The organism is Pseudoxanthomonas sp. LjRoot143, assembly GCF_964252945.1.
Classification (GTDB): domain Bacteria; phylum Pseudomonadota; class Gammaproteobacteria; order Xanthomonadales; family Xanthomonadaceae; genus Pseudoxanthomonas_A.
Map to the genome: position 1 here is coordinate 843,016 of NZ_CAXUPM020000001.1, position 113,072 is coordinate 956,087.

Here is a 113,072-nt window from a genome sequence, read left to right on the forward strand (position 1 = left end):
TGGGTGTGCCGGATCTGGGCGCGTTCCGGGCCGGATTTGCCTGCAATGCCAGTGGCTTGCAGCCGGTCGTCGGCGTGGATGCCGTCGCATGGGGTGCTGATATCGCCCTCATGGCCCGCCTCAACGCCGCGCTGGATGGCGTGCCGTGGGAGCCGCTGGTCTGACCTCCGAAGGCTCGGAAACCGGGGTGGGTTTTCCTGAGCGATTCAATGGCTTAGAATAGCCGGCTTACCTCGCCATTCTGGCGACTGGGCAACACTGGAAAACACCATGGTCAAGATCCGTCTCACCCGCGGCGGCGCGAAGAAGCGCCCCTTCTACCACATCATCGTCACCGACTCGCGCAGCGCGCGTGACGGCCGCAACATCGAGCGCGTGGGTTTCTACAACCCGGTCGCCGCCGGTGCCGAGAAGCGCGTTGAACTCAACATCGCCCGTGTCGACCACTGGGTCGGCAACGGCGCGCAGCTGACCGAGAAGGTCCGCAACCTGTACAAGGAAGTCAAGGCTGCTCCGGCGGCCTGATGGCTTCGGCCGCGCAGATCGCGCGGCCTACCTTACCCATGAACACAGAGCGCCCACCGACCCCGCAGAAAATGATTCTGCTGGGAAGGCTTCTGGGCGCTTTTGGTGTGCGTGGCCAGATCAAGATCGAATCCTGGACAGAACCGCGCGAGGCTATCTTCCGCTACCAGCCGTGGACGCTGCGCGATGCCGCCGGCGTCGAGCGCGAGCTGAGTGGCGCGCGTGGCAAGGCTTCGGGCAAGCATCTGGTGGCGACACTGCCGGGCGTGGAGGACCGCGACCAGGTGGAGGCGATGCACGGGCAGGAAATCTTCGTCCCGCGCTCCGCATTGCCCCCGCCGAGTGCCGGCGAGTTCTACTGGGTCGATCTGGAAGGCCTGCGCGTCATTCATGTCGACGGCGCTGATTTCGGCACTGTCTCGCACCTGTTTTCGACCGGCGCAAACGACGTGCTCGTCGCGCGCGGCGATCGTGAGCGGCTGATCCCGTTCGTCGAACCCGACTATGTGCGCTCGGTGGATTTCGAGGCCGGCGTGGTCACCGTCGACTGGGACCCCGAGTTCTAGCCGTCCCGCAGGCGACCGCTGTGGCGGTTACCCTGCACCTTCACCGAGTTCCAGCCGATCGCCATGCGTATCGACGTGATGACCCTGTTTCCCGATTTCATCGCCCAGGCCGCTGCCGTAGGGGTGGTCGGGCGTGCGCAGGAGCGCGGGCTGCTGTCGCTGCATGGATGGAATCCGCGCGATTACGCCAGCGGCGGCTACCGGCGCGTGGACGACCGCCCGTTCGGTGGCGGCCCCGGCATGGTGATGATGATCGAGCCCCTGCTGGCCTGCCTGACGGCGGTGCGCGAGGCGGATCCGGCTCCGGCGCCGGTGATCTACATGAGTCCGCAGGGTGCTCCGCTCACCCAGAAGAAAGCGCGCGAGCTGGCGGCATTGCCGCGGATGATCCTGCTGTGCGGTCGCTACGAAGGCGTGGACGAGCGTTTCCTGCAGGCCCACGTGGACGAGGAACTGTCCATCGGCGACTACGTGCTGTCGGGCGGCGAGCTGGCTGCGGCGGTGGTCATCGACGCGGTGGGCCGGTTGCAGGACGGTGCGCTGAACGATGCCGATTCGGCCGTGCAGGACAGTTTCGAGGGCGATGGCCTGCTGGATTGCCCCCATTTCACCCACCCGTCGTCCCACCCGCTGGGCGACGTGCCGGCGGTCCTTCGCTCCGGGGACCACGCCGCCATCGCCCGTTGGCGCCGGCAGCAGTCGCTGGGCCGGACCGCACGGCGGCGGCCGGACCTGCTGGACGAGGGCAGTCTCTCGAAGGCCGACAAGGCGCTGCTGACAGCCTTCCGGGACCAGGAAACGGGCGAGGGCGGGGCGGGGTAGCCAGCCCGGCCGGGAATCCGGTAGAATGCGCGACCCTTGGGCGGTTCTCGCCCAGGATCCCATAAGAATATCGTGCAGCGCAATCCGGCGACTGCATCAGTTTTCCGCTGTCGCAAGACACGATCACGCATACAAGCATTGGTGCCAACATGAGCAAGCTCCTCCAGGAATTCGAAGCCTCCCAGATCACGCGCGAGCTGCCCGCGTTCGGCCCCGGTGACACCGTGGTCGTCAACGTGAAGGTCAAGGAAGGCAACCGCGAGCGCGTGCAGGCGTACGAAGGCGTCGTCATCGCCAAGAAGAACGCCGGCCTGAACTCGGCCTTCACCGTCCGCAAGATCTCGCACGGTTACGGCGTCGAGCGCGTCTTCCAGACCCACAGCGCCTCGATCGACTCGGTCGAAGTGAAGCGCCGCGGCAAGGTCCGCGCCGGCAAGCTGTACTACCTGCGCGACCTGGAAGGCAAGGCTGCCCGCATCAAGGAAGACCTGGCCGCCAACGCCGCCGCCAAGGTCGCCCGTCAGGCTGCCGCCGCCGCTGCCGCCGAGTAATTCCGGCAGAAGCGCGTCGCACGGACGGCCACCTTCGGGTGGCCGTTCGCGTTTCCGTCCCATGCATTTCGGTGCAGACTTGCGCTAACGGCTACGGAGAGCGCCATGTACCTCACGCGAGTCCTGTCTTTGGCAGTCCTGTTGCTGGCTGCTTGTGCCAGCGATCCGATGGCAGCGAACGATCCGCCAGTCTCCGCGCCGTTCGCCTGGTGCGCCGACGAGGCCCGGGCCGCGGCATCGCAGCCGATGCCGAAGGACGCCACGCCGACCCAGCGACGGGCGGCACGCGACTTCCACATGTCCAAGGCATGCCAGCGCGCGTACGACCACAAGGTCGAACTGCCGTTTCCCGTCGTTCCCTCGCGCCTGCCTTGAGGCAACTGTTCTCTGTGTTCCGATGACCGAATCCACCGACGCTTCCGTCCGCCTCGATCTGTGGCTCTGGGCGGCCCGTTTCTTCCGCACGCGCAGCCTGGCAAAGCAGGCCATCGAGACCGGCAAGGTCGACGTGGCCGGGCAGCGCGCGAAGTCCTCGCGCGCTGTCAGGGTGGGCGACATGCTGGTGATAACGCGGGGCGACGATGTGTTCGAGATCGAAGTCCGCGCGCTCAGCGACAAGCGCGGCTCGGCACCCGTGGCGCAGGCCCTGTACATGGAGTCGGAGGCCTCGCGTGCGCGCCGTGCCGCTGCCTTGGCGGCGCGGCAGGCGGAACGTGCGGGCTACCAGGCACCGCAATCGCGGCCGGACAAACGGGCGCGCCGATTGATCCGGGCGCTGGGCGACATCGACGCGTTGTAGGAACCGCAGAAAAGAAGAAGGGCGCCGTTGGCGCCCTTCTTCTTTTCTTCCTGGCGCAGGCGACCGGGTCAGCGCCCGCCGCCGAACATGCCGCTGCCGAGCTTGAGGATGTCGCCCAGACCCAACTGGCCATCGCCATCCTGGTCCAGCACCGCACCGAGCAGGCCGCCGCCCAGACCACCCTGTTGCTGCACCTGCTGCCGTTCCTGACCCAATACCTCGGCCAGCCCCAGCGGGTTGTTCTGTGCGCTGCCCTGGCTCATGCGCTGGGCAAGGAAGGCGAGCACGATCGGGGCCAGGATCTTCAGCAACTGGCCGGCGCGTTCACCGCCAAGGCCGGTCGCCTGGCCCAGGCCCAGTTCGGCACGGTTCTGCTGCCCGCCGAAGACATGGCCCAGGATGCCGGCGCCATTGGCCTGGGGCGACGCCGCTCCGCCGAGCACCGCGCCCAGCACGCTGCCGATGTCCAGACCGTTGTGGTTGCGTTGCAGAGCGCCGAACAGGGCTTCCGCGCCCTGTGGCTGCGAGGCATTGCGGCCCAGTGCACCCAGCAGCAGCGGCAGTGCGGCGCCGACGGCGCTCGACGCCTGCATCTGCCCGATACCCAGTTGCTGCGACACCTGCTGTAGCGGCGCGCCCTGCAGTTGGGCGAAGAGATCTTCGGCGAGGGAAGCGTTGCTCATGGTGCGTTCGTCCTCCTGGACGCATTGGGGAAACGGCACATCATGCTAGCGCCAATCCGTGCGCGCTCCGACTCACATTAGTGGCCGCCCGACCGGCGGAAACGAAGGCGCCGCATGCCCGAGGGGACATGCGGCGCCGGGGTCCGTCCAGCAAGGAAGTCAGCGCAGGTCGAAGCGATCCAGCTCCATGACCTTGACCCAGGCCGCCGCGAAGTCCTTCACGAACTTGTCCTTGCCGTCGGCACTGGCGTAGACCTCGGCGAGCGCACGCAACACCGAGTTGGAACCGAACACCAGGTCGGCACGCGTGCCGGTCCACTTCACGTCGCCGCTCTTTCGGTCGCGGCCCTCGTAACTGTTCGCCCCGGTCGCCTTCCACTCGGTACCCATGTCGAGCAGGTTGACGAAGAAGTCGTTGCTCAGCGTGCCGGGCGTGGCGGTGAACGCGCCGTGCTTGCCGCCATCCGCATTCGCGCCGAGCACGCGCAGGCCGCCGACCAGGGCCGTCATCTCGGGGGCGGTGAGCGTCAGCAGCTGCGCGCGATCCACCAGCAGGTGTTCGGCTGGCACGGCCGACCGTCCCTTGAGGTAGTTGCGGAAACCATCCGCGACCGGTTCCAGCACGGCGAACGACGCGACATCGGTCTGGTCGGCACGCGCATCGGTGCGGCCCGGGCGGAACGGCACAGTGATGGCATGGCCGCCGGCCTTCGCCGCCTGTTCCACACCGACGCCACCGGCCAGCACGATCAGGTCGGCCAGCGAGACCTTCTTGCCGCCGCTTGCGTCCAGATTGAACTCCATCTGGATGCGTTCCAGCGCCTTGAGCACCTTCGCGAGTTGCTCGGGCTGGTTGATCGCCCAGTCCTTCTGCGGGGCCAGACGGATGCGTGCGCCGTTGGCGCCACCGCGCTTGTCGCCGCCGCGGAAGGTGGAGGCCGAGGCCCAGGCGGTGGACACGAGCTCCGAGACGGACAGGCCGGAGGCGGCGATCTTCTGCTTCAGCGCATCGACATCGCCGGCGTCGATCGCGGCATAGTCGGCCTTCGGCAGCGGGTCCTGCCACACCAGTTCTTCCTTCGGCACTTCCGGGCCGAGGTAGCGCACGCGCGGGCCCATGTCGCGATGGGTCAGTTTGAACCAGGCGCGGGCGAAGGCTTCGGCGAAGGCCTGCGGATTCTCGAGGAAGCGCTTCGAGATCGGCCCGTAAATCGGATCGAAGCGCAGCGACAGGTCGGTGGTAAGCATCTTGGGACGCTGCTTCTTCGTCTTGTCGTGCGCGAACGGCACGTCTTCCGGCGCATCCTTCGCGACCCACTGGTGCGCGCCGGCCGGCGACTTCTCCAGTTCCCACTCGAAGCCGAAGAGATTCTCGAAGAACTTGTTGCTCCACAGCGTCGGTGTCTGCGTCCAGGTCACTTCGATGCCGGAGGTGATGGTGTCGCCCCCCTTGCCGCTGCCGAACTTGTTGTGCCAGCCGAAGCCCTGCGCTTCGAGCTCGTCGGCCTCGGGCTCGGCACCGACGTTGTCGGCCGGACCGGCGCCGTGCGTCTTGCCGAAGGTATGGCCGCCGGCGATCAGCGCGACGGTTTCCTCGTCGTCCATCGCCATGCGTGCGAACGTGTCGCGGATGTCCTTGGCTGCCAGCAGCGGATCGGGATTGCCGTCGGGGCCTTCCGGATTCACGTAGATCAGGCCCATCTGCACGGCGGCGAGCGGGTTCTCCAGCCGACGCGAATGCACGTCGCCGTCGGCGTCGTCATCGGACACCAGCACGCCCTTGTCGCCGGGCTTCTCGACGCCCTCCGAGCCGTGCGCATAGCGGATGTCGCCACCCAGCCACGTCGTTTCGCGACCCCAGTACACGTCCTGGTCGGGTTCCCACACATCCTCGCGGCCACCGCCGAAGCCGAACGTGCGGAAGCCCATCGTCTCCAGCGCCACGTTGCCGGTGAGGATCATCAGGTCGGCCCAGGAAATGCCCTGGCCGTACTTCTGCTTGATCGGCCACAGCAGCCGGCGCGCCTTGTCCAGGCTGACGTTGTCCGGCCAGCTGTTGAGCGGGGCGAAGCGCTGCTGCCCGCGCCCGCCACCGCCGCGACCGTCCTGGATGCGGTAGGTGCCCGCGCTGTGCCACGCCATGCGGATGAAGAGGCCGCCGTAGTGGCCGAAGTCGGCCGGCCACCAGTCCTGCGAATCCGTCATCAGGTCGCGCAGATCCTTCTTCAACGCGTGGTAGTCCAGCTTGTTGAAGGCCTCGGCGTAGTCGAAGTCGCCCGCCAGCGGGTTGGAGCGCGACGAGTGCTGGTTCAGCAGGTCCACGCGCAGCTGGTTGGGCCACCAGTCGCGGTTGCCGGTGCCGCCGCCAGCGGTCTGGTGGAACGGGCACTTCGATTCGGTGGTCATGGGTTTCCTTCCTTTGGCCGTCGGGTGTGGGTGGGAATGGATGGACTGGAACGGAGAGGCTGCAAGGCGATGCCGCGCGCAACGAGGTCGGTCGCGCGCCGTCAGATGAGAAGGGGGATGTGCCGGCAGATCGGCAACGCGGCGATTCGCATGGCTGACGTCCTTCGAGGGCGTTGGCGGATGGCGACCAGACTAGGCAGTGCGAACGATCAATGAAAATCGTTTTTGGCGAAGACTTCGATAGTGTCTTTCAATGGTGCGTCGCGCCATCGCAAGCTTCCCCAGCGCGAGCATCACGATACTCCGCGTGCGTTACGCGGATGTTGTAGAGGCGTGCGTCGATGCGCCCTGGCGGGCGACATGCGCTACGCGATCAGAGCAGCGCCTTGAGCCGGTAGAGCGCCTCGAGCGCCTGCTTGGGCGTGAGTTCGTCCGGGTCCAGCGCGGCCAGTGCTTCCTGTGCGGCCGAGGGTGCGGCGGCGAACAGGCCGAACTGCTGCGGCGCGTCCAGCGCCTGCGGGGCCATGTCGGAGGCGTGCGTCTCGCGGCCGCGCTGTTCCAGTTCCGCCAGACGCCGGCGCGCCTGCTTCAGCGTGGTCTTCGGCAGACCGGCCAGCGCTGCGACCTGCAGGCCGAAGCTGCGGTCGGCCGCACCGTCCTTCACCGCATGCATGAAGACCAGGCTGTCGCCATGTTCGACCGCGTCCAGATGCACGTTGGCGATGCCGCTGGCGGGTTCGTTCGCCAGCGCCGTCAGTTCGAAGTAGTGCGTCGCGAACAGCGTGTAGCAGCGGTTGCTGGCGGCGAGATGGCGGGCGACGGCATCGGCCAGCGCCAGGCCGTCGTAGGTGGAGGTGCCGCGGCCGATCTCGTCCATCAGCACCAGCGACTGCGCGGTGGCGTGATGCAGGATGTAGCTGGTCTCGGCCATTTCCACCATGAAGGTGGACTGCCCGCGCGCGAGGTCGTCGCCGGCGCCGATGCGGGTGAGGATGCGGTCGATCGGGCCGATCACCGCGCGCGAGGCGGGGACGAAACTGCCGATGTGCGCAAGCAGCACGATCAGCGCGTTCTGCCGCATGTAGGTGGACTTGCCGCCCATGTTCGGACCGGTGATGACCAGCATGCGACGACCTTCGTCCAGCCGCAGGTCGTTCGGTTCGAACGGCTCCTTGCGGACGGCTTCGACTACCGGATGGCGGCCTCGCTCGATGCACAGGCCTGGCGTATCGCCGAGTTCCGGCTGGGCCCAGTCCAGCTCCTGCGCGCGTTCGGCGAAGGACGCCAGCACGTCGAGTTCGCTCAAGGCGCCTGCGCAGCGCTTCAATGGTTCAAGGCGTGCGTTGAGTGTGTCCAACAGCGCGTCGTACAGCAGCTTCTCGCGCGACAGCGAACGTTCGCGCGCCGACAGCACCTTGTCCTCGAACTGTTTCAGTTCCTCGGTGATGTAGCGCTCGGCGCCGGTCAGCGTCTGCCGGCGGGTGTAGTGCACGGGTGCCTTGTCGGCCTGGCCCTTGCTGATTTCGATGTAGTAGCCGTGTACGCGGTTGTAGCCGACCTTCAGCGTGGCGATGCCACTGCTCGCACGCTCGCGCGCTTCCAGGTCGACGAGGAACTGGTCGGCGTTGGTGCTGAGCCGGCGCAGTTCGTCGAGTTCGGCGTCGTAGCCATCGGCCAGCACGCCGCCATCGGTGAGCTTGAGCGGCGGTTGCGGGGCGACGGCGGCCAGCAGCAGCGCCGCGGTGTCGTCGTGTTCGCCCAGTTCGGCTGCCAGCGCCTGCAGGCGGGGCGAGTCGAGCGGCTGCAGGTGGCCGCGGACATCGGGCAGCAGCGCGAGGCCATCGCGAAGCGTGGACAGGTCGCGCGGACGCGCGGAGCGCAGCGCCACGCGGGTGAGGATGCGCTCGAGGTCTCCCAGTGCACGGAAGCCGGTCCGCAGGTCGCGATCCGTGCCATGGCCGATCAGGGTCGCGATGGCATGGTGGCGTCCACCCAGCACCTCGCGATCGCGCAGCGGGCGATGCAGCCAGCGCCGCAGCAGGCGGCCGCCCATCGGTGTGACCGTCGTATCGAGCACGCCCAACAACGTGTGCTTCGTATCGCCGTCGACGCGGGTGTCCAGTTCCAGATGCCGGCGCGTGGCGGCATTCATGGCGATCGCATCGCCGGCCGATTCCAGCGCGATGGCGGTCAAGTGGGGCAGGCGCTGCTTCTGGGTCTCTTCCACGTACCCGAGCAGCGCGCCGGCCGCGCCGGTGGCCAGCGCCTTGTCGTCGATGCCGAAGCCGGTCAGGTCGTGCAGGCCGAAGAAGGCCAGCAACTGCCGGCGCCCGCTGTCCGGATCGAACAGCCACGGTGCGCGACGACGGAGACCGGTGCGCTGCTGCAGGAAGGACGGCAGGCCTTCCTCGTCCGGAACCAGCAGTTCGGCCGGCTCCAGCCGCGCGAGCTCGGCTTCCAGCGCGTCGTCGCTGTCGACCTCGTTGACCATGAAGCGTCCGCCGGCCAGGTCCGCCCACGCCAGGCCATAGCCGGAGCGTCCGCGGCTCACCGTCATCAACAAGGTGTCGCGGCGTTCGTTGAGCAGCGCCTCGTCGGTCACCGTACCCGGCGTCACCACGCGGACTACCTTGCGCTCCACCAGGCCCTTGGCCAACGCGGGGTCGCCGATCTGTTCGCAGATGGCGATCGACTCGCCCAGCGCCACCAGCCGGGCCAGGTAGCCTTCGCAGGCATGCACGGGCACACCCGCCATCGGGATGGGTGCGCCGGCGGAGTTGCCGCGCTGGGTCAGGGTGATATCGAGCAGCCGGGCCGCCTTGCGGGCGTCGTCATAGAACAGTTCGTAGAAGTCCCCCATCCGGAAGAACACCAGCAGGTCCGGGTACTCCGCCTTGGCGGCGAAGAACTGCTTCATCAGGGGCGTGTGTTCCGACTTGTCTTTGCTCACGAGGCCAGCAGGAGGGGGAGGCAAAAGGGCGTTGATTGTAGCGGCGGGGACCGGCATCCGAGGCGCGCGGACGTGTTGTTGCCGTGTCCGGCGCAGGATGGATCGAGCGGGGCGCAGAGGCGATGCGATCGGGTGCGACCGGACTTCCGCACGATCGTTCGTAAAATCAGTGGCTTATCCGTGCCAAAGTCAGGTGCGGCGTATCGACGCAGTGCAGAATGCCGCATTGTGAAGCGGATGTTAGTTTCGCGTTGACGCAAGGGGAGTTGCGTTCGTCGTCAGCGGCATCGCCGCACGCCACATCGGGAACCACCACAGGCACCAACCGCCAGCACATGACCCTTGGGAGGGGAGAACATGGTCAACGCATCGCCCAGGCATAAAGCGCTTTCGCTCGCCGTCTTCACCGCGCTCTGCGCCAGCTCGCATGCCTATGCGCAACAGGCGGCCGCGCCCGCCGGCGAGGACGAGCCCACCACGCTGGGGACCATGACGGTCACCGCGCAGAAGCGCGAGGAAGTGTTGCAGGACGTGCCGATCACGGTAGCCGTGATCTCCGAGGAACTGCTGCAGGACACCGGGGTTCGTGACATCAAGGACCTGCAGGTCTTGGTGCCGGGCCTGACCGTGACCAGCACGCAGAACGAAGCCATCACCACGGCGCGTATCCGCGGCATCGGCACGGTGGGCGACAACGTCGGCCTGGAATCGTCGGTCGGCGTGGTGATCGATGGCGTGTACCGCCCGCGCAACAGCGTCGGTTTCGGCGACCTCGGCCAGCTCGAGCGCATCGAGGTACTGAAGGGGCCGCAGGGCACCGTGTTCGGCAAGAACACGTCGGCCGGCGTGATCAACGTGGTCACGCGGCGCCCCAGCTACACGCAGAGCGCCGAAGGTGAGATCACGGTCGGCAACTACGGCGCCCTCGGCGTGTCCGGCAGCTACAACGATGCGCTGTCCGACAATGCCGCCTTCAGCATCTTCGCCGCCAAGCGCAAGCGCGATGGCTGGATGGACGTGCGCACCGGCAACGGGCCGCGCCAGGAAACCGACGACTACGACCAGAATTTCCACACGGTACGCGCCAAGCTGCTGCTGGAGCCGACCGACAATCTGGAAATCCTGCTGTCGGGCGACTTCACCAGCCGGGACGAGAACTGCTGTACGGCCGTGCAGACCACGGTCGGCGGCACCGCCGCGATCCTCAACGCACTGGCGGGTGGCCGTGCGGTGGCGGCGCCGGGCGACGATCCGTTCGATCGCGTGGCCTACAGCAACCGTCCCACCACACAGGACATCATGGACAAGGGCCTGTCCGCCGAAATCAACTGGGACACGCCCTGGTTCGGCGGCGCCACCCTGACGTCGATCACCGCCTCGCGGCAGTGGGAGGCCATCAACGGCCTCGACTACGACTTCAGCACGGCGGACCTGCTTTACCGCAACGCCGACAAGGACGAGTCGTTCACCGGCTTCGATACCTTCAGCCAGGAATTCCGCCTGACCGGCTCCAGCGAACGCATCGACTGGATGGTGGGCGCGTTCTACTCGGATGAAGAGCTGACCCGCAACGAGACCTACCGTATCGGTCCGCATTACGAACCGTACGTGTCCACCCTGGTCTACCAGTTGGTGGGCCAGAGCCTCGGCGCGGCGGGCGTGCCGCTGAACAATCCGAACAACATCTCGCCGGCCGCGTTCCTTGCGCAGGTGGGTGGGCGCCCGTTCGGTACCGGCTTCACCGGCCTGGGTTCACTGGACCGCTACGAGCAGAACGCGAAGAGCCTGGCGCTGTTCACCAATAACACCTGGCACGCCACCGATGCGCTGGACCTGACCCTGGGCCTGCGCTACACCCGCGAGAAGAAGGACCTGACCTCGTCCTACAGCAACCCGAACGGCAGCCTGGCCTGCAGCGGCACGCTGGCCGACCAGAACGCGGCCAATCCCAACCGCTTCGCGCTGCTGCGGGCGGCGCTCGCGTCGCGCAGTTCGGTGTTCGCCTCGCTGCCGGCGGCCAACCAGAACGCCATCCTGGCCTCGGTGGGGCCGACCATCGCCGGCTACATGTGTCTGCCGTGGGCCAACGCGTTGCATAACGGCCGCAACACCTTCCAGGAAATGGAAGACAAGGAGTGGTCGGGCACCGTGAAGGCGGCCTACCGCTGGAACGAGAACGTGATGACCTACGCGTCCTTCGCCCGCGGCTACAAGGGCGGCGGTTTCAACCTGGATCGCGTGCAGTCGGCCGATGGCCTGTCGGCGAGCGGGCAGGGCATCCGTCCGGTGAACGACACCTCGTTTGGCGGTGAGTTCGTCGACAGCTTCGAGCTGGGTACCAAGACCACGTGGGCGGACGGCACGCTGCTGTTGAACGCCACCCTGTTCCACCAGGAATACGAGGACTTCCAGCTCAACAGTTTCCTCGGCACCAGCTTCGTGGTCCGTTCGATCCCGGAAGTCACGTCCTCGGGCCTGGATGCGGAAATCCTGTGGCAGCCGCGTGCGGTGCAGGGCCTGATGCTGCAGGGCGGCCTGATGTATGCCAAGACCGAGTTCGGCAAGGACATCCCGGGCGGCGACTTCGTCGAGCGGACTCCGCTCAGCACCTCGGGTGCGCTTTACAAGCTGCCGGGCGCGACCATGCCGTTCGCACCGGAGTGGTCGGGTTCGCTGTCGGCCACCTACGAGTGGGACTTCGGCGCCGACCACATCGGCCGCTTCAACATCGGCGGCAAGTACATGGGCGACTACAACACCGGTTCGGACCTGGATGTCGAGAAGCACCAGAGCTCCTACACCGTGTTCAATGCCCGCGTCGGTTTCGGTCGCAGCGATGGTCGCTGGATGCTCGAACTGTGGGGCACCAACCTCACCGACGAGGACTACGTGCAGGTCGGCTTCGATGGTCCGTTGCAGGGTCTGTTCCCAGATCCGAACAATCCGCTCAACACCTTCAACGCGTTCCTCGGCGCGCCGCGCATGTACGGCATGACCCTGCGCGTCCGCTACTGATCCCCTTCGCACGACGTGGCGAACGGCCCGCCCCACAGGCGGGCCGTTTTCTTTCCTGCCTCCGGCGGGGCGACAACGCGGGGCAAATGGGCTACAACACGCACGCCCCCTGTCGGAACCGATGATGTCCGTGCCCAACGATGAAGCGCTGCGCGTCCTGGCGCAGCAGGTCGGTGAACGCCTGCGGCAGCAGCGCGACCATCTGGTCACCGCGGAGAGCTGCACCGGCGGCTGGATCGCCAAGTGCGTCACCGACATCGCCGGGTCGTCGGACTGGTTCGATTGCGGGATGGCGGCCTACAGCTACGAGGCCAAGCAGGCGCTGCTCGGTGTACGCCCGCAGACACTGGAAACGCACGGTGCGGTCAGTCGCGAGACGGTGATCGAAATGGTGTCGGGCGCCCTGGTGAACTCGGGGGCCAGCGTCGCGGTGGCGGTGACCGGCATTGCCGGCCCAGGCGGCGGCAGTCCTGACAAGCCGGTGGGGACGGTGTGGATCGGCTGGAAGCGTCGCGGCGGTTATGCGCGGGCGGAGGTCTTCGAGTTCGCCGGTGACCGCGAGGCGGTGCGGCGTCAGACGGTGGAGACCGCCCTGAAAGGACTCGAACACCTCTGATGCGTCCCGGAGGCAGGGACGTGTTGAACAGGTAGTTGCCAGTCGGCGAAGTTAGTAGTATTACTACTAACCATGGACCTGACCGATACCCAGCACGCCATCCTCGCCCTGATCGCCGAGCGGCTCGAAGCCGAAGGCATGCCGCCCTCGCAGGCCGAGATCGCCAAGGCGTTTGGGTTCAAGGGCGTTCGCGCCGCGCAGTACCACCTGGAAGCGCTGGAACAGGCGGGAGCCATCGAGCGTGTTCCCGGCCGGGCCCGTGGCATCCGCCTGCTGAAGGCGCCGCCGTCAGCCCAGTCCGACCTGGCATTCCCGCCCGCCAACGACGATGGCCTGCGCGTGCCGGTGCTGGGGCAGGTCGCCGCCGGCGCACCGATCGGCGCCGATGCGGGCCACCATGACTATGTGCTGCTGGACCGCGCCTTCTTCGCGCCCGCGCCCGACTACCTGCTGAAGGTGAAGGGCGACTCCATGCGCGACGAAGGCATCTTCGACGGTGACCTGATCGGCGTGCACCGCACCCGCGATGCGCGCTCCGGCCAGATCGTGGTGGCCCGGGTCGACGATGCCATCACCGTCAAGCTACTGAAGATCGGCAAGGACCGCATCCGCCTGCTGCCACGCAACCCGGACTACGCCCCGATCGAGGTCCTGCCCGACCAGGACTTCGCCATCGAGGGCCTGTATTGCGGGCTGGTGAGGCCCAACCGGTGACACGCGTCCGTGCATCCGAGGTTGCCGGATGGCGTTTTCCGATGCCTGTTTGCGGCGACAGCCGATCCCCCTGGATCGCAGGGACAATTAATTTCACTCCTCCCCGTCCTGTCGCAGCCAGTGCGATAGGCACCTCCCACACTGATCGCACCTGACCACATTGACTAGGACCACGACGATGGACGAGAACAAGAAGCGCGCCCTTTCCGCGGCACTGACCCAGATCGAGCGCCAGTTCGGCAAGGGCTCGGTGATGCGCATGGGCGATCGGGTCATCGAGCCCGTCGAGATCATTCCCACCGGTTCGCTGATGCTGGACATCGCCTTGGGTATCGGCGGACTGCCGCGCGGCCGCGTCGTGGAAATCTACGGTCCGGAGTCCTCGGGCAAGACAACGCTGACGCTGCAGGCCATCGCGCAGTGCCAGAAGCAAGGCGGCACGGCGGCATTCATCGACGCCGAACACGCGCTAGACCCGATCTACGCCGCCAAGCTGGGCGTGAACGTGGACGACCTGCTGCTGTCGCAGCCGGATACCGGCGAGCAGGCGCTGGAAATTGCCGACATGCTGGTGCGCTCGGGCTCCATCGACATCGTGGTCATCGACTCCGTGGCGGCACTGACGCCGAAGGCGGAAATCGAGGGCGAGATGGGCGATCAGCTGCCGGGGCTGCAGGCCCGCCTGATGAGCCAGGCGCTGCGCAAGCTGACCGGCAACATCAAGCGCTCGAATACCACCGTCATCTTCATCAACCAGCTGCGCATGAAGATCGGCGTGATGATGCCCGGCCAGAGCCCGGAAACCACCACCGGCGGCAATGCGCTGAAGTTCTATGCCTCCGTGCGCCTGGACATCCGTCGCATCGGCGCCATCAAGAAGGGCGACGAGATCATCGGCAACCAGACCAAGATCAAGGTGGTCAAGAACAAGCTGGCGCCCCCGTTCAAGCAGGTCGTCACGGAGATCCTGTACGGCGAAGGCATCAGCCGCGAGGGCGAGCTGATCGACATGGGCGTGGACGCCAAGTTGGTCGACAAGGCAGGCGCCTGGTACAGCTACGGCAGTGAGCGCATCGGCCAGGGCAAGGACAACTCGCGGACCTTCCTGCGCGAGAACCCGGCCATCGCCGCGAAGCTGGAAGCCGAACTGCGCGAGAAGTTCCAGCCGGCCGAAGCGCAGCGTGACGAGAACGCCGACGACGACAGCGACGACTGACAAGTCCGCGGCGGCGCACGATGTCCGAGGAGAGTGACCAGGCGGGAGCAAGGGTGGGGCGTCGGCGCAAGCCGATCGAACAGACGCCCCTGCAGCGTGCGCTCGGCCTGCTGACCCGGCGGGAACACTCCCGTCGGGAACTGTCCCGGAAACTGGCGTCCCGTGGCGTGGAGGCGGCCGATGTGCGATCGGCCGTGGACCGGTTGGCGGATGAGGGTTGGCAAAGCGACACGCGGTTTGCCGAGGCCCTCGTTCGCAGCCGGGCCTCGGGGGGATATGGTCCGCTGCGCATCAAGGCTGAGCTGTCCACCCATGGGTTGGATCGCGAAGCGGTAGCGGCGGCCATGGCCACCTTCGATGGCGACTGGACCGAAACGGCGTGCGACCTCGTCCGCCGGCGTTTCGGTCCAGCCCGCCGGATCGAACCGGCGCAGGCCCGCAAGATCGCGGATTTCCTGATCCGTCGTGGTTTCGATGCGGCCGCTGTCCGGGCGGCCAGCCAGCTTGACCCGGAGGACTGGGGCGGGATGGCCTGATAATCTAGCGCATTGGGTTGCTTCCCCCGGCCGCGTCCGCATGTGTGTGGATGGAACGGCGCAATGAGGCGCCTTCCAGCCAATGCCTGCCAGATGACCACTTCCAATACCCTCAGCACCCGCCAGATCCGCCAGGATTTCCTCGATTTCTTTGCCGGCAAGGGCCACACCATCGTGCCCTCCGCCTCGCTGGTCCCGGGCAACGATCCCACGTTGCTTTTCACCAATTCCGGCATGGTGCAGTTCAAGGACGTGTTCCTGGGCGCTGAGAAGCGTAGCTATGTGCGTGCAGCCGACGTGCAGCGATGCCTGCGCGCGGGCGGCAAGCACAACGACCTCGATTCGGTCGGTTACACCGCGCGCCATCACACCTTCTTCGAGATGCTGGGCAACTGGTCGTTCGGCGACTATTTCAAGAAAGAAGCCATCGGCTGGGCGTGGGAGCTGCTGACCGAAGTCTGGAAGCTGCCGAAGGAACGTCTGCTGGTGACCGTCTACCACACGGACGACGAGGCCTATGATCTGTGGCACGACATGATCGGCCTGCCGGCCGAGCGGATCGTCCGCATCGGCGACAACAAGGGCGCGCCGTACGCCTCTGACAATTTCTGGCAGATGGCCGACACCGGCCCCTGCGGACCTTGCACCGAGATCTTCTACGACCACGGCGACCATATCGCTGGTGGCCCGCCGGGTTCCCCCGATGAGGATGGGGACCGCTATATCGAGATCTGGAACAACGTCTTCATGCAGTTCGACCGCCAACCCGACGGCACACTTGTCCCGCTGCCGGCGCCCTGTGTCGATACCGGCATGGGGTTGGAGCGCCTTGCGGCGGTCCTGCAGCATGTCCACACCAATTACGAGATCGACCTGTTCCAGGGTCTGATCCGCAAGGCGGCGGAACTGACCGGTACCACGGATCTCGAGAACAAGTCGCTGCGCGTCATCGCCGACCATATCCGCGCCTGCAGCTTCCTGATCGTCGACGGCGTGCTGCCCTCCAACGAGGGCCGGGGCTATGTGCTGCGCCGGATCATCCGGCGCGCGCTGCGGCACGGCTGGATGCTGGGCGTGCGCCAGCCGTTCTTCCACAGGATGGTCGGCACGCTGTCCGAGCTGATGGGCGATGCCTATCCCGAGCTGCCCGCGGCCCGTGAGTTGGTCGAGCGCGCGCTCAAGGCCGAAGAGGAGCGTTTCGCCGAAACGTTGGACTCCGGCATGCGCATCTTCGACGACGTCGCCGCACGCGTGGCCGATGGCGTGATTCCCGGTGCCGACGCGTTCCGGCTGTACGACACCTACGGCTTCCCGGTCGATCTGACCGCCGACATCGCGCGCGAGCGCGGGCTCACCGTGGACATGGCCGGCTTCGATGCCGCAATGGAGCAGCAGCGCGAGACCGCCCGCGCCGCAGGCAAGTTCACGTCGAACACCGGTTTGCCGGCGGACCTGGTGGCCAAGCTCTCTCCGACCGCGTTCCTGGGCTATGACCAGCTCGATGCCGGTGGCCTGCAGGTCGTCGCCCTGTTGAAGGACGGACGTCCCGTGGCGTCCGTCGATGCCGGCGACGAGGCGGTGGTGATCCTGGATCGCACGCCGTTCTACGCGGAGTCCGGCGGCCAGGTCGGCGACATGGGAGTACTGGCCGAGCAGGGCGTGGAATTCGATGTCGCCGATACGCTGAAGTTCGCGGGACAGTTCCACGGTCACGCCGGCCGCGTGGCCAAGGGCACGTTGAAGCTGGGCGATCATGTGGTCGCATCGGTCGATGCCGCGCGCCGTGCCAGCACCATCCTCAATCATTCGGCCACCCACCTGTTGCATGCGGCGCTGCGCGAGGTGCTGGGTACGCACGTCCAGCAGAAGGGTTCGCTGGTCGCGCCGGACCGCCTGCGCTTCGACTTCTCCCACTTCCAGCCGATGACGGCGGCCGAACTGGCCGAGATCGAGCGCCGCGTCAACGCGCAGATCCGCGCCAATAGCGCCGCCGAAGTGCATCACATGGGTATGCAGGAGGCCCTGGATTTCGGTGCCATGGCCCTGTTCGGCGAGAAGTACGGCGAGAACGTCCGTGTACTGAAGATGGGCGACTACTCCACGGAGCTCTGCGGCGGCACCCACGTCGGCCGTACCGGCGACATCGGCCTGTTCAAGCTGGTCGGCGAAAGCGGCGTGTCCGCGGGCGTCCGGCGTATCGAGGCGGTGACAGGGCAGGGCGCCCTGGATTACGTGGCCGACGAGGAGCGCCGGCTGTCCGAGGCGGCCGGTCTGCTGGGTGGCAGCACCGGCGAGGTGGTCGAGAAGATCCGTTCGCTGGCCGACCGGCAGAAGAAGCTCGAGCGCGAACTCGAGGCGCTGAAGGCCAAGGCGGCGTCCAGCGCCACCTCGGACCTGGGCAGCGCTGCCGTTGAAGTAGGCGGGATCCGCGTGCTTGCCTCGCGACTGGAAGGGTTTGATGCCAAGGCCTTGCGTGATGCCATGGACCGCCTGAAACAGCAGTTGGGGGACGCCGTTATCGTCCTGGCCGGTGCGGCCGACGGCAAGGCGGCGCTGGTGGCGGGCGTGAACGGCGCCGCAACCGGGAAGGTCAAGGCGGGGGAACTCCTCTCACATATCGCGGGTCAGATCGGCGGCAAGGGCGGTGGCCGCCCGGACCTCGCCCAGGGTGGTGGCGAGGACGGGCCCGCCCTTGCGACCGCCCTGCAGGGCGTTCCGGAGTGGGTCCAGCAGCGACTGGGCTGACCCGCGTATTGGACCAATCGGTGCTTGCGGCCGTGTGCCTCCGGCCGCTAACATGCTTTAGGTTCATGAATGTACCAGGAAGCCGCCGACCCGTTTTCACGGGACCAGCGCGCCCCCGGCACTATCCTTTGCCGGATTACGGAGAAGAAACATGTTGATCTTGACCCGCCGTGTCGGCGAAACCCTGATGATCGGCGATTCGGTCACGGTGACCGTCCTTGGCGTCAAAGGCAACCAAGTGCGCATCGGCATCACCGCACCCAAGGATGTGGCTGTGCATCGCGAAGAGATCTATCAGCGCATCCAGCGTGGCGAGGAAATTTCGTCGCCGGCCGCTTCGGAAAACATCACCGACTGATTTTGTTTGCCGCCTGCGCGGTGAGCCGCTATCCTATGCGGCCGCTGCAGCTTGGCTGCAATGCGAGCGACAAACCGGAGTGATGCCCGAGCGGCTGAAGGGGCTCCCCTGCTAAGGGAGTATAGGGTCAAAAGCCTTATCGAGGGTTCGAATCCCTCTCACTCCGCCAGTTTGAAGTTCGTCTTGCCTTACCGAAACGCGTGGGGAAACAGGATGCCGATGCCGTAGCTCTGCTCGGCGAAGCATCCTCCGGAAGCGTCGTCAGTGACGCCACGGGAAGCAACAAAGAAGTAGAAAAAGATTGACGAGCGGAAAACGTCTCACGCATAATTCCGCTCCTCACGCGCCCGTAGCTCAGCTGGATAGAGTACCTGGCTACGAACCAGGCGGTCGGGAGTTCGAATCTCTCCGGGCGCGCCATACAAAAGAAAAAACCGGCAAGGAAACTTGCCGGTTTTTTTTGTGCCTGGTCATTCTGCCGGCGCCCACCGTCCGAGATCTGCTGTCGATGTCTGGTGGCATGGGTGCTGCCGTTAGCGCATATGATCGAGTGCGTATGTGTCGCGACGCGTCTGTCGTCGTCCAGGTCCAATGAGCATCATGACTCCAGCGGAAAGCAGCGAGGTTCGACATGGCGTCATCGTTGAAAAAGTGGTGTCCGTTCGTGGTCCTGTTTCTGGCGGCGGTCGCACTGGTCGCCTGCGGGCGCGATGCCGCATCCGGGCAGCAGCAGGAACAGGCGCTTTTGCAGGCGCCCGCGGTAGGCGATCACTATGCGGCCGAACTTACCTATTTCTCCGACGCTGATTTCGAGCAGAGCGGGCGTGCCTTCGGTTTGATGAGAGTGATCGCGGTGGAGGGCGATGAGATCACGCTGGTAACGGAAAATGGCGGTTCGACCGACGAGCGCGCGGCCTTGAGAGCGCTTGCGGAGGGCGGCGGAAAAGCCAGTTTCGACGATAACGAGCGGATCATTCTCCGCAAGAGCGATCTGCTGGACGCCTATGAGGCGGGAAAGATATTGGGAGTACGCCGGTGATGTCGGCCCGATTATTTCCGGCCGCAGTCGAGATTATTATGTGACGAGATCCTGCTATTCGGAGATTGGCTACTTCTTTTCACCTGTGGTTGTAAAGGGGTCGATATAGTTTTCCTCGTCCCCTGTCCTGACGTCGGTTATCCATGCGTAGTTTCTCCAAGGCCGCCCTGGCCCTCTCCTTGGTCACTGCCCCCTGCCTCGCCTGGTCGGCTACCTATACGGTAGGTCCTTCCGGTCGGCAGTACACGCAGCTCTCGGCGGTGTTCGCCAACAATAATCTCGCGCCCGGCGATATCGTCGAGGTCGATGGCAATGCTACGTATAACGGCAATATCGTCGTCAACAGCGACGATGGAGGCGATGCCGGCAATCCTGTGATCATCCGCTGGAAGCGCGCAGCCGGTCAGTCGCGACCCTTGCTGCAGGGCGGAACCAACACGATCAAGTTCCAGCGTTCGAACAACGTGGTCTTCGAAGGCTTCGAAGTCACCGGCGGTTCCAATACCTGCATTTTCAGCGAGGCGCACAACGTGACGGTGCGTGACGCCGTGATCCGCAACTGTCCTTCGCACGGCATCCTTGCGGCGGACCAGAACTCTGGCTCGTTCACGCTCGAGTACAGCGAAATCCGCAACAGCGGTAGTGGCTCGCAGCGCCATCCCATTTACATGCAGTCGGACGAAGTGGCGTTTCCCGGCGCGGTGTTCCGCATGCAGTTCAACTACATCCATAGCGGAACGGGTGGAAACCTGGTCAAGGTCCGCCATGAGCGGGCAGAGATCTATTACAACTGGCTCGAAGGCGCCACCTACCAGGCGTTGGAGCTGATCGGTCCGGATTGCGCCACGCAACAGTCCGGCTGGAATGCCGGATTGCGTCGCGAAGATTCGGATATCGTCGGCAACGTCATCGTCCAGTCTGGTTCCTGGGCCAACGCGATCCGCATCGGTGGCGATCTGAACGGACGCAGCCAGGGGCGCGTGCGCCTGGTCAACAACACGATCCTGTTCACGCGCAGTGGCACGGCCAACGCCGTGATGGTGCAGTTGGGCGCCGGTTCGCTGGAGATGCACAACAACGTCATCCACCAGACGAGCACGGGCTCGCCGACCGTCATCGTGGAGAACTCGTCGGCCGAGACGCCTTACTGCGGACCGACGGGCACGTCGGCCTGGGACGCCGGTCGCAAGGTCGCGGGCAGCAACAACTGGGTGAAATCCGGCGCGGGCAACGTGCCCGGCGAATGGACCGGTACGCGCAACGGCAGCGATCCGGGCCTGACCAGCGTTGCCCAATGGAATCTGCGTCCTGCGTCGTCGAGCGTGCTGGTCGGCAATGGCAGCAACCCGCCGCCGACGCCTACCGCGTTTCCGTTCCCGTCGCCGCAGCTGATTCCGCTGTTCGATCCGCCCTCGCGCGCCAAGCTCGATCTCAACGGCCAGCGCTCGCGCGTGCTCTCCGGTGCGCGGCTCTCGATCGGCGCACTGGAATCCGCCGGCGGTACCGAGCCGGCCAAGCCCGTCCGCGTCAATGGCTCGCAGCCGCTCCAGCCCGGTGGCGCATCCGCCGCCACGGGCGCTGCATCGGTCCCCACGGCGGCGCTGAGTCCGGCGCCTGTGGCCACCGCTGGCGCTGTCCCGGGGGTGCCTTCCCTGACCGGGGCGGCGGTCGACACGACGACCACGGCGCGCCGGGTGCGCAAGTACGTCACGCAGCCTTCGCAGCCGCGCTACCGGCGCTGGGCCGCACCCGCGGCCTCGTGGTGCGACACCGAAGAAAGCGCCGAGGGCGAACGCTCGATCTGCAAGCACCCCTAAGCAGGATGTTCCCCCGGAAGGCGGCCGCGTTGTCGACGTGGCCGCCTTCCGCCGTTTTCAGCCGGGACTCCTGATGCCCGAGATCCGTCGCGCGGGCTTCCGCGCAGACGGTTGCGCCACATTGGCCGCTCACCGGCACGCCTGACGTTAGATCGACCGTAAGGCGGGAAACAGGGACTGGAGGCATTCCGTTCCATGTCGGATTGGGTCGGCAAGCCTCCGTTTCCAGCCTGGATGCTGTCCTGGGAAAACCGTTCCAGGGCAGGGGATCTCGGCGCGGGAATCAGGGGGTAGGGTCGTGGCACATGCCTTTGCGAGTCGCACAAATCGGGTGACGCGCGTTCTGTGGTTGCTTGAAGTCGCCATCTTGCTGCTGGCGGTCGCCGGCGCGGCGTGGTTGCGCTTTCTGGGTGATGACGAAGGCCGACAGGTGTTTCTGGAGACCGGCTTCATCCGCGGGTTGATCTTCGCCCTGGTCATCACGGTCTCGATGGTCGCCTTCGGCCTCTACCAGCCTCATGTCCGGCACACGCGCATCGACTTCGCGATCCGCATCGTGCTGTCGTTCGTCTTCGGTGCCGTCGGCCTGCTGGTGCTCTACTACCTGGCGCCGATGACGCACATCGGGCGCACGGTCTTCATGCTTGCGCTGTTGCTGGGACTTCTCGGCGTATGCCTGCTGCGAGCCGGCGCTTACCGGCTGATCGGATTCGATGCCTTCAAGCGCCGGATCCTGGTGTACGGCGCGGGCAAGAACGCAGACCTCATCAATCGCCGCATGCGTCGTCGATCGGATCGGCAATCCTTCGTGGTGGTCGGCTTCCTGCCCGTCAAAGGGCAGGAGACCATGGTGTCCGAAGACCTGCTGATCAACGGCGATGAGCGTCTGCCCGAACTGGCGGCCCGACTGGAAATCGACGAGATCCTGATCGCGCCCGACGAGCGTCGCGGCGGCCTGCCGATGGAAGATATCCTAGCCTGCGCCCAGGCGGGCGTGTCGGTGGTGGATCTGCCGGTGTTCTTCGAGCGTGAGGCCGGGCTGATCAAGCTGGAGGTCGTGGATCCTTCGTCGCTGGTGTTCGCCGGTGGATTCGACCACTCGCTTCCCCGCAGGCTCAGCAAGCGTTTTTTCGATGTCATGGCGGCGTTGCTGCTGTTGCTGGTCGCGTGGCCGGCGATGCTGCTGGTCGCCCTGTGCGTGCGGCTGGAAGGCACGGGCTCGACCATCCTGTACCGGCAGGTGCGCGTTGGCGAAGGCGGGCGCAGCTTCAACGTGGTGAAGTTCCGCAGCATGCGGACCGATGCGGAGAAAGACGGTGTTGCCCGGTGGGCGACGGCGAACGACGATCGCACCACGCGGGTGGGGCGATTCATCCGCCAGACCCGGCTGGACGAGTTGCCGCAGCTGTTCAACGTGCTCGCAGGCGACATGAGTTTCGTCGGGCCGCGCCCAGAGCGTCCTCAGTTCGTGGACCAGCTCAACAGCGAGATCCGCTACTATAGCGTTCGACACTCGGTGAAGCCGGGCCTCACGGGGTGGGCGCAGTTGCGCTATCCGTACGGCGCCTCGGTGAAGGATGCCGAGGAAAAGCTCAAGTTCGACCTCTTCTACGTCAAGAACCACGGCCTCGTTTTCGATCTGATGATCCTGCTGCAGACCGTCGAGGTGGTGCTGTTCCGGCGCGGCGGACGTTGAGGATGCAAGGGCCGCCCAGGGAGTGGGCGGCTTGATGGGGAAAGGCTGCGGTGATCACGGATGATCGTGCGCGTGCTTGCAGAAGAAGGGAACATGGATGGAGTCCATCCGGCAGCAGATCAGTGCATTCGTCGCAACGACGTTTCCGATGCCCGCAGGGGGTGAGGAAAGCCAGCAGGGGCGCAGCCTCCTGGACAGTGGTGCCATCGATTCCATCGGCGTACTCACGCTCGTGACCTGGCTGGAAGAGCAGTTCGGGATCGTGGTCGACGACGAGGATGTGGTGCCGGAGAACCTGGACAGCATCGACAGCCTGGTCGCCTTCGTGAGCGGGAAGCTCGGCGGCACGGTTCAGGCCGGATGATCCGCTGCGAAGCGCACCTCGCCGCCGGTGCGCGGGCGCATGGCGAGCGCACGGCCATCGTCAGCGGTACGGACCGCATCAGTTTCGCCGCATTGAATGCAGCCGCCGAGCGGTTCGCGGGCGCGCTGTCGACGCGGGCGGGATTCGCCAATGGCGAGCGCTGCGTGGTCTTCATGGAGAATCGTCCCGAGGTGGCCGTCGGTATCTACGGCACGCTGCGCGCGGGCGGTGTCTTCAGCGTGATCAATCCGACCACCAAGGCGGACAAGCTGGCCTTCGTGCTGGGCAACTGCGAAGCCTCGGTGCTGTTCACCCAGGCCAGCCTGCTGGAGGTGGCCACAGCGGCGGCCTCGCAATCGCCGAGCGTGCGCACGATCGTGGTGGTCGACGAGCCGGGAGTAAAGACCTGGCCGCCGGGCAGCATCGGGTACGCCGGATTCGTGGACGGCGCGGACGCTGCGCCTGCGATCGCGGGGATCGATACCGATCTGGCGATGCTGGTGTACACCTCGGGTTCGACCGGACATCCGAAGGGCGTCATGATGACGCACAAGAACATCGAGCACGCCGCCTCGTCGATCACCTGCTATCTGCAGTCGCAGCCCGGCGATGTGGTCCTCAGCGTGCTCCCGCTGTCGTTCGATTACGGTCTTTACCAGTTGCTGATGTGTGTGAAGATGGGCGCCACCCTGGTGCTGGAAAAATCCTTCGCGTTCCCCCAGAAGGTGCTGCCGCTACTCGCCCGTGAAGGCGTCACCGGGTTCCCGCTGGTGCCGACCATGGCCGCGCTGATCGTGCAGCTGCGGAATTTCCCGCCGGAGTGGGCGCACAGCGTGCGCTACCTGACGAACACGGCGGCGGCACTGCCGCCCGCGCACATCCTCCGCCTGCAGGAGATGTTTCCGAACGCCCGGATCTATTCGATGTACGGCATGACCGAATCGAAGCGCTGCACCTACCTGCCGCCCGAACATCTTGCGCGCAAGCCGGACAGCGTGGGCATCGCCATTCCGGGCACCGAGGTGTGGGTGGCCGGCGATGACGGCGCGCCGCTGGGGCCGGGTCATGTCGGTGAGCTGGTCGTGCGTGGCGGTCACGTCATGCAAGGGTACTGGCGTAACGAGGAAGCGACGGCGAAAGCGCTCAAGACGGGGCGTTATCCCTGGGAAAAGGTGCTGCACACGGGCGACCTGTTCCGCATGGATGACGAAGGGTTCCTGTACTTCGTCGGCCGCAAGGACGACATTCTCAAGTCGCGCGGCGAGAAGGTCAGTCCCAAGGAAGTGGAGAACGTCCTTTACGCCATGTCCGGCATCCGCGAGGCCGCCCTGGTCGGCGTGCCGGATCCCGTGCTTGGCCATGCACTGAAGGCGATCATCGTCGCGGACGATGGCGACATCGATGCGCGCGGCGTGATCGCCCACTGCCGCGCCCATCTCGAAGAATTCATGGTGCCGAGAACGGTCGAGTTCCGCGATGCCTTGCCGAAGACCGGGACGGGGAAGATCCGGCGCAGCGTGCTGCAGGCGGAAGCGGAAGGCAGGCCGTTGCCCGACGGCGAGTGACCGGCCGCAGCGGACGGGTCAGACCAGGGCTTCGATCACGTCCGGGTGCCCCAGGAAATCGCGGGGACTCGCACTGCGGCCGTAGGCGCCGGACTGGAACACCACGACGAGATCGCCCACCTCGGCCTGGTGCAGGGCTGCACGGTCGGCGAGCAGGTCCAGGGGCGTGCACAGCGGGCCGACGACGCTGGCCTGCGCATACTCGCCATGCCCCGCGTTGATGCACACCGGATAGTTCTTGCGCAGGACCTGGCCGAAGTTGCCGGAAGCGGCCAGATGGTGGTGCATGCCGCCGTCGGTGACCAGAAAGACCTGTCCGCGTGATGTTTTCCGGTCGACCACCCGCGCAACATAGAGGCCGGCTTCGGCGACCAGATACCGCCCCAGCTCGACCGTCAGGTACGCATCGGGGAAATCCGACGCTGCACGCGCATCGAGCATGGCGAGGTTGTCCATGATCGGTGCGATATCCAGAGGTGTTTCCTGGAGCGTGTAGGGAATGCCGAATCCGCCGCCCAGATTGAGCGAGCGTAGCGGCGAGGGCAGGAGCGCGCTCCACTCCAGTGCCTGCTCGTAGCATTTCTGCTGCGTTTCCACGATCGCGGCGGCGCGCAGGTTCTGCGATCCCGCGAACATATGGAAGCCTTCGAAGGCGAGTCCGCTGCCTGCGATCCGCTGGAGGGCTTGCGGGACGCGTTCGGCGTCGATCCCGAACGGACGCGCGCCGCCACTCATTTTCATGCCCGAGGACTTCAGCTCGAACGCGAGATTGACCCGCACCGCCACGCGTGCCGGACGGCCGGTGTCTTCGCAGAGCCGTGCGAGAAGATCGATCTCGCGGAAGGACTCGATGTTGATCAGGATCCCGGCCGCATGCGCCTGCTGGAGTTCCTGCGCCGACTTGCCGGGGCCGGCGAAGCTGATGTGCTCCGGTGCCATCCCGGCATCGAGGGCGACGCGCAGCTCCCCGCGCGAGGCGACGTCCAGGCCATCGACCAGGCCGGCCATCAGGCCGACCAGGGCCGGCATCGGGTTCGCCTTGATGGCGTAGTGCAGGCGCACGCGGGAGGGCAGGCGCGACTTGAGCGTGGTCGCGCGGTGGATCAGTCGCGAACGGTCGTACACGTAGCAGGGTGTCTGTCCGATCGCGTCGACGACGCGCGCGAGCGGTGTTCCGTTCACCAGCAATTCGTTGGCGTCGTCCCGTGGCCACGGCGCGTCGTCCATCCATGCGGTTGCGGGCGCCGGCACGGCGGTCGCCACGTCGTCGGTGGGCTGCGGGGAAGGTGCGGTGTCTTGGCCGGACATGCTCATTCGTCCTCGTCGGCGGCGGTCAGGTGCAGGGTCGCGGCGAGCGCTTGCGGCGGGCATGTCGTGGCGTGACCGAATACGGGACGGCGCGAGCGTGGCTTGAACCCGGCCGCGAGCCAGCCTGCCACCGCTGTGGAGGCGCCGGCGAACTCGAACCAGACGGCACGATGGCCGGCCGCATGGGCCGCATGCAGCAAGGTGTCGACGCGCGTGCGCGCGAGACCTTCCACGGCGTCGACCGACCAGAAGTCGTGGACGTGCAGGATGTTGTCTTCGCGCGCCTGGCAGGCGAACCAGGCCTCCAGCCGGCCATCGTCCCCACGCAGCAGCAGGTAGCGCGTGCTGGCCAGGGGCGAGCGGTCGAATCGCCAGTCCAGGTAGGCACGGTCCCGTATCGTGATCGGGCCGTCGCCGTGATGGCTGCCCGCCCACAGACGGTCCATCTCATCGGTACTGCGATCGACCCACTCGTGTCGGCACGGGCGCGCACGCAGTCGCCGACGCACGCGGTCGAGCGCGTCCAGCAGCGAACCGCCCGCCCATGCCAGCGGCGTCGGCAGGTGGCGCGCCAGATAGTCCTGATGCCGCAGCACGCGCGCATAGCGCACGATCTCGCCCAGTTGCGAATAGCCTGCCCGCAGGTAGACGGGAGTGGCCAGGGGATTGGGGAACACGTAAAGCAGGTCGTAGCGTTCGGCGGCGACCTGTTTCATGCGTCGCTGCAGGATCAGCGCCGGCCCCAGCCAGCGGTGCTCGGGTGCCACGGCCAGATCGACCATGAGCGCGCCGCGCGCGGGCTGCCCCCGCCAGAGCATGCGCCGCTCACCGGCGGCGACCACGCCCACGCGCGCTCCCGTTTCGCGATGCAGCAGCGACATCACCAGCGGTGCGTCGCCGGGGCAGTCCAGATAGAACCAGTCGTACTTCAGGCCCAGGCGCGTACCGCTGCCCAGATTGCCATCCCAGAGCGCGAGGACCTGTTCCCGATCGTGTCGCGCCGAGGCTTCGACCACGTCGTACGCGGCGCCGCTCAAAACTCGATGGCCCCCAGGTCGGGCGCGGATCCCTTGACCGGCCTGGCCATGGGAACGGAGCGGGTGTCGAGTTGATAGCGCACGGGATGGCTCCGGGTGGCGGGGGCGTTGGGTTGCGCGGCGTCGATGGCGGCGGTGCCGGCGAGCGGACGCAGCGTCGTCGGGGCCACCGGCATGATGCCATCCATCACGAGGTTCTCGCGACCCTGCAGCGCACCTCCCACCTTGCTGTTCGGCTGGGTGTCGCGCCATCCGCGGGTGATCCAGTTCCGCCCGAAGGTGATGATGCCTCCCGCCGTCCACGCGTCGCCGACATCCGTGCTGGCGCGCATGATGGGATTCTGCGTGGTGGCGTCGAAAATGAAGATGTTGTTGCGCACGTCCGCCCGTTCTTCCGTGGTCGACAGTTGGAACATCGCGGCATAGCCGTTGCCGGTGACGCGCACGGTGTTGTGATAGAAGTAGAGCGTGCCCTTGCGGTTGTTGGGCTCGCCCCAGTCCTCACCGGGCGAGCTGCCGTTGTGGTCGCCGCCGTAGTGGATCACGCTGCCCTTGCGGCCATCCTTGATGATCTGGTTGCCGTAGACGTAGGTGGAGCGGTAGGCGGGCGTGGCCTTCGCGGTCTGCGGGAAATCCTCGGCTTCCACCAGGTCCAGTGCGCGCGCACCGTCCTCGATGCGGTTGTAGCGCACGACGGTTCCGATCGAGCGGTCCTTGATGGAGTTGCCGCGGGCGCCGGCGCGCAGCGGACCGTAGTGGTTGAACTCGTACACCACGTCGATGCTCTGCACATAGGTGGTATGCAGGCGGTTGTTGCCCACGATCCCGTTGTTGTACATGCGGTTTCCGGCGATGCGGATGTCGCGCGTCTGCGCGAAGGCGCCGTCGTCGGTGGACTTGGTGAAGATCGCCTGCGAACAATCGGAGATCGCATTGTCGGCGATGGTGATGCCGTGTCCACGTTCCACCCAGATGCAGGCGCCGAACTCGTCGTAGCGGCGGCGGGCACCGTCGCTGTCGGTGAACTGGTAGCTCGGGTGTGCGCTGCGGATGTCCAGGCCGTCGATCTGGATGTGTTGCGGATAGGCTTCCCAGCCCGCCGACGCGGCCGGCTTGATGACGATGACCGAACGCGACTGGTGCAGCGGGTGGCCGTAGGACTGCCCCTTGCGGGTGACGGCATCGCGCCCGGTCACCACCGGGCGCTTGCCGTCCGCTCCCGGGATGCCGCACACGCGTACCGGCGCCTGTCCGGTGCCGCGCGCCGACAGCATGAACTTGCCCGCGTACGGCGCGTCGCGATAGTGGATGCGGACCGTGTCGCCTGCGGCGAGTTTTTCCCACGGCACCAGGTCCAGCGACGCCAGTCGTCCTTGTCCCTGGCCGACCTGGTAGTCCTTGCCCTTGCCCGACGGTTGGCAGGGCTGCAGGCCGAGGACGGCGCGCATCGCCTGCCGCGCGTCCGGGGTGCCCGCGTGCGCACCGTTCGTGGCGCCGAGGGCGGCCAGCAGCGACAGCCAGCCCAGACTGAAACCCAGGGGGCTGCGGCGTTGCGTGTGCGCGGCATGCAGCGGTGGGCGTCCCGGTGCGAAGGATGCGTGCGTCATGTTCCCGTCCTCAGGTCGCGGGCGGTGGAAAGGAGGCCTGCAGCCATGCGCGGATGCGCTCGACCAGGCGTTGCCGATGGGCGTCCAGATGGAAGACGTGGTCCGACTCCGGCCAGTGCACGAAGGACACCTCCGGCGCGGACGCACTGCGTCCGAACGTGGCGCGGAACTGGCGCGGGTGCAGGAAGTAGGACGTGCCGCCGGTGTACAGCGCGAACACGCGCACGCCACGCCCGACCAGCATCTGCATCTCCCTGCGCTCCGCGCCCACGGCGGGCCAGTCGCGCAGGGCGGCGTCGGTGATGTCGCGCGGTTCGTCCTGCGTGGACGCCGGCCGGCCGCGCAGGTTGCGCACGGCGGTCAACCACGCCGACGGTGGCTTGCGCACCAGCCGCCGCAGACGCGCCCACGTCGCCCAGGCGCCCTTGCGGGCGATGCCGTCCAGCAGGATCACGCCCTCCACGCGCGGATCGGCGACCGCGACCTTCCAGCCCGCGTCGGCTGCCGCACACAGGCCGCCGATGACGAAACGCTGGCAGCCGGTCTGCTTCGCGACCGCGTCGAGTACGCCGCGGATGACGTCCGTTTCGGGCCGGTCGGCGAGGTCGATGCTGTCGCCGATACCGGGCAGGTCGAAGCGCAGGACGGGGTAACCGGCCTCGCCGAGCAACCGGGCCAGGCGCGTTCCCATGCGATAGGGGCCGGCACGGTGGATGAAGCCGGCATTGAGCAGGATGACGGCCACCGGGTGCTGCCGTTGCTCGGGCAGGGTCAGCAGGCCGAAGAGCTCGGGGCCGAGCGACAGGATGATTTCCATGTCAGACCGTTCTGGAAGCAATGGGGAAGCGCGCGGCCAGGTCGCGGACCTGGCGTCCGGGAAACGCATCCATGTCCGGTCGCGAGACCCAGTTCGCCAACGCCGGCGGAAGGGGAAGGTGGGTCCGGTTGGCCGGCAGGCCGTCGAAGGGTGCCGATTCGCTCAACACCAGGCTGCAGGCCGGCGGCAGGGACGTGCTGCCCAGCGCTGCCAGCCGCGCCGGCACTCCCTCGCCGTAGCGGAACCCCATCAACGTCGCCTCCGCGGCTTCATCGCCGGCGCCGGGCACCAGCGCACGCCGGCTCGCGTGCAGGCGCTGCAACTCGTCCAGGTGGCCGGGCCAGTCGGTGACGGGCTGCCACAGCCACAGCGCGGCGGGTGGATGTTCCTGCACCAGCCGGAGCGCGGGAAGCGCGCCTCCGCGTACTCCCATCACGAACAGCGGGGCGTGCGGGACGCGGCTGCGCAACGATGCCAGCGCTTCGGTGGCGTCCTTGCAGGCGCCTTCGGGCGTGAAGTCGTCGTCGTCGCCTGCGGAATCGCCGGTGCCGTAGTAGTCGAAGCGCAGCGTCGCGATGCCGCGCTCGCTCAATGCATCCGCCAGCAACGCGAACAGGCGATAGCTGCGCGCATGCTCGTGGAAGAACGGCGGGCACACCAGCAGCGCGCCCTGGGGGGGATCCTGGGCTGGGTGGAAGACACCGAACAGGCGGCGGGCGGGCGAGCCGAAATGCAGCGGGAGCCTGCCTGCCATCAGGCCTCTCCCGACGCGTCGCCGCGTCCGAACAGGCGACGCAGGCGTGCGCCAAGGGAGGTGTTGCGGGACGTCCCGCGCGATGCCTCCGCGGGGATCTCCATCGCCAGCACACGCAACGTGTTGTTGGCGACCTTGAGCAGGTTGAGGCGAACGCCGGTGCGCTTCTCCACCCGCGAGATCATCGTCATCGCCAGCAGGGAGTGCCCGCCCAGGTCGATGAAATTGTCCTGCGGCCCGATGTCGCCGATGCCGAGCAGATCACTCCATACCTCGGCGATCAGGACCTCGGCCGGTGTCAGCGCGGTTGCGAACGGCGCGGTGGCTGCCGCTTCCTGCGGCGTGGATTGCGCGGAGCCCCGCGCGGCAGCCGCCGGCACTGCCTTGGCCGGTGCGCCACCGATCAGCGACACGATGCTGGTCGCGGGCGCATCGGCGATGCGTGTCAGCAGCTGCACATAGCGTGCGAGCAGCCCGTCGATGGTGGCCGCGTCGAACACGACCGCATCGTGGAGCAGTTGTGCGGAAAGGCCGGCGGGACGATCGAAGAACCAGATCATCAGGTCTTCGGTCACTTCCTGCGCGAGCAGCGGCAACTGTTCGACCGTCAGGCGGCCCCACCCATCGGGACGTTCGCTGATGTCTTCGTAGGAGAACTGTGCGTGGTACGGCGAACCGGGACGTGCGAAGCCGCGCAGTGCGGGCTGGCGCAGCAGGTCGTCCAACTGCACGTGCGGACGCGAAATGCCGTCGAGCACCAGGCTGCGCGTCTGCGCCAGCAATTGGTCGAAGCCCTGTTCGGGCGCAATCTCCACCATCACCGGCACGGTGCCGGTGAACATGCCCATCAGGGGCGTCGCCGCCGCGGCATCCACGAAGCGCGTCGGCGAACTGAGCAGCGGCCGAATTTCGCCACCGTGGCCATGCAGCAGCACCTCGAAGGCCGCCATCAGCACCACGTACAGCGTGGTCCCGTTGTCGCGTGCGACCTGTCGCAGGCGTGCCGTGAGGTCGGGATCGAGGGACAGCTGCGACATGCCGGCGGCACGTGGCGCGCCGGGCGTGCGCGGCCTGTCGGTGGCGAGCGGCGGCGGCAGCCCTGCCGGCTGCAGGAGCCGCTGCCACTGGTCCAGCTGCTCGCGGGTGTGTTGCCCGTGGAGCGCGCTGTCGAGTGTCTGGCGGTGCCAGTACGCGTAGTCGACGTAGTCCACCGCCAGTTCCGGCAGGTCCGCTGCGGGCACTCCGCATTCCATGGCATAGGCGGCGCCCATCTCGCGGCAGAACAGATCCGTCGACCCGCCATCCCACAACGCGTGGTGGGGCATCAGGAAGAAGACGTGCTCCTGCGGATTCAGCCGGAACAACTGCGTATGGAAGCTGGGGGATTGCGTCAGGTCGATGGGCGCACCCGCCAGGGTACGCAGCGTCCGCGCCAGCCAGTCGCGCTGTCCGGATTCCGGCAGGTCGGGGGCATCGATGATAGGCGGCAGCGTGGCGGTGGCGTCGTCGGCGGGCGTCACGACCTGCGCGGGGCCGTCCTCGGTCTGGACGATGCGCGTGCGCAGCGTCGCCTGGCGGGCCACCACGCGCTCGAACGCACGCGCGAAGGCGGCTTCGTCGAACGCTCCCCGCAGGTGGAAGGCGAGCGGGATGTTGTAGGCGGCGCTGCCGGGATTCAGCTGGCCGTGGATCCAGATGCGCTCCTGCATCAGGGTCAGCGGTGCCGGTCCGCCGTGTGCCGTGCGGTGCTCCAGCACGGGTGCGTCCATCGCGACGCCTGCCTGTACGGCGGCGGCCAGCCCGGCGATGGTCGGCGCATCGAACACCGTGCGCAGCGGCAGGTCGACCGGGAACGTGCGGCGGATGTTCTCCAGCAGCCGCGCCGCCAGCAGCGAATGGCCGCCGATCGCAAAGAAGTCGTCGTGGATGCCGACCTCCTCGCGCGACAGCACGGCGCGGACCAGGTCGGCGATGCACCGCTCGACGTCGTTGCGCGGCGCCACCGGCTGTGTCGTTGCCGTCGCCGTCGTATCGCCCGGCGGCGGCAACGACTTGCGGTCGATCTTGCCGTTGGGCAACAGCGGGAACGTCTGCAGCGTGACGAAATGCTGCGGGACCATGTAGCTGGGCAACCGCTCGCGCAATTGCTGTCGCAGCGTGGCAGGCGCGGGAACAGCGCCCGCGGTGGGCGTCAGGTAGGCGACGATGCGGACGTCCCCGGGACGGTCTTCGCGCGTGACCACGACCGTGCGCTCCACGCCGTCGCACTCGGACAGGCTGGCTTCGATCTCGCCCAGTTCGATGCGATAGCCGCGCACCTTGACCTGGAAATCAAGGCGGCCCATGTGCTCCAGGCGTCCGTCGTTGCGCCAGCGGCCGCGGTCCCCGGTGCGGTACAGCCATCCGCCGGGCGACATCGGATCGTCGATGAAGCGCTCGCGCGTGAGTTCCTCGCGATGCAGGTAGCCCAGGGTCACGCCGCCGCCGCCGATCCAGATCTCGCCCGGAACGCCGATAGGGCACGGTTGCAGCCTGGCGTCCAGGATCCAGACGGTGGTGTTGTCGATCGGGCGGCCGATCGAGATGTACGGATCGTCGGCGCCGATGGATTCGCACGTGGACCAGACGGTGGTTTCGGTCGGTCCGTACATGTTCCACAGTTGTGCGCCATCGTTGCACAGTGGGCGGACCAGGTCGGTCGGCAGCGCTTCGCCGCCGCACAGCGCCTTGAATCCCGCCGGCGGCCGCCAGCCGGTCTCCAGCAACATGCGCCACGACGCGGGCGTGGCCTGCATGAGCGTGGCGTCGTGTTCGCGCAGCAGCCCGGCGAGCGATGGTCCATCCATGGCCTCTTCGCGCGAGGCCAGGATGATTTCCGCACCGGTGCACAAAGGTAGGAAGAGCTCAAGCACCGCGATGTCGAACGACAGCGTGGTGACCGCCACCAGACGGTCGTCGGCCGTCATGCCCGGTGTATGCCGCATGCTCAGCAGGAAGTTGACCACGGCCCGGTGCGGAACGACCACGCCCTTGGGACGTCCCGTCGAGCCCGAGGTGTAGATGACGTAGGCCGGTGATTCCGGCGTCGCCGCGCGCTCATCGTCGGCCAACGGCAGCGGGGTGCCGGACGCCGTGGGCAGGTCGCGATCCAGCAGCAGCGTCCGCGCTGCGGGCCAATCCAGCAGCTCGACGGTGTCCGTCTGCGCCAGCAGCAGCGCAAGATCCGCATCGCGCGCCATGTAGTCGAGGCGGTCGCGCGGGTAGGCGGGATCCAGCGGAACATAGGCGGCCCCGGCTTCGAGCACGCCGAGCGCTGCGCACAGCATGTCGGGCGTACGGTCCAGGCACAGGCCCACCAGTGAACCGCGACCGATACCGCGTGCGCGCAACGCATGGGCGATCTGCAGGCCACGCGCGCGCAGCCGCGCGAAGTCCCATTGCTCGCCCTGATGGCGCAGCGCGACCCGCTGCGGCGTCGCCAGCGCCTGCGCAGCGATCAGATCGGTCAGGCGCAGGTGGGCGTCGCGCGGGGTACGCGCGGGCTGCAGCGCGTGCAGGGCGGCCAACTGGGTAGGCGACGTGATCGGCAGCGCGCCGATCGCCGCATCCGGCTCGAGCAGGCCGGCGGACAGCACCGTTTCGTAAGCTTCCAGCCAGCGCTCGATGGTGGACGGCGCGAACACCATGCCGTCGTACCCTGCCTGCGCGAGCAGCTGCCCGCCCTCGCGGGTCACCGTCACGGCCAGTTCGGTGCCCGGCGCAGGACGGGCGTCGCCGCCGAACAGGACCGACGGCGTCGCCAGGGCATCGACGGCGGCGCGCCACGCGTCAGGCGCCGCCTCCGCGTGGCGGAGCGCGGCAACCCGTTCGCCGTGCGCGCGACCGACCTGCGTGCGGAAACTGTCCGTGCCTTCCAGCGTGACCGACAGCGGCATCGGGCCCACCGCACCGGCCGCGGTGCCCACGGCGAGGCTGTCCTCGCCGCACAGCCTGCCGACCAGTACGCAGAAGGCGGCGAGCAGGACGTCGTGGATCTCCACGCCCGCGTCGCGAGCAAGGGCGTCCAGCGCCTCGCCGGTCGGCAGCGGAAAGCGCCGTTGCACGTGCTCCGAGACGGCCGCGGTCCGCGCCGTGCGTGGGAAGTCGGTCGGCAGTTCGACCACCGGCAATCCGGCGGACTGGCGTTCCTGCCAGTAGGAGAGGGAGGCGTTGACGGGGCTGGATTGGGTCACGGCGGTCCGGTGTCGGGCGTTCGAATGCATCCATTGAACGGAAATAGTCGCGCCGATCGGTCAGGGCCGGTATCGGGCCTCCGCTCCGTGTCTTTCAGGGACATGCGACAGGTTGACGCAGGCGGCCACGCCGGGTCACCGGATTTCCCTGACACTCCGGAGTCGATCGATGCTGGGTAATGCAAGCAAGCTGGCGAAGATGGTGAAGCGGGTCGGCGTGCGGGGCGTTCTGCGCAACGTGCCGGTGTGGTGCCGCTTGGCGTACGACCGGTACCACGAACGACGGCTGGGCATCCGCACCGAAGGCATCGTCGCCGTCGACGAACTGGCGCGCATCGACGGTGCACAGGAGCACGGGGCGCACGCGGTGTTCTACCAGCCGTGGCCCTACGCGAAGTTCAAGCGCATGATGCGCGCGCTGCCGGACGTGGACCCGCGGCGGTTCACCTTCATCGATTTCGGTTCCGGCAAGGGGCGCGCGCTGGTGCTCGCCGCCGACCACGGTTTCGCGCGCGTGGTCGGCGTGGAGCTGTTCGCCTCGCTGTGCGACGAAGCCCGCGACAACATCGAGCGCTACCGCAGAAAAAGCGGCGACACGCAGTCGCGGATCGACGTGGCGTGCATGGACGCCACGCGCTACACGCTGCCGGAGGGCGACCTGCTCTGCTATTTCTACAACCCGTTCGACGAAGTGGTCATGCAGCAGGTGCTCGCCGGCATCGAGGCCGGCGTCGCCGCGAAGCCGCGACGCCTGGTCATCGGGTATGCCAACCCGGTCTGCCATGCCGTGTTCGACCGGGCGCCGACGTTGCGGCTGGTCGCTGCGAACGACAGCTTCCGCGTCTACGCGAATCACGCCTGAGGCATCGGGCCGCTCAGGAGTCCTGGTCGGAGTAGGTCATGTGGATGCGATCGGGGTCGGGCGCGGGATCGTCCGGGTGCAGCCAGCGCCCCATCACCGGCTGGTCGCTGCGGTGGATGAAGCGCTCACCCAACCAGCCGTCGCGCGCATGGCGATCGCCCGTCATCCCGATGTCGACAGCGGTATGGCCGTCGGAGACGGCCCGGTCCAGTAGCACCTTGATCGCATGCCGGCGCTTCGTCAGCGTGTTGTCGACGAACCAGTAGTCCAGCACGGACAGCGTGCCCGGCGAACCGGTGGAGTCCTCGCAGGCGAACCACGCGCAGAGCCGCTCGCCGTGCGTGACCAGCAGGAAGCGCATCCGTTCGCTCGGCGCGGTGTTGAAGCGCCATTTCGCCAGTGCGTAGTCCCGCACCGCCAGCAGGCCATGGCCCGTGTCCGAATCACGCCACACGGCGTCCATGCGCGGATCGGGTACGTCGCTCCAGTGGCAGCGCGTGCCCGCGCGCGCGGCGGCACGCAGTGCGTGGCGCAGGCGCACCGCCGCATTGACGAAGGGCGCGAGTGGCCGCGCCAGCATGGCGGGCATGACGCGCGACAGGTACTGGCCGTACCGGAGGACCTTCACGTAACGGCCGAACTGGCACAGCGTGCGATGGCCGGCGCGCTTCAGGATCGCCGTCGCCTTCGGATTGGGGATGCCGTAGATGAAGTCGAAGCGCCCCTTGCAGGCCTCCACGATCGCCGCCTGCAGCATCAACGCCGGGCCCAGCGTGCGGTGGGCCGGCAGCACCGAAAAGTGGGAGATGACCGCCGCGCGGATATCCGCGCCATCGAGCAGCATCCGCCGCGGCACCGCCGCGATGACGCCGGCCACCTGGCCGGACTCGACATGGCGCAACAACCGGATGATCGGCGTGCCGAACGGGCAGTGCTCGTAGAAGTGCGCCAGCTTGCCGGCATGCTCCTCATCGGGGCCGAAATGGCCGCTCCATGCGGCGAGGATCGCGTCGCGGTCGCGCGTCGCGTCCCCTTCCTCGATCACGTAAGCGGGTGTCTGTTCGGCGTGCATCTGGGCTCACTGATGGAGGCCGGCGCGGCGCGCCGGCGGTACGGTGGCAGGGCGGTGCGGTGCGATGTCGTTCGATGGCATGCTGAGCGCATGAGCCGACGCCTCACGCCGTATCCCCCCGGGCATTCTGCCATCGATTTTTCCGCGGCATTCGCCGCGGCGCTGCAGCGTGGCGATGACGCATGCGTTGCGCGTCGCACGCATCCCGTCGTCGCCGTGCTGTGCGACCTGTCCGTGTGGCGCCCGTGGAGCACGGAGGCGCGCGCCCTGATCGATGCGCCGGAGCGCGCGCGCGTGGATCGCCTGCGGGATGCCGCCGACCGCGAGGAGCGTGCGCTGGCCTACGCGCTGCACCGCTTCCTGCTCGGCGCGTGGCTCCGCGAAGCGCCGGTGGAGGTGCCGCTGTATCGCGACGAGGCGGGCCGTCCGCGGCTGTCGGGGATGCATGCCCGCGTCTGCACGAGCCTCAGCCATCCACGGGGATTCGCCGCCTTTGCGATCAGCGATGCGGGCAGCGTCGGCATCGACCTGGAGCCGGTGGCGCATGCCGGTGCGATGGAAGAGATCGCCCGGCTGGCGACGCACGCCGATGAACGCGACGAGCTGGCGCACCTGGACGACGCAGGCCGTGCGGACGCACTGCTCGCGATCTGGGTGCGCAAGGAGGCCTACCTGAAGGCGGAGGGCGTGGGACTGCAGCGTCCGCCAAGTACGTTTGCGGCACCCGCAGGCGTTCCCCTGCCTGCCACCGACGTGGCCGCAGGACTGGAAGTGCGCATGCTCGATGCAGGCGCAGGCCACAAGGCCGCCATCGCGCTGCCCGTGGGCAGCGACGTGCAGGTTGTCTGGTGGTGGCCGCCGGCGTCCCCCTGATCGCATCGGCGTGCCGTCAGGCGTGGTCGTCCAGTTCCGGGACGTCCACCACCAGCACGGGCGGCTGGTGCAGGTAGCGCGTGGTTCGTCGCTTGTTGCGGATGTCGTCGTAGACGGCCTGCGCCTGCGCTTCGCCGATCGAGAGCGCTGCCGCCAGGTCGGCTGCGGAGCGGTCGTGGTTCAGCGCCCACACGGCCAGGTCCATCTGCCGGAACGGCAGCGCGAAGTAGAACTCGTCCTGGCCCTGGGCAAGGCTGTAGGTATCGGTGGTCGGGATGGCGGCGCACACGCGCTCGGGCAGGCCCAGATGCCGGGCCATGCCGTACACCTGCGACTTGTAGAGGTGGGCGATGGGCTTGACGTCCGCCGATCCATCGCCGTTCTTCACGAAGAAGCCCTGGTCGTACTCCAGCCGGTTGGGCGTGCCGACGACGGCGTAGTTGAGGCGGTCGGCGTGGAAATACTCGAGCGTCTTGCGGATGCGCTGCTTGAAGTTGGTCGCCGCGACGATGGTCAGGTACTCGGACAGGCCCAGGTCGCGCTCGTGCACCGCGCCGGCGGGATCTTCCGCGATCAGGCGGAACCGGTTGAAGCGGCCCTCGACACCACCGTCGATGACGATCTTGAATTTCCAGCCCTCGCCGTACTCGGGCAACGCGGAACGCACGGCGGCGTCGCGCGCGCTGTAGCACCCGATCGCCTCGAGGGCGGGCGCGATGTCCACCGTCTCGGTGCGGATGCCGAGGTGCTCGGCGAGGATGCGGGCACGCGCCGCGCTGTCGTCGGACGAATCGCGCTCGGGCAGGATCAGGCCGTACACGCGGTCGGCACCCAGCGCACGCACCGCCAGCGATACGCTGACCGAGCTGTCGATGCCGCCCGAAATGGCGACGACCAGGCCGCGGCGATGCAGCTGCCGCGCGGTGATTTCGCGGATACGGCTGCAGATCCGATCGGCTTCCTGCGCATAGTCGATATCGAGTACGTTCCAGTCGAGCGAGGTCATGCGGTCTCCGGGATTCTGAAAAAGTTGGGAATGAAACGGGATGCGGTAGTCATGGCGAGGTGCTCGTGGCGAGGCCGGGCGATACGCCGGCAACCTCCGCCAGCGCGGCGCGCCGGATCTTGCCCGACGCGGTGCGCGGCAGGGCGTCGACGAATTCGATGTGCCTGGGCACCTTGTAGGCGGCGAGGCGCTGCCGGCAATGCGCGCGGATCGCCGCGACATCGGGCGCAGCGTGCGGGTGCGGCACGACATAGGCCTTGATGACCTGGCCGAGCACCTCGTCATCGATGCCGATGGCGGCCACCTCGCTCACGCCGGGAAGTTCGGCGATGGCTTCTTCGATGTCGCCGGGAAAGACGCGGTGGGCGCCGGTCTTGATCATGTCGCTGCGTCGGCCGTCGAGGAACAGGAACCCGTCGGCGTCGAGTCGACCGACATCGCCGGTATGCAGCCAGCCGTCCTTCAGGACCTTGGCCGTGACCACCGGGTCCCGCCAGTAGCCGAGCATCACGCCGGGACCCTGGACGCAGACTTCCCCGTCTTCTCCCTGTGCAGCCGGTGCGCCATCGTCGCGCACGATGCGCAGCACGACGCCCTCGATGGGGATGCCCACCGAGCCGGGTTTGTCGTCCAGGCGCTCGGGCGGCAACCAGGTGATGCGCGAGGTCGCCTCGGTCTGGCCGTACATGACGAACAGTCGCGGACCGGGCAGGGCGAGGCGCAGGCGGCGGGTGAGCGCAGGCGCCATCGCGCCGCCGGCCTGGGTGAGGTAGCGCAGCGAAGACAGGTCGTAGTCCTGCAGGGGGACGCGGTCCAGCAACAGCGCGAACGTGGAGGGCACGCCGGAAAAACCGGTGATGCGCTCGCGTTGCAGGTACTCGACCAGCAGGTGCGGGAACACCAGATTGTCGGCCAGGTGCACGCATGCGCCGACCAGCAGATGCGTGTGCAGCACCGACGCGCCGTAGGCGTAGTAGAACGGCAGCACGCTCAGCACGCTGTCGCGCTCGCACAACTGCAGGTAGGCCACCACGGCACGTGCGTTGGCCAGCAGGTTGCCGTGGCTGAGGGTCACGCCCTTGGGCGCACCGGTGGTGCCGGAGGTGTACAGGATCAGCGCCGGATCGTCTTCGCCGGGCGAGGGCAGTCCGGCCTCGGGAATCGCTTCCCCGCTCGGCCAGGTCAGCGTGTCCGCCACCAGGCACTGCAACGACGGCCCGATGTCCTGAGCGGCGGCCACGGCGTCCGCGTGGGCGGCCTGGTGCACCAGGACGCGCGCTTCGCAATGCCGCAGCCACGGCACCAGATCGCGAGTGCGCGCCTGGACGTTCAGCGAGACCGCCACGCCGCCCGCCAGCCAGGTTCCGTAGATCGCCACGGCCGCGTCGCTGCCGTTGGGCAGCAGGATCGCGGCCCGTTCACCCGGCCGCAGTCCACGCTCCCGCAGGTGTTCGGCGAACGCGCCCGCGCGCTGCCAGAACGCGGCGTAAGACAGGCGCTGGTCCGCCTCGACCAGGGCGACGGCCGCAGGCGAGCGGCGGGCCATCCGGCCAACCAGGGCGGGGAGCGAATCCACGGACGGCGTCAGCTGGCGAGCTTGCGGCTCACGAAGCCGTCGACCGATTCGACCGTGTGGAAGTTCGCCGGCACCATTTCCTCGGGGGTCACGGCGATGTGGAAGCGTTCTTCCAGGAAGTCGATCAGTTCGATGATGCCGGTGGAATCGATGATGCCTCCCGCGATCAGGGCATCCTGGTCGCCGAGGCTGGAATCGTCGTCGGCGAACAGGAAATTCTGCAGGATGTAGCGCTTGATCTCTTGCCGTTGTTGCATGTTGCCCAGTCCTTTCGGGAGTTCTTCCCCTTAACGGACGAACGTTGCGGCGGCGGCCAACGGCCGCCGGCCTCAGGCGCGCAGTTGCCGGTGCACCAGCATCGTCGAGAGGATGCCCACGAACGCCTGGTTGTCGGCGAACCCGGTGGCGCGCCCCTGGCGGCATTTCTCGAACAGCCGGCCCGCTGCGGCAGGGTCGAAATACCCGGCTTCGCGCAGCGATTCCGGGCTGAACAGCTCGGCGACGTAATCCAGCGGTTTGCCGTCGAAGAAGAAGCTCTGGCTGTCCGGGGCGCGGTAGGGTTGCTTGGTGCGGCGCAGGATGTCGGCGGGCAGCAGGTCCGCCAGCGCCTTGCGCAGCAGGTACTTCTCGGTCATGCCGCGCAGCTTGAAGCTGGGGGGCAGGCGGTTGGCGAACTCGATCACGCGATGGTCCAGGAACGGGAAGCGTCCCTCGATGGAGTTGGCCATCGCCACCCGGTCGCCCTGCGACGACAGCAGGTAGCCGGCGAGCAGGCTCTTGGCTTCCACGTACTGGTCGCGCGCCATCGGCGCCCAGGAGGCGATGTCCGACGGGAGCGTGCGTTCGTAGGCCGCCAGCGGATCCCAGTCGCCGACCGCGGCGCGCAGGTCGGACGACAGCAGGCCGAGCGCGCGCTGCGACGTGGCCCAGCGCGGCACATGGGCGAAGATGGGGCGGTGCAGGTGTTCCATGCCCTGCCCGAAGAACTGCTGGGCGAAGGCCGGAGTGCGCACGGGCGAGTTGGGCAGGTAGCCGTACAGCCGCTCCAGCAGGCGCGGACGCAACCGGGACCCGGGTTGCCGGGCCCAGAAGCGACGCACCTTGGCTTCCTTGAAGATGTCGTAGCCGCCGAACACCTCGTCCGCGCCCTCGCCGGTCAGCACGACCTTGTAGCCGTGTTCGCGGACGCTGCCGGCCAGCAGCATCAGCGGCACCGGGGCCGTGCGCAGGATGGGAGTTTCCGTGTGGCGGATCAGGCGCGGAAAGGCCTCGCCGATGTCGCGGCGGGTGCAGCGCAGCATGGTGTGTTCGGTGCCCAGGTGCCGCACCATCGCTGCCTGGTGTTCGCTCTCGTCGAACTCGCCGTCCTCGAACGCCACCGAGAACGTGCGGACCGGCGTATCGGTGAAGCCCTTGATCATCGCGACGATGCCAGAGGAATCCAGCCCGCCGCTGAGGTAGGCGCCGACCGGAACGTCGGCGCGCAGCTGCAACCGCACGGCATCGACCAGCAGGTCGCGAAGCTGGGCGGTGGCGGCTTCGATGCTGTCCGGAAAGCGTGCCGGCGACGTCGCTTCGGCATTCGGGAAACGCCAGTCCCAGTAGCGGCGCAGGGTCTGGCGGCCATCGTGCTCGATGGACATCAGGCAGCCGGGCGGCAGGCTCTGGACGTCTGCGTAGACCGTGCCGGGATCGACCGGCGCCCAGTAGGTCAGGGTCTGTGCCAGTCCGATCGGGTCCAGCGCGCGGGTGGACGGCAGCACGGCGTGCAGGGCCTTCACTTCGGAGGCGAACCACAGGCAGCCGCGGCCCTGCGCATGGAACAGCGGGCGGATGCCGGCGCGATCACGCGCCAGCACCAGGCGCCGCCGCGCGTTGTCCCACAGCGCGATGGCGAACTGGCCGTTGAGGTGTTCGACGAAATCGTCCCCGTACCGGTCGTACAGGTGCACGATGACTTCGGTGTCCGATTGCGTGTAGAACCGGTGGCCTGCCGCTTCCAGGTCCCGGCGCAGTTCCAGGTAGTTGAAGATCTCGCCGTTGAACACGGTCCAGACCGTGCCGCCGGGATTGCGGATCGGCTGGTCGCCCGTGGCGAGGTCGATGATCGACAGGCGTGCGTGCGCCAGGCCGACACCGGGTTCGACGTGGAAGCCGTAGCCGTCCGGTCCCCGATGCGCCAACCGGGTGATCATGGTCGACAGTTCCGCCTCGGGCGCTTCCGGGCCGGCGGAGAGAGCGACGAAGCCGGCTATGCCGCACATGCTGCAACTCCTGCGCAGGAGGGGCTGGCCGCGCGTCCGGGGACGGACGCGAAGTCGGTGTGTGGCGACCTGTCGGGCAAGGCTCGGCTCCTGGCGATGGACATGGGATGTGCTGCACTGCGAACGTGGCGCCATGCCGTTTCCGGACATCCGCACGCCCGGTCCTTTGGCATTTGCGCGCATTGCGTGTCAGAGTAGCGCCGCCGTGCGCGGGTGGGGGCCTGCGTGCAGGTGCGGTGCCGGCGAGGCCGGTTTTCAGGGGTATCCACGTTGTCTGTCGGAGCAGCAACGGTTCGCGGTGGACTGCGGACACACGTTATGGATGGGGGGCGCAGGATCTTGCAGGCGAGGACGGACTCTTCTTTGGAGGCGGTGATCGATCCGATGTTCCGCGCGGCGGCCTGGTGCGCGTCCGCGAGGGGCGGCCGGCTGGTCGTGCTGTTCTACCACCGTGTCCTGGCCGCGCCCGATCCGATGCTGCCCACCGAGCCCGATGCGCGCATCTTCGATGCCCAGATGCGGGCCCTGGCCGGCATGTTCAACGTGCTGCCGATGGATGAGGCGATCGCGCGGCTCGCCGAAGGGCGGCTGCCCCCGCGCGCCGCCTGCATCACGTTCGACGACGGTTACCGCGACAACCTGCAGATCGCCGCCCCGATCCTGGCGCGCCATGGCATGACGGCGACGTTCTTCGTCGCCAGTGGCTTCCTCGACGGCGGCAGGATGTTCAACGACACCGTGCGCGAAAGCGTGCGCCGGTTGCCGACCGGCGAGCACGACCTGTCATGGCTCAACCTCGGTCGTCGGCAGGTGGACGACAGCGCCTCGCGCATGTCGCTGTTCATGGATGCCGTGGCGGCCATCAAGTACCTCGACCCGGACGCGCGCGATGCCGCCGGCGAACGGCTGGCCGCACTGGCGGACGCACCGCTTCCCGGCGACCTGATGATGACCTCGGATGAAGTGCGCGCGCTGCAGCGTTCCGGCATGGAAGTGGGCGGCCACACGCTGACGCATCCGATCCTCAGCAGGATCGAGGATGAAGAAGCCCGGCGGCAGATCGACGGCAACCGCGCCGTGCTCTCGTCGCTGCTCGAACGGCCGCCGCGCTTCTTCGCGTATCCCAACGGCGTGCCGCAGCGCGATTACGCCGCCCGGCATGTCGCCATGGCGCGCGAGGCCGGTTACCAGGCCGCGGTATCGACCGCGCGCGGCACCTGCACGCGCGACAGCGACCTGTTCCAGCTGCCACGCTTCGCGCCCTGGCATAGCCGGGCGATGGACTACCGCCTGAGCCTGCTGAAGAGCTTCGCCAAGCGGACGAGCGAAACGCGGGCCTGAGCGGCCCGGGGCGCGCTCAGAGATCCTCGGGCAAACGCTCGCTCCAGCGCCGCAGCCACGGCGCCACGCGATCGCCCACGCGCGGGAAGCGCGCCAGCAGTCCGGCCAGCGTCTGCACGTCCTGCCGCTTCCAGATGCCCAGCCACGGCGACAGGCCGACGAACAGCAGGGCGTACAGCGTGCCCGCGACGGCCTTGCTCCACATGCCCGGTACCAGGCGGACCAGCGCGAACGCGGGCAGCAGCGCCAGCCCTGCGGCCACGAACTGCGCCGCCAGCGCCCGGAAGGGATAACGCACCTTCAGCACGCGCGCGGTGATCGCCGCGAACGCGAGGAAGATGAGCAGTCGTGCGACGGCATGCGCGGCCACCGCGCCCATCAGGCCGTAGCGGGGGATCAGCAGCAACGCGGCGACCGCGGTGATGACGATCGCGCCGACGGCGAAGATGGCACGGAGTTTCTGGTTCTCCGTGGTGGCCAGGATCGCGGCGAACGCGCCTTCCGACAGGGTGAGGCCGCCGACGACCGCCATGGTCTGCAGTACCAGGATCGCAGGCGCGTAGTCGGCGCCGTACATCACCGTGATCACGGCTTCCGCCACGAACGCGACGGCACCGGCCAGGATGAGGCCGAGGAACGTGAAGTAGCGGACCGAGTCGGCGAGGATCAGGTTGACGCGTGCCTGGCCGCCGGCGCCGTACGCATGGCCCATGGCCGGCAGCAGCACGGTGGTCAGGCCCGACGACAGCAGGTCGATGCCGCCGCGGGTCAGCGACGCGGCGATGACGAAGAATCCGACATCGGCCGCGCCCACCAGCGTGTTGAGCAGGTAGGTCTCGATCGACTTGTTGCCCAGCGCGTAGATGATCGTGAGCACCACCGTCCACGCGAGGTGCGGCTTCAGGCGGGCGAGCAGGGTGGCGTCCGGCGCCGCGCGGTCGGGCCGGATGCCGGCGCGACGCAGCAGCAGTGCGGCGGCGGCGATGTGCAGCAGGCTGATCGCGGCGAACAGGATCAGGTAGGCCGACAGCGGTGCACCCGCCAGTACCAGCGCGCCGACGCCCACCAGGTTGAGCGCGGTCATGCTGAGCGTGGAGACGGCCTCGATGTCGAAGCGTGCGTAGCCTTTCGCCACCGATACCGAGAACAGGTAGTAGGCCTTGCCCAGCAGGCTGACGAGGGTCACTGCGGCGAAGAACACCAGGCTGCGCTCGCCCCAGCCGGCGGGCTCCAGCAGCGGCAGGCACGCCACGAACGCGACCGCCATGATGACCATGCAGAGGTGCTGGCGCCGCAGCAGCCAGCCATGCACTTCGCGTGCCGCCTGTGGCTCGTCGCGCCCCAGGCTTTCGGAGATGAAGCGGATGCCGGTGGTGTTGAGGCCGTTGTTGGCCAGGACCACCAACACCCCCGACAGCCACACCACGTACGAGTAGCCGCCGAAGGCATCGGGCCCGACCGCACGCGCGATCAGCACGCTGATCAGCAGGCCGACCGCGTAGTTGATGTACGTCGACCCGGTCATCAGCAGGGCGCCGCGGACGAGCGTGTCCTTGCGGAAGGCACCACTCATGGGGCGGCCCACTGTGCAGGACGGGGAGGAAGAGGCGTCACGCGATGCTCGATGGGCGGCCGGGATGATCCGGTAGGCGGGCGATGATAACGCGCTGCGGGCGGATCGGCCCTGCGGGTTCGCGTAGGATGCAGGCTCCTTCCCGTTCCCGTCGCCGCATCATGCAGACTGCCGTGTCCCGTCCCGCCAGCATCCTGCATGTGGTCGACTCCCTCGAGGTCGGCGGGCTCGAGCGCGTGGTGACCGATCTCGCCATCGCGCAGCAGGCCGCGGGCAGCCGCGTGACGGTCTTCAGCATCGCGGACAGCGCGGGGTTCGTACCGGTGCTGGAAGCGGCGGGCATCCCGGTGCTGATGGGCGGCAAGTCCGGCACGCTGGACCGCAAGGTGCTGGCGCGGCTGCGCCAGGCGGCGCTGGGCCAGCGGGTGCAGGTGGTGCATGCGCACAACTTCGTGCCCAACTACTACGCCGCCCTCGCGTTGCTGGGCACGTGGCGCCGTCCCGTGCTGGTGGGCACCTGCCACGACATGGGCATGCGGCTGGGCAATGCGCGCCTGCGCCGCCTGTACCGGCTGTCGCTGCTGCGGACGCAGCGGGTGGCCATGGTGGGGCGGCAGGTGCATGAGCGCTTCGTCGGCGAAGGCTACGTGCGTGCCGAAGACGCCGAGACCCTGCTCAACGGCATTCCGCTGGCGCCATTCGCGGGATCGCCGCAGCGGCGCGAAGAAGCGCGACGCCGGCTCGGGCTGGCCGCAACGGACCTGGTCATCGGCCATGTGGGGCGACTGGTCGAACTGAAGAACCAGAAGGCGCTGATCGACTGCATGCCGGCACTGGCGTCCGAGTTTCCGCAACTGCGCCTGGTGCTGGTGGGCGAGGGGCCGACGCGCGACGCGCTGCAGGCGCAGGCGGCTTCGCTGGGCGTCTCGGACCGGGTGATGCTGGCGGGCGCCCGCCATGACATATCCGATCTGCTGCCGGCCTTCGACGTCTTCGCGCTGCCCTCGTTCACCGAGGGCCTGTCCATCGCGCTGCTCGAAGCCTGCGCCAGCGGGCTGGCCATCGTCGCCACGGCGGTGGGCGGTAATCCCGAGGTGATCCAGGACGGCGTGTCCGGACGCCTGGTGCCGGTCGGCGATGACACCGCGCTCCATGCCGCCCTGCGCGAACTGCTGGCATCCCCCGACCTGCGCGCGCAGCGCGGCGCGTCCGCGCACGCCTGGGTGGCGGCGCATGCCTCCATCGAGGCGTTGCGTGACGCTTACGCGGGCTTCTATGCGCGCGCCCTCGGCACGCGGACGTGAGCCGTCAGCCTTTGCCATGCAGGTAATGGAACGTGCGTTCCAGGCCTGCCTGCGTGCTCACCCGCGGTGACCAGCCGATCTGCTTGAGCGCGGTGTTGGCGTAGCGCAGCGGGCGGTACATCGAGCGGACCACGTAGGGCGTGAACACGGCCGGAAGCTGTCCCTTGGAGCGCCGGTGGTACCAGACCAGCATGCGCGACCCCTGCAGCAGCATCGGATACGGCACGGGAATCGTCCGCAGCTTGCGCACGAGCCTGCGGTATTGGCCCAGGTAGTGGCGACACGAAGGCAGGTCATCATCGACCACGTTGAAGACACTTCCGGAGGGCGCCTTGAGCGCTGCGACCGCGACCGCGTCGGCACAGTTCTCCACGTAGGTCAGCGGCAGCGTGGCACCGCCCCCCAGACTGAAGAAGAAGCCGAGCGCACCGATGCCGACACGCGGCGACAGCGCGCCGCCGCCCTCGCCATAGATGACGCCGGGCCGCAGCACGACCGTCTCGAAGCCGAAGCGCGCGCGATACTCGTCCAGCAACTGCTCCTGGCGTACTTTCGCGTAACCGTACGGGCCCTTTTCCACACCCACGCTTTCCAGTGGAACCGACTCGTCGTGGACCGCATTGCGGCCCAGCCCGTCGGTCCGGTACACGGCGAACGAGCTGATCTGCACGACGCGTCGTACGCCGGCCGCACCTGCGGCTTCGAGGAGGTTGCGCGTGGCGACCACGCTGTTGGCGAACATGTCGGCGGCCGCGCCGCGCATGCCGGCCGCGGCATGGACCAGGCAGTCGACGTCGGCGACGAGCGACGCCAGGCCGTCGCGCGCCAGCAGGTTGGCGCCTGCCCATTCGATGCGCGCCTGCGGGAATGCCGCGCGCAGTTCTTCGACGAGACCTTCGGGCGGACGCTGGCGCACGTGCAGGCGCAGGTCGTCCACGCCCTGCTGCAGCAGGCTGCGGGCGATCCGCTGCCCCAGGAATCCACCTGCGCCGGTGACCAGGACCTTCATGGTTGCTCTCCGATGTCCGCGACGATGGCATCGATCATCCGGCACACCCGCAGGATGTGCGCGTGCGGGATGGGATCGACGCCACGGTCGTCGTTGACCGCGTCGTAGAAGCGTGTCAGCAGGACGCGCATGGGCTGGAAGTAGTGGAACTCATGACGGCCGAAACGGCCCAGGTTGCGCATGCCGTTGCGCGCGAAGCGCGCCGACTGCACCCAGGCGGGAAACAGGCGGCCGATGGCGCTGGGCTGGTTCTGGCGCGCGCTGTGGACCAGCGTGCGTGCGGCATAGTCCAGTTCCACGCTGTCGCGCGCGCCGACCACCTTGAGCGAATGCGCCACCGGACGGCCGTGCGCGCTGATCAGGCCATTGGCGGTGACCTTGCCGTCGTGGATGAGGAAGCGCAGTTCGTCGGGCATCGCATCGACCATGGCGTTGCCGGTGGCGGCGCGGCGCCGGAAAGCGCAGGTGCGCACGGCGAAATCGTCGCCGATGTGCGGGACGATCTTCGCCAGCACGTGGTCCAGGACGTTGTGGAACAGCTTGCCGGGCAACCGGTGCACCCAGTGGCCCGGGTCGCCCATCACCGCCAGACCATAGTCGCCGGACAGGTTGTAGCCGTAGTGGGTATCCAGGTGGACGACATCGCCGAGCCGGCCGGCATCCAGCATCTCGGCGAGTTCGAGGCCCGGGGTCTCGAAGTTGTAGAGGTAGTTGACGCTGACGCGTCGCCCGTTCGCGCGCGCGCATTCCAGGATCGCGGCGGCCTCGTCGGCGGTCAGCGCGAACGGCTTCTCCATGAAGACATGGCAGCCCGCTTCCATCGCCTGCCGGGCGATCGGCAGGTGGGAGTCGGGCGGCGTCGCCACGTGCACCACGTCCAGGCGTTCGTTCGCGAGCATCGTCGCCAGGTCGGTGTAGCGGCCGGGAATGCGCATCCGCTCGGCCAGTTGTTCGACCATCAGGGGCTCGCGATCGCACACCGCGACCACGTCGCCGCGCCCGGTGGCGCGGATCTGCTCGACGTGGCCATCGGCGATCTTGCCGCAGCCGACGATTCCGATTCTCAGCACAGCGTGTGTCCTCGTGAAAACAGGGGTGGTCAGCGCCGGGTGCGCTTCCACGAACCGCGGTAGTTGCCGCTCGCATAGCGCCACGACGCCAGCAGGAACGCCAGGTTGAGGGCGAACAGGAACGTGGGGATGCGGAGCAGGGAGGGCAGCCGCACGCCGCCCAGGCTGGCGGCGTACAGCAGGGCGGCGCCCGCGTAGGCGACGATCTGCAGCGATGCCAGCAGCAGCCACAGGCGCGACTGCGACGCCAGGATCAGGCTGGCGAACAGCGCCACGATCATCAGGTGCGGCGCGATCCAGCGCAGCACCTTGTGCGAGAAATACGCGAAACGGGTGGCGACCGAGGTGCAGAACAGGTACTCGGGATGGCGGAACAGGGCCTGGAAGTTGCCGATCCCGATGCGCACGCGGCGGTGGAATTCCTCGCTGATCGCGTCGGGCGTGTCCTCCTCGGCCCAGGCCGCGGGCTCGTACACCAGCCGCTGGCCGGCGGCCGCCACGCTCATCGCCACGCAGAAGTCGTCGCAGATGGTGTCGGTGGCGAGCGGGATCCAGAACTCGCGACGGATGGCATAGATCGCGCCGTTGGCGCCAAGCAGGCCGCCGATGCGTGCCTCGAAGAACTTGAGCACCTGTTCGACACGCCAGTACAGGCTGTCCTGGTTGTCGCCATTGGAGCCGAGCAGGCGCAGCTCGCCGCTGACGGCGCCGACATCGGGGGTGCGGAAGTGGGCGACCAGCCGACGCACCGCATCCTTCGCGAACAGCGTGTTGGCGTCGGAGAACAGCAGGATCGGTTCGTGCGTACGCGCGACCAGGTCGTTCAGCACGCTGGCCTTGCCACGGTTCTCGGTGAAGACGTGCGCGTGCACGGTGGCCTGCCCGAAGCTGGCGAGGATCTCCCCGGTGCGGTCGTGGCTGCCGTCCGAACCCACGTAGATGTGCAGGAGTTCGCGCGGGTAGTCCAGCGCCAGCAGGTTGTCTATCCGCGAGCGGATGTGGCGCTCTTCGTTGTAGGCGGAAATGACCACCGCCACCGCCGGCAGCACGCCGCCACCGGGGTTGCGTCGTTCGCGCTTGCCCAGCACGTAGCGGACGTCGCGCAGGCCCTGCGCCAGGCCGCCGACGGCGACCAGCAGCAGCGGATAGAGCGCGTACGAGTAGATCACGGCGCCCAGGCAGCACGCCGCGAGCAGGATCAGGGCGGTTTCCAGCATCAGATCACCTGCGCCGTCCTGGGCGCGTACGCGGGGCGCGGAATCAGATAGTCGCGATGCTGCCCCGGATCGCCGGCCAGGCCGGCCTCGGCCGCCTTGACGATGTTGTAGGCCTCGCGTGCGCTGACGTAGTGCAGCTTCCACTCGCGACCGTCGTTGTAGCGCGACTCCAGGTGACTGAAGGCGCGGTCCATGGCGGGGCCGAGCAGCGTGTCCATGTCGCGTTCCTGCGTGCCGTGCGTATGCACCTTGACGAAGATCCATTCCGGCCGGCCTTCGACGTGGATGCCGGTGCGGATCCACGCATCGATGCGCTCGGGCGTCGGCGGCGAACTGGTGCGGACGTCGGCATTCTCGATGCGCGGCAGGATGCCGAACTTGCGGCTGTCCCAGCGCAGGCCCAGCGGACCCTGGATCAGCAGCATGTCGCCGCTGCCGTCGCCGCCGACGCGCGCGCGACGGCCCCGGTCGTGCGATTTCGGCTGGTCCGCGACATCGGTGGCGTAATAGATGCTGTTGATGGTGCGGGTCTGGCAGGGATCGGGGGCGGCCGGCAGGGTGAAGTCGGCGTAGCAGCCCTCTTCGCGCAGCACGATCAGCTCGTTGTCCACGCCGCACATCTCGCCACTGGGATGGCTGTTGTCCAGCGACCAGTTGCCATGGATGAAGCCCCAGCGCGGCTGGCCGGTGACCGCGTCCACCGGCAGCGCGTCGTGGTCGCGCACCAGCAGCGAGGTGAAGCGCTGCAGCTTCTCGCGCAGGCCGGCCTCGGTGTCGTCGTGGTGGTGCAGATGGACGTCGATCTCGCCCAGTTCCATCCGGCACAGCTCCACCAGCGCGTCCATGTGTTCGCGGCGGTACTCCTCTTCCGGATAGAAGAACGAGTGCACGGGCGGACGGCCGTCGGCATCGCGGTGCGCCGCGCACAGCCGCGGGTACTCGCTGCGCCAGCGCGCCACGCGTGCCACTTCGGTCTCGTAGTCGGCGGCGGCCCACATAGGCTCGTAGTGGTCCACAAAGCAGAACATCACGTGCTTGGTCGTGCCCGCAGGTGGGCGCGCGATCGCCCAGTCGCGGCGCAGGTAGCTCCACAACCAGCCGAGGATGTTGCGTTTCCATACCAGCCGCAGGACGGCGGCCGCACACAGCACGAGCAGGGCGACGATGATGAAGGCGACGATTTTCATGGGGAGGAGGCAGGCCGGGAAGCGGGTACGCGGGCATCCCGCGTGGACGGGGGGGAGGAAGAGGGCAGAGTGCGGACGATCATTGGACCATGCGCTCCAGCACGATGATGCCGTAGATGGCGGTGACACTGGCGAACAGCAGGATCGTCGTGCGCATGACCCACGAGGGCAGGGGCGGCCACGGCGTGCCGGCCTCGGTCAGCGGGTGCGCCTTGCGGGCGCAGTACGCCGCGCTCGCGCAGATCGCCAACAGCAGGAACAGGTTCGGCGTATAGGTACGCGAGAGGAACCATGCGCAGGCCAGGAAGCCGATGAAGGACGACAGCAATATCGCCGCCAGCTTGCGGTCGCGCGAGCCGGCCGGCGCCAGATCGGCGACCTGGCGCAGACCCTCGTAGGCCAGCACCAGCATCGCCAGCCAGAGGAAATAGCCGGGCAGGCCCAGTTCGGCGAAACAGAGGGCGAACGAGTTGTGGGCAGTCAGATGGTGGTGGTTGGTGAAGTTGCCGTAGCCCACGCCGAACACCGGGTTGCTGCGCATCATCTGCAGGGCTTCGTACCACGCCTCCACGCGCTCGTTGGCCGACTGCTCCTGGGTGGAGAAGCCGCGGTCGCCGCCGAAACTCAATGCGGTGGCGCCGACGCCCATCACGCCCAGCAGCATCACGGTGCGGAACGTGCCCAGCATGCGGCGGATGCCGAAGAAGAACAGGGCCGCGATGCCGACCAGGGCCCCGCGCGAGTGGGTCAGCAGGATCGTGTAGAGCATCACCGCCGTCGGTGCCAGCACCACCACCAGGTTGCGCATGAAGCTGCGCTTGCGGTAAGCGCCCCACAGCATCGGCAGCACCATCACGATGGCCTGGGCCAGGTCGTTCGGGTCCGCCAGGAAGCCCAGGTGGCGCACGCGCCACAGGAACACGCCGGTGGTGTCCTCGGCCGGGATCGGCAGTTCCTGCACCGACAGCAGGTCGGCCGGATCGTTGCCGGTTCCCTGGCGCAGCACCAGCTGGTCCATCATGAAGCCCGTGTGGAACGCCGAGATGGACGTCAGGCAGACGATCGTCATGCACACCACCAGCGTCGTGCAGGCGATCTGCACGCGCTGCGTGGTGGTCAGGTTGAGCACCGTCAGCACGAACAGCATCGCGGCGGTACTGAAATGGTATACCGCCAGTGCCGCGCCACCGGCCCAGCCGGCGGCGATCTGCGACAGTCCGATGACCACCATGAGGCAGGCCAGCAGGACGAAGTTGACCGGGCGCGTGGCGACCCGGCCGGCGCGGAACGCATCGAACAGCGCGAAGCCCAGCGCCAGGAACCACAGCACCAGCATCGGTCGCAACGAGGCCAGATCGGGCGCGAACATCTCCACCGGGCGCAGGAACGTCATCGCCACGTAGAGGATGTACAGGAAAAAACCCATGGTGCTCGACGCTCCGACGCTGCCGCCGAGCGGCCCCTGGCTCTAGCAACGTAACAAGTGTCCCGGAGAGGCCATTGGCACCGTCGCGCCGCAGCCGCGAGCGGTGCGTGGCCGTCGTACGGCGGGCCATCCGCATGGCCGGATGCAGGCGTGTCTGACGTGATGCAAGGCATCATCCTCCGGAATTCCGTCCCATGCCGCAAGACAGTCCGATGCCATTGAAGCGCGTGCTGTACCACCATCGCACGCAGGGCAAGGCAGTGGAAGGCGTGCACATCCGCGGTGTATCCGATGCATTGCGTGCCGAGGGCGTGGCGGTGGACATCATCTCGGTGCCGGGTGCCGATCCCTATGCGAGTCCGAAGGCCATGTCGCCGACCAGCTCGTCCAAGAGCTGGATGCGTGCGCTGACGCGCCTGCCCGAGCCGCTGTTCGAACTGGCCGAGATCGCCTACAACCTGGTCGCCGGCTGGCGCGTGCTGGCCTACCTGCGCCGGAATGCCGACGTCGACTTCATCTACGAGCGCTATTCGCTTTTCATGATCTCCACGGTGCTGCTCGGACGGATGCGCGGGCTGCCGGTCATCCTCGAGGTCAACGATTCGGCGGCGGTGCACCGGGTGCGTCCGCTGTTCTTCCATCGCGTGGCGATGGCGATGGAGCGCTACACGTTCCGCAAGGCGACCGGGCTGGTGTTCGTATCCGCGGCATTCCGCAACCGCATCCAGGAGGCGCATGGCACGCTGGCACCGGCGATCGTCACCCACAACGCGGCCAACATCGACAAGTTCAGTTTCACCGAACAGCAGCGCAGCGATGCCCGCGCGCAGTGGGGTCTGGAAGGGCATGTGGTCTGCGGCTACCTGGGCGCGTTCGTGCCCTGGCACGCGATCGACAAGTTCGTCTACGCGATCGCCGACCGCCTGGAGCAGGCGCCGCACCTGAAGCTCCTGCTGGTCGGCGACGGCGCCACCTATCCGGAGGTCAAGGAGTTCGTGGAGAAGCGTGGGCTGGCCGACCGCGTGATCCTGACCGGACGCGTGCCCCACGATGCGGTCCCCGGCCTGCTGGCCGCGATGGACATGGCCATCCTGCCCAGCGCGGGCGACTACACCTCGCCGGTCAAGCTGTTCGAGTTCATGGCCTGCGCCGTGCCGCCGATCGCGCCGGACTTCGAGCCGATCCGTGAGGTGCTCGTGGAAGGCAGCACCGGCTGGATGTTCCGCGCCGAAGATACCGAGGCGGCCGTGCAGGCGGTCCTGCAACGCAGTACCGATGCGGACGAGCTGCGCCGCATCGGCCAGGCGGCACGTGCCTACGTGGCGGCCGAGCGGCAGTGGCGGCACAACGTGCTGCAGCTGTCGGACTTCTACACCGGCCTGAGCCAGCCGGCTTCCGCGGCCGCATGATCGACTTCCTGGCGGATCTTCGCTCCAAGCAGGCGCTGTACGGACAGTACGGGGACCGTTGCTCGCTGTTGCGTGCGGTGTTCACCGACGGCACCTCGGCCAATGCGCTCTATCGCCTGCAGGCGATGCTGGCGCGCGCAGGACTGGCGCCGCTGGCGCTGTTGCCGCACTGTGTCAACAAGGTGCTCAACGGCTGCGTGATCGGTGTGCGTGCGCAGTTCGGACCAGGCTTCGTGCTGATCCATCCGGTGGGCGTGGTGATCAATTCCGCGGTGAAGGGTGGCCGCGACGTGCGCATCGAGAGCGGCGTGGTGATCGGCGACAACCGCGGCGGCGTGCCGGTGCTCGCCGATGGTGTGTTCATCGGTTCCGGCGCCAAGGTCATCGGCGGCGTGCAGGTGGGCGAGGGGGCACGCATCGGCGCCAACGCCGTGGTGCTGCATGACGTGCCGGCGGGCGCGACGGCCGTCGGCATTCCCGCACGGGTGCTGCCTGCGAGGCCGGCGGCCGGCAGCGACGTCTAGGCCGCCGCGCCGCCCGGACTAGCGGCGTCGCGCCGCCAGCGCCTGTTCGCACACATCCAGTGTCTCGCGCGCCACGTCGTCCCAGGTGCGACGCATCGAGGCCGCGATGGCGGGATGGTCCCAGGGATGGGACAGCGCCTGCGACAGAGCCTGCGCCAGGACGCTTTCGTCGCGGGGCGGGATGAGGAGGCCGTTGCGTTCGTCGATGATCTCGCGGGTGCCGCCGACATCGGTGGCGACGACGGGTACGCCGCACGCCAGCGCTTCGACGACGACGTTGGGATAGCCTTCCGACCAGCTCGGCAGGGTGAGCAGGTCCGACGCGCAGATCCACTCGGCGACCTGCTGGGGCTCCATGCCCCCCGGCATGACCACGCGCTGCTGCAGACCGGCGGTCTGCACCATGTGGTCGAGCTCCTCGCGCATCACGCCCTCGCCGACCAGCGCGAGCTGCAGCGAGGGATCGGAGCCCGACAGCGCGGCGAAGGCGGCCAGCAGTTCGCGCAGGCCCTTCGATTCGACCAGGCGACCGACATAGACCATCAGTTTCGCGTCGGCGGAAACGCCCAGCTTCTGGCGCATCGCCTGGCGGTCGCGCGGATGGAACACGCCGGTATTGAAGCCGTTGACGACGGTATGCACGCGCGCGGCCGGTGCGCCGAAGTCGGCGATCGCGGTACGGCGCATCGCCTCGCTGACGGTCACCAGGGCATCGACGCCGGCCACGGTGCGGCGGGTGAACGCCGCGTTGGCGCCGGCGCGGACATGGATGTCCGAGCCCAGCGCACCGGCGACGCACGGCACATCCAGACGGCGTGCGCACTGCCACGCCGCGTAGGCATCCGGATAGATCCAGTAGCCGATCACCACGTCGGGCGCGAATGCGCGCACGCGCGGCGTCAATGCCCGTCCGGCCACGTAACCATTGGTGACGCGCGAAAGTCCGACCACGGCCGGGTAGGTGAAGGTTTCCACATCGATGCCGTCGGCCGAGTAGTCGGCGCCGGCCGTGCCGGTGAGGAAGTTGCGCGGGGTCAGGCCGGGAATGGCCAGATAGCGGGGCTGCTGGAAGAACACGCGCACCTTGGCCAGCTGCGACAGCGCGCGCGCCGTTTCGTGGATGTAGCGCCCGCGCGTGCGATCCTGCGGAATAGGCAGCATCGGGGTGACGACGGCGATTTTCAGCATGGCCCCTCCAGGGCGCGTGCGGATCGCCTCAACGGCGGTAGGTCAGGCGCAGGAACACCTGGTTCTCGTTGTAGGTCGGCGTGGTGCCGGTGGCCGACTCGCGCTCCAGGCGGCGCACGTCCGCGCGCCAGTTCCAGTGGCGCGACAGGTCGTGCGACACGTACAGGCCGTACATCTTGGTGGTATCGCGCTCGTCGCTGTCGATGTAGTGGCGGCGGGTGGCGTTGAGCAGGGTGCCGAACGTCAGCAGGGGACGTGCGCGATAGCCCACGTCCAGGAAGCCGCCACGTTCGTCGCGATCCTCGGTGTAGACCGACAGGGTGCTTTCATAGCGGAAGCGGCCGGTGAACGCGCTGGCGGTGGCGATCAGGCGTGCGCTCTCGTGCACGTACGAGGCCTCCAGGCGGCGCTCGCGGTACACATCGGGGCTGACCATCGCGCCGCCGATGGCGACCCGGCCGGGTTCTTCTTCCTCGATCCCGCCCGCGCCTTCGGCGAGGTACGTCGCGGCGTCGGAGTACTCCCACGCGCCGGCCACGCGGACACGGTTGTTGGGAGTGATGGTCCAGTACAGCGAGGTGCGCACGAACGGCGCCGATGCCTCGTGTCCGCGCGTGAAGTCCAGCCACGCGTAACCGGCGATGACATTGAGGTTGAGGTCGGTCAGCCGGTGGGTATAGCCCACGAAGGCCGAGCGCCGCTTGTAGTCCTCGGCCAGGTTGTCGTAATCGAAGTCGACGTCCTGCACTTCCACGCCGGCGGAGAACTGCTGGGTCGTGCTGCGCTCCCATTCGGCGCGGAACGCCGCCGAGACACGCGAGGAGTCGAAGTCGCGGCTGTTCTCCGCATACGAATCGACATAGCGCAGGTCGGTGCGGCCGCGCAGGGTCGGCGCCAGGTTGAAGCGCAGCGTGGGACCGGTGGTGAACACGTTGGTGCGCTGCATGTTGCCGGGGGTATCGGCGGCACGCAGGTTGACCGGCTCCATGCCCAGGTGGTCGGACACCACCCAGTTGAGCCGTTCCGGCACGATCGTCCAGTCGACGTCGGCATCCAGGTTGGTGCGCAGCTCGTTGGCGAATTCGCCGCCCAGGTAGTTGTAGTACTCGAGTCCGCCGGCGATGTCGGCGCGCAGCACCGAGCCGGTTTCGCTCAGCGAGAAGTTGACGCTGGGGATCAGCACGTTCTCGCTGATCGGGTCGGTCTGGCTGAGGTTGATGTTGTCGCTGTACTGGTAGCCCATGCCCAGGTCGTAGTCCAGGCGCCAGGCGGCCTTGGCCGCCGGCGGCGTGCAGGCCGCCACCAGGGCGAGGCTCAGGAGGGTTCTGCGCATGGGTGCCACCTCTACGGGATCAGGGCAGTTCGTTGAAGACGAGGCCGGCCAGCTTGTCGCTGTGGAAGTTGCTCACGGCCTTGGTGATGCGCTCGGGCGTGTCCCTGCCGCTGCCGACCACCAGCACGACGAAATCCACCAGCTCGGACAGGATGCGCGCGTCCGGCGAGGCGGTGACCGCAGGCGCATCGATGAAGATGTGCCGTTGCGCGTCTTCCTCGCGCAGCCGGCCGATCATGTCGCGCATCCGGCCCGAGGAGAAATACTCGGCGCTGATGTGGGTCAGGCGACCGGCCGGGATCAGCTCCAGGTCCGGAATGCCGGTCGGGTAGATGACCGGATCGGCGGCCGGCATCTGCTGGTCGAGGTACTCGATCAGTCCGCCGCCGGAGGCGTCCACGCGCAGGTTGACGTGCTGCGAGGGGTCGCGCAGGTTGCAGTCCACCAGCAACGCCGACTTGCTGGCGTGGAAGGCGAACGCCGCGGCCAGGTTGCAGGCCACGAAGCTGCCGCCCGAGCCGGGGCTGATGGGCGCGATCATGGTGATGAAGTTGTCGTTGCCACCCAGCGACAGCAGCCGCGTGCGCAGTTCGCGGAACACGTCCACGTGCCGGTGCGCGGCGCCGTCGTGGTGGATCAGGCGGCGCTCTTCCAGCGGCTTGATCTGCTGGGCGCGCGGCTCGACGATGCGCGCGATCGAGGTGTTGCCGGGCTGCTGCGCCTGGTTGGCCGGGCGATGATCGTTGTTTTCCATGTTCATGCTTGCCTGACCGCCATATACCAGTACACGAGGACGTAGCAGACCAGGACGCCGGTGACCAGCATCGAGGCCATGGCGAACCGGACGCGCGTGCGGCGCTTCTCGCGCGCGGTCTCGTACGCGGGGACCGACACCAGCAGGGGCAGGCCGGTGTTGAGCGACTCCAGCGTCTTGGCCGAGCGGATGCGCGGGTCCAGGGTGACCAGCGCGAACAGCAGTCCCAGCGGCGCCAGTACGCCCAGGCCGAGGCCGGCGGCGGCGAAATGCAGCATGCGCAGGCCCGAGGGGCGCACCGGCAGCATCGCCGGATCCTGGATGCGGAAGGTCAGGCCGCGCTGTTCTTCATCCAGCACCATCGATACGCGCGCATTCTCGCGACGGCGCAGCAGGTCCTGGTAAAGGTCGCGGTTGACCTCGTAGTCGCGGGTCAGTTCGGCCAGCATGCCTTCGGAGGTGGCGATGCGACGGCTGCGGTTGAGCTCGTCGTTCAGCATGGACTCGCTGGCGGCCATGCGCGAGCGCGTGGCCGCCAGTTCGCGGCGGGCGGTCGCCAGCTGGGTCCGCAGTTCCTGGTACAGCGGATTGATCTGCGCGTCGTCGCTCAGCGCCAGGCTGTTGCCCGACGGGCCCTGTTGCGTGCGGCGTGCTTCCTCGCTGGCCAGCTGCTGCTGCAGATCCTGCATCTGCAGGCGCACGCGGACCACGTCCGGATGCTTGTCGGTGAAGTTGAGGAGCAGCTGGTTGTACTGGTTCTGCAGGTCGATCAGCTGTGCGCGATACATGCTGGAGCGCGACTGCACGGCCGACACCTCGGACTCGCCGGACAGCTGGGACACGAGCGCGCTTTCGCGCGACTGCTGTTCCATCATGCTCAGGCGGGCCTGTTCGACCTGCGCGCGCAGCGCGTTGATGCGGGCGGTCGAGTCGGCCACGCTGCCGGGCTGGGCATCGATGTTGGCCGAGCGGTAGTCCATCAGGCCCTTCTCGGAACCGGTCAGCTTGGCGTGGTAGTCGCGCACCTGCTTGTCGATGAACTCGAAGGCCTCGCGGCTCTCGCGTTCCTTGGCGGCACGGTTCTGGGCGATGAACAGCTCGGCGAACTGCTGGGTCACTTCCAGCGTGCGGCGCGGGTCGGAGTCGTGGTAGTTGATCTGGATCAGTTCCGGCCGCGGCGCGTTGACCGTGGTGCGGCTCTTGATCTGCTCCATGATCCGGTCCTGCTCGATGGCGGACGGCTTGTCGGCCAGCCAGCCGCCCTTCTCCAGGATCATGGACATCACCTTGCGGCTGAAGATCACCTGGCGCGCCAGGCCGGCGCGGTCGGTGACTTCGGTCGCCACGGCGCGGCCTTCCAGCAGCGGCTGGATGATGTCGCTGCCCTGCGCCAGGATGGTGGTGGAGGCGGCGTACTTGCGTGGCACCGCCAGGCCCACCGCCAGCGCGGCGAGGGCGATGAACGCGAATACCAGGGCCATGGCCACGCCGTAGCGGCGCATTTCGCGCAGCAGGACGGGTACCAGCTGGGCGATATCGTGGGTTTTTTCAGTCATTGGAAGGAAATTCGGTGGCGGCCGGGGTGCGCGCGGCAGTCATCAGAACGCGCGCTCGGGGACGATGACGACATCGCCCGGCTGCACATCGAAATTGCTGGCCAGATCGCCCTTCTGCAGGATGCGGTCCAGGCGGATCGCGTAGGTGGCGCTGCTGTCGGCGTTCTTGCGGTGCAGGGACGTCTTGTCCGGGGAGGCGAACTCGTTGATGCCGCCGGCCGCCAGCACCGCGTCCAGCACCGTCATGCCGGGGCGGAACGGGATGGAGATCGGCTGCCGCACGGCGCCGGTTACGCGGACGCGCGAGAGGTACTCGTGGCTGCGCAGTTCGGTCAGGATCACGGCCACTTGCGGGTCGCGCACATAGGTCGCCAGTTTGGCCTGGATGTCGGCGGCGACTTCGCCGGGCGTATGTCCGCCGGCCGCCACGTCGCCCACCAGCGGGACCGAGATCATGCCGTCCGGACGCACCGGCACGGTGATGCCCAGTTCGGGATTGCGCCACACGGACACCTGGACGATGTCGTCCACGCCGATGCGGTAGTTGTCCACCGCGATCGTTTTCTGGTCGGGCGGCGCGGTCCTGCTGGCGGACGAACCCGTCGAGCAGGCGGACAGGACGAAGGCGCAGGCGAGGGCGGCGAGGCCGGCGAAGAGTCGGTTCATGGTGATCCCCTGTTGGTGCGGATTGCCTGGAATAACGCAGACAATGCCGCAATCCGGCCAGCACCGGCCCCGGCGGGAACGCCTCAGGTGGCGTAGTAGGCGCGGTACCAGTCCACGAAACGGCGGATGCCGGTCCCGATGGGCGTCGACGGCGAGTAGCCGGTATCCCGGCGCAGGGCCTCGACGTCGGCTTCGGTGTCGGGGACGTCGCCGGGCTGCATCGGCAACAGGCGTTTTTCCGCCTTGCGGCCCAGGCAGTCCTCGAGCACCTCGATGTAGCGCAGCAACTGCACCGGCTGGTGGTTGCCGATGTTGTAGACGCGATACGGCGCGCTCGACGAACCGGGGTTCGGTCGCAGCGGGTCATAGGCGGGATCGGCGCCGGGAACGGTATCCAGCGTGCGGATGACGCCTTCGACGATATCGTCGATGTAGGTGAAGTCGCGCGTGTGGTGGCCGTGGTTGAACACGTCGATCGGCGTGCCGGCCAGGATGTTGCGGGTGAACAGGAACAGCGCCATGTCCGGGCGCCCCCAGGGACCGTACACCGTGAAGAAGCGCAACCCGGTGGTCGGCAGCGCGAACAGATGGCTGTACGTGTGCGCCATCAGTTCGTTGGCCTTCTTGGTGGCGGCGTACAGGCTGACCGGGTGGTCGACGCTGTCTTCCACCGCGAACGGCAGCTTGCGGTTCGCGCCGTACACCGAGCTCGACGAGGCGTACACCAGGTGTTCGATGCCCCGGTGGCGGCAGGCCTCCAGGATGTTGGTGAAGCCGACGATGTTGCTGTCGATGTAGGCGTGCGGGTTCTCCAGCGAATAGCGCACGCCGGCCTGGGCGGCCAGGTTGACCACGCGCTGCGGGCGGAAGTCGTCGAAGGCGGCCTCCAGGGCCGCGCGGTCCTCCAGCGCGCCGCGCACGAAGCGGAACCCGCGCTGCGGCAGCAGGCGAGCGAGGCGTGCGTCCTTCAGGCTGGGGTCGTAGTAGTCGTTGAGGTTGTCGTATCCCAGCACTTCGTCGCCCCGTTCGAGCAGGCGATGGCTGAGATGCGAACCGATGAAGCCGGCGGCGCCGGTGACCAGAACACGCATCGGAGGGTCTCGTGCGGGAAGGAGCGGTTACAGGCAGTCGTCGACGGCGTCGCGCGGCAACGCGCGCTTCACGTCGAAAATCACCGCACCGGGCTTGCCGAGCGCACGGACACCGTGGGCGCCCCGTTCGACGAACTCCCGGTGCGCGACCGCAAGTACCACCGCATCGTACTGGCCTGCGTCCGGCTCTGCCACCAGCTCAAGCCCGTATTCGTGGCGGGCCTCGTCCGCATTCACCCATGGGTCATGCACGTCGACGCGCGCGTTGTAGCTGCGCAGTCCGGACACGATGTCGATGACGCGCGTGTTGCGCACGTCCGGGCAGTTCTCCTTGAAGGCCAGTCCCAGCACCAGCACGCGCGCGCCGGCGATGGGCAGGTTGCGCTGGGCCATCAGCCGGGTGACGCGCTGGGAAACATGGCTGCCCATGCCGTCGTTGATGCGCCGCCCGGCCAGGATCACCTCGGGGTGGTAGCCGATCTGCTGCGCCTTGTGGGTCAAGTAGTAGGGGTCCACGCCGATGCAGTGGCCGCCGACCAGGCCGGGGCGGAACGGCAGGAAGTTCCACTTGGTCCCGGCGGCCTCCAGCACTTCGTGGGTATCGATGCCCAGTCGATGGAAGATCAGCGCCAGTTCGTTGACCAGCGCGATGTTGACGTCGCGCTGGGTGTTCTCGATGACCTTGGCGGCCTCGGCCACGCGGATGCTGCTGGCCTTGTGCGTGCCGGCGGTGATGATGCTGCCGTACAGGGCGTCGACGAAGTCGGCCACCTCGGCGGTGGAGCCGGAGGTGACCTTGACGATGGTCTCCAGCCGGTGCTGCTTGTCGCCGGGATTGATGCGTTCGGGGCTGTAGCCGGCGTAGAAGTCGTGGTTGAAGCGCAGCCCGGATTCGTGCTCGATGATCGGGACGCAGGTTTCCTCGGTGGCGCCCGGATAGACGGTCGATTCGTAGATGGCGACCGCGCCCCGGCCGATGGCACGGCCGACGGTGCGGCTGGCCGACTCCAGCGGATGCAGGTCCGGGCGCTTGTAATCGTCGATCGGTGTGGGAACGGTGACGATGAACACGTTGCATCCCGCCAGGGCGGCCGGGTCGTCGCTGAAATCCAGGCGCGGCGCCGCGCGCAGGTCCTCGGCGCTCATCTCCAGCGTATGGTCGTGATGGTTGCGCAGGCCCGCCACGCGCCGGGCATCGATGTCGAAGCCGAGCGTGGGGAACGTGCGGCCGAACGCGACCGCCAGTGGCAGCCCGACGTATCCCAGGCCGATCACGGCGATCCTGACCTGGTCGAGAGTGGGCAATGGCGCATTCATCGGTGGGGCGTTCCCTGTGCACTGCGATCGGAGGGAGAGTCTATAGGTGGCGCGGCCGCGAGTCGCGGAGGCACCGCCGCGCGGTGGGCGGCCGAACGCACGTGGCCGGGCAAGGGATGGCCTGATCGCCGCGTCGTTCTCGTAACTCCATCATGACTGCCCGCCGTGGAAGGCGGGTGACCAGCGACCGGGGAGTCGACATGCGGATCCTGTTGTGCGGTGGCGCCGGCTACATCGGTGCACATGCTTATGTGGTGCTCGTCGAGCGGGGCCACGATGTCGTGGTGGCCGACAATTTCAGCAACAGCTCGCCGGGCGTACTGGCCAGGCTGCAGCAGATCACCGGACAGCCGGTGCCTTTCCAGCCACTGGACCTGCGCGATCGGGACGCGGTGACCGGCTTCTTCGCGCGGCAGCACTTCGACGCCGTGGTCCATTTCGCGGCGCTCAAGTCGGTGGGCGAGTCGTGCGAGCGTCCGCTGGACTATTTCCACAACAACATCAGCGGCACGCTCAACCTGCTGCACGGCATGCAGGCGGCGGGCGTGAAGCGCCTTGTGTTCAGCTCCTCCGCCACGGTCTACGGCGACCCCGCGAGCGTGCCCGTGCGCGAAGACGCCCACCTGCAGGTCACCAACCCCTACGGCCGCACCAAGCTGGTGATGGAAGAGCTGATCGGCGACCTCTGCCGCAGCGACCCCGGGTTCCACGCGGCCAACCTGCGCTACTTCAATCCTGTGGGCGCGCATGCGTCCGGGCTCATCGGCGAGGATCCGAGCGGCATTCCCAACAACCTGATGCCCTACATCTGCCAGGTGGCGGTCGGGCGACGCGGGCACCTGAGCGTGTTCGGCGGCGATTGGCCGACGCCGGACGGCACCGGCGTGCGCGATTACATCCACGTGATGGACCTGGCGCGGGCGCATGCCGATGCGCTGGATTTCCTGCTGCGCGAGCGCCGCAGCCTGACGGTCAACCTGGGCACCGGGCAGGGCATCAGCGTGCTGCAACTGGTCAAGGCGTTCGCCGGCGCCGCGGAGCGGGAGATTCCCTATCAGATCGTCGATCGCCGCGCGGGGGATGTGGCCGAGGTCTACGCCGACCCGTCGCTGGCCAACGACGTGCTGGGATGGCGCGCCGAACTGGGGGTCGACGCGATGTGCCGCGATGCCTGGCGCTGGCAATCGCAGAATCCGCAGGGCTACCCGGCCGCGTGAGCGGGCCTCGAACGTGATCGGGTTGGCATAAGCGTCCGTTGCGACACCACGTCGCGGGCTGGCGGCCGGTGGGGGATTGGCTGAAAATCGGCTGACCTCACATCGCCTGGATCCGCGTGCCTTCCGACGCTGTGCGCAACATGGCGGAACAGAACCGCTCACGCTATGGCCTGCGCATGTACCGGATGCGCGCGCTGGGGCTGGGGCTCGGGTTCCTGTGCGTCGGCGCGGTGCTGTACGAACATTCCGCCTCGCCGGCGCTGTGGGCGCTGCTGGTCGCCAACGGCTTCCTGTGGCCGCACCTGGCCTACCTGCGGGTGAAGGCGCAGCGCAGCGAGCCCCTGCGGGCGGAATTCCAGAACCTGACCTTCGATGCGGCCATGGGCGGCTTCTGGATCGCCGCCATGCACTTCGATGCGTTGCCCAGCGTGCTGCTGGCGGTGATGCTGACGATGGACAAGGTCATCATCGGCGGTGGTCGCTTCGGGGTACGCACGCTGGCGGCGATGGCGCTGACCTGTCTTGCCGCAAGCGCCGCCTGGGGCTTCGCGTTCGAGCCCTATACCAGCTATCCCGTGGTGCTGGCCTGCCTGCCGTTCCTGGCCATCTATCCGATGGCCATCGGCATCGCCACCCATGCGTTGGCACGCAAGGCCCGGCAGCAGAAGGACCTGCTGGAGCGGATGGCGCGGTTCGACGCGGCCACCGGCCTGATGAACCGGCAGCAGTGGCTGCACGCGGCGACCACCGAGCTCGGTCGCTTCCAGCGCGCCGGGCGCACCGCGGTGCTGGTGCTGATCGACATCGACCGCTTCAAGGACATCAACGACGGCTACGGCCACACCACCGGCGACGAGGTCGTCGAGGAGTTCGCCCGCCTGCTGAAGGCCTGCCTGCGCGACGTCGATACCGGGGGGCGCTACGGCGGCGACGAGTTCGGCGTCGTGATGCCCGACACGCGCTGGGAAGAGGCCATCGTCGCGGCGGAGGCTGCGGCGACAGGTCGCCGCCTGCCCGTTCTCGGCGCGCGGCCTGCGTTGCACGGTGAGCATCGGGCTGGCCGAATCCCACGCCGGCATCGCGACGGTCTCGGACTGGATCAACAGCGCCGACAGTGCGCTGTACCGGGCGAAGGCGCAGGGACGCGACTGCATCGTCGTCGGCTGCTGAGGCCTGGTCAGGCGAGCAGCGCGTCGATCACGGCCTGCGGTTGCTTCATCCAGGCGAAATGGTCGGCGCGTGCGCCCAGGCGGGCATGGTCCAGCACGGTGACGTGCGCCGGTGCATCCGGCAGCTTCGCCATCAGCGCGCGCAGCGAGCTTTCCGGCGCCAGCCAGTCGTCGTCGAACAACACGCCGCGCAGCGGTACGCGCACCCGCCGCATGCCGGCTTCCAGGTCCACCGGCCAGCCCGCCGCGCGATAGCGGCCGCTGAGTCCGACACGGGCCCAGTCGCGGATCAGGCCGCGCGCTTCGTCGCCACCGAATCCCAGGCGCCGGCCCGGCAAAGCGCCGCAGGCACGCGCCAGCCAGGGAGCGAACTGGTAGAAGAACGGCAACGCGTAACCCCGCGGTGCCGGAAACGTGCGCCAGTAAGGCGTGCCGCTGCCGACGAGCCAGAGCGCGGCAAAGTCATCCGGCACCTGGCCGCCATGGCAGGCCGCCAACTGTCCGCCCAGGCTGTGTCCACCGATGCGATGCGGCATGCCCGGCAGCCGGTTGCGTAGCGCCTGGTGGCTGAGTGGCAGGTCCGTGCCGAGAAGCTCGCGATAGCCCCAGTCGGTGCGTCGGCCGGCCCGCAGTGAACTGCTGCCGTTGCCGCGCCATTCGTGCACGAACACCGCCACGCCCTTCGCCGCAAGTGCGTCCGCGAACGGCAGGTAGTGGCGCGCGGCAACGCCGAGGGCGGGAACCCATAGCAGCGCAGACGACGCGTCGGCCGGAATGCGGGCGATCAGGGTGTAGGCGTGGCCATCCTGCGACTGCAGGGGGATCTCTTCGTGGAGGAAGGGCTGATCGATGGCGTTCATGCGAGGGGTGCCGCGCCGATGTGGTCCAGCACGACGATGTCGCTGCGCCCCGGTCGGTAGCCGCCGCGCAGCGCAGCGTGCACATAGTCGGACGCCGCCAGGCAGGCCTCCTTCATCGCCATGCCCTGCGCACGACGCGCGGCGATGGCGGAGGCCAGCGTGCATCCTGTGCCATGGGCTTCGAGCGACAGGCGCGGGTGCGATGTTGCCGTCAGGCCATCCGCATCGACATAGAGATCCACCACGTCACCGTCATCGGGCAGGTGACCCCCCTTGAGGAATACCGCGCGTGCGCCCAGCGCCAGCAGGTCGTTCGCCGCCGCGCGCATCGCCTGCGCGTCAGGGATGGCGCGGCCCAGCAGCAGTTCGGCCTCGGGCAGATTGGGCGTCACCACATCCGCGAGCGGCAGCAGTTGCGTTCGTAACGCATGCAATGCGCTGTCTTCGAGCAGCTTGGCGCCGCTGGTGGCGACCATCACGGGATCGACCACGATGGTCTTCGGTGCATGGGCGCGCAACGCATTCGCCACGACACCGATCACCTCGGCGGTGGCCAGCATGCCCAGCTTCACCGCGCGGATGTCGAAGTCCTCGAAACACGCATCGAGTTGCGCGCGCAGGAACTCCATCGTCGGCACGTTCACGGCGGTCACCCCGCGGGTGTGCTGCGCGGTCAGCGCAGCGATCGCCGAGAGGCCGTGAACCCGATGCGCGGCGAAGGTCTTGAGGTCGGCCTGAATGCCGGCGCCGCCACCGGAATCGGAGCCGGCGATGGTGAGGGCGGAAACCACGGAAGGAGCTGTCATGCGTGGATTGTGCCATCCGTACGCGGGCGTGTGGCGCGAGGGGTCAGGCAGCGGGTGGCTTCGTCCGCTGCCACTGGCGGTACAGCACGTAGCCGACGCCGGTGCCGCCGGTCAGCAGGGCAGGGGCCAGCAATGCGTCGTACGCGAAGTGGCGGTACAGCCATGCACCGAGCACGCCGCCGCCGAGGAAGCCGCTGATGATGAGGCCGCTCAGTGTCAGGCGGCGCAGCTGCAGTGGCATGCCGCGCAACAGGTGGCCCAGCCCGATGCCTAGGTCGGTGAACATGCCGCTCAGGTGCGTGGTGCGGACGGCGGCACCGCTGTAGGTGGTGACCATGGCGTTCTGCAGGCCGCAGGCCACTGCGGCGAGCAGGGCGCCCCAGATCTGCTCCTGTTTGAACAACGGGATGGCCACCAGCAGCAGGGCGGCTTCCAGCGCCAGCACCACGCCGTACCGGCGCCCGAGCCTGAGCGTCTGTTCCTGAATGATCAGGCCGCTCAGCATCGCGCCCAGGCAGAAGGCGATCAGCACGCCCCACAGGTGCAACACGGCGCGCAGGTCGCCGTGCGCGATCGCCGCGCCCAGCAGGCTGGTGGTGCCGGTCAGGTGGCTGACCGCCTGGTGCTCGAAGCCCAGGTAGCCGATGACGTTGACCATCCCGGCCACGCAGGCGAGCGTCACCGCACCGATCCAGACCCAGCGGGGGAGGTGGAGGCCCATGCGGTGTCAGCCTTCGCCCTGAGCAGCTCGCGGATGTCGCCCCGGCCATACCCACGTCAATGCCCAGCCGGCGATTGCGGGCAACAGGTTCAGCAGGATGGAACTCCATGCGAACCGAACGGGTGAGAGCGGTAGCACGGACATCACGGCCATCACGACCGCAGTGTCGATGAGTTGGACCAGGCTCCATGCGAGCAATACGTGTATCAGTCGCCGATATCGGACGCCCTTCGCAAACCACCAATATGCGAAGGTCGATATCACGGCATAGACAGCTTTCCGGATGATGATGGCCGTCTCGATCCATCCGCCATCGGGAGAAAGGCGGAACCCGACCGTCGGTATCAGAAAGCCCGCCGCGAAAGCCCAAGCGGCCAGTGCTAGAAACAGCGCCACCGAACCGAGGATGATGCGTCGCCACTGCATGCCGCGCGGGGTGAAGCCTGCCGCCGCCTGAGAAGCGGGCTCGATGGCATGAGGCGGCGTGTACGGATCGTGCATGGCGATCAGCGGACGGCCGCTACGTCGGATGGTCGAGGTAGCGGCCTGGTTCGCCTTACAGCACTTCCGATGCGTAATCCGCCAGGCGTGAACGCTCGCCACGCCGCAGCGTGATGTGCGCGCTGTGCGCCCAGTTCTTGAACCGGTCCACCGCGTACGTCAGGCCGGACGTCGTCTCCGTCAGGTAGGGCGTATCGATCTGCTCCACGTTGCCGAGGCAGACGATCTTGGTGCCCGGGCCCGCGCGGGTGATCAGCGTCTTCATCTGCTTCGGCGTCAGGTTCTGCGCCTCGTCGAGGATCAGGTAGCGCGACAGGAACGTGCGGCCGCGCATGAAGTTCATCGAGCGGATCTTGATGCGCGAGGCGAGCAGGTCGTTGGTCGCCGCGCGGCCCCACGCGCCACCTTCCTGGTTGTGCGTCAGCACTTCCAGGTTGTCGGTCAGCGCGCCCATCCACGGCGTCATCTTTTCTTCCTCGGTGCCGGGCAGGAAGCCGATGTCTTCGCCGACGCTGACCGTGGCGCGCGTCATGATGATCTCTCGGTAGCGCTGCTGGTCCATCGTCTGCGCCAGGCCGGCGGCAAGCGCGAGCAGCGTCTTGCCGGTGCCGGCGGTGCCGAGCAGGGTGACGAAGTCGATGTCGGGATCCATCAGCGCGTTGAGCGCGAAGTTCTGCTCGCGGTTGCGCGCATTGATACCCCACACCGCATGCTGGCTGTGGCGGAAGTCGTCGACGATCTGCAGCGTCGCCTTGTCGCCCTCCACCTTGCTGACGCGGAACTCCGATTCGTCGTCGCCCGGCAGGTAGAGGAACTGGTTGGGATACCAGCCGGCGTCATCGGCCATGGCGACTTCGTAGAACGTGCGCCCCTTGTCGGTCCACGAGCGCAGGTCCTTGCCGTGGCGCTGCCAGAAATCCTCCGGCAGCGGGTCCGCGCCGGTGTAGAGCAGGCTGAAGTCGTCCAGCGCACGATCGTTCTCGTAGTCTTCCGACACGATGCCCGCGATCGCCGCCTTGATCCGCAGGTTGATGTCCTTGGACACGAACACCACCGGGATCTCCGGCTCCTGTTCCTTCAGCGCGAGGATCGCGCCGAGGATGGCGTTGTCGGGAATGACGGCGCCGAAGCTTTTGCCGGCCTCGAAATGGCTGGTCTGGAAGCGCAGCAGGCCGGCGCTCTTCGAGCCGCGCAGCTGCAGGCTGTTGGGCTGGATCAGCGGAATGCCGGCGGCGAGGTTGTCCAGGCCGGAGGCTTCGACCAGTTCGTTGAGGAAGCGGCTGACCTGCCGCGCATTGCGGCTCGCTTCCGACGTGCCTTTCTTGCCGTTGTCCAGTTCTTCGATCACCTGCATCGGCAGGTAGACATCGTGTTCCTCAAACTTGAACAACGCGGTGGGGTCGTGCATCAGCACGTTGGTGTCCAACACATAGATACGCTTGCTACGGGTCATTCGGGCAACCTCATCGAGGAAGATGTGTGAACACGGGCCACTTTTCCGCGGACAGCAGCGAACCACCATGACCCGCCGCGGCGCGGGATGGTGGGTGAAGGGGAAGAGGATTTCGTCACTGGGCCTGGTGAGCCTTCAGGGCGTCCAGTACGGCGTCGGCATGGCCGGCGACCTTCACGCCGCGCCATTCCTGCGCGATGCGGCCGTCGGGCGAGACCAGGAAGGTGCTGCGGACCACACCCAGCACCTTGCGGCCGTACATGTTCTTCTCGTGGATCACGTCGAAGGCCTTGCACAACGCTTCGTCGGCGTCGCTGACCAGCGGGAACCTGAAGCCCTGCTTGGCGCAGAAGTTGTCGTGCGACTTCACGGAGTCGCGCGACACACCCAGCACCGTGGCGTTCAATTTCTTGAACTTCGGCAGCAGCGCGTTGAAATCCAGGCCTTCGGTGGTGCAGCCGGGCGTGCTGTCTTTCGGATAGAAGTACAGGACCAGCCAGGTGCCGGCGTAATCGGCGAGGGTGGTGGTCTCGCCGCCGGACAGCGCCAGTGGCAGTTTCAATGTCGACTTGGGCAGGGCGTTCGCGCTTTTCGCCGTCATCGTCAGAACTTCATCGGATCCATGATCGCGTCCAGGTTCAGATGGTCGCAGAATTCGAGGAAATCGTCGCGCAGCGCGGCGATGTGCATGTTCGCCGGCACGCCGATGGTGACCTGCGCCGAGAACATCTCCGCGCCGGTCTGCATCGCGCGGTAGCGCGTGCTCTGCAGGTTCTCGATGGTGATGCCCTGGCGGTCGAAGAAATCGGCCAGCTGGAACAGGATGCCCGGCTTGTCGGCGGCCACCACTTCCACGATGTACGGCAGCAGGTTCGACTGCACCACCTTCGGGCCGGTGCGGTAGAACACCAGCTTCAAGCCATCGTCGCGCTCCAGCCGCGACAGCATCGCTTCCAGCTTCGCCACCGCATCCCACGAACCGGTCGCCAGCGCCGTCACCGATACGTCGCGTCCCACCGTGGACAAGCGCGCGTCCACCAGATTGCAGCCGCTGTCCGCGATCCGGCGCGTCACCGACAGGAGCGGCGATTCCGGATGCGTCGTGTAGGCGGTGATCAGGAGGTGGTTTTCGGTCGGCGAAGGCCGGGGCGTGGAATCGGTCAAGAGAGCTTCCGGCGTTGCGGTCTGGCTGAATGGCGGCCGGGCTGCGGCCCGGCGACGCTGGCAGCATACTTGCCCGCCCTTTGAACCCGCAAGTAACATGCGGCCGACATTGCAGGCGGACCGGGATAACTGCGCTTACAGGCGCCACCGGCCGTCGGATCCCCACCGAGAGCCTCCATCTTGCACCTTTCCGGCAGCATCACCGCACTGGCCACGCCGTTCCTGGCGTCGGGCGAACTCGACCTGGAAGCCTGGCGCGCGCTGCTCAAACAGCAGCTCGACGGCGGCACCCAGGGCGTGGTGGTGGCGGGCTCCACCGGTGAGGCAGCGGCGCTGTCGGACGACGAGTACGACACCGTGTTGCGCATCGCCGTGGAAGAAGTGGGTGGCCGGGTGCCGGTGCTCGCCGGCACCGGTCAGATGAACACCGCGAAGACCATCGCCGCCACCCGTCGCGCGGCCGCTGGCGGCGCCCGGTTCGCACTTGTCGTGACGCCCCCTTATGTGCGGCCCACGCAGGCGGGTCTGGTGGCGCACTACCGCGCCGTCGCCGATCAGGGCGGGTTGCCGGTGGTGCTCTACAACGTGCCGGGCCGCACGGGCTGCGATCTGTTGCCGGAGACGGTGGCGGAACTGGTCGACCATCCGAACATCGTGGGCATCAAGGAAGCGCGCGCCGAGCCCGAGCGCATGGCGGCGCTGCTCGCGCTGCGCACGGAGGGCTTCGCCATCCTCAGTGGCGACGATCCGACCGCATCGCGCGCGATGCTGGCGGGCGCCGATGGCCTGATTTCGGTGGGCTCGAACGCGCTGCCGCGCACGTTCCGCCGCCTGTGCGACCTGTCGCGGGCCGGCGACAGCGCCGCTGTCGCCGCGCTGGACGCGCAGTTGCAGGAGATCTACGGCTTCCTCGGCGTGGAATCCAACCCCATCCCGGTGAAGGCGCTGTTGCAGCGCGCGGGCTTCGGCCACGGCCTGCGCCTGCCGCTGCTCACGCTGTCTTCCACCCATACCGACACTGCCGACCGTCTCGCCGCTCTGGCGCAGGCGTTGGAAGCACAATCCAGCCGCGACAGCCTCGCGGCCTGAACCCCAGGAGAACTTCATGCGTCTTTCGTCTTCCCTCGTGCGTCCGCTCGCCCTCGTGCTGCTGGTCGTGTCCGTCGCCGGCTGCTCCTGGTTCAAGAAGGGCGCGAAGGGCGACTATGCGCTGGCACCGGAAGCGCGTCCGCTGGAAGTTCCGCCGGATCTCAACGTGCCCAACACCAGCGGTGCGATGCAGATTCCGTCGGCCGGACAAGTGGGCCCGACCGCGGCACCGGCAGCGGGCGGCTTCAATGTGGCGGGCTCCCGCGACGAAGCCTTCACGCGTGTCGGCGAAGCGCTGGCCGGTGTCGAAGGGGTGACCGTCGCCAGCCGTGCGCAGCTGCTGGGCACCTATGACGTGAGCTATGAAGGCGCGAGCTTCCTGGTGCGTGTCTCGGCGGTGGAAGCGGGTGCCTACGTGTCCGCGGTCGACCCGCGCGGCCTGCCGGCCACGTCGCCGGCGGCGGTCAAGCTGCTCGGCGCGCTGAAGGCCAAGCTGGGCGGCTGATCCGGCCACCACGCCACGAACGAAAAGGGCGCCGAAAGGCGCCCTTTTTCTTGTGCGGCTGCAGGGACCGGCGCGATCAGCGCTCCAGCAACGGCAGCTTGTTGGGCTTGCCTTCCCATTCCTTCGCGTCCGGCAACGGTTCCTTGCGGGTGGTGATCACCGGCCAGGCATGCGACAGCTCGGCGTTGAGCGCCACGTAGCCTTCCTGTCCGGCGGGCACGTCGTCTTCGGGATAGATCGCGTTGATGGGGCACTCCGGCTCGCACAGCGTGCAGTCGATGCATTCGTCAGGATCGATCACCAGGAAGTTCGGACCTTCGTGGAAGCAGTCCACCGGACAGACTTCAACGCAGTCGGTGTACTTGCACTTGATGCAGTTTTCGGTGACGACGAAAGGCATGAGGCTCGATGTGCAGCGGAAAGAACCGGGCAAGTTTAAATCACCGCGTGATTCGAGTTGGGAATCTTTCTTGCTTGCCGCCTGCGTCGGAGGAGCGCGCCGACGTGCCAGGCACCGGAGGGGGGGGGCGTGTCCCGCAAGGCGGGTGCCGCATGCCGGGACGGGGCATCGTTCCAGAATCGCAAGACAACCGGGCACGGTGAGGTTGTGGTTTCACAAATAGAACAATCAATTGATTGCCGCCTGATTTATCCCACCATGTGCAGGATCATGCTGCGCGCCTCACCACAGAAGGAGTTCCGCCATGATCACCCTGCGCCCCGCCGATGCCCGCGGCCATGCCAACCACGGCTGGCTCGACTCCTGGCACAGCTTCTCCTTCGCCAGCTACTTCGACGACAAGCACGTGCATTGGGGCCCGCTGCGCGTCATCAACGAGGACCGCGTGGCTGCCGGTCGCGGCTTCGGCGAACACGGCCACCGCGACATGGAGATCATCAGCTACGTGCTGGAAGGCGCGCTGGGCCACAAGGACTCGATGGGCAACAGTTCCAGCATCGTGCCGGGCGACGTGCAGCGCATGAGCGCCGGCACCGGCGTGCAGCACTCCGAGTTCAACTACAACGAAGCCGGCACCACCCACTTCCTGCAGATCTGGATCATCCCCGATCGCCAGGGCGTCACGCCGTCGTACGCGGAAAAGGCCTTCCCGGCTACCGAGAAGCAGGGCCGTCTGCGGCTGGTGATCAGCCCGGATGGCAGCGATGGTTCGATCAGCATCCACCAGGATGCGCGCATGTACGTCGGCCTCTTCGACGGCAGCGAGAAGGCCGAGCTTTCGCTGGCCGAAGGACGGCTGGGCTACGTGCACGTGGCGCGTGGCGAGGTCACCGTCAACGGCAAGCCGCTGAAGGCGGGTGACGCGCTGTTGTACGACGCCGAGCCGTTGGTCAGCATCGAGCGCGGCATCGGCGCGGAAGTGCTGGTGTTCGACCTGCCGCGGATGCCGTAATCCCGCAAGTGCAAGTGCAAGGGCACGGCCGGCGCGAATCACGTCGGCCGTTGCCGTGCTTAAGGAGTTCTTAAAGAGCGGGCGCGAGCATGGTGGGGCCGGACATCCCCCATCCCCCATGCCGAGGTCTCCATGTCTGTACTGCGCGCCTGCACGCCGCTGTTGTTGCTGTTGCCCGTTTCCGTGGCGGCCCAGGTGGTCGAACGCACCGACAAGCAGGCGCAGGACCAGCTGCCGAGCCGCTGGAGCGCGGGTCTCGCCGTCGTGCATCGCGACAGCGAATACGCGGGCGAAGGCACGCGCACCCGTCTTTACCCCAACATCGCCTACGACGGCGATCGCTTCTATCTGCGCGGTGCCGCGCTGGGTTATCGCGCCTACAAGGACGAGCGCTTCGAGCTGCGCACGTTCATCGCGGGACGTCTGGACGGCATGGATGCCGACGATTTCGGCGTCGCCGAACTGGCGCGCCGCGGTGTCGACCGCAACCTGCTGTCCGATCGCGACCACAGCGTCGACCTCGGCGTCGGCGCCAGTTGGAAGGGCGCGGCAGGCAAACTCGACCTCGACGTACGCTTCGATGTCAGCGGCGCGAGCGAAGGCTATGCCGCCTCGCTCGACTATAGCTATCCGCTGACGCTGGGCCGCACGACGCTGGTGCCCTCCATCGGTGCGGTGCGTCTGTCCGCCGACATGGCCGACTACTACTACGGCATCCTCGACGAAGAAGTCGCGCGCGGTGTGGTGGCGTATCGCCCCGGCGCCGCGACGGTGCCGCGCGCCAGCGTCAGCCTGATCCATCCGTTCGCCAAGCGCTGGGCACTGCTGGGCAACCTCGAATACCGGGCGTTGCCGGATGTGCTGCAGGACGGCCCGCTGGTCGAACTGGACAAGGACAACAGCACGTCCGTGTTCGTCGGTATCTCACGCGGCTTCTGACGCGTGCCGTTTCCTTCCTCCCCCCTGGAGTTGCCCATGACCGCACGCCTCTTGTCCGCCGAGAACGCGCCCCTGCCACTGCCGGGCGGCTATCTTCCCGCACCGGGCGATCCTGCCTGGGTCGAGATGCTGGGTCGCGACGAGATCGGCATCCGCCGCGTGACGCGCGCGCACGCCGCAGCGTTGATGCAGCTGTGCGACCGACAGCGGGCGGAGTTGCCGGAAACGCCGGGTACGCAAATGGGCGCCGGTGTGCTCGAATTGATGGAGGCGCTGTTCGAACCGCCGCTGCGTGCATGGGCCTGGATCGCGGAGCGCCGCAGCGAGCCGGTGGGTTATGCCTTCGCGACAGTGGGCTTTTCGATGATCGAGCGTGCCTACTACTTCAATCTCGAAACGTTGTTCGTGCCTGCCAATGCACGGCCTTCGGATATCGCCAACCGCCTGTTCGCCGAGGCCCGCCGCATGGCGTCCGACCTGGGGTGCGTGGATCTGCGCTGGCAGGTGCCGGTGGGGCATGACGGTGCGCAGATGGCGATGCCGGGCAAGGCGGGCACGGCGACGATGATCCAGTATGTGTTTCCTACGCTGCGGAGCGACCAGGATGACTGACGTGTCCACCCCGTCATCGCGACGCAGGAGGCGGTTGAAGCGCATTGCCGCCGCAGCATGCGTGTCGGCCTCCGCGTTCGCCTATGCCGGCATGTCCGGCTGCGCCACGCTGTCTTACCCGCAATCGCCGCAGTTCGGCGAGGATGGCTTCCAGAACGAACGCAAGCCGAAGCCGATGGGATGGCGCGAGACCAGCAAGCTCTGGTGGGATTTCCTGGTCGGTGGCAAGCCGGCCGGTACCGTGCCGAGCCGATCGATTCCCATGCAGGCGTTGACGCGCCAGCAATTGGACGATGCACCGGACAACACGCTGTATCGCCTTGGCCATTCGACGGTGCTGCTGAAGCTGGACGGTCGCTTCTGGCTGACTGACCCGGTGTTTTCCGAGCGCGCCTCGCCGGTGCGGTGGGCGGGACCGAAGCGCTTCCACGCGCCTCCCATCGCCATCGACGATCTGCCGACGCTGTCCGCCGTGGTGCTGTCGCACGACCACTACGACCATCTTGACCGCGACACGGTGCGCGCGCTGGCGGCGAAGACGGAGGTATTCCTGACGCCGCTCGGCGTTGGTGATCGCCTGATCCGCTGGGGCGTGCCGCGCGAGAAGGTGCGGCAGCTGGACTGGTGGGACGACGTGCAACTGCAGGGCGTGCGCTTTACGGCGACGCCGTCGCAGCATTTCTCCGGTCGCACGCTGTTCGACCGCAATGCCACGTTGTGGGCATCGTGGGTGATCCAGGTGAATGAAGTGAAGGTGTTCTTCAGTGGCGACACCGGCTACTTCGACGGCTTCCGCACCATCGGCGAGCGCCTAGGGCCGTTCGATCTGACGCTGCTTGAGTGCGGCGCCTACGATCGCCGCTGGCAGGACGTGCACATGCTGCCCGCGCAGACGCTGCAGGCGCACCGCGATCTGGGCGGCAGGTCGTTGGTACCGATCCACAACAGCACCTTCGACCTGGCGTTCCATGGATGGAGCGAGCCGATGGAGACGCTGTACACGCTATCGCAAGAGGCTGGGGTGGACATCGTCACGCCGGTGATCGGCCAACCGCTGGCGATCGCACGACCCGGTGACACGCTCCCCTGGTGGCGCGGCGAGTAACGCCGCGCGGCGCTTCAGGCATCGGATGCGGCGCGGAACTCGACGCGGCAACCGAATCCGCGGCCGGCGATGCCATCTTCCACCTTGATGCGCGCGTCGTGCGCGCGGGCGATGCGGTCGACCAGCGACAGGCCGATGCCGCTGCCGCGTTCGCCATTGCCCTGGCTGCCGCGGAAGAAGCGTTCGAAGATGCGCTCGCGCTCCTCGGCCGGTACACCGGGGCCGTTGTCCCGCACGACCAGCCATGCCGTCGCGCCGTCGTCGTCGGCGCCGCAGGCGATTTCGATGCGTGCGCCGTCACCGCTGTAGCGGACCGCGTTGTCGAGCAGGTTGCGGACGAGGATGCCGAGATCGTCGAGGTCGCCCTGCACGCTGGCCGGCTCCGCGTGGAGTGCGAGCGTCTGCTGCCGTCGGCCCGCCATCGATTCGAACTCGCGCGCGACCATCGTCACCACATCCGGTAGCGCGACCACCGGACGATCTTCGCGCAGCGGCGAGGCATCCACGCGTGCGGAATCGAGCAACTGCTGCGCCAGGCGCGACGTGCGCTGGATGCCTTGCGCCAGTTGCGTCAGGGCGGTCTGCGCGTCCGCCTGGCTGCCGGCGCGCATGGCGACCTGCGTCTGCGTCAGGAGTGCGGCCAACGGCGTGCGCAGTTCGTGTGCGGCGTCGGCCAGGAACTGGCGTTCGCCACGCATCGCCTCGGAGAGGCGTTCGAGCAGCAGGTTGAACGAATCCACCAGCGGGCGGATCTCACGCGGCAGCTTGTGGACGGGCAGGGGAGCCAGGTCGTGCGGCTCGCGCTGCGCCATCTCGCGACGCAGCCGGTTCATCGGCCGCAGGCTCCAATGGATCGCCAAGCCTACCGTGGCGCCGAGCACCAGCAGGATGCCGATACCGCTCCACAGGCTGATCTTCACCCAGTGCGCCAGCTCCGCCTTCATTGCAGACTGCGACATCCCGGACTGCACCTGGATGCGTCCGCTCGCGTCGGTGACGGCATACACGCGCCATGGCTCGCCCGCGACCTCGCTGACCACGAACCCGGGCTTGAAGTCCGCACGCAGCGGCTCCATCGGCGCGCCGTCCGATGCCACCACGGGCGTGCGGCGGCCAAGGATCCAGACCTGGTAGCGCAGTGTCTCGAACTTCATTTTCCCCGCCGTGCTGGCGCGCGCCGGCAACTGCAGGCGTGGACCTTCGTCAAGCGCGTCGAGATTGCCCGGCATCGACAGCAGGATCTGCTCGCTGACCTCCTGCAGGAACAGATCGTCGTGTCCCTGCTGCTGGCGGGTCATCTGGAAGTGCTGCCCGCCCAGCCAGCAGGTCCAGCCGAGGGCCAGCGGCGTCATCACCGCGAGCAGCAGCTTGGACTTCAGCGAATGGCTCATTCGCCCTCTCCCAGACGGTAGCCGAAGCCGTGTACGGTCGTGATGACGCCGTCGCCGAGCTTCTTGCGCAACTGGTGGATGTAGACGGCGATGGTGTTGCTTTCGATCGCGCCGTCGCCGCCGTAGACCAGCGATTCCAGCATGTCGCGTGCGATCACGCGGCCGGGCCGCTCCATCAGGGCGAGCAGGGTGCGGTACTCGTGTACGCCCAGGCGCACCGGGCGATCGCCCAGCCGGACCGAGCGGTCGGCCGGATCCAGCACGATGTCGCCGTGGCGCAGTACCGGCGACACGCGGCCTTGCGTCCGACGGATCACGGCGCGCAGTCGCGCGCTGAGTTCGCCGGCTTCGAAGGGTTTGACGATGTAGTCGTCGGCCCCGGCGTCCAGCCCGCGCACGCGGTCGCTGAGCTGGTCGCGCGCGGTGATGATCAACACCGGCGTGGTGTCGTAGCGCTGGCGCAGCGTGGTCAGCACGTCCAATCCGGACCCGCGCGGCAGGCCGAGGTCCAGCAACACCGCCGTGTAGCCATGGTCGACCAGCGCCAGGCGCGCTGAAGCGACGTCCTCGGCGCGATCGATCGACCAGCCGTCCTGCGCCAGCGCGGCGGCCAGCGCGTCACCGAGCATGCGATCGTCTTCAACCAGGAGCAGGCGCGACACGGGCAGCCCTCGGGGTGGCGGGGCCACCATGCTAGGGGGGAGCGATTAAACCGGTTTTAATGGCCTACCGGCCGGGACTGGAAACGCAAAACCCCGCCGGAGCGGGGTTCTGGTCGTTCCACCTGCTGCGGATCTCAACCCGCAGCCTAGACCGGATGGCGCTCCCTAGGGGACTCGAACCCCTGTTTTAGCCTTGAGAGGGCCACGTCCTAACCACTAGACGAAGGGAGCGTTTTTGGTGAAACCGGCGTAGCGGATTAGTATAGGCGGCGGTCAGGCTCAGGGCAATCCACCCAGCCGACCGCGCGACCCTCCTGCATGGAACTGCCGCTATTACGCCTGTCACCGCTCTGCGAACCATCCCGCGCGACCAGCACACCATTTCGCGCAAGGACATCAGCCCGAACGCGCTGCGCGTGCTCTACCGCCTGCGGGATGCCGGTTTCCAGGCCTACCTGGTCGGTGGCGCGGTGCGCGACCTGCTGGTCGGCGGCCACCCCAAGGACTTCGACGTCGCCACCGACGCCACGCCCGAGCAGGTCCGCCAGCAGTTCCGCAACTGCCGCCTGATCGGCCGCCGCTTCCGTCTTGCGCACGTGGTGTTCGGGCGGGAGATCATCGAGGTCGCCACCTTCCGCGCCAACAGCGACGACGGCAGCGGCGACCGCGAGATGGACAACGGCCGCCTGGTCCGCGACAACGTCTACGGCACGGTGGAGGACGACGCGGTACGCCGCGACTTCACCGCCAACGCGCTGTACTACGCCATCGACGACTTCTCGGTCCGCGACTATGTGGGTGGCTTCGAAGACACGATGGCGCGGCGATTGAAGCTGATCGGCGATCCGGAGCAGCGCTATCGCGAGGATCCCGTGCGCATGCTGCGCGCCGTGCGCCTGGCCGCCAAGCTGGACTTCGAGATCGAAGCAGCGACCGCCGCGCCGATCGCGCCGCTGGCGCCGCTGCTGGCGGAGGCTGCGCCCGCGCGTCTTTTCGAAGAGATCCTGAAGCTGTTCCTGTCCGGGCATGGCGTCGCCAGCTTCGAAGGTTTGGAGCGCTTCGGCCTGTTGAAGGTGCTGTTTCCCGAGACCGCGGCCGCGCTGGCATCCAATCGCAGTGGCGCGCTGCGCCGGATGGTGCTGGCGGGCCTGGCCGGTACCGACCAGCGGGTCGCCAACGACGAGCCGGTGTCGCCTGCCTTCCTGTTCGCGTTGCTGCTGTGGCCGGCGTACTGCCGCGCGCTGATGGGCCTGCAGGCGCAGGGCGTGCAGGCCGAGGAAGCACAACGCCGCGCTGCCGACCGGGTGACGTTGCACCAGTTGAACACGGTCGCGCTGCCGCGCCGCTTCTCGTTGCCGATGCAGGAGATCTGGCTGCTGCAGACGCGCTTCGGCAACCGCCAGCGCAAGCGCGTGACACGGCTGCTGACCCATCCGCGCTTCCGCGCCGCGTTCGATTTCCTGGTCCTGCGTCTGGCGGCTTCGCCCGAGCACGCCGAGGACGTCGCGTTCTGGCGCGAAGCGCAGACGCAGTCCGGTGAAGAACTCGCCGCCACGCTCGGGGTCGCGCCGACGGACGCCTTCACCGATGAGGATGCGCCGCCTTCCAAGCGCCGCCGTCGTCGCCGTCGCCGCACCGGCGGCCCGTCGCCGGAATGACGCCCATCGTCCAGGCCTGCATCGGCCTGGGAGCCAATCTCGGCGACGCCGCGGACACGTTGCGGCGCGCGGTCGAGGCGCTGGCCCGCCATGAGGGTGTCGTCGTGCGTGCGGTCTCGCGTTTCTACCGGACGCCGGCCTGGGGCAAGGAAGACCAGCCCGATTTCATCAATGCCGTGGCACTGCTGGAGACCTCGCTGGCGCCACGCGCATTGCTGGAACGATTGCTGACGGTCGAAGCCGAGTTCGGGCGGCATCGTCCGAGTGGCGAGCGCTGGGGACCGCGCACCCTGGATCTGGACCTGCTGCTCTACGGGGACGCGGTGATCGACGAGCCCGGCCTGCAGGTGCCGCACCCGCACCTGCACGAGCGCGCCTTCGCGCTGGTGCCACTGCTGGATGTGCTGCCTGCGGCCCGTATCCCCGGGCGGGGCGATGCGCGGGATGCTGTGTCCGTGCTGGAAATGTCCAACATCCATCCGTTATGAGTGGATAATGCGGTGCTATGAGCACGCACGCCGACAGCAAGCCCTGGACCGTTCCCGCCCTCGCCGACGCCAAGCGCGACGGTCGCAAGCTGGTGATGCTGACGGCGTACGACAACAGTTTTGCCCGCGTACTGGACGCCAACGGCGTCGACCTCGTGCTGATCGGCGACTCGCTGGGCATGGTGGTGCAGGGGCATGATTCGACGCTGCCGGTGACGGTGGACGACATCGTCTACCACACGCGTGCCGTCTCCCGCGGCCTCAACCGCGCGTTGCTGGTGTCGGACCTGCCGTTCCAGTCCGACGCTACGCCCGAGCGCGCGCTGGATGCGGCGATCGCGTTGCTGCAGGCCGGCGCCGAGATGGTCAAGCTGGAAGGCGCGGGCCACAAACTCGAGGTCATCCGCTTCCTGGTCGAGCGCGACATCCCGGTGTGCGCGCACCTGGGCCTGACGCCGCAGTCGGTGCTCAAGTTCGGTGGCTACAAGGTGCAGGGGCGCAACGAGGCCGCTGCCGCCCGCCTGCATGAAGAGGCGCGTGCCGTGGCCGACGCGGGCGCGCAGTTGCTGGTGCTGGAATGCGTGCCGTCGTCGCTGGCGTCCGCGATCACCGCGGATCTCGCCATTCCCACCATCGGTATCGGCGCCGGTGCCGGTTGCGACGGGCAGGTGCTGGTACTGCACGATTTCCTCGGCCTGGACACGGGCCACCGGCGGCCGAAGTTCGTCAAGGATTTCCTGGCCGAAGGCGGCTCCGTCGCCGGCGCGGTACGCGCCTATGCCGACGCGGTGCGCAGCGGGGCATTCCCCGACGACGCCCATTCCTACTGACCGCGCCGCGCGCACCGATTCGCCACAGGGGCCACGATGATCGAGACCATCACCGAACTTGACGCGCTGCGCGCACGCGTCCGGGAGTGGAGGCAGCAGGGACTGCGGGTCGGGTTCGTGCCGACGATGGGCAACCTGCACGCCGGCCATTACTCGCTGGTGATGCTGGCGCGTCAGTACGCGGACCGCGTGGTGTCCAGCGTGTTCGTCAATCCCACCCAGTTCGGTCCCAACGAGGACTTCACCCGATACCCGCGTACGCCCGAAGCGGACATGAGCGGACTCGAAGGCGCCGGCTGCGATGTCCTGTGGTTGCCCACGGTGGAATCGATGTATCCGTTCGGCGTCGAACTGGCGGCCAACGTGCATGTGCCCGGCGTCAGCAGCGTATTGGAAGGGGCGCATCGCCCCGGTCATTTCGATGGCGTTTGCACGGTTGTCAGCCGCCTGTTCAACCAGGTGCAGCCCGATGTGGCGGCCTTCGGCAAGAAGGACTACCAGCAGCTTGCGGTGATCCGCCAGCTGGTCACCGATCTGGCGTTCCCCATCCAGATCCTCGCCGGCAGCATCGTGCGCGAGCCCGACGGCCTGGCGATGAGTTCGCGCAACCAGTACCTGAGCGCGGACGAGCGGCCGCGCGCCGCTGAAATCCGCAAGGTGCTGCTCGCCATGCGCGACGGCATGCTGGCCGGACAGCCGCGGGCGCGGGTCGAAGCCGACGCGGCGCACGCGCTCGGCGCGGCCGGCTACGACGTCGACTACACCGTGGTCCGCCGGCCGGACCTGTCCACGCCCGACGAAGGCGAACAGGCGCCCAAGGTCGCGCTGATCGCCGCCCGCCTGGGCCGGACGCGACTGATCGACAACCTGGAATTCTGATCGCATCGTCTTGGGGGCGTGCACGCCGCGCCGGGCACGAGGGGCTACACTTCGCGTCCCCGCTCCAGACCCTGTCGACATGCACCTCAGCCTGCTCAAGACCAAGATCCACCGCGCGACCGTCACCCATTCCGAGCTGAACTACGAAGGCTCCATCGCCATCGATGGCCTGCTCCTTGACGCGACGGGCATCCGCGAGTTCGAGCAGGTGCACATCTGGGACGTCACCAACGGCGCCCGGTTTTCCACGTACGCGATCCGCGCCGACGAGGGCAGTGGCGTGGTGTCGCTCAACGGTGGCGCGGCGCGCCACGTGCAGGTCGGCGACCTGATCATCATCGCTGCGTTCGCCTCGATGAGCGAACAGGAAGCCGATGCGTTCCAGCCCACGCTCGTCTATGTGGACGGCCAGAACCGCATCACCCACACCAATCGCAGTATCCCCAAGCAGGCCGCCTGATATGAGCCAGAGCCTCGACGCGCTGCAGTCCCACGCCACGCGCCTGCGTGGGGTTTCGTTGAACACGCTGCTGGCGCGCGAGCCCGACCGCGTCGCCGCCCATACGGTGCGCAGCGGTCCGCTCTATTTCAACTTCGCCCGCCAGTCCTACGACACGCCTGCGTGGCAAGCGTTGCTGGCACAGGGCGAGGGCGCAGATCTTGCCGGCGCGTTCCGCCGTCTGTTCGATGGCGAGAAGGTCAATGTCACCGAGGGCCGCGCGGCGCTGCATACCGCGCTGCGTGGACAGAATTCGGAGGCCGTCGTCGCCCGCGAGGCCTACGCCTCGGCACTGGATGTCCGCCAGCGCATGGCAGCACTGATCGCGCAGCTGGAAGGCAGCGACGTCACCGATATCGTCAGCGTCGGCATCGGCGGTTCCGATCTCGGTCCGCGCCTAGTGGCCGATGCGCTGCGCGGGCCGCTCCCCGGCCGTTTCCGTGTGCACTTCCTGTCCAATGTCGACGGCGCGGCGGCACAGCGCACGCTGGCGCCGCTGGATCCCGCGCGCACCGCGGCGGTGCTTATCTCCAAGACGTTCGGCACCCAGGAGACGCTGCTCAACGGCGGCATCCTGCGCGACTGGCTGGGCGGCAGCGAGCGCCTCTACGCGGTGAGCGCCAATCCCGAACGCGCCGCCGCGGCGTTCGACATCGCGCCCGAGCGCGTGCTGCCGATGTGGGACTGGGTCGGTGGCCGCTATTCGCTGTGGTCCGCCGTCGGCCTGCCGATCGCCCTGGCGATCGGCTTCGATCGTTTCGAACAGCTGCTCCAGGGTGCATCCGCGTTCGATGGGCATGCGGTCAGTGCGCCGCTGGCGGACAACATCGCGGTGCGCCATGCGCTGACGGCCGTGTGGAACCGCAACGTCCTCGGCCATGCCGCGCACGGCGTGATGACCTACGACCAGCGCCTCGCGCTGCTGCCGGCTTACCTGCAGCAGCTGGTGATGGAGAGCCTGGGCAAGTCGGTGAGGCTGGATGGCAGCCCGGTCGGGGTCGACACCGTGCCGGTCTGGTGGGGCGGTGCGGGCACCGACGTGCAGCACAGCTTCTTCCAGGCGCTGCACCAGGGCACGCAGATCGTGCCGCTGGATTTCGTCGGCACCGTCCGCAACGACGATCCGTACGTGGAAAACCATCTCGCGCTGATGTCCAACCTGCTGGCGCAGAGCGAAGCGCTCGCCAACGGACAGACCAGCGACGATCCGCACCGCAGCTATGCCGGCGGCCGACCGAGCACGATGATCCTGCTGGATGCGCTGACGCCGCAGTCGCTCGGCGGATTGATCGCGATGTACGAGCACAGCGTCTACGCGCAGTCGGTGTTGTGGGGCATCAATGCCTTCGACCAGTTCGGTGTCGAACTCGGCAAGCAGCTTGCCAATGGCCTGCTGCCGGCATTGAAGGGTGAAACCGAAGCGAAGGATCCGGTTACGCAGGCGTTGCTGGCGGAGCTGAAGGCGCGCGGCTAAGGGCGGTACGGGGTTCTGCTTTTCTGTAGGAGCGACGTGAGTCGCGACCGGAAGGCCGAGGCGTCATTGGCCAGGCATCGCGCGGTCTGTTGTTCCGGCGGTCCGCGCAGGATGATTCCACGTCGATCCGCATGATGCGGGATCTGCATTCGTTTCGTTCGTCCGGTCGCGACTGACGTCGCTCCTACAGGGATGCGTGCTTGGCCAGCGCCCACGCCACGTGCTCGCGCACGAGCGGTGAAGGATCCTGGCGCCGGCTCGCCAGCGCGGCAAGCACATCCGGCGTCGACGGCGCATTGCCCAACGCCACCGCGATGTTGCGCAGCCAGCGCTCGTGCCCGCTGCGGCGGATCGCCGAGCCTTCGGTGCGACGCAGGAATTCCGCCTCGTCCCAAGCGAACAGCTGCGGCAACGTCGCCACGTCGAGCTCGTTGCGTGCGCGGAAGTCGGGCTCATCGGTTCGCTTGGCGAACTTGTTCCACGGACAGACCAGCTGGCAATCATCGCAGCCGAAGATGCGGTTGCCGATCGCCGGCCGCAGGTCTTCCGGAATGGCGCCATCGTGCTCGATGGTCAGGTAGGAAATGCAGCGACGTGCATCCAGGCGATACGGTGCGGTGATCGCCTGCGTGGGACAGACGTCGATGCAGCGCGTGCAGGTACCGCAGTGCGCGCTGGCCGGAGCATCGATCGGCAGCGGCAGGTCGACGTAGATCTCGCCGAGGAAGAACCAGGAGCCGCCGTCCTTGTCGATCAGGCAGGTGTGCTTGCCGATCCAGCCCAGCCCGGCGTTGCGTGCCAATGCACGCTCCAGCACCGGCGCGGAATCCACGAACACGCGATGGCCGAACGCGCCGACTTCCTGCTGCAGGCGCTCGGCCAGCTTCTGCAGGCGGTTGCGCATCAGCTTGTGGTAGTCGCGGCCCAGCGCATAACGCGCCACGTAGGCACGCTCGCCGTCGCGCAAGGTGTCCCAGGCGTCGTCGCTGTCATTGCGCCCGTAGTCCAGTCCCACCGAGATCACCCGTAACGTGCCGGGGATCAGTTCCTGCGGACGCGAGCGCTTGTCGCCGTGCTGGGCCATCCAGGCCATGGAGCCGTACAGGCCCTCCGCCAGCCAGTCGCGGAGATGGCGCTCATCGTCGCCCAGTTCGATGCCGGCGATGCCGCAGCGCTGGAACCCGAACTCGCGCGCCAGCACCCGCACGCGCCGGGCGAGCGCGGTGGGATCGGGCAGGGAGGTGGCGGAACCGGCGGAGGACATGCGTGGATTATAGGAGGCCGCTCCGGATTCACTTCCCCACAACCGGGGCGGGACCTAGAATCCGCGCATGTCCGGCACCTGGCCCCTGTATTCCTCGGAAGCCGCGCGAGCGCTGGATGCGCGCGCCACGCAGGCCCTCGGCGGTGATCCGTATGTGCTGATGCAGCGTGCCGGCCTGGCCGCCTGGCAGCACCTGCTGCTGCACTGGCCCGCGGCGCAACGCATCGTCGTGGTGTGCGGACCCGGCAGCAATGGCGGCGACGGTTATGTTCTGGCGCGCCATGCGCATCGTGCCGGGCGCCACGTCGAGATCGTGCACCTGCCGGCGCATGTTCCGGCCAATCCCGTCGCGCAGCGCGCCTGCACCGACTACGTCGCCGCTGGCGGCAAGGTCACGCTGTTCGACGCGGCGCTGCCGAAGGCGGACGCGGTGGTGGATGCGCTCTTCGGCATCGGCTTTTCGCGTGCGCCGGAACGGGACGTGCGGGCGCTGATCGAAGCGATCAACGCACAGGCGGCGCCGGTGCTCGCGCTCGACGTGCCAAGCGGCGTGGATGCGGACAAGGGCTGCGCGCCGGGCGTCGCGGTGCTGGCCACGCGCACGCTGCAGTTCATCGTGCGGCATGCCGGTCTGTATACCGGCGACGCGCTGGAGTACACCGGCGAGCTTGCGCTGGAAGAACTCGACGTTCCTGCCACCGCCTTCGACAGCGTACCGGTGGAAGCTTCGCTGCTCGATCAGGACTCGCTCGCGCGCTGGCTGCTGCCGCGTCGCCGCAACACGCACAAGGGCGAATCCGGACACGTGCTCTGCATCGGTGGGGACGAAGGCAGTGGCGGCGCGATCGCGCTATGCGCCGAAGCCGCATTGCGTACCGGCGCTGGTCTGGTGGGCGTGGCCACGCGTCCGTTCAGTGTCGCACCGCTGCTGGCGCGCAGGCCTGAAGCGATGGTGCGTGCGGTGGAATCGACGGATGACCTGGCGCCGCTGATCGAGCGTGCGCGCGTGATAGCCGTCGGTCCTGGACTGGGTCAGGGCGAGTGGGGGAGTGCGCTGTTCCTGCATGCCGTGCGTAGTACGAAACCACTGGTCCTGGATGCGGATGCGCTCAATCTGCTGGCCGCCTCTCCACTGCCGTTGGGCGACGCGATCCTGACGCCGCACCCCGGCGAAGCGGCGCGCCTGCTGGATTGCACCAGTGCTGACGTGCAGCGCGATCGTTTCGGAGCAGCACAGGCCATCGCGCAGCGCCATGGCTGCGTGGTGGTGCTGAAAGGCGCGGGCACGGTCGTGGCGGCGCCCGGCGAAACGGCGCGCGTGATCGATGCCGGCAATCCCGGCATGGCGGTGGGCGGCATGGGCGATGTGCTGACCGGCGTCATCGCGGCGTTGCGCGCGCAGGGGCTTCCCGCGTTCGACGCCGCCAGCGCGGGCGCGCTGTTGCATGCGGTGGCCGGAGATGCCGCGGCATGGGACGGCCAGCGTGGCCTGCTGCCGTCCGATCTGTTCGCGCACCTGCGGCGATTGTCCAATCCGTGAGCGTTGCGGTTCGGCGTGGCATGCGGCGCACGACCGCTTAGAATCGCCGCATGCACGTGTTCCTTCCCGACAACGACGCGACCGAAACGCTGGGGCAGGCGTTTGCGCGTACGCGCCCCGCCTCCGCCGTCGTGCACCTTCAGGGCGACCTCGGCGCAGGCAAGTCCACGCTGGCACGCGCGCTGCTGCGGGCGCTCGGCGTCGCAGGTGCGATCCGCAGTCCCACCTACACCTTGGTCGAGCGCTATCCCGTCGAAGGAGGGGAGGCCTGGCATCTGGACCTGTACCGTATCGGCGATGCAGCCGAACTCGAGTTCCTCGGGTTGGATGAAGGTGCCGCGGTGCTATGGCTGGTCGAATGGCCGGAACGAGGCGCCGCCGCACTGCCTGCCGCCGACCTGCACGTGGCGTTGGCGGTAGAAGGCACCGGCCGCTCGGCCCGGCTCACCGCGGAGTCATCCACCGGCGAGCAGTGGCTGGCCCGTGTGGAAATCGAAGGACAGTTGCAGACACCATCTCTCCAGCTCGGTTAGGAACATCCGCCAGGTCACGGATTATTAAGGGAAAACACCTTGCATTCGTGGGCGGATGGTGCTTGAATCCGCGGCATGAACCCGGGGATGCCCACCACTGCCGCGTTGCGCCTCGCCTTGGCGGGCGTCCTGGCGTCGGTGCCGTGCACGCTGCTGGCCGGTGAAGTCACCGGCGTCACCGTCGCCCAGGGCAGTACGGGTACGCGGGCGGAGATCCAGCTCGCCGGTGCCGGCCAGTACAAGACCCTCATGTTGAAAGGCCCGGATCGGCTGGTCGTCGACCTGCCGGCCTCGACAGCGAAGGCCGGCCTGCGCCTGCCGACCCCGGCGGGGATCGTCCGGGCCGTGCGTACGGGTCAGCCCGACGCGAGCACGCTGCGCATCGTCTTCGACCTGGCCTCACCGGTCACCGCACTCAAGCCGCGGATGGAGCAGGAAGGCGCCAACTCGCGGCTGGTGATCGAGTGGCCGGGCGACGGTGTGGCAGCGCCCGCCACCTCCGTCGCCACGACGACGGCAATCCCCCCGCCAGCGGCGACGCCTCCGTCGGCCTCCACGCAGGCGGATGCCGCCCGCGCCACCGCGCTGCTGACCGCCCAAGTGGTCCAGGCCGGCGCGGCACCCGCCACCGTGCAGCCGACGCCGACCTCACCCTCGCCGCAGGCCATCCTCAATGGCCAGCCGACGACGGCCACGGTGCCGGCGCAGACGGCGGCGGGCGAGCGGCCCACCTACACCATCGCTACCGGCCAGCCCACGCCGATGCCGGGCGCGACCGCCACGACGACCGATGCGGCACCTCCTGCAGAAGCGCCCAGGCCGCCGGCAGCCATCGCCGCCGGCACGCGCCCGCTGGTCATCGCCATCGATCCCGGCCATGGCGGCCAGGACCCCGGCGCTATCGGCCCCAGCGGCCGCTACGAGAAGCACGCGGTGCTGGCGATCTCCAAGGAGCTCGCGCGCCAGATCAACGCCACGCCCGGCATGAAGGCGTACCTGGTCCGCGACACCGATGTGTATGTCGAACGCCCGCAGCGCGCCCGCAAGGCGCGTAGCGCGAAGGCCGACATGTTCGTCTCGATCCATGCCGACGCCGCGGAGAACCGCAGTGCCTGGGGCTCATCCGTCTACGTGCTGTCGCTGCGCGGTGCGTCCTCGCAGCACGCCCGCTGGCTGGCCGACAAGGAAAACGCTTCCGACCTGGTCGGCGGTGTACGCCTGACCAAGGACACGCTGTCCAACGTGCTGCTGGATCTGGCCCAGAGCGGTCATATGAAGGCGTCGCAGGACGCCGCCGGCCACGTGCTGACCTCGCTGAAGGGCCTGGGCAAGACCCACAAGCCGCAGATCGAGTTCGCCAATTTCGAAGTCCTGCGCAACTCCGACATGCCGGCCATGCTGGTGGAGACGGGCTTCATCTCCAACGCGGACGAAGAAAAGCGCCTGTTCGACCCGGCCCACCAGCGCAAGGTCGCGGGTGCGGTGCTGGAAGGCATCCAGTCGTACTTCACCCGCCAGCCACCGCCGGGCACGCTGTTCGCCGCCCGCGCGCAGGCCGAGGCCGACGCGCGCACCGTCGCGGCCGGCGGCGCCGCAGGCGCGCCCTGATCGCGCACCCGCTCGGCTATCATCACGGCTGATTCCCCGAGACGGCGCCCCGCGCCGCCAGCACGTGCCGATCCGCCAGCTTCCCGACACCCTCATCAACCAGATCGCCGCAGGCGAAGTCGTCGAACGCCCTGCGTCCGTGGTCAAGGAACTGGTCGAAAACGCCCTCGATGCCGGCGCGCGCCGCGTCGACATCGATCTCGAGGAAGGCGGCGTCCGCCTGATCCGCATCCGCGACGACGGTGGCGGCATCGCGCCGGAAGAACTGCCGCTGGCCGTATCGCGCCATGCGACCAGCAAGATCGCCTCGCTCGACGACCTGGAAGCGGTCGCCACGCTGGGCTTCCGCGGCGAAGCACTGCCGTCGATCGCCTCGGTCAGCCGCTTCGCGCTGACGTCGCGCCGCGTGCAGGACGAACACGGCGCGTCGCTGCAGGTGGAAGGGGGCAGGGTCGGCGAGGTGGCTCCGAAGCCGCATGCGGTCGGCACCACCGTGGAAGTGCGCGAGCTGTTCTACAACGTGCCGGCACGGCGCAAGTTCCTGCGCGCCGAGCGTACCGAGATGGGCCACATCGAAGAGTGGCTCCGTTCGCTGGCGCTGGCGCGTCCCGACATCGAGCTGCGTGTCTCGCACAACGGCCGGCCGTCGCGGCGCTACAAGGCGGACGAACTGGAATCGCTCGCCCGCCTCAGCGAAACGCTGGGTGACGACTTCTCCCGCAGCGCGCTGCGCGTCGATCACGCCGCCGCCGGCCTTCGCCTGCACGGCTGGATCGCGCAGCCCAGCTATTCGCGTGCGAGCGCGGACCAGCAGTACGTCTACGTCAACGGCCGTTCGGTGCGTGACCGCAACATCGCGCATGCGGTGAAGATGGCGTATCAGGACGTCCTCTTCCACGGTCGCCAGCCGGCCTACGTGCTGTTCCTCGAGCTCGATCCCACCCGTGTCGACGTCAACGTCCATCCGGCCAAGCACGAAGTGCGGTTCCGCGATACGCGGCTGATCCACGATTTCGTCTACCGCACGTTGCACGAAGCGCTGGCGGAAACGCGCGCCGGTGCACTACCGCAGGACATCGCCCCGTCGCCGTTCGCGACGCGAGCTCCGCTGTCGGTGCCGTCCGCCTGGATGCCCACGCAGCAGTCGCCGCTGGGACTGAATGTGGCGGAGGCGCCGGCCGCATATGCCGCCCTGTATGCGGCTCCGACGGCCGCTGCGATGTCGACCGGCACGATGGCGCCGCCGTCCGCGCATGCGATGCCGGCCGACGACGTCGACGGCGTACCGCCGCTGGGTTTCGCCATCGCGCAGCTGCACGGCATTTACATCCTGGCGGAGAACGCCGATGGCCTGATCGTGGTCGACATGCATGCCGCCCATGAGCGCATCGGCTACGAGAAGCTGAAGGGCGCGCACGACAGCATCGGTCTGCGCTCGCAGCCGCTGCTGGTGCCGATGGCGCTGGCGGTGGCCGAACGCGAGGCGGACGTGGCCGAGCGCGAAGCCGCTACGCTGGCGACCCTCGGTTTCGATGTCACCCGCAGTGGCCCGCAGTCGTTGAACGTGCGCAGCATTCCCGCCCTGCTGTCGAACGCCGAACCCGAGGCGCTGCTGCGCGACGTGCTGGCCGACCTGCGCGAGCATGGCGAGAGCAGGCGCGTGGCCGCCGCGCGCGACGAACTGCTGGCGACGATGGCCTGCCACGGCGCCGTGCGCGCCAACCGTCGGCTTACGCTGCCCGAAATGAACGCCCTGCTGCGCGAGATGGAAGCCACCGAGCGCTCCGGGCAATGCAATCACGGCCGTCCGACGTGGGCGCGCTTTTCCTTGAACGAGATCGATCGCTGGTTCCTGCGAGGACGCTGACATGGGGAAGAACAGGGGATGGCTGGGGATGGCCATGCTGGTGGGATTGCTGGCCGGCTGCGGCGGCGAGGACAAGGCCGCGAACACCGGCAAGGTGGCCGACGCCCGTTTCCTGGCCGACAACGCGGCCTGGCGCGAACAGCGCAGGAACGAACTGATTGCGCCCGACGGCTGGACCAGCCTGGTCGGCCTGCACTGGATCGAGCTTAAATCGCACTTCATCGGCAGCGGGCCGGGTAGCGGCATCAGGCTTGCCGTCGGTCCCGCCAAGCTGGGCATGATCACGCAGCAGGACAAGCGCGTGTTCCTCACGCCCGAGGGCGGCACCGCGCTGACCTTCAACGGCGAACCGTTGAAGGGGCGCGTGGAACTCGAAAGCGACCGGGATCCGAATCCGTCCATGATCGGCTTCGACGACGGCAAGGGTCTGCTGACGGTGATCGAGCGCGGCGGCCGCCATGCGTTGCGCGTGAAGCATGCGGATGCCGAATCGCGGACGCAGTTCATCGGGCTCGACTATTGGCCCGTGCAGGAGGCGTGGCGCGTCGACGGGCGCTTCATTCCGCATCCGCCCGGCAAGACGCTCACCATCGTCGACGTGATCGGCGTCGCCAACGAGTCGCCGAATCCGGGCGTGGTGGAGTTCGAGCGCGATGGCAAGACCTTCCGGCTGGAGGCGCTTGGCCAGGCGGGCGGGCCGCTGTTCTTTGTGCTTGCTGACCGCACCAGTGGCCATGGCAGTTACCCGGCCGGCCGCTTCCTGGATGCCGACGCGCCGCAGGCGGGCAAGGTGGTACTGGACTTCAACCGCGCCTACAACCCGCCCTGCGCCTTCACACCGTATGCGACCTGTCCGCTGCCCCCCGCGGAGAACCGCCTCGACCTGCTCGTCGATGCGGGCGAGAAGGCCTACGCGAAACCGATCAAAGTGCTCTGAAGGAAGTCGCCGATGCTGCTGCGCCGTTCACTGAAAGCCCTTGTCGTCACCGCACTGCTCGGCAGCGCGTCCGTCCTTGCGGCAGACGCGCCGAAGCCCGCCGGTGCGCCGGTGCCGTTGCTGTGGAAGGTGTCGGACAAGGACAACGCCGTCTACCTGCTCGGCTCGTTCCACCTGCTGCGTCCGGGCGACTACCCGCTGTCCCGCGATGTGGCCACTGCCTTTGACGATGTCGAGCGCCTGATGTTCGAGTTGTCGCCGGAGGACATGCGGTCGCCGGCGCTGGGGCAGCTGATGGTGCAGGCTGCGCTGCGCACCGATGGCAAGACGTTGCAGCAAGACCTGGACGAAGCGACGTGGGCGAAGTTCGAGGCCTGGGGAACGGCCAACCAGGCCACGCTGCAGCAGATGCAGATGCCGCCGCAGGTCCTCTCGATGTTCGAGCCCTGGTTCGTCGCCGTGACCATCAGCATCGTCGAGATGACCAAGCAGGGGCTCGACCCCAAGCTGGGCCTGGACAACCATTTCATGGACAAGGCGCTTGCCGCCGGCAAGCCTACCGGTGGGCTCGAGCGCGTGCAGGAGCAGATCGCGGTGCTGGATGGCATGGACGCGACCGAGCAGCGGCAGTTCATTGCCGAAGCACTGGACGACGCCGACAAGGGGGCTGCGGAAACCCGACGCGTGCACGACGCCTGGCGTCGCGGCGATGCCGAGGGCCTGTGGACCACCATGGCGCTGGATATGCGTGATCGCTATCCGCGCCTGTACCGGCGCATCAATGTGGAGCGCAACGACGCCTGGGTACCCAAGATCCGGCAACTCCTGGATCAGCCGGGCGACGACGATGCGCTGGTTGTGGTCGGCGCGCTGCACCTGTTGGGTGAGGACGGCGTGGTGGAAAAATTGCGGGCGCACGGATACACCGTCGAGCGCGTGTGTTCGGCATGCAAGGCCGGCGGTCGCCGGTAAGCCTGTTCGAGGGATGAGTTGCGGGCGCGGTCGTCGCGCTCAGACCGGTTCCATCACGATGCAGTCCACCGGACAGGCGGGCACGCAGAGCTCGCAACCCGTGCAGAGAGGCTCGATCACCACGTGCATGTGTTTTGCGCCGCCGATGATGGCGTCCACCGGGCACGCCTGGATGCATTTCGTACAGCCGATGCAGTCGGCTTCGACCACGACGGCGACGATGGCGGGCTTGTGGGCGCCGCGCGCGCGATCGTACGGGAGCGGCGGTACACCCAGCACGCGGGCCAACATTCGCGCACCCTCGTCGCCACCAGGTGGGCAGTGGTCCACGCCGGCATCGCCGTGTGCCATCGCCTGCGCGTACGGGAGGCAGCCGTCGAACCCGCATTGGCCGCATTGAGTCTGCGGCAGCAGGCGATCGAGGCGTTCGACGAGATCGGCGTTCATCGCCGTGGCGCGGCTGGCGGTATCAGCGCACCGGCATGCCGGGCAGGGCACCGGCGTCGGCGTCCAGCAGCGCCAGCGCGCCGCCGTCGAAACCGGCCGACAGGATCATGCCTTCGCTCAGGCCGAAGCGCATCTTGCGCGGGGCGAGGTTGGCGATGAACACCACGTTGCGGCCGATCAGCTTGTCCGGTTCGCCGTAACTGGCGCGGATGCCGGAGAAGATCTGCCGCTGGCCCAAGTCACCGGCATCCAGCAGGAAGCGCAGCAGCTTGTCGGAGCCGTCCACGAATCCGCATTCCAGCACCTTGCCGACGCGCAGGTCGAGCCTGGCGAAATCCTCGATGCCGATGATGCCCGTCGCGTCCTTCGATTCCGCGGGTGCGGAGGACTTGGCTTCCGTCTTCTTCTCGAGGGCGGCAGGCGCGGGCGCGGCGGCGAGGGTGTCCTTGGAAGCGTCGGTCATGGCGTCGATCAGTTTCGGGTCGATACGAGTGAAGAGCGGGGAGTACGGCTGGATGACGTGCGCCTGCAGTGGAGCCGCAACGTCGGCCCAGGTCTCGACCGGCGCACCGAGGAACGCCTCGGCCTCAGCAGTCGTGCGCGGTAGCACCGGCTTCAGCGCAGCGGCAAGCACACGGAACAGGTTCAGCCCTTGCGTGCAGACGGCCTGCAGTTCGGCGTCCGCGCCTTCCTGCTTGGCGATCACCCACGGCTTGGTTTCGTCGACGTACTTGTTGGCTTCGTCCGCCAGCGCCATCGTCAGGCGCAGTGCGGTGGCAGGCTCGTTGCGTTCGTAGGCGTCGGCGATCGGGCCGAGCGCGTCGACGAAGCGCTGGTACATGGCGGGATCGGGCAGCGCGTCGGCCAGGCGGCCGGCGAAGCGCTTGTCGATGAAGCCCGCACACCGGCTGGCCAGATTGACGAACTTGCCTACCAGGTCGGCGTTGACGCGCGCGACGAAGTCGCCGAGGTTGAGGTCGAGATCGTCGACGCCACCGGACGACTTGGCCGCGTAGTAGTAGCGCAGCGCTTCCGGTTCCAGACCGACATCCAGATAAGTGCGCGCCATGATGAAGGTGCCGCGCGACTTCGACATCTTGGCGCCGTCGACGGTCAGGTAGCCGTTGACGTGCAGGCGCGTGGGTGCGCGATGACCGGTGCCATGCAGCACCGCCGGCCAGAACAGGCCGTGGAAGTTGACGATGTCCTTGCCGATGAAATGGTGCAGCTCGACGTCGGTGCCGGCTTCCAGGTGCGGGGCGAACTCGAGGCCGCGCTCGGCGCACAGGTTGCGGAAGCTGCTCAGGTAGCCGATCGGTGCATCCAGCCAGACATAGAAGTACTTGCCGGGCGCACCGGGAATCTCGAAACCGAAGTACGGCGCATCGCGCGAGATGTCCCACGCGCGCAGGCCGCCCTCGGCATCCAGCCATTCGCGCAGCTTCGCCTTGACGCCCGGCAGAGCGACGTCGCCGGCCAGCCATTCGCGCAGGAAGGCATCGAAGCGGCCGACTTCGAAGAAGTAGTGCTCCGAATCGCGGATCTCCGGCGTGCTGCCGGACAGGATCGATTTGGGCTCCTTCAGGTCCGTCGGTGCGTACGTGGCGCCGCAGACCTCGCAGTTGTCGCCGTACTGGTCGGCGGAGCCGCAGTTGGGACAAATGCCCTTGATGTAACGGTCGGGCAGGAACATGCCCTTGGTCGGGTCGTAGAACTGCGCGACGGTGCGTCGGCCGATGTGTCCACCCGCGTCCAGGCGCTGGTAGAACTGCTCGGTCAGCTCGCGGTTGGCGGCGGAGTTGGTCGAGTCGTAGTGGTCGAAAGCCACGCCGAACGCGGCGAAGTCGCGCTCGTGGCTGGCCTGGATGCCGGCGATGAAGGCTTCCGGCGTGACGCCGGCCTTTTCCGCCGCCAGCATGATCGGCGTGCCGTGGGTGTCGTCGGCGCAGACGAAGTGCACCGTGTCGCCGTGCATCCGTCGCGCCCGCACCCAGATGTCTCCCTGGATGTAGCCCACCAAGTGGCCCAGGTGCAGCGGACCGTTGGCGTAGGGCAGGGCATTGGTGACGAGGGCAGTACGGCTCATGACGGGCTTCGCGACGGGGGGCGGCGATTATCGCACGGCAGGGTGAATGCCTTTTCCTGCGGCCAGAACGCGACGGGCCCGGCGATGCCGGGCCCGTAGTGTGGCGTGGCGGACTTGTGCAGGAGTTACTGGCGTAGCCAGGTCTGCGACTTGCACATGAAGGCGATGCAGCCGGACACCTCCAGCTTCTTGCCGCCTTCGAGCAGTTCCATCTTCGACTTGTACACCTTGCCCTCGTCGGGCTTGAGGATGGTGCCGCCGGCGTACTGGCCACCGCCCTCGGCCTTCATGCCGCGGATGATCTCCATGCCGGTGATCGGCTTGTTCTTGCGATCGTCCTTGCACTTGTCGCAGGCCGGGTTCGGCTTGCTCGGGTTGATCAGCTCGACGATGCGGCCGGTGATCGTGCCGTTGGCCGCCTGGGTGATCTCGACGAACGACTTCGGCTTGCCGGTGTCGTTGTCGATGGTCTTCCAGCGGCCGACCACCGGATCGGCGGCGGATGCCACCATCGACAGGGCCATCAGCGGAGCGGCCAGCATCGCGGCCATCAGGGTCTTGCGCATGTTCCCCTCCCAGGGATGTAGGTCAGCCCCGCCGGTGAGGACCGGCGGGATGACGCTGTTATACCGCATCCGCTGGCGTATGGAAGGGCTCAGCCGTCCTTCTTTGTGCCCAGTTCGCTTTCGTTCCGTTCAGGTGTTTCCGGCTCGATCGCATCGACGTCCGGACCGGCATTCGGGATCCGAGATGCAGGCTGTGCGAGTGGGAGCTGTTCCAGTTCACCCACGTTGACCCGGCCGATGCGTGGCTTCATCCATACCGCGTCGTGCCAGGCTTGGTACTTCTTCGGATCCCAGTACCGTTCATCGAAGAACTTGCTGCCATCGATCTGTTCGAAGCCATTCGGGCCAGGTACGTAGATCTGCACGTTCCCGGTGAAGCCTGTGCGGCTGCCGGTGATGTTCCGCCGCTCACGTCGCAAGACGGTCGCGATGCGGGGTTGCGCCGCGGCATCGCCGTACTTGGCATAAAGAATCGCGCCCTCATCCAGCGCGCGCTGACGATCTGACTCACTCAGCGCGTTCCAGTACCGCTCGCGCAGCCCGAGAAATCCGGCATAGCCGCGCTCTGCGGCTAGATCCATCCATGCGTACGCCAAAGCGGCGTCTTTCTGCGTTCCATGGCCATTCCAGAGCATTTCCGCAATCATGCCTTGAGACGGCTTGTCGGCATAAAAAGCGGCACGCTGAAAGAACTTCAGTGCATCCTCATACCGCCCGTGCTTGAACTCTTCCATGCCATGCAGGCGATAGCGCAGGTCCGGGTGAGCCGTCAGGAAGCCGGCAGAGAGCATCTGTTTGTCCTGGGTCGGGTCGGGTGGGGCAGCATTCTGCGCAAGCGACGACTGCGTGACACCCAGGAAGAACAGGGAAGCAAGAAGCCCCCAAGTGCTCAGCGGTTTCATGGATTTCCATTTCGTCCGGATCGAATGACGAACATTCTGGTGATCCGCCGGCATGCGTGCCTGTATCGAAAGTCACGGGACAAGAGCCAAAAAAACGGCCGGCGCTAGGGCCGGCCGTGAACGTTACTGCTGTTCTCGACTCAGTTGGCGCCGCGGGCTTCGCCGACCGTTACGGTGCCGCCGATGTGACGCGAAAAGAAATCGAGCATGGTCGTGTAGAGCTTTACTCGATTCTCGACATCATAGAAGCCATGCATTTCGCCCGACTGGATGATCATGCCCTCGGGCGGATTGCCGGCGGCGATAAGTGCCTTGTTCATGAGTTCGGTCTGCTCGGGCGGGGTGCGTACATCGCGTGCGCCTGCGGCCAGATATACCGGAATCTTGACTTCCGCAGCACGGCGGGCAGGTGAATTTTCCGCCCACGACTTCGTATCCGTTCCGTGCGTGCGACGGAGATAGCGCTGGCCGGATTCACGCTCGGGGATATCGCCCTTCTTGAACATCATGTCGACGTCGTACACACCCACATAGCCGAACGTGCACTTGAACAGCCCGGGAGCACGGATGGGCGCCATCAGCGAAGAGTAGCCGCCGAAGCTGCCTCCGTAGATGCAAATCCGTTCCTTGTCGGCGTATCCGTGGCCGATGGCCCACTGGGTCGCATCGATGATGTCGTTCTGGATTCCCTGTCCCCATTGCTGGTGACCGGCATCCTGGAACGCCTTGCCGTATCCCCCGGATCCACGGTAGTTCACCTGGAGTACGGCGTAGCCGCGGCTGGCCAGCAACTGGGCTTCCCAGTTGAAACCCCAATTGTCCCGCGGCCCGATCGGGCCACCGTGCGGGTTGACGATCAATGGCAGGTTCTTGCCGTTGGAGCCATGCGGTAGGGTGAGGTAGGCGTGTACAAGCTTGCCGTCGCGCGACGTGAAGTTGAATGGCTTCACCGATGCCATCTTGTTCTTGTCGAGCTCAGGCTTGCGCTGCATCAGGAACCGGGCTTTACCCGTGTCGCGGTCGTAAAGGTAAAGCTCTCCCGGATTGGAGTCGCTGTACACGCTGACGATGATTTTCTTGCCGTCCTGGGTTTGGCTGGCAAAATCAACCAGTTGCCCTTCGAAGGCGCCGGCCAGCGATGCGTAGATCTCGGCATCCGGATTGCTCTCGTCGATCATCTTGACCGCCGGCGCCCCCGCCTCGGTGACGACGCCGATCAGCGTCGCTTCATCGGTGGACCAGATGTAATCGGACACCTCTGCAATTTTGTCCTGGAACAGCGGACTGAATTCGCCCGTCGTGGTGTTCAGCGTACCCACCGCCGCAGGCGACTTGCCATCATCCTGTTCGGCGTAGACCGTACCAGTGGAGGTGGTGCGGACCACCGAGAGGTGCTTGCCTCCCGACTTCGAGGCATTGACCAGCGTCCAGTTCTTGTCGTCACGCCGATAGAGTTCGGTACGCTCGTCGTACTCGCCCTCTTCGTCCTTGCTGGACGAGCAGACGGCGAACCGTGGCTGTTTGGCGGCGTCGAGCGCAATGCTGCAATTTTCCTTCGGAGCACGGCCAAGTGAGACGCGGCGTCCGCTCAGCGTGTCCATGCGGTAGACCTCGGTGCCCACGCCTTCGGAGGAGCGAGGGCTGGTGGCCTGCATGATGACGTTCTGGTCGTCTTCCCTGAGTGTATCCAGCAGCGAGAAGCGCTCCGAGCCCACGGTCTTGCCGCGCTGCGTCGCATCGCGGGTGCCATAGAAGATCAATGGACGTGGCTGGCTGCCATCCGCGTTGACCGCAAACCACTCACCAGTGTTGAACGGCTGCGCATATCCGCCGAGCTTCTTGACGGCATTGAACATGAGACGGTTGGGACTGGTCCAGAAGAAGCTGCCGACACTTTTGTTGTCGGGGAGTTGGTTGACCTTGACCAGACTGAGATCACTCGTCCGCATGATGGCGAGCACGTCTTGTTCGCCCTTGTCCACGGTAATGGCCAGGTACTCGCCGTTTGGGGAGATCTTGACCGTTCCATAAGCAGGATGGGAAACGAAGTCGCGCACAGGCTTGAGAGGCTGTTTGGCGGCAGCTGCTCCAAGCGAAGGAATCGAAAGTGCGCATGCAACAAGTATGGGTTTCATTGAGAACTGCACGAAAAGCCCCCTAGGATTCTTGCCCATGAGTCATGGGCGTCGGTGTTCGACACCAAAGGTACTCCAAAAAGAAGGCCCGGCGTCACCGCCGGGCCAGTACAAGAGTCAATCAGCGAATCAGTTGAACTTGTAGTTGAAGTGCACGAACACTTCGCGGCCGATCGGGCTGAAGGCGCGCCAGAAGTACGGGTAGGTGTTGAACGTATCGTCCTCCGGATGCAGCTTGTTGAGGACGTTGTTGACAGCCAGGCCCACCGTCGCCTTCTCGGTGATCTTCTTCTCGACCCTCGCATTCCAGATGATGTAGGGGGCGATACGATCCGTTTCGGCCCAGTTGGGCAGCGAGCCCCAGCGATAGCCGTTGACGTTGAAGTTCCAATCGTCCTTGGTCCAGCCTACCTGCCAATTCACACGGCTACGGAAATTGAAGAACTGCATGTGATCGCGGCGGTTCTCGAAGCTCTCGCCGGGGTATTCCTGTGCCTCGAGTTCGAGTACGTGGGTCCAGCCCAGCTCTGCGATAAAGTCACCCATGCGATCCGTGTCGATCTTGTACGCGATACGCGCATCGATGCCGGATGTATTCGTCTGAGCCTGGTTCTGCGGATAGGTAGCGATCTCCGCGATGTCGCCATTGCCATCACGCATGACGCGACTGATAACTTCGATGCAGCGCGCTGAGGTCGGATCCACAGCAGAGCCGTCGCGGTTCGTGCCCAAGCGGCACGCGGCTTCTTCGCGGTAGAGTCGCCCAGTCAGATCGCTGATCGCACCCTCGAGCTCGATGTTGTAGTAGTCAACGGTCAGGGACAGATCGTCCATGATGTCCCACACAACACCGGCGGTGTACGACTTGCCTTCTTCAGCCTTCAGGCGCGGGTCGCCCTTTCGGGTGCCGAACACTTGAGGGTGATAGAGGGTTCCGCCGCAATCCGCGGTTGACGTCGGATCCAATCCCGCTGCTCGGCACGCGTACTCGTCGAAGGCGTAAGTGTAGAAGCCCGACTCGCCGGCATAGATATAGTGCATGTCCGGCGCCTTGAAGCTAGTGGCGTAAGAGCCACGCAGCAACAGGCTGTCGACGGGACGCCATTCCAGGCCAGAGGACCAAGTGAACGCACCGTCGATGTCGCTCGCGTCATTGAACTTGTCGTAACGACCGGCCAAGCTGGCTTTCAACGAACTCAACAGCGGAATGCTGAACTCGAGGCCGACGGAATAGCGGTCGCGACTGCCACCACCACCGGTGGACGTCAGGCCCATCGGGGCGTCGTTGCCGGTGTAGTTAAGGCGTGCGCGAGCGTCGGGACTGACATCGTACTTCTGGGAAGCGGCTTCCAGGACGGCGGCCATCGCAAGACTGCCAGCTGGCATTTCGAACAGATCGCCACTGAGCACGAACGAGCCCTGGCTCACCTGAGACGATGCCTCATCCCTGTAGGACGATGTGATCGAACTGTAGTCAGCCGACGACAACGGGTTGGTCAGGCGATTCAGATTCATCGCGTAAATGGCATAGCCCGTACCAGCATGCGTACCGAGCCGCGGACCAAAGAAGAAGTCGCGCACCTTCGACTGGACCAGCCAGTTGTACTTGGTTTCGGAATCGTAGCGGGAGTGGGAGAGGGTCGCGTCCCAGTCAAAGCGGTCATCGAACACGGTGCCACGAAGGCCTGCTGCGAAATCCAAGGACTGCTCGCTGGCAAGCGTCGGCTGTCCGCCACCATTTCCGATTTCGCTGGGAGCGATGGTGCGATACACGTTGCCAATGACGGCGCCGAAGTTCGGGTCGTAGAAATTGTTAGCGCCGGTCACGGATGCGCTGGTAAAGGTCCGCGAACTCGATGCGAGTTTGGCTTCGGCGTTGCTGTATCCCAGCTGTGCCCAGGCCTGGATCGTATCGGTCAGCTCATAGGTGCCGTACAGGTACGCGTTGTAATTCCTGTCGGAGTTGCGGATGGCTTGGCCCGCCGGAAATCCGTAGTAGCCACAAAAGGCCTGTCCGTTCACTGCAACCGGTTCGAACTCGGAGAAGCGATTGCAGGTTGCATCGAGATTGCCAGCCATTGGCCAGCCCAAACGGCGACCGGGAGCGTTCGGATTGGAGGTCGGATTGCCGTTCCCATCCACCCACATGGTGTAGCGCACGCCAGGCAGCGCAGTTGCGTTGGCAGGGTCGATCGACGGATCGTCGCGGTAAGAATCCATGAACTCGCGCTGGCGACCGAAGATGGCTTCACGCTCGAGGATTTCGAACGCGTAGGTCACGCTGGCTCGATCCCAGATCTTGCCTCCCACCCACTGAAGACGTCCGGAGTCGCCGCCGCCCATCGTCGTCGTGCCGACGCGAAGGTTGAACTGGTCGCCTTCGAAATTGGTTTTCATGATGACGTTGACCACGCCAGCGACCGCATCGGAGCCATAAATGGCCGAGGCGCCGCCGGACAGCACTTCGATGCGATCAATGGCGCCCGCCGGGATGTTGGCGAGATTCACTGCATTGGACTGGCCGTTGTACGGGAGGGGATAGTCCGCAGCACGGCGCCCGTTGATCAGCACCAGCTGATAGCCAGGGCCCAGGCCACGGAGATTCAGGAAGCTCGCGTTGGGTGTGAAGCCGTTCTGGTTCAGCTCGTTCTGAACCGAGCCAGTGAACTGTGTCAGCGTATTGAGGGCGTCATAGACGGTCGAAAAGCCCTGCTTTTCGATATCTGCAGCCGTGATGATCGTCACCGGTGCCGGGCCTTCGATCTCGGCCTTCTTGATGCGGGAGCCGGTCACCGTCACCTTGTCGAGCGTGGAGGTCGCCTGAGCCTGCTGGCTTGACTCGTTTGCTTCCTGGGCGAAAGCGCTACCCGCGAACGGCACGACCAGGGCGGTGAACAATGCCGCGCTCAGGCGGCTGCGCTTGAGCGCATTCGTGTTGCGAACTGACATGTGGTGAATCCCCTAAACTGTCAATGGATGCGGCCCCCACTGGACTGATCCTTCAGTCCCAGCCGCACGTAAACGTCCTCGTGACCCGACGTTAACATGGGATTAACGCGGATGCCCATAGCACGGAAACATGTTACAGGCGTTACTGCTTAAAACGTGAAATGCGTCACAAATTTGCCTGGGAGTTGGCTTGGAAGTGGAATACCTGTCTCAAATCGTGCTGTCTGGAATGCCGGCGGAGCTGAACAGAGGCCTCCGTTGGAGTGCCTCCTCCGGGTCCGCCGGGGAAGAGGTCTCCCTGCTGGCCGGATTTCCGCTTGAAGGAATGCGGAGCGGCATCGAGTCGCAGGTTGTGGCGGCTCTGGCTGCGGAGCAGCTGCGACTGGCTTCCCTGTCGCTCACCTCCCGCATCGCCTCCCACGCCGTCCAGGGCACGCTTTCCCCCCACCCCCGCGTCCGCAACGTCATCGCGGTCGGCTCGGGTAAGGGCGGGGTGGGGAAGTCGACCACGTCGGTGAACCTGGCGCTGGCGCTGGCGGCCGAGGGCGCCCGGGTGGGGGTGCTGGATGCCGACGTCTACGGGCCCAGCGTGCCGGCCATGCTGGGCCTGTCGGGCCGGCCCGAGAGCCACGACAACAAGTCGATCGAGCCGATGCGGGCGTTCGGGGTGGAGGCCATGTCGATCGGGCTGCTGGTCGACCAGGACACGCCGATGATCTGGCGGGGGCCGATGGCCACCTCGGCGCTGATGCAGCTGTTCACAGACACCTTGTGGGGCGACCTGGACTACCTGCTGGTGGACTTGCCGCCCGGCACCGGCGACATCCAGCTGACCCTGGCGCAGAAGATCCCGGTGGCGGGGGCGGTCATCGTCACCACGCCGCAGGACATCGCCACGCTGGACGCCAAGAAGGCGCTGAAGATGTTCGAGAAGGTCGAGGTGCCGGTGCTGGGCATCGTCGAGAACATGGCGGTCCATACCTGTTCCAGCTGCGGCCATGTCGAGCACCTGTTCGGCCAGGGGGGCGGCGAGCGGATGGCGGCGCAGTACGGCGTGCCGCTGCTGGGGTCGCTGCCGCTGGATATCGCGATCCGCGAGCAGGGCGACGCCGGCCAGCCGGTCTTGGTCGCGGCGCCGGATTCGGCCGTGGCGCAGGCCTACCGGCAGACCGCACGGGTCATGGCGGCGACGCTGGCGCAGCGGCCGCGGGCCAGCGTACCGATCGCTTCGTCGCTGGTCTGACCGGTCTACGCAGACGGCGGGCCGGGGCCCGCCCTACAATCCCCGCCTGCCGCGCGTCCGGCGCGGTTCCGTTCCCCAGACCAGGATTTGCATGAGCATCAAGAGCGACCGTTGGATCCGCCGCATGGCCGAGCAGCAGGGCATGATCGAGCCGTTCGAGCCGGGACAGGTCAAGCAGGCCAACGGCCAGCGCATCGTCAGCTACGGCACGTCCAGTTATGGCTATGACGTGCGCTGCTCGCGCGAGTTCAAGGTGTTCACCAACATCAACTCCACCATCGTCGACCCCAAGCACTTCGACCCGAAGAGCTTCGTGGACATCGAGGCCGACGAGTGCATCATTCCGCCGAACAGCTTCGCGCTGGCGCGCACGGTGGAGTTCTTCCGCATCCCGCGCGACACGCTGGTGGTCTGCCTCGGCAAGAGCACGTATGCGCGCTGCGGCATCATCGTCAACGTCACCCCGCTGGAGCCGGAGTGGGAAGGCCACGTGACGCTGGAGTTCAGCAACACCACGCCGCTGCCGGCGCGCATCTACGCCAACGAAGGCGTGGCGCAGATGCTGTTCTTCCAGTCCGACGCCGACGACGTCTGCGAGACCAGCTACAAGGATCGCGGCGGCAAGTACCAGGGCCAGACCGGCGTGACGTTGCCGCGTACCTGACGCCATCCGCCCCACCAACGAAAGGAATCGAACCATGGCGACTCCTCCGTCCTTGCCGGAGCACGACCCCTATCGCACACCGGACGCGCATCTTGTACCGCCATCCTCCGGCGACGGCCATGAATTGGCCGACCGCTGGGCGCGACTGGCGGCAGCGCTCATCGACGGCGTCATAGCACTGGTCGTCACTGTGCCGCCGATGTTGATGACCGGTTACTGGCAGGCGGCCTTCGAGGCTGGCCGGTCCGGGGGGCTGGGCTTCATGCCGCTGGGGACTACGGTGTTGTGGGCGGTCATCGGCTTCGCGCTTTTCGCGCTCATCCAAGGGTATCCGTTGCACGCAAGCGGACAGACCTGGGGCAAGAAGCTGCTTGCGATCAGGATTGTGGACCTGCAGGGGCGCACGCCGCCGCTGGCGGACCTGCTGTTGAAGCGCTACCTGCCGACCCACGCCATCGTCAACATTCCCTGCTTGGGTGGCCTGTATGCGCTCGTCGACTCGCTGATGATCTTCCGGCAGGACCAGCGCTGCCTGCATGACCTGATCGCGGGCACCCGCGTGGTGCGCGCGACGTAGCGCGCGGTATCAGTGTTCCGCACCCGCAGCGGTGCGGATATCCACAGGCGTCTTCAGGGCCACCTTCGCCGCCAGGCGCAAGGCGGCTGTCACCGTCTCCACCGGCAGGCTCGCCGCACCGGCATGTCCTGACGCCTGGGCCGGCGAGTAGGGGATGTGGACGAAGCCCGCACGGACGCCCCTTCGCACGCGTAATGCGTGCATCAATCCGTAGAACACGTGGTTGCAGACGTAGGTGCCTGCGGTCTGCGATACCTCGGCAGGAAAGCCGGCGACACGCAGGGCGTCGCGCATGGCCTTGATCGGCAGTGTCGAAAAGTAGGCGGCAGGACCGCCATCGATGACGGGCAGGTCGACCGGTTGCGAGCCTGCGTTGTCGGGAATGCGTGCATCGTCGACGTTGATCGCCACGCGCTCCAGCGACAGCTGCGCGCGACCACCGGCCTGGCCGACGCAGATCACCAGCGATGGCTGCGTTTCCTTCAGCGCCGCACGCAGGACCGTGAGCGACGTGCCGAAAGCGACCGGCAACTCGCGGGCCACCACGCGATGTTCCGCGATGCGCGTGCCATGCAGCGCGGACACGGCCTGCCAGCTGGGATTGACCTGCTCGCCGCCGAAGGGCTGGAAACCGGTCAACAGGATGGTGCGTGTCGTCGGCATGGCACGTCTCGTGGAAGAAGCGTCAACGGAAGCACAGCCATGCCATCAACAGCACGTTCGTACCCATCAACCACAGGCCGGTCGCGGCCTGCGCGCGGATCACGCCGTACTGGTCGTCCAGCTCCAGCAGTACCGCGGGCACGATGTTGAAGTTCGCTGCCATCGGCGTGAGCAGCGTGCCGCAGTAGCCGGTCAGCATGCCGATGGCGCCGAGGCTGGCCGGATCGGCGCCGTGGCGCTGCACCAGCAGCGGCAGGCCGATGCCGGCCATCATCACCGGGAAGGCGGCGAACGCGTTGCCCATGATGACGGTGAACACCACCATGCCCGCCGCGAACGCCAGCAGGCAGGCCATGCGGTTGTCGGCGGGAATCACCATGGACACCAGCGATGCAACGGATTCGCCCACGCCGCTGGCCGCGAACACGCCGCCCAGCGTCGCCAGCACCAGCGGCAGCAGCGCCGCCCAGCCCATCGTGTCCAACAGCCGCCTGCCTTCGTCGGGCGCGCGCAGTGCGGGTTGCCGGGTCACGGCCACCGCCGCCATCGCGGATACCACGCAGGCCAGCGCGAGGCCGGTCAGCGTCAGTCCGGTCTGGCCGAACACCATCGTGCCGCCCACTTTCAGGTGCGGGCCCGCCAGGACGACGGCGATCGTCAATATCGGGATCAGCAGGGCCGGAAGGAAAAGCCGGTGGCCGAGCCGCAATGCGGACGCCAGTCGTTCCGATTCCGTGGCTTCCTCCAACGGTTCGCGACGCATGCGGGTCGCCAGCAGGGCGAGGACCAGCACGGCGGCACCGGCGATCTGCGACGGCAGCGCATCGCCAGCCTTGCTTGCCCGCAGGACGACATCGCCGCCTGCGAACAGCAGTGCGATCAGGCCCCAGAACGCCGCGTGCGCGTAGCGCCGCTGGCGCAGGTTCTTCCAGCCCGCGTAGGCCAGAAAGGCGGCGAGCAGCAGGTAGAAGTGCTCAATCGTCAGCATCGGCCTTCTCCCCGGTTCCGGGGGCTGCGCGGTCCAGCCGGCGCTGGAGCAGCACGATGCGAACCGCATGGATGATGAAGGCCGCGATCGCGGTCGGCAGTGCCCACAATGCGATCTGCAGCGGCTCCAGGTGGATGCCGTGCTGGGCATAGAAGCCCTGGATCAGCAGCACCGCGCCGAAGGCGAGGAACACGTCTTCGCCGAAGAAACGTCCGATGTTGTCGGTCGCGGCCGACATCGCATGCACGCGCTGCGTTTCCTCCCGCGACAGCGGGGCACGTGTCTTGCCGGCGGCGGACTCGGCCATCGGCGCCAGGAGCGGCCGCACGGTCTGCGCATGACCGGCGATATCGATCAGGCCCACCATGCTCAGTCCTTGCCGCACCAGCAGGTAACCCGCCAGCAGGCGCGACAGCGTCAGCCCGTGCAGCCGCGCGATCCAGCGCAGCGCGTGCTCGCGCAGACCGGCACGCTCCAGCAGGCCGATGGTCGGCAGCGTCAGCGCGAACATCAGCAGGGCGCGGTTGGACACGAAGCTCTCGCCCAGCAGCGCGAGCAGGTCGGGAATCGACTTGCCGGCCGCAAGGCCGCTGACCAGACCGGCGCAGACCACCACGATGACCGGATTGAAGCGCAGGACGAAACCCGCCACCACCACCACGATGCCCAGCAGGGGCCAGTAGCTCATGCGAGACGCTCCATGGTGCGGATGGCGAATCCGCTGGACTCGATGGCCTGCCGCAGTCCCCTCGCGAATGCGGCGGCGTCGGCCCGGTCGCCATGCAGGCAGATGCTGTCCGCGCGCAGCGGTACCGATTCACCCGTGCGCGCGACCACGATGCCCGCGTCCAGCATCTGCGCGACCTGCGCGGCGGCGGTGGGCAGGTCCTCGATACTGGCATCCGCCTGCGAACGCGGCGTCAGCGTGGCATCGGCTTCGTAGCGACGCTCGGCGAAGGCTTCGTGCGCCACCTGCAGGCCGAGCCGTTCCCCGGCGGTCGTCAACGCGCTGCCCGACAAGCCGTACAGCACCAGGCCCGCATCGTGGTCGCGCACGGCGCGCGCGATGGCATCGGCGAGGCCGGCGTCGCGCGCCGCCTGGTTGTACAGCGCGCCGTGTGGTTTGACGTGGTGGAGGCGCCCGCCCGCGGCCCTGACCAACCCGTCCAGCGCGGCGACCTGGTACAGCGTCAGCGCATACGCCTCTTCGGAAGAAAGGGCATGCGCAACGCGGCCGAAATGCTCGCGGTCCGCATGCGAGGGGTGTGCACCGATGGCGACGCCGTGCGCGAGACACAACGCGACGGTGCGCCGCATGGTGTCCGGTGACCCGGCGTGGAAACCGCAGGCGATGCTGGCCGAACTGATGTAGGGCGCGATCGCGGCATCGTCGCCGCAGTCCTCGCCCAGGTCGCAGTTGAAGTCGATGGTACGCATGATGGCGAGCCTACCGCAGCCTCATACGCGTTGGGCGATCGCCAGGCGCAACCGTGCCAGCCGATGCGCATGCTCATGGGCCAGCGCACGCGCCTGCGCTGGCGTTACCGGCTCGAAGTGCACCGGCTCGCCAGGCCGAAGCTGCGCCGCCCGCCCGAGATCGCAGGCAATGACATGGCCCAGCCGCGGATAGCCGCCCACGGTCTGCGCATCGGCCAATAGCAGGATCGGCTGCCCGTCGGGCGGCAGTTGCAGCGTACCGACGGCGACCGGTTCGGAGAGGCCGTCGCCGCCGCCGCCGGGAAGCCCGGCACCCTCGAGGCGCACGCCCTGCCGGTTGCTGTTGGCATGTGCATGCCAGACGGTGCCTGCGAGTTCCCGCGCGGCCGGATGGGGGGAGGGCAGATAGCGGAGTACATGCCGGTCCACTGTCCAGGGATCATCCACATCGATCCACCACGCGGGAAATACAGGCCCCCGCGACGACTTGACGGGTGCGGCGTCGCCGATGGAAAGAAGATCGCCGGCCACCAGGGCACGTCCGTCGTGCCCACCGAAGCCGCCGCGCAGGTCGGTGCTGCGGCTGTCGAGTACGACGGGTGCATCGAGGCCGCCCGCGACCGCCACCCATGCGCGCAGGCCGTCGCGCAGCGGTCCGAGCGACAGATCGCCCGCAGGCAGGTCCAGCGGGCGGCCCATCGGCAACGGTTCACCGTTCCATGTGGCCTGGATCTCGGCACCGGCGAGTGCGATGCGGCAGGCGCGCGGCAATCGGATGCGCGGTCCACGCACGGCGATCTCCAGCCCGGCGGCCTGTTCGTCGTTGCCGACCAGGCGGTTCGCCATCGCCAGCGCGGCGGGATCCATGGCGCCCGCGCGCGCCACTCCCAGATGGCGCCAGCCATGGCGGCCCTGGTCCTGCACGGTGGTCTGCACGCCCGGAGACAGCACCTGCCATGCGGTCATGCCGAGGCTCCAAGGCGATCGAACGTGGCGGCATCGATCGGCAGGAACCGCACGTGATCGCCGGGCTGCAGCAACGCAGGCTGCCCGCGCGCGGTGTCGAACAACACACGCGGCGTGCGCCCCAGCAAGCGCCAGCCACCGGGGCTCTGGCGCGGATAGATGCCGGCCTGCGCACCGCCGATCGCCACCGAGCCCGCCGGTACGTGGGTACGCGGCGTGGCCAGGCGGGCCAGTGCCAGCGCGGGGTCCAGGCCGAGCAGGTAGGGAAAGCCGGGGGCGAATCCGATCATCGCCACGGTATAGAGCGGTGCACTGTGGCGCGCGATCAGCGCCGCTGCATCGAGACCGAGCTCGCGTGCCGCGGCGACCAGGTCTTCGCCATGCGCACCGCCGTAGCACACCGGGATCTCGTGCAGCGTGGCGTGGCCGGCCGGTGCGCGGTCGTCATCCTGCAGCTGCGCGACGAATTCGCCCACGAAGGCATGTGGATCGCCGGTCGCCGTGCGTTCGGCATCGAAGAACACGGCAAGACTGGCGTAAGCCGGCACCAGGTCGCGCAGCCACGATGGCGATGCCTCGCGGACGCGCGCGGCCAGCGCGTGGACGCGCGCATTGACCGATGCATCGATGGTGTCGCCAAGCCGTACCAGCAGGGCGTCGTCGCCCAGGCGCTCGATGCGCAGCGCACTCATGCCAGTCGCTGGCGCCAGCGTTCGACTTCTTCGGCCAGCGCGGCGGGCGCGTGCCGGATCATGTGGCCATTACCCCACACGGGCCCCGGCCACGCCGCATCGCCGCCATGGCGTCCGACCAGATGGATATGAAGCTGGCGCACGATGTTGCCGAGCGCGCCGATGTTGAGTTTCTGCACGCCGGGTTGCGCACGGATCAGTTGGCCCGCCTGGTTGATCTCGGCGAGCAGCAGGCGCTGCTGGCCGCCATCCAGCTCCAGCCATTCGCTGGCGCCGTTGACACGGGGCACCAGCACCAGCCACGGGAAGCGCGTGTCGTCGATCAGGCGCACCTGGGACAGAGGACCATCCGCGATGAAGACACTGTCGGCGGCCAGTCGCGGGTCGAGCGTGAAATCGGTCATGCGAGGTTCCGGGCGAAGAAGTCGAGCGTGCGTTCGCGTGCCAACCGTGCGCTGGATGGTTCGTAATCCGCGCGCAGATCGCAGTTGAAACCGTGGCCGGCGGGGTAGGTGAAGACCTCCATCTGCGGCAGTTTGTCGCGATGCGCCTGCACCATGTCGGGCGGGATCGAGTCGTCCTGGTCGCCAAAATGGAACATCACCGGCGCGCGCGGCGGCTCGTCCAGGAAGGGCAGGTTGCGTGCACCGTAATAGCTGGCCGAGGGCAGGCCCAGGCGTAGCGCCGCCAGCAGGGCGACGGTGCCGCCCCAGCAATAGCCGACGGTGCCGACGCGGTGATGCGAGGCCGCCAGCGCGTCGGCGGCGGCGCGCGTGATGTCGTTGGCGCGGTCCAGGCCGACGGCGGTCCTGAGCGCACGTCCCCGTTCGACGCCGTCCGCGTCATAGCCGAGCTCTACGCCAGGTTCGACGACGTCGAAGTAAGCCGGTGCCAGCACCGCATACCCCTCGAGCGCGAAGCCTTCGGCGACGCTGCGGATGTGCGCGTTCACGCCGAAGATCTCCTGCACCACGACGAGCGCGCCGCGCGGTACGCCGGCCGGATCGGCCTGCCAGGCGGCGATGCGGCCGTGCGGGGTGTCGAGGGTGGTCCAGTGGCCCATGCGGGCAGTGTATGCCGGTACGGGGAGCGGCCCAAGGCAGCGTGCGCCTGTCCGCCCGCCTGAACGCGCCCTCCAGGCGGGGCGGAGCCGGGAGGCTATAATCCGCGCCCCGTACACGCCGCCGCCGTACTGTCTCCATGTCCCTGCAGAACCCCAAAGTCGGCTTCGTCAGCCTCGGCTGCCCGAAGGCCCTGGTCGATTCCGAGCGCATCCTCACCCAGCTCCGCGTGGAGGGATACGACATCGTGCCGACCTACGATGCGGCGGACGTGGTGGTGGTGAACACCTGCGGCTTCATCGATTCCGCAGTGGCCGAGTCGCTGGACGCCATCGGCGAGGCGATGAACGCGAACGGCAAGGTCATCGTCACCGGCTGCCTGGGCAAGCGTCCGGAACAGATCCGCGAGCAGTATCCCGACGTGCTGGCCATCAGCGGCCCGCAGGACTACCAGAGCGTGATGGAGGCGCTGCACGAAGCGCTGCCGCCGAAGCACGATCCGTTCGTCGACCTGGTTCCGGACTACGGCATCAAGCTGACGCCGCGCCACTACGCCTACCTGAAGATTTCCGAAGGCTGCAATCACCGTTGCAGCTTCTGCATCATCCCGTCGATGCGCGGCGACCTGGTGTCGCGCCCGGTCGACGACGTGCTGCGCGAAGCCGAGCGGCTGGTGCGCGGCGGCGTGAAGGAACTGCTTGTCGTCTCGCAGGACACCTCCGCATACGGCGTGGACGTGAAGTACGCCGAGCGCGAGTGGCGCGGCAAGGCCTACCAGACGCGGATGAAGGCGCTGTGCGAAGGCCTGGGCGAACTCGATGCCTGGGTGCGACTGCATTACGTCTATCCGTATCCGCACGTGGACGACATCGTCCCGTTGATGGCGGAGAACAGGGTGCTGCCCTATCTGGACATCCCGTTCCAGCACGCCAGCCCGCGCATCCTCAAGCTGATGAAGCGCCCCGGCGCCGTCGACAAGACACTGGAGCGGGTGAAGCGCTGGCGGTCCATCTGCCCGGACATCACCCTGCGCTCGACCTTCATCGTCGGTTTCCCCGGCGAGACGGATCAGGAGTTCGAGGAGCTGCTGCAGTTCCTCGACGAAGCACAGCTGGACCGCGTTGGTGCGTTCGCCTATTCGCCGGTCGAAGGCGCGGCCGCCAACCTGCTGCCCAACCCGGTGCCGGAAGAGGTCAAGCAGGAGCGCCTGGCGCGCTTCATGGAGAAGCAGGCCGAGATTTCCGCCGCGCGCCTGGAGGCGAAGATCGGCACGGTGCAGCAATGCCTGGTCGACCTGATCGAAGACGACATCGCGGTCGCGCGCTCCAAGTCGGATGCGCCGGAAATCGACGGCCTGGTGCACATCCAGAACGGTGGCGAGCTGGGGCTGCGCGTCGGCCAGTTCGTCGATGTCGAGATCACCGAGAGCGACGAGCACGACCTGTTCGGTGATGCCATCGTCGAAACGGCGGGTGCGCCGCTCGATCTCAAGGTGCTGTGACCGCGACAGCGGCCGAAGCCCTGGCCGGCCAACGCCGGCGTCGTTTCATCGCGCCCTTGCGCGATCAGGTGGATGCCGCGTGCTTCCGGCATCCGGTGTTCGCCGGCTACGGCGCGTATCTCGACCTGCTCACGGCCGCACGCTGGCCGGATATCGATACCCTCAACGCGCGGCTGCCGGCGTCGGCACCTCGCTTCGTGACGCAGGACGCGGACCTGCTCGCCGATGGGTTGCATTACGAAGCCCGCATCGCGCAGGGGCGCATCGCCACGCGGGCGGAGAACTGGCACGACCTGTGCAACGCACTGGTCTGGATGCGTCATCCGGGCATCAAGCACGCCCTCAACCGGCAGCAGTGCCGGCATATCGACCGTATCGGCACCCGCGAACGCAGTCCGGCACAGCAGGCGCTGACCCAGTTCGATGAAAGCGGGGTCATCGTGCAGGTGCGTGACACACGGTTGCTGGAGTTATGGGACCGGCACGACTGGACGGCGCTGTTCCATACGGAGGCCGACTGCTGGCGCAAGGGCGACATTACCGTCGTCGCCGTGGTGGGGCATGCATTGATGGAACAGGGGCTGGTGCCGGGGCGCCTGCTGATTGGCAAGTGTCTGGTGGTAGTCGGCGATGCGGTCGATGCGGTCGCGCGCGTTGCCGAATCGATTTCGGCAGATACTTGCCTTGCCGCGTCGGCCGAGTTGCGTCCGCTGCCACTGGCCGGCATCCCGGGGTGGCATGCAGGGCAGGATGTGGCCTTCTATAGGCAGACGGACTACTTCCGGCCGCTGCGTGATGGTCGCGTTTACCCGCAACCGCTCTGAGGATCAGCTCGCGTAGCTGACATCCACCAGCATGAAACCGGTGATGCCGCCGGGAAGCTCCACGGAAAACTCGTCGTCGATGCGCTTCTTCAACAGCGCACGCGCCAGCGGCGAATCGATGCTGATCCAGCCGCGCGTGGCGTCGGTCTCGTCTGGCCCGACGATGCGGTAGCGCGACATCTCGCCGCTGGCGAGGTTCTCCAGCTCGACGGTTGCGCCGAAGAAGACGGCATCCGGATCGCTGGGCGCGGTGTCGACCACACGCAGTACCTCCAGCCGCTTGCTGAGGTAGCGCACGCGGCGGTCGATCTCGCCGAGCTGCTTCTTGCGGTACGTGTACTCCGCGTTCTCCGAGCGGTCGCCTTCGGCTGCCGCCGCGGCCAGGGCTTTCACCACCTCGGGACGGCGGACGCGCCACAGATCGTCCAGCTCCGCCTTGAGCCGGTCGTGGCCTTCGCGGGTGATCAGGGCGGTGCTTTTCTCGCCCGGGGGGCGCCAGCGTGACACGTCAGTGCGCCCCGGCGGTGTCCGCGCGTCGCAACATGCGTCCGCGCGGGTCCTCGACCGACTCGACGCAGCTTCCTGCGGTCAGTACCAGCAGGTCGTCGTCGTGGAGGGCGAACTCGCGTCGCGGCTGCGCGTCGTCGGCGGGAGCGAGGTCGACGCAGGTGCCGTTCCACGTCACGGCCCATGTGCCGTGCGTCGTTGACGATGCCAGATCATCCTGGCAGTAGGACTGCAGGACATAACGCCCGTCGACGTCCAGCGTGAGCAGCACATCGAGTGAGGAACAGGCGCCGGAGGGCAGGGTGCCGAAGTAGCGGCCTGCCACTGCCTTCCTGTCGCCATCTGCATCGAGC

102 protein-coding genes, 3 tRNA genes and 2 pseudogenes (2 of these 107 only partly in view) are annotated in these 113,072 nt (G+C 67.3%); 52 read left to right on the forward strand and 55 right to left on the reverse strand.

All coding sequences use genetic code 11. From position 1 onward, the window contains the following. The 7 genes from ACSQ1W_RS03970 to ACSQ1W_RS04000 all read left to right on the forward strand — a co-directional run. Positions 1 to 164, forward strand: the end of a protein-coding gene (locus tag ACSQ1W_RS03970; RefSeq protein WP_436041737.1) for an aminotransferase class IV family protein. It extends 637 nt beyond the left edge of the window; 164 of the gene's 801 nt are visible here — the last part of the coding sequence; its start codon lies beyond the left edge, outside the window; the stop codon is at positions 162 to 164. Between the two features lie 106 nt (positions 165 to 270). Next, entirely contained in the window at positions 271 to 525 is a 255-nt protein-coding gene (rpsP, locus tag ACSQ1W_RS03975) for a 30S ribosomal protein S16 (RefSeq protein ID WP_062353216.1), read from the forward strand. Positions 526 to 563: 38 nt separating this feature from the next. After that, entirely contained in the window at positions 564 to 1,091 is a 528-nt protein-coding gene (rimM, locus tag ACSQ1W_RS03980) for a ribosome maturation factor RimM (RefSeq protein WP_192269401.1), read from the forward strand. Between the two features lie 63 nt (positions 1,092 to 1,154). Continuing rightward, positions 1,155 to 1,913, forward strand: coding sequence for a tRNA (guanosine(37)-N1)-methyltransferase TrmD (gene trmD, locus ACSQ1W_RS03985; protein ID WP_436041738.1), 759 nt, complete (start codon positions 1,155 to 1,157; stop codon positions 1,911 to 1,913). 149 nt (positions 1,914 to 2,062) lie between these two features. After that, complete coding sequence (gene rplS, locus ACSQ1W_RS03990) at positions 2,063 to 2,464, forward strand: 50S ribosomal protein L19 (protein WP_192269395.1); 402 nt, start codon at positions 2,063 to 2,065, stop codon at positions 2,462 to 2,464. A 168-nt stretch (positions 2,465 to 2,632) separates the two neighbouring features. Further along, entirely contained in the window at positions 2,633 to 2,839 is a 207-nt protein-coding gene (locus tag ACSQ1W_RS03995) for a hypothetical protein (protein ID WP_436041739.1), read from the forward strand. A 22-nt stretch (positions 2,840 to 2,861) separates the two neighbouring features. Then, on the forward strand, positions 2,862 to 3,263 hold the full coding sequence (locus ACSQ1W_RS04000) for an RNA-binding S4 domain-containing protein (protein ID WP_436041740.1): 402 nt from the start codon (positions 2,862 to 2,864) through the stop codon (positions 3,261 to 3,263). Positions 3,264 to 3,331: 68 nt separating this feature from the next. Here the strand turns inward: ACSQ1W_RS04000 and ACSQ1W_RS04005 are convergent, their stop codons facing one another. The 3 genes from ACSQ1W_RS04005 to mutS form a co-directional block, all read right to left on the reverse strand. Beyond that, entirely contained in the window at positions 3,332 to 3,946 is a 615-nt protein-coding gene (locus tag ACSQ1W_RS04005) for a DUF937 domain-containing protein (RefSeq protein ID WP_436041741.1), read from the reverse strand. A 159-nt stretch (positions 3,947 to 4,105) separates the two neighbouring features. After that, a complete protein-coding gene (gene katG, locus ACSQ1W_RS04010; protein ID WP_436041742.1) occupies positions 4,106 to 6,352 on the reverse strand; it encodes a catalase/peroxidase HPI in 2,247 nt (748 codons plus the stop codon). A gap of 373 nt (positions 6,353 to 6,725) precedes the next feature. Then, positions 6,726 to 9,269, reverse strand: a complete 2,544-nt coding sequence (mutS, locus tag ACSQ1W_RS04015) for a DNA mismatch repair protein MutS (protein ID WP_436046094.1) — start codon at positions 9,267 to 9,269, stop codon at positions 6,726 to 6,728. Positions 9,270 to 9,659: 390 nt separating this feature from the next. Between mutS and ACSQ1W_RS04020 the strand changes: the two genes are divergently transcribed. From ACSQ1W_RS04020 to ACSQ1W_RS04085, 14 genes are all read left to right on the forward strand, one after another. Beyond that, the gene (locus ACSQ1W_RS04020) at positions 9,660 to 12,317 is read left to right on the forward strand and encodes a TonB-dependent receptor (RefSeq protein WP_436041743.1); all 2,658 of its coding nucleotides are present in this window, start codon (positions 9,660 to 9,662) and stop codon (positions 12,315 to 12,317) included. A gap of 124 nt (positions 12,318 to 12,441) precedes the next feature. Beyond that, positions 12,442 to 12,933, forward strand: a complete 492-nt coding sequence (locus tag ACSQ1W_RS04025) for a CinA family protein (RefSeq protein WP_192269374.1) — start codon at positions 12,442 to 12,444, stop codon at positions 12,931 to 12,933. 72 nt (positions 12,934 to 13,005) lie between these two features. Further along, complete coding sequence (gene lexA / locus ACSQ1W_RS04030; RefSeq protein WP_436041744.1) at positions 13,006 to 13,647, forward strand: transcriptional repressor LexA; 642 nt, start codon at positions 13,006 to 13,008, stop codon at positions 13,645 to 13,647. A gap of 178 nt (positions 13,648 to 13,825) precedes the next feature. Beyond that, positions 13,826 to 14,863, forward strand: a complete 1,038-nt coding sequence (recA, locus tag ACSQ1W_RS04035) for a recombinase RecA (protein WP_436041745.1) — start codon at positions 13,826 to 13,828, stop codon at positions 14,861 to 14,863. A gap of 20 nt (positions 14,864 to 14,883) precedes the next feature. Beyond that, entirely contained in the window at positions 14,884 to 15,399 is a 516-nt protein-coding gene (gene recX / locus ACSQ1W_RS04040; protein ID WP_436041746.1) for a recombination regulator RecX, read from the forward strand. Positions 15,400 to 15,492: 93 nt separating this feature from the next. Next, a complete protein-coding gene (alaS, locus tag ACSQ1W_RS04045; protein ID WP_436041747.1) occupies positions 15,493 to 18,144 on the forward strand; it encodes an alanine--tRNA ligase in 2,652 nt (883 codons plus the stop codon). A 151-nt stretch (positions 18,145 to 18,295) separates the two neighbouring features. Then, positions 18,296 to 18,502, forward strand: coding sequence for a carbon storage regulator CsrA (gene csrA, locus ACSQ1W_RS04050; protein ID WP_162339065.1), 207 nt, complete (start codon positions 18,296 to 18,298; stop codon positions 18,500 to 18,502). A gap of 76 nt (positions 18,503 to 18,578) precedes the next feature. Next, a tRNA-Ser gene (locus ACSQ1W_RS04055) sits at positions 18,579 to 18,671 on the forward strand. Positions 18,672 to 18,845: 174 nt separating this feature from the next. Continuing rightward, a tRNA-Arg gene (locus tag ACSQ1W_RS04060) sits at positions 18,846 to 18,922 on the forward strand. A 211-nt stretch (positions 18,923 to 19,133) separates the two neighbouring features. Continuing rightward, positions 19,134 to 19,541: a hypothetical protein gene (locus tag ACSQ1W_RS04065; RefSeq protein ID WP_436041748.1), complete on the forward strand. Its 408-nt coding sequence runs from the start codon at positions 19,134 to 19,136 to the stop codon at positions 19,539 to 19,541. 143 nt (positions 19,542 to 19,684) lie between these two features. Next, on the forward strand, positions 19,685 to 21,358 hold the full coding sequence (locus tag ACSQ1W_RS04070; RefSeq protein ID WP_436041749.1) for a hypothetical protein: 1,674 nt from the start codon (positions 19,685 to 19,687) through the stop codon (positions 21,356 to 21,358). A gap of 331 nt (positions 21,359 to 21,689) precedes the next feature. Further along, the gene (locus ACSQ1W_RS04075) at positions 21,690 to 23,054 is read left to right on the forward strand and encodes a TIGR03013 family XrtA/PEP-CTERM system glycosyltransferase (protein WP_343227255.1); all 1,365 of its coding nucleotides are present in this window, start codon (positions 21,690 to 21,692) and stop codon (positions 23,052 to 23,054) included. A gap of 97 nt (positions 23,055 to 23,151) precedes the next feature. After that, on the forward strand, positions 23,152 to 23,418 hold the full coding sequence (locus ACSQ1W_RS04080; RefSeq protein ID WP_436041750.1) for an acyl carrier protein: 267 nt from the start codon (positions 23,152 to 23,154) through the stop codon (positions 23,416 to 23,418). Further along, positions 23,415 to 24,983 carry a class I adenylate-forming enzyme family protein gene (locus tag ACSQ1W_RS04085; RefSeq protein WP_436041751.1) on the forward strand — a complete coding sequence of 523 codons (1,569 nt, stop codon included), beginning with the start codon at positions 23,415 to 23,417 and terminating at the stop codon, positions 24,981 to 24,983. Before ACSQ1W_RS04080 ends, ACSQ1W_RS04085 begins: the two co-directional genes overlap by 4 nt. A gap of 18 nt (positions 24,984 to 25,001) precedes the next feature. Here the strand turns inward: ACSQ1W_RS04085 and ACSQ1W_RS04090 are convergent, their stop codons facing one another. From ACSQ1W_RS04090 to ACSQ1W_RS04115, 6 genes are read right to left on the reverse strand one after another with little or no spacing between them, the layout of a single operon-like run. Further along, the gene (locus tag ACSQ1W_RS04090) at positions 25,002 to 26,291 is read right to left on the reverse strand and encodes a pyridoxal-dependent decarboxylase, exosortase A system-associated (protein ID WP_436041752.1); all 1,290 of its coding nucleotides are present in this window, start codon (positions 26,289 to 26,291) and stop codon (positions 25,002 to 25,004) included. Between the two features lie 2 nt (positions 26,292 to 26,293). Next, positions 26,294 to 27,328: a hypothetical protein gene (locus ACSQ1W_RS04095; RefSeq protein WP_436041753.1), complete on the reverse strand. Its 1,035-nt coding sequence runs from the start codon at positions 27,326 to 27,328 to the stop codon at positions 26,294 to 26,296. Beyond that, positions 27,325 to 28,935 carry a hypothetical protein gene (locus ACSQ1W_RS04100; RefSeq protein WP_436041754.1) on the reverse strand — a complete coding sequence of 537 codons (1,611 nt, stop codon included), beginning with the start codon at positions 28,933 to 28,935 and terminating at the stop codon, positions 27,325 to 27,327. The genes ACSQ1W_RS04095 and ACSQ1W_RS04100 overlap by 4 nt, the downstream gene beginning before the upstream one ends. 10 nt (positions 28,936 to 28,945) lie before the next feature. Next, positions 28,946 to 29,752, reverse strand: a complete 807-nt coding sequence (locus ACSQ1W_RS04105) for an alpha/beta fold hydrolase (RefSeq protein WP_436041755.1) — start codon at positions 29,750 to 29,752, stop codon at positions 28,946 to 28,948. A 1-nt stretch (position 29,753) separates the two neighbouring features. After that, on the reverse strand, positions 29,754 to 30,506 hold the full coding sequence (locus ACSQ1W_RS04110) for a serine aminopeptidase domain-containing protein (protein ID WP_436041756.1): 753 nt from the start codon (positions 30,504 to 30,506) through the stop codon (positions 29,754 to 29,756). Further along, on the reverse strand, positions 30,506 to 34,768 hold the full coding sequence (locus ACSQ1W_RS04115; RefSeq protein WP_436041757.1) for an amino acid adenylation domain-containing protein: 4,263 nt from the start codon (positions 34,766 to 34,768) through the stop codon (positions 30,506 to 30,508). The genes ACSQ1W_RS04110 and ACSQ1W_RS04115 overlap by 1 nt, the downstream gene beginning before the upstream one ends. A 139-nt stretch (positions 34,769 to 34,907) precedes the next feature. Here ACSQ1W_RS04115 and ACSQ1W_RS04120 point away from each other — a divergent pair, with 139 nt between their 5' ends. After that, entirely contained in the window at positions 34,908 to 35,600 is a 693-nt protein-coding gene (locus ACSQ1W_RS04120) for a methyltransferase domain-containing protein (protein WP_436041758.1), read from the forward strand. A 13-nt stretch (positions 35,601 to 35,613) separates the two neighbouring features. Here the strand turns inward: ACSQ1W_RS04120 and ACSQ1W_RS04125 are convergent, their stop codons facing one another. Beyond that, positions 35,614 to 36,672 carry a hypothetical protein gene (locus tag ACSQ1W_RS04125; RefSeq protein ID WP_436041759.1) on the reverse strand — a complete coding sequence of 353 codons (1,059 nt, stop codon included), beginning with the start codon at positions 36,670 to 36,672 and terminating at the stop codon, positions 35,614 to 35,616. 90 nt (positions 36,673 to 36,762) lie between these two features. Here ACSQ1W_RS04125 and ACSQ1W_RS04130 point away from each other — a divergent pair, with 90 nt between their 5' ends. Next, positions 36,763 to 37,545, forward strand: coding sequence for a 4'-phosphopantetheinyl transferase family protein (locus ACSQ1W_RS04130; protein WP_436041760.1), 783 nt, complete (start codon positions 36,763 to 36,765; stop codon positions 37,543 to 37,545). 16 nt (positions 37,546 to 37,561) lie between these two features. Here ACSQ1W_RS04130 and nadE read toward each other — a convergent pair whose 3' ends face one another. From nadE to asnB, 4 genes are all read right to left on the reverse strand, one after another. Beyond that, on the reverse strand, positions 37,562 to 38,551 hold the full coding sequence (gene nadE, locus ACSQ1W_RS04135) for an NAD(+) synthase (protein WP_213601763.1): 990 nt from the start codon (positions 38,549 to 38,551) through the stop codon (positions 37,562 to 37,564). Between the two features lie 49 nt (positions 38,552 to 38,600). Further along, entirely contained in the window at positions 38,601 to 40,127 is a 1,527-nt protein-coding gene (locus ACSQ1W_RS04140; RefSeq protein ID WP_436041761.1) for a class I adenylate-forming enzyme family protein, read from the reverse strand. Between the two features lie 8 nt (positions 40,128 to 40,135). Then, the gene (locus tag ACSQ1W_RS04145; protein WP_192269314.1) at positions 40,136 to 40,384 is read right to left on the reverse strand and encodes an acyl carrier protein; all 249 of its coding nucleotides are present in this window, start codon (positions 40,382 to 40,384) and stop codon (positions 40,136 to 40,138) included. Positions 40,385 to 40,456: 72 nt separating this feature from the next. Then, positions 40,457 to 42,391: an asparagine synthase (glutamine-hydrolyzing) gene (asnB, locus tag ACSQ1W_RS04150; RefSeq protein WP_436041762.1), complete on the reverse strand. Its 1,935-nt coding sequence runs from the start codon at positions 42,389 to 42,391 to the stop codon at positions 40,457 to 40,459. 372 nt (positions 42,392 to 42,763) lie between these two features. Between asnB and ACSQ1W_RS04155 the strand changes: the two genes are divergently transcribed. Beyond that, positions 42,764 to 43,732: a polysaccharide deacetylase family protein gene (locus ACSQ1W_RS04155; protein ID WP_436041763.1), complete on the forward strand. Its 969-nt coding sequence runs from the start codon at positions 42,764 to 42,766 to the stop codon at positions 43,730 to 43,732. A 16-nt stretch (positions 43,733 to 43,748) separates the two neighbouring features. On the opposite strand, the gene ACSQ1W_RS04160 is transcribed toward ACSQ1W_RS04155, so the two are convergent. Continuing rightward, positions 43,749 to 45,305, reverse strand: coding sequence for an oligosaccharide flippase family protein (locus ACSQ1W_RS04160; RefSeq protein ID WP_436041764.1), 1,557 nt, complete (start codon positions 45,303 to 45,305; stop codon positions 43,749 to 43,751). Between the two features lie 173 nt (positions 45,306 to 45,478). Between ACSQ1W_RS04160 and ACSQ1W_RS04165 the strand changes: the two genes are divergently transcribed. Further along, positions 45,479 to 46,609 carry a glycosyltransferase gene (locus ACSQ1W_RS04165; protein ID WP_436041765.1) on the forward strand — a complete coding sequence of 377 codons (1,131 nt, stop codon included), beginning with the start codon at positions 45,479 to 45,481 and terminating at the stop codon, positions 46,607 to 46,609. Positions 46,610 to 46,613: 4 nt separating this feature from the next. Here the strand turns inward: ACSQ1W_RS04165 and ACSQ1W_RS04170 are convergent, their stop codons facing one another. The 5 genes from ACSQ1W_RS04170 to ACSQ1W_RS04190 all read right to left on the reverse strand — a co-directional run bounded on the left by ACSQ1W_RS04170 (position 46,614) and on the right by ACSQ1W_RS04190 (position 52,518). Next, a complete protein-coding gene (locus ACSQ1W_RS04170; protein ID WP_436041766.1) occupies positions 46,614 to 47,618 on the reverse strand; it encodes an NAD-dependent epimerase/dehydratase family protein in 1,005 nt (334 codons plus the stop codon). Beyond that, positions 47,615 to 48,688 carry a Gfo/Idh/MocA family protein gene (locus tag ACSQ1W_RS04175; protein ID WP_436041767.1) on the reverse strand — a complete coding sequence of 358 codons (1,074 nt, stop codon included), beginning with the start codon at positions 48,686 to 48,688 and terminating at the stop codon, positions 47,615 to 47,617. The genes ACSQ1W_RS04170 and ACSQ1W_RS04175 overlap by 4 nt, the downstream gene beginning before the upstream one ends. 29 nt (positions 48,689 to 48,717) lie before the next feature. Next, a complete protein-coding gene (locus tag ACSQ1W_RS04180; protein WP_436041768.1) occupies positions 48,718 to 49,905 on the reverse strand; it encodes a glycosyltransferase family 2 protein in 1,188 nt (395 codons plus the stop codon). After that, positions 49,905 to 51,092, reverse strand: coding sequence for a hypothetical protein (locus ACSQ1W_RS04185; protein WP_436041769.1), 1,188 nt, complete (start codon positions 51,090 to 51,092; stop codon positions 49,905 to 49,907). Before ACSQ1W_RS04185 ends, ACSQ1W_RS04180 begins: the two co-directional genes overlap by 1 nt. Before the next feature lie 79 nt (positions 51,093 to 51,171). Beyond that, positions 51,172 to 52,518 carry an O-antigen ligase family protein gene (locus tag ACSQ1W_RS04190; protein ID WP_436041770.1) on the reverse strand — a complete coding sequence of 449 codons (1,347 nt, stop codon included), beginning with the start codon at positions 52,516 to 52,518 and terminating at the stop codon, positions 51,172 to 51,174. Positions 52,519 to 52,712: 194 nt separating this feature from the next. On the opposite strand from ACSQ1W_RS04190, the gene ACSQ1W_RS04195 reads away from it, so the two are divergent. Both ACSQ1W_RS04195 and ACSQ1W_RS04200 read left to right on the forward strand, forming a co-directional pair. After that, positions 52,713 to 53,927: a glycosyltransferase family 4 protein gene (locus tag ACSQ1W_RS04195; protein WP_192269286.1), complete on the forward strand. Its 1,215-nt coding sequence runs from the start codon at positions 52,713 to 52,715 to the stop codon at positions 53,925 to 53,927. Then, complete coding sequence (locus ACSQ1W_RS04200; RefSeq protein ID WP_436041771.1) at positions 53,924 to 54,451, forward strand: serine O-acetyltransferase; 528 nt, start codon at positions 53,924 to 53,926, stop codon at positions 54,449 to 54,451. Before ACSQ1W_RS04195 ends, ACSQ1W_RS04200 begins: the two co-directional genes overlap by 4 nt. A gap of 18 nt (positions 54,452 to 54,469) precedes the next feature. Here the strand turns inward: ACSQ1W_RS04200 and ACSQ1W_RS04205 are convergent, their stop codons facing one another. The 7 genes from ACSQ1W_RS04205 to ACSQ1W_RS04235 all read right to left on the reverse strand — a co-directional run bounded on the left by ACSQ1W_RS04205 (position 54,470) and on the right by ACSQ1W_RS04235 (position 62,356). Continuing rightward, positions 54,470 to 55,639, reverse strand: a complete 1,170-nt coding sequence (locus ACSQ1W_RS04205) for a glycosyltransferase (RefSeq protein ID WP_436041772.1) — start codon at positions 55,637 to 55,639, stop codon at positions 54,470 to 54,472. Between the two features lie 28 nt (positions 55,640 to 55,667). After that, on the reverse strand, positions 55,668 to 56,972 hold the full coding sequence (locus ACSQ1W_RS04210; RefSeq protein WP_436041773.1) for a hypothetical protein: 1,305 nt from the start codon (positions 56,970 to 56,972) through the stop codon (positions 55,668 to 55,670). Positions 56,973 to 56,991: 19 nt separating this feature from the next. Then, positions 56,992 to 57,726 carry a CpsD/CapB family tyrosine-protein kinase gene (locus ACSQ1W_RS04215; protein ID WP_192269273.1) on the reverse strand — a complete coding sequence of 245 codons (735 nt, stop codon included), beginning with the start codon at positions 57,724 to 57,726 and terminating at the stop codon, positions 56,992 to 56,994. A gap of 2 nt (positions 57,727 to 57,728) precedes the next feature. Beyond that, positions 57,729 to 59,282 carry an XrtA system polysaccharide chain length determinant gene (locus tag ACSQ1W_RS04220; protein ID WP_192269267.1) on the reverse strand — a complete coding sequence of 518 codons (1,554 nt, stop codon included), beginning with the start codon at positions 59,280 to 59,282 and terminating at the stop codon, positions 57,729 to 57,731. Between the two features lie 42 nt (positions 59,283 to 59,324). Continuing rightward, positions 59,325 to 59,948 (reverse strand): XrtA/PEP-CTERM system exopolysaccharide export protein, encoded by a 624-nt coding sequence (locus tag ACSQ1W_RS04225; protein WP_436041774.1) that lies wholly within the window; start codon positions 59,946 to 59,948, stop codon positions 59,325 to 59,327. Between the two features lie 83 nt (positions 59,949 to 60,031). Further along, a complete protein-coding gene (locus tag ACSQ1W_RS04230; RefSeq protein ID WP_436041775.1) occupies positions 60,032 to 61,039 on the reverse strand; it encodes an NAD-dependent epimerase in 1,008 nt (335 codons plus the stop codon). Between the two features lie 27 nt (positions 61,040 to 61,066). Then, on the reverse strand, positions 61,067 to 62,356 hold the full coding sequence (locus ACSQ1W_RS04235; protein WP_305077268.1) for a nucleotide sugar dehydrogenase: 1,290 nt from the start codon (positions 62,354 to 62,356) through the stop codon (positions 61,067 to 61,069). 200 nt (positions 62,357 to 62,556) lie between these two features. On the opposite strand from ACSQ1W_RS04235, the gene galE reads away from it, so the two are divergent. Continuing rightward, positions 62,557 to 63,573, forward strand: coding sequence for a UDP-glucose 4-epimerase GalE (gene galE / locus ACSQ1W_RS04240; RefSeq protein WP_436041776.1), 1,017 nt, complete (start codon positions 62,557 to 62,559; stop codon positions 63,571 to 63,573). Positions 63,574 to 63,758: 185 nt separating this feature from the next. Next, positions 63,759 to 64,559 (forward strand): annotated as a pseudogene (locus tag ACSQ1W_RS04245) (diguanylate cyclase); the annotation flags it as partial. A gap of 191 nt (positions 64,560 to 64,750) precedes the next feature. Here ACSQ1W_RS04245 and ACSQ1W_RS04250 read toward each other — a convergent pair. From ACSQ1W_RS04250 to ACSQ1W_RS04280, 7 genes are all read right to left on the reverse strand, one after another. Further along, positions 64,751 to 65,602 (reverse strand): alpha/beta hydrolase family protein, encoded by an 852-nt coding sequence (locus tag ACSQ1W_RS04250; RefSeq protein ID WP_436041777.1) that lies wholly within the window; start codon positions 65,600 to 65,602, stop codon positions 64,751 to 64,753. Beyond that, positions 65,599 to 66,408, reverse strand: a complete 810-nt coding sequence (thiD, locus tag ACSQ1W_RS04255; RefSeq protein WP_436041778.1) for a bifunctional hydroxymethylpyrimidine kinase/phosphomethylpyrimidine kinase — start codon at positions 66,406 to 66,408, stop codon at positions 65,599 to 65,601. Before thiD ends, ACSQ1W_RS04250 begins: the two co-directional genes overlap by 4 nt. Positions 66,409 to 66,451: 43 nt before the next feature. Then, a complete protein-coding gene (locus ACSQ1W_RS04260) occupies positions 66,452 to 67,129 on the reverse strand; it encodes a YoaK family protein (RefSeq protein ID WP_436041779.1) in 678 nt (225 codons plus the stop codon). Positions 67,130 to 67,135: 6 nt separating this feature from the next. Then, positions 67,136 to 67,630, reverse strand: a complete 495-nt coding sequence (locus ACSQ1W_RS04265; RefSeq protein WP_436041780.1) for a hypothetical protein — start codon at positions 67,628 to 67,630, stop codon at positions 67,136 to 67,138. A 55-nt stretch (positions 67,631 to 67,685) separates the two neighbouring features. Then, positions 67,686 to 69,083, reverse strand: coding sequence for a PhoH family protein (locus tag ACSQ1W_RS04270; RefSeq protein ID WP_436041781.1), 1,398 nt, complete (start codon positions 69,081 to 69,083; stop codon positions 67,686 to 67,688). 115 nt (positions 69,084 to 69,198) lie between these two features. Next, positions 69,199 to 69,684 carry a peroxiredoxin gene (locus ACSQ1W_RS04275; protein ID WP_436041782.1) on the reverse strand — a complete coding sequence of 162 codons (486 nt, stop codon included), beginning with the start codon at positions 69,682 to 69,684 and terminating at the stop codon, positions 69,199 to 69,201. Between the two features lie 2 nt (positions 69,685 to 69,686). Then, a complete protein-coding gene (locus ACSQ1W_RS04280; protein WP_162336523.1) occupies positions 69,687 to 70,247 on the reverse strand; it encodes a glycine cleavage system protein R in 561 nt (186 codons plus the stop codon). Between the two features lie 180 nt (positions 70,248 to 70,427). Here ACSQ1W_RS04280 and dapA point away from each other — a divergent pair, with 180 nt between their 5' ends. Next, on the forward strand, positions 70,428 to 71,336 hold the full coding sequence (gene dapA, locus ACSQ1W_RS04285; RefSeq protein WP_436041783.1) for a 4-hydroxy-tetrahydrodipicolinate synthase: 909 nt from the start codon (positions 70,428 to 70,430) through the stop codon (positions 71,334 to 71,336). Positions 71,337 to 71,352: 16 nt separating this feature from the next. Continuing rightward, positions 71,353 to 71,841, forward strand: coding sequence for a hypothetical protein (locus ACSQ1W_RS04290; RefSeq protein ID WP_192269229.1), 489 nt, complete (start codon positions 71,353 to 71,355; stop codon positions 71,839 to 71,841). A gap of 76 nt (positions 71,842 to 71,917) precedes the next feature. Here ACSQ1W_RS04290 and fdxA read toward each other — a convergent pair whose 3' ends face one another. Further along, on the reverse strand, positions 71,918 to 72,241 hold the full coding sequence (gene fdxA / locus ACSQ1W_RS04295; RefSeq protein ID WP_192269226.1) for a ferredoxin FdxA: 324 nt from the start codon (positions 72,239 to 72,241) through the stop codon (positions 71,918 to 71,920). 304 nt (positions 72,242 to 72,545) lie between these two features. On the opposite strand from fdxA, the gene ACSQ1W_RS04300 reads away from it, so the two are divergent. From ACSQ1W_RS04300 to ACSQ1W_RS04315, 4 genes are all read left to right on the forward strand, one after another. Next, positions 72,546 to 73,253 carry a pirin family protein gene (locus ACSQ1W_RS04300; protein WP_436041784.1) on the forward strand — a complete coding sequence of 236 codons (708 nt, stop codon included), beginning with the start codon at positions 72,546 to 72,548 and terminating at the stop codon, positions 73,251 to 73,253. 132 nt (positions 73,254 to 73,385) lie between these two features. Further along, on the forward strand, positions 73,386 to 74,192 hold the full coding sequence (locus ACSQ1W_RS04305) for a MipA/OmpV family protein (RefSeq protein WP_436041785.1): 807 nt from the start codon (positions 73,386 to 73,388) through the stop codon (positions 74,190 to 74,192). 36 nt (positions 74,193 to 74,228) lie between these two features. After that, the gene (locus ACSQ1W_RS04310) at positions 74,229 to 74,804 is read left to right on the forward strand and encodes a hypothetical protein (protein WP_436041786.1); all 576 of its coding nucleotides are present in this window, start codon (positions 74,229 to 74,231) and stop codon (positions 74,802 to 74,804) included. 91 nt (positions 74,805 to 74,895) lie between these two features. Next, positions 74,896 to 75,909, forward strand: coding sequence for an MBL fold metallo-hydrolase (locus ACSQ1W_RS04315; RefSeq protein ID WP_436046096.1), 1,014 nt, complete (start codon positions 74,896 to 74,898; stop codon positions 75,907 to 75,909). 14 nt (positions 75,910 to 75,923) lie between these two features. Here the strand turns inward: ACSQ1W_RS04315 and ACSQ1W_RS04320 are convergent, their stop codons facing one another. The 3 genes from ACSQ1W_RS04320 to ACSQ1W_RS04330 form a co-directional block, all read right to left on the reverse strand. Further along, complete coding sequence (locus ACSQ1W_RS04320; RefSeq protein WP_436041787.1) at positions 75,924 to 77,300, reverse strand: ATP-binding protein; 1,377 nt, start codon at positions 77,298 to 77,300, stop codon at positions 75,924 to 75,926. Then, positions 77,297 to 77,962 carry a response regulator transcription factor gene (locus ACSQ1W_RS04325; protein ID WP_343227254.1) on the reverse strand — a complete coding sequence of 222 codons (666 nt, stop codon included), beginning with the start codon at positions 77,960 to 77,962 and terminating at the stop codon, positions 77,297 to 77,299. Before ACSQ1W_RS04325 ends, ACSQ1W_RS04320 begins: the two co-directional genes overlap by 4 nt. Positions 77,963 to 78,118: 156 nt before the next feature. Continuing rightward, positions 78,119 to 78,193 (reverse strand) — tRNA-Glu (locus ACSQ1W_RS04330). A gap of 119 nt (positions 78,194 to 78,312) precedes the next feature. Between ACSQ1W_RS04330 and pcnB the strand changes: the two are divergent. The 6 genes and pseudogenes from pcnB to pgi all read left to right on the forward strand — a co-directional run. Continuing rightward, positions 78,313 to 79,620, forward strand: a pseudogene (gene pcnB, locus ACSQ1W_RS04335) (polynucleotide adenylyltransferase PcnB); the annotation flags it as partial. 5 nt (positions 79,621 to 79,625) lie between these two features. Next, positions 79,626 to 80,108: a 2-amino-4-hydroxy-6-hydroxymethyldihydropteridine diphosphokinase gene (gene folK, locus ACSQ1W_RS04340; protein ID WP_436046098.1), complete on the forward strand. Its 483-nt coding sequence runs from the start codon at positions 79,626 to 79,628 to the stop codon at positions 80,106 to 80,108. A 17-nt stretch (positions 80,109 to 80,125) separates the two neighbouring features. Further along, positions 80,126 to 80,938 (forward strand): 3-methyl-2-oxobutanoate hydroxymethyltransferase, encoded by an 813-nt coding sequence (panB, locus tag ACSQ1W_RS04345; protein WP_436041788.1) that lies wholly within the window; start codon positions 80,126 to 80,128, stop codon positions 80,936 to 80,938. A 36-nt stretch (positions 80,939 to 80,974) separates the two neighbouring features. After that, a complete protein-coding gene (gene panC / locus ACSQ1W_RS04350) occupies positions 80,975 to 81,817 on the forward strand; it encodes a pantoate--beta-alanine ligase (protein ID WP_436041789.1) in 843 nt (280 codons plus the stop codon). A 79-nt stretch (positions 81,818 to 81,896) separates the two neighbouring features. Beyond that, on the forward strand, positions 81,897 to 82,277 hold the full coding sequence (gene panD, locus ACSQ1W_RS04355; RefSeq protein ID WP_192311656.1) for an aspartate 1-decarboxylase: 381 nt from the start codon (positions 81,897 to 81,899) through the stop codon (positions 82,275 to 82,277). A 1-nt stretch (position 82,278) separates the two neighbouring features. Further along, positions 82,279 to 83,790: a glucose-6-phosphate isomerase gene (gene pgi / locus ACSQ1W_RS04360; RefSeq protein ID WP_436041790.1), complete on the forward strand. Its 1,512-nt coding sequence runs from the start codon at positions 82,279 to 82,281 to the stop codon at positions 83,788 to 83,790. Positions 83,791 to 83,974: 184 nt separating this feature from the next. Here the strand turns inward: pgi and queG are convergent, their stop codons facing one another. Then, entirely contained in the window at positions 83,975 to 85,054 is a 1,080-nt protein-coding gene (gene queG / locus ACSQ1W_RS04365) for a tRNA epoxyqueuosine(34) reductase QueG (protein WP_436041791.1), read from the reverse strand. A 67-nt stretch (positions 85,055 to 85,121) separates the two neighbouring features. Between queG and ACSQ1W_RS04370 the strand changes: the two genes are divergently transcribed. From ACSQ1W_RS04370 to ACSQ1W_RS04395, 6 genes are all read left to right on the forward strand, one after another. Continuing rightward, entirely contained in the window at positions 85,122 to 86,594 is a 1,473-nt protein-coding gene (locus ACSQ1W_RS04370; protein WP_436041792.1) for an NAD(P)H-hydrate dehydratase, read from the forward strand. A 50-nt stretch (positions 86,595 to 86,644) separates the two neighbouring features. After that, a complete protein-coding gene (tsaE, locus tag ACSQ1W_RS04375) occupies positions 86,645 to 87,127 on the forward strand; it encodes a tRNA (adenosine(37)-N6)-threonylcarbamoyltransferase complex ATPase subunit type 1 TsaE (protein WP_436041793.1) in 483 nt (160 codons plus the stop codon). A 75-nt stretch (positions 87,128 to 87,202) separates the two neighbouring features. Next, positions 87,203 to 88,735, forward strand: coding sequence for an N-acetylmuramoyl-L-alanine amidase (locus tag ACSQ1W_RS04380; RefSeq protein ID WP_436041794.1), 1,533 nt, complete (start codon positions 87,203 to 87,205; stop codon positions 88,733 to 88,735). A gap of 64 nt (positions 88,736 to 88,799) precedes the next feature. Next, positions 88,800 to 90,602 carry a DNA mismatch repair endonuclease MutL gene (mutL, locus tag ACSQ1W_RS04385; protein ID WP_436041795.1) on the forward strand — a complete coding sequence of 601 codons (1,803 nt, stop codon included), beginning with the start codon at positions 88,800 to 88,802 and terminating at the stop codon, positions 90,600 to 90,602. Between the two features lies 1 nt (position 90,603). Further along, on the forward strand, positions 90,604 to 91,539 hold the full coding sequence (locus tag ACSQ1W_RS04390) for a DUF1684 domain-containing protein (RefSeq protein WP_436041796.1): 936 nt from the start codon (positions 90,604 to 90,606) through the stop codon (positions 91,537 to 91,539). 12 nt (positions 91,540 to 91,551) lie between these two features. Next, complete coding sequence (locus ACSQ1W_RS04395; RefSeq protein ID WP_436041797.1) at positions 91,552 to 92,511, forward strand: TraB/GumN family protein; 960 nt, start codon at positions 91,552 to 91,554, stop codon at positions 92,509 to 92,511. A 39-nt stretch (positions 92,512 to 92,550) separates the two neighbouring features. Here the strand turns inward: ACSQ1W_RS04395 and rnfB are convergent, their stop codons facing one another. From rnfB to ACSQ1W_RS04425, 6 genes are all read right to left on the reverse strand, one after another. Next, positions 92,551 to 93,009, reverse strand: coding sequence for an Rnf electron transport complex subunit RnfB (gene rnfB, locus ACSQ1W_RS04400; protein WP_436041798.1), 459 nt, complete (start codon positions 93,007 to 93,009; stop codon positions 92,551 to 92,553). Continuing rightward, positions 92,981 to 95,044, reverse strand: a complete 2,064-nt coding sequence (gene metG, locus ACSQ1W_RS04405; protein WP_436041799.1) for a methionine--tRNA ligase — start codon at positions 95,042 to 95,044, stop codon at positions 92,981 to 92,983. Before metG ends, rnfB begins: the two co-directional genes overlap by 29 nt. A gap of 125 nt (positions 95,045 to 95,169) precedes the next feature. Continuing rightward, positions 95,170 to 95,610, reverse strand: a complete 441-nt coding sequence (locus ACSQ1W_RS04410; RefSeq protein ID WP_436041800.1) for a DUF2147 domain-containing protein — start codon at positions 95,608 to 95,610, stop codon at positions 95,170 to 95,172. 89 nt (positions 95,611 to 95,699) lie between these two features. Then, positions 95,700 to 96,512 (reverse strand): hypothetical protein, encoded by an 813-nt coding sequence (locus tag ACSQ1W_RS04415; protein WP_436041801.1) that lies wholly within the window; start codon positions 96,510 to 96,512, stop codon positions 95,700 to 95,702. Between the two features lie 140 nt (positions 96,513 to 96,652). After that, complete coding sequence (locus ACSQ1W_RS04420; protein ID WP_436041802.1) at positions 96,653 to 98,686, reverse strand: alpha/beta hydrolase family protein; 2,034 nt, start codon at positions 98,684 to 98,686, stop codon at positions 96,653 to 96,655. A gap of 90 nt (positions 98,687 to 98,776) precedes the next feature. Further along, entirely contained in the window at positions 98,777 to 101,596 is a 2,820-nt protein-coding gene (locus ACSQ1W_RS04425; RefSeq protein ID WP_436041803.1) for a TonB-dependent receptor plug domain-containing protein, read from the reverse strand. Positions 101,597 to 101,987: 391 nt separating this feature from the next. On the opposite strand from ACSQ1W_RS04425, the gene apbC reads away from it, so the two are divergent. The 3 genes from apbC (at position 101,988) to ACSQ1W_RS04440 (ending at position 104,080) form a co-directional block, all read left to right on the forward strand. Then, positions 101,988 to 102,839, forward strand: a complete 852-nt coding sequence (apbC, locus tag ACSQ1W_RS04430; protein WP_436046099.1) for an iron-sulfur cluster carrier protein ApbC — start codon at positions 101,988 to 101,990, stop codon at positions 102,837 to 102,839. A gap of 91 nt (positions 102,840 to 102,930) precedes the next feature. Further along, positions 102,931 to 103,503, forward strand: a complete 573-nt coding sequence (dcd, locus tag ACSQ1W_RS04435) for a dCTP deaminase (RefSeq protein ID WP_187573005.1) — start codon at positions 102,931 to 102,933, stop codon at positions 103,501 to 103,503. A 34-nt stretch (positions 103,504 to 103,537) separates the two neighbouring features. Continuing rightward, on the forward strand, positions 103,538 to 104,080 hold the full coding sequence (locus ACSQ1W_RS04440) for an RDD family protein (RefSeq protein WP_436041804.1): 543 nt from the start codon (positions 103,538 to 103,540) through the stop codon (positions 104,078 to 104,080). 9 nt (positions 104,081 to 104,089) lie between these two features. Here the strand turns inward: ACSQ1W_RS04440 and pcp are convergent, their stop codons facing one another. From pcp to ACSQ1W_RS04480, 8 genes are read right to left on the reverse strand one after another with little or no spacing between them, the layout of a single operon-like run. Continuing rightward, a complete protein-coding gene (gene pcp, locus ACSQ1W_RS04445) occupies positions 104,090 to 104,743 on the reverse strand; it encodes a pyroglutamyl-peptidase I (RefSeq protein WP_436041805.1) in 654 nt (217 codons plus the stop codon). A 22-nt stretch (positions 104,744 to 104,765) separates the two neighbouring features. After that, the gene (locus tag ACSQ1W_RS04450; protein WP_436041806.1) at positions 104,766 to 105,731 is read right to left on the reverse strand and encodes a 5-oxoproline transporter, DUF979 family subunit; all 966 of its coding nucleotides are present in this window, start codon (positions 105,729 to 105,731) and stop codon (positions 104,766 to 104,768) included. Further along, the gene (locus ACSQ1W_RS04455) at positions 105,718 to 106,419 is read right to left on the reverse strand and encodes a DUF969 domain-containing protein (protein WP_436041808.1); all 702 of its coding nucleotides are present in this window, start codon (positions 106,417 to 106,419) and stop codon (positions 105,718 to 105,720) included. Before ACSQ1W_RS04455 ends, ACSQ1W_RS04450 begins: the two co-directional genes overlap by 14 nt. Continuing rightward, a complete protein-coding gene (locus tag ACSQ1W_RS04460) occupies positions 106,416 to 107,168 on the reverse strand; it encodes a 5-oxoprolinase subunit PxpA (protein WP_436041810.1) in 753 nt (250 codons plus the stop codon). Before ACSQ1W_RS04460 ends, ACSQ1W_RS04455 begins: the two co-directional genes overlap by 4 nt. A gap of 21 nt (positions 107,169 to 107,189) precedes the next feature. Next, a complete protein-coding gene (locus tag ACSQ1W_RS04465; protein WP_436041812.1) occupies positions 107,190 to 108,134 on the reverse strand; it encodes a biotin-dependent carboxyltransferase family protein in 945 nt (314 codons plus the stop codon). Continuing rightward, positions 108,131 to 108,826, reverse strand: a complete 696-nt coding sequence (gene pxpB / locus ACSQ1W_RS04470; RefSeq protein ID WP_436041814.1) for a 5-oxoprolinase subunit PxpB — start codon at positions 108,824 to 108,826, stop codon at positions 108,131 to 108,133. Before pxpB ends, ACSQ1W_RS04465 begins: the two co-directional genes overlap by 4 nt. Then, positions 108,823 to 109,230 (reverse strand): HIT domain-containing protein, encoded by a 408-nt coding sequence (locus ACSQ1W_RS04475; RefSeq protein WP_436041816.1) that lies wholly within the window; start codon positions 109,228 to 109,230, stop codon positions 108,823 to 108,825. Before ACSQ1W_RS04475 ends, pxpB begins: the two co-directional genes overlap by 4 nt. After that, positions 109,227 to 109,889 carry a dienelactone hydrolase family protein gene (locus tag ACSQ1W_RS04480; RefSeq protein WP_436041817.1) on the reverse strand — a complete coding sequence of 221 codons (663 nt, stop codon included), beginning with the start codon at positions 109,887 to 109,889 and terminating at the stop codon, positions 109,227 to 109,229. The genes ACSQ1W_RS04475 and ACSQ1W_RS04480 overlap by 4 nt, the downstream gene beginning before the upstream one ends. A gap of 137 nt (positions 109,890 to 110,026) precedes the next feature. On the opposite strand from ACSQ1W_RS04480, the gene rimO reads away from it, so the two are divergent. Both rimO and ACSQ1W_RS04490 read left to right on the forward strand, forming a co-directional pair. Then, positions 110,027 to 111,388 (forward strand): 30S ribosomal protein S12 methylthiotransferase RimO, encoded by a 1,362-nt coding sequence (gene rimO, locus ACSQ1W_RS04485; RefSeq protein ID WP_436041819.1) that lies wholly within the window; start codon positions 110,027 to 110,029, stop codon positions 111,386 to 111,388. Beyond that, a complete protein-coding gene (locus ACSQ1W_RS04490) occupies positions 111,385 to 112,212 on the forward strand; it encodes a DUF3025 domain-containing protein (RefSeq protein WP_436041821.1) in 828 nt (275 codons plus the stop codon). Before rimO ends, ACSQ1W_RS04490 begins: the two co-directional genes overlap by 4 nt. Positions 112,213 to 112,215: 3 nt before the next feature. On the opposite strand, the gene greB is transcribed toward ACSQ1W_RS04490, so the two are convergent. Then, positions 112,216 to 112,719, reverse strand: coding sequence for a transcription elongation factor GreB (gene greB / locus ACSQ1W_RS04495; RefSeq protein WP_436041823.1), 504 nt, complete (start codon positions 112,717 to 112,719; stop codon positions 112,216 to 112,218). A gap of 1 nt (position 112,720) precedes the next feature. Continuing rightward, on the reverse strand, positions 112,721 to 113,072 hold the 3' portion of the coding sequence (locus tag ACSQ1W_RS04500; protein ID WP_436041825.1) for a copper resistance protein NlpE N-terminal domain-containing protein. It continues 62 nt past the right edge of the window; 352 of the gene's 414 nt are visible here — the last part of the coding sequence; its start codon lies beyond the right edge, outside the window; the stop codon is at positions 112,721 to 112,723.

Bases quoted from the DNA above. Each gene is read 5' to 3' on its own strand.
- galE (WP_436041776.1), top strand. From the start codon at position 62,557: ATGCGGATCCTGTTGTGCGGTGGCGCCGGCTACATCGGTGCACATGCT.
- ACSQ1W_RS04225 (WP_436041774.1), bottom strand. From the start codon at position 59,948: ATGAACCGACTCTTCGCCGGCCTCGCCGCCCTCGCCTGCGCCTTCGTC.
- ACSQ1W_RS04415 (WP_436041801.1), bottom strand. From the start codon at position 96,512: ATGAAACCGCTGAGCACTTGGGGGCTTCTTGCTTCCCTGTTCTTCCTG.
- rplS (WP_192269395.1), top strand. From the start codon at position 2,063: ATGAGCAAGCTCCTCCAGGAATTCGAAGCCTCCCAGATCACGCGCGAG.
- dcd (WP_187573005.1), top strand. From the start codon at position 102,931: ATGAGCATCAAGAGCGACCGTTGGATCCGCCGCATGGCCGAGCAGCAG.
- ACSQ1W_RS04090 (WP_436041752.1), bottom strand. From the start codon at position 26,291: ATGTCCGGCCAAGACACCGCACCTTCCCCGCAGCCCACCGACGACGTG.
- alaS (WP_436041747.1), top strand. From the start codon at position 15,493: ATGACCACTTCCAATACCCTCAGCACCCGCCAGATCCGCCAGGATTTC.
- ACSQ1W_RS04460 (WP_436041810.1), bottom strand. From the start codon at position 107,168: ATGCGTACCATCGACTTCAACTGCGACCTGGGCGAGGACTGCGGCGAC.
- ACSQ1W_RS04450 (WP_436041806.1), bottom strand. From the start codon at position 105,731: ATGCTGACGATTGAGCACTTCTACCTGCTGCTCGCCGCCTTTCTGGCC.
- metG (WP_436041799.1), bottom strand. From the start codon at position 95,044: ATGAGCCGTACTGCCCTCGTCACCAATGCCCTGCCCTACGCCAACGGT.
- ACSQ1W_RS04000 (WP_436041740.1), top strand. From the start codon at position 2,862: ATGACCGAATCCACCGACGCTTCCGTCCGCCTCGATCTGTGGCTCTGG.
- ACSQ1W_RS04425 (WP_436041803.1), bottom strand. From the start codon at position 101,596: ATGTCAGTTCGCAACACGAATGCGCTCAAGCGCAGCCGCCTGAGCGCG.
- ACSQ1W_RS04160 (WP_436041764.1), bottom strand. From the start codon at position 45,305: ATGAGTGGTGCCTTCCGCAAGGACACGCTCGTCCGCGGCGCCCTGCTG.
- katG (WP_436041742.1), bottom strand. From the start codon at position 6,352: ATGACCACCGAATCGAAGTGCCCGTTCCACCAGACCGCTGGCGGCGGC.
- pcp (WP_436041805.1), bottom strand. From the start codon at position 104,743: ATGCCGACGACACGCACCATCCTGTTGACCGGTTTCCAGCCCTTCGGC.
- tsaE (WP_436041793.1), top strand. From the start codon at position 86,645: ATGCACGTGTTCCTTCCCGACAACGACGCGACCGAAACGCTGGGGCAG.
- ACSQ1W_RS04025 (WP_192269374.1), top strand. From the start codon at position 12,442: ATGTCCGTGCCCAACGATGAAGCGCTGCGCGTCCTGGCGCAGCAGGTC.
- thiD (WP_436041778.1), bottom strand. From the start codon at position 66,408: ATGACAGCTCCTTCCGTGGTTTCCGCCCTCACCATCGCCGGCTCCGAT.
- ACSQ1W_RS04185 (WP_436041769.1), bottom strand. From the start codon at position 51,092: ATGAAAATCGTCGCCTTCATCATCGTCGCCCTGCTCGTGCTGTGTGCG.
- ACSQ1W_RS04260 (WP_436041779.1), bottom strand. From the start codon at position 67,129: ATGGGCCTCCACCTCCCCCGCTGGGTCTGGATCGGTGCGGTGACGCTC.
- ACSQ1W_RS04005 (WP_436041741.1), bottom strand. From the start codon at position 3,946: ATGAGCAACGCTTCCCTCGCCGAAGATCTCTTCGCCCAACTGCAGGGC.
- ACSQ1W_RS04105 (WP_436041755.1), bottom strand. From the start codon at position 29,752: ATGGAAATCATCCTGTCGCTCGGCCCCGAGCTCTTCGGCCTGCTGACC.
- fdxA (WP_192269226.1), bottom strand. From the start codon at position 72,241: ATGCCTTTCGTCGTCACCGAAAACTGCATCAAGTGCAAGTACACCGAC.
- ACSQ1W_RS04390 (WP_436041796.1), top strand. From the start codon at position 90,604: ATGGGGAAGAACAGGGGATGGCTGGGGATGGCCATGCTGGTGGGATTG.
- ACSQ1W_RS04395 (WP_436041797.1), top strand. From the start codon at position 91,552: ATGCTGCTGCGCCGTTCACTGAAAGCCCTTGTCGTCACCGCACTGCTC.
- ACSQ1W_RS04215 (WP_192269273.1), bottom strand. From the start codon at position 57,726: ATGGAAAACAACGATCATCGCCCGGCCAACCAGGCGCAGCAGCCCGGC.
- ACSQ1W_RS04145 (WP_192269314.1), bottom strand. From the start codon at position 40,384: ATGCAACAACGGCAAGAGATCAAGCGCTACATCCTGCAGAATTTCCTG.
- ACSQ1W_RS04305 (WP_436041785.1), top strand. From the start codon at position 73,386: ATGTCTGTACTGCGCGCCTGCACGCCGCTGTTGTTGCTGTTGCCCGTT.
- ACSQ1W_RS04380 (WP_436041794.1), top strand. From the start codon at position 87,203: ATGAACCCGGGGATGCCCACCACTGCCGCGTTGCGCCTCGCCTTGGCG.
- ACSQ1W_RS04205 (WP_436041772.1), bottom strand. From the start codon at position 55,639: ATGCTGAAAATCGCCGTCGTCACCCCGATGCTGCCTATTCCGCAGGAT.
- ACSQ1W_RS04080 (WP_436041750.1), top strand. From the start codon at position 23,152: ATGGAGTCCATCCGGCAGCAGATCAGTGCATTCGTCGCAACGACGTTT.
- rpsP (WP_062353216.1), top strand. From the start codon at position 271: ATGGTCAAGATCCGTCTCACCCGCGGCGGCGCGAAGAAGCGCCCCTTC.
- trmD (WP_436041738.1), top strand. From the start codon at position 1,155: ATGCGTATCGACGTGATGACCCTGTTTCCCGATTTCATCGCCCAGGCC.
- queG (WP_436041791.1), bottom strand. From the start codon at position 85,054: ATGTCCTCCGCCGGTTCCGCCACCTCCCTGCCCGATCCCACCGCGCTC.
- pxpB (WP_436041814.1), bottom strand. From the start codon at position 108,826: ATGAGTGCGCTGCGCATCGAGCGCCTGGGCGACGACGCCCTGCTGGTA.
- rimO (WP_436041819.1), top strand. From the start codon at position 110,027: ATGTCCCTGCAGAACCCCAAAGTCGGCTTCGTCAGCCTCGGCTGCCCG.
- ACSQ1W_RS04300 (WP_436041784.1), top strand. From the start codon at position 72,546: ATGATCACCCTGCGCCCCGCCGATGCCCGCGGCCATGCCAACCACGGC.
- ACSQ1W_RS04315 (WP_436046096.1), top strand. From the start codon at position 74,896: ATGTCCGGCTGCGCCACGCTGTCTTACCCGCAATCGCCGCAGTTCGGC.
- csrA (WP_162339065.1), top strand. From the start codon at position 18,296: ATGTTGATCTTGACCCGCCGTGTCGGCGAAACCCTGATGATCGGCGAT.
- panC (WP_436041789.1), top strand. From the start codon at position 80,975: ATGATCGAGACCATCACCGAACTTGACGCGCTGCGCGCACGCGTCCGG.
- ACSQ1W_RS04465 (WP_436041812.1), bottom strand. From the start codon at position 108,134: ATGACCGCATGGCAGGTGCTGTCTCCGGGCGTGCAGACCACCGTGCAG.
- ACSQ1W_RS04110 (WP_436041756.1), bottom strand. From the start codon at position 30,506: ATGGCAGGCAGGCTCCCGCTGCATTTCGGCTCGCCCGCCCGCCGCCTG.
- ACSQ1W_RS04120 (WP_436041758.1), top strand. From the start codon at position 34,908: ATGCTGGGTAATGCAAGCAAGCTGGCGAAGATGGTGAAGCGGGTCGGC.
- ACSQ1W_RS04220 (WP_192269267.1), bottom strand. From the start codon at position 59,282: ATGACTGAAAAAACCCACGATATCGCCCAGCTGGTACCCGTCCTGCTG.
- ACSQ1W_RS04420 (WP_436041802.1), bottom strand. From the start codon at position 98,686: ATGGGCAAGAATCCTAGGGGGCTTTTCGTGCAGTTCTCAATGAAACCC.
- ACSQ1W_RS04270 (WP_436041781.1), bottom strand. From the start codon at position 69,083: ATGACCCGTAGCAAGCGTATCTATGTGTTGGACACCAACGTGCTGATG.
- nadE (WP_213601763.1), bottom strand. From the start codon at position 38,551: ATGACCTCGCTCGACTGGAACGTACTCGATATCGACTATGCGCAGGAA.
- ACSQ1W_RS04440 (WP_436041804.1), top strand. From the start codon at position 103,538: ATGGCGACTCCTCCGTCCTTGCCGGAGCACGACCCCTATCGCACACCG.
- ACSQ1W_RS04250 (WP_436041777.1), bottom strand. From the start codon at position 65,602: ATGAACGCCATCGATCAGCCCTTCCTCCACGAAGAGATCCCCCTGCAG.
- ACSQ1W_RS04130 (WP_436041760.1), top strand. From the start codon at position 36,763: ATGAGCCGACGCCTCACGCCGTATCCCCCCGGGCATTCTGCCATCGAT.
- ACSQ1W_RS04210 (WP_436041773.1), bottom strand. From the start codon at position 56,972: ATGCGCAGAACCCTCCTGAGCCTCGCCCTGGTGGCGGCCTGCACGCCG.
- asnB (WP_436041762.1), bottom strand. From the start codon at position 42,391: ATGTGCGGCATAGCCGGCTTCGTCGCTCTCTCCGCCGGCCCGGAAGCG.
- ACSQ1W_RS04195 (WP_192269286.1), top strand. From the start codon at position 52,713: ATGCCGCAAGACAGTCCGATGCCATTGAAGCGCGTGCTGTACCACCAT.
- ACSQ1W_RS04235 (WP_305077268.1), bottom strand. From the start codon at position 62,356: ATGAATGCGCCATTGCCCACTCTCGACCAGGTCAGGATCGCCGTGATC.
- ACSQ1W_RS04125 (WP_436041759.1), bottom strand. From the start codon at position 36,672: ATGCACGCCGAACAGACACCCGCTTACGTGATCGAGGAAGGGGACGCG.
- recX (WP_436041746.1), top strand. From the start codon at position 14,884: ATGTCCGAGGAGAGTGACCAGGCGGGAGCAAGGGTGGGGCGTCGGCGC.
- ACSQ1W_RS04290 (WP_192269229.1), top strand. From the start codon at position 71,353: ATGCGTCTTTCGTCTTCCCTCGTGCGTCCGCTCGCCCTCGTGCTGCTG.
- ACSQ1W_RS04230 (WP_436041775.1), bottom strand. From the start codon at position 61,039: ATGCGTGTTCTGGTCACCGGCGCCGCCGGCTTCATCGGTTCGCATCTC.
- pgi (WP_436041790.1), top strand. From the start codon at position 82,279: ATGAGCCAGAGCCTCGACGCGCTGCAGTCCCACGCCACGCGCCTGCGT.
- ACSQ1W_RS04115 (WP_436041757.1), bottom strand. From the start codon at position 34,768: ATGCATTCGAACGCCCGACACCGGACCGCCGTGACCCAATCCAGCCCC.
- ACSQ1W_RS04085 (WP_436041751.1), top strand. From the start codon at position 23,415: ATGATCCGCTGCGAAGCGCACCTCGCCGCCGGTGCGCGGGCGCATGGC.
- ACSQ1W_RS04410 (WP_436041800.1), bottom strand. From the start codon at position 95,610: ATGCGCAAGACCCTGATGGCCGCGATGCTGGCCGCTCCGCTGATGGCC.
- ACSQ1W_RS04480 (WP_436041817.1), bottom strand. From the start codon at position 109,889: ATGGGCCACTGGACCACCCTCGACACCCCGCACGGCCGCATCGCCGCC.
- ACSQ1W_RS04065 (WP_436041748.1), top strand. From the start codon at position 19,134: ATGGCGTCATCGTTGAAAAAGTGGTGTCCGTTCGTGGTCCTGTTTCTG.
- panD (WP_192311656.1), top strand. From the start codon at position 81,897: ATGCACCTCAGCCTGCTCAAGACCAAGATCCACCGCGCGACCGTCACC.
- ACSQ1W_RS04310 (WP_436041786.1), top strand. From the start codon at position 74,229: ATGACCGCACGCCTCTTGTCCGCCGAGAACGCGCCCCTGCCACTGCCG.
- ACSQ1W_RS04190 (WP_436041770.1), bottom strand. From the start codon at position 52,518: ATGGGTTTTTTCCTGTACATCCTCTACGTGGCGATGACGTTCCTGCGC.
- ACSQ1W_RS04180 (WP_436041768.1), bottom strand. From the start codon at position 49,905: ATGCTGGAAACCGCCCTGATCCTGCTCGCGGCGTGCTGCCTGGGCGCC.
- ACSQ1W_RS04170 (WP_436041766.1), bottom strand. From the start codon at position 47,618: ATGAAGGTCCTGGTCACCGGCGCAGGTGGATTCCTGGGGCAGCGGATC.
- ACSQ1W_RS04370 (WP_436041792.1), top strand. From the start codon at position 85,122: ATGTCCGGCACCTGGCCCCTGTATTCCTCGGAAGCCGCGCGAGCGCTG.
- mutS (WP_436046094.1), bottom strand. From the start codon at position 9,269: ATGAAGCAGTTCTTCGCCGCCAAGGCGGAGTACCCGGACCTGCTGGTG.
- ACSQ1W_RS04455 (WP_436041808.1), bottom strand. From the start codon at position 106,419: ATGAGCTACTGGCCCCTGCTGGGCATCGTGGTGGTGGTGGCGGGTTTC.
- ACSQ1W_RS04100 (WP_436041754.1), bottom strand. From the start codon at position 28,935: ATGACGCACGCATCCTTCGCACCGGGACGCCCACCGCTGCATGCCGCG.
- ACSQ1W_RS04200 (WP_436041771.1), top strand. From the start codon at position 53,924: ATGATCGACTTCCTGGCGGATCTTCGCTCCAAGCAGGCGCTGTACGGA.
- ACSQ1W_RS04275 (WP_436041782.1), bottom strand. From the start codon at position 69,684: ATGACGGCGAAAAGCGCGAACGCCCTGCCCAAGTCGACATTGAAACTG.
- recA (WP_436041745.1), top strand. From the start codon at position 13,826: ATGGACGAGAACAAGAAGCGCGCCCTTTCCGCGGCACTGACCCAGATC.
- rimM (WP_192269401.1), top strand. From the start codon at position 564: ATGAACACAGAGCGCCCACCGACCCCGCAGAAAATGATTCTGCTGGGA.
- ACSQ1W_RS04020 (WP_436041743.1), top strand. From the start codon at position 9,660: ATGGTCAACGCATCGCCCAGGCATAAAGCGCTTTCGCTCGCCGTCTTC.
- panB (WP_436041788.1), top strand. From the start codon at position 80,126: ATGAGCACGCACGCCGACAGCAAGCCCTGGACCGTTCCCGCCCTCGCC.
- ACSQ1W_RS04070 (WP_436041749.1), top strand. From the start codon at position 19,685: ATGCGTAGTTTCTCCAAGGCCGCCCTGGCCCTCTCCTTGGTCACTGCC.
- ACSQ1W_RS04475 (WP_436041816.1), bottom strand. From the start codon at position 109,230: ATGACCGATTTCACGCTCGACCCGCGACTGGCCGCCGACAGTGTCTTC.
- ACSQ1W_RS03995 (WP_436041739.1), top strand. From the start codon at position 2,633: ATGGCAGCGAACGATCCGCCAGTCTCCGCGCCGTTCGCCTGGTGCGCC.
- ACSQ1W_RS04320 (WP_436041787.1), bottom strand. From the start codon at position 77,300: ATGAGCCATTCGCTGAAGTCCAAGCTGCTGCTCGCGGTGATGACGCCG.
- ACSQ1W_RS04265 (WP_436041780.1), bottom strand. From the start codon at position 67,630: ATGCACGATCCGTACACGCCGCCTCATGCCATCGAGCCCGCTTCTCAG.
- lexA (WP_436041744.1), top strand. From the start codon at position 13,006: ATGGACCTGACCGATACCCAGCACGCCATCCTCGCCCTGATCGCCGAG.